The 112417-nt window shown below is 60.0% G+C and carries 101 protein-coding genes and 4 pseudogenes; 36 read left to right on the top strand and 69 right to left on the bottom strand.

The annotated features are described in order from the left end of the window. Nucleotides 1-701: pseudogene (locus H4I99_RS22675) on the bottom strand (extracellular solute-binding protein); the annotation flags it as partial. Here H4I99_RS22675 and H4I99_RS22670 point away from each other — a divergent pair. After that, nucleotides 701-835 (top strand): annotated as a pseudogene (locus H4I99_RS22670) (IS3 family transposase); the annotation flags it as partial. The pseudogenes H4I99_RS22675 and H4I99_RS22670 overlap by 1 nt on opposite strands. A gap of 103 nt (nucleotides 836-938) precedes the next feature. Here the strand turns inward: H4I99_RS22670 and H4I99_RS22665 are convergent. Together H4I99_RS22665 and H4I99_RS22660 are read right to left on the bottom strand one after the other, a co-directional pair. Then, nucleotides 939-1649: an autoinducer binding domain-containing protein gene (locus H4I99_RS22665; protein WP_163897135.1), complete on the bottom strand. Its 711-nt coding sequence runs from the start codon at nucleotides 1647-1649 to the stop codon at nucleotides 939-941. 232 nt (nucleotides 1650-1881) lie between these two features. Then, nucleotides 1882-2655 carry a response regulator transcription factor gene (locus H4I99_RS22660; protein WP_163897137.1) on the bottom strand — a complete coding sequence of 258 codons (774 nt, stop codon included), beginning with the start codon at nucleotides 2653-2655 and terminating at the stop codon, nucleotides 1882-1884. A gap of 150 nt (nucleotides 2656-2805) precedes the next feature. On the opposite strand from H4I99_RS22660, the gene H4I99_RS22655 reads away from it, so the two are divergent. From H4I99_RS22655 to H4I99_RS22630, 6 genes are all read left to right on the top strand, one after another. After that, nucleotides 2806-3012 (top strand): hypothetical protein, encoded by a 207-nt coding sequence (locus tag H4I99_RS22655; RefSeq protein WP_163897139.1) that lies wholly within the window; start codon nucleotides 2806-2808, stop codon nucleotides 3010-3012. 170 nt (nucleotides 3013-3182) lie between these two features. Next, nucleotides 3183-3503: a hypothetical protein gene (locus H4I99_RS22650; protein WP_163897141.1), complete on the top strand. Its 321-nt coding sequence runs from the start codon at nucleotides 3183-3185 to the stop codon at nucleotides 3501-3503. Nucleotides 3504-3698: 195 nt separating this feature from the next. Next, nucleotides 3699-3977 carry a type II toxin-antitoxin system TacA family antitoxin gene (locus H4I99_RS22645; RefSeq protein WP_163897143.1) on the top strand — a complete coding sequence of 93 codons (279 nt, stop codon included), beginning with the start codon at nucleotides 3699-3701 and terminating at the stop codon, nucleotides 3975-3977. Further along, nucleotides 3974-4498: a GNAT family N-acetyltransferase gene (locus H4I99_RS22640; protein WP_163897145.1), complete on the top strand. Its 525-nt coding sequence runs from the start codon at nucleotides 3974-3976 to the stop codon at nucleotides 4496-4498. Before H4I99_RS22645 ends, H4I99_RS22640 begins: the two co-directional genes overlap by 4 nt. 666 nt (nucleotides 4499-5164) lie before the next feature. Continuing rightward, entirely contained in the window at nucleotides 5165-5881 is a 717-nt protein-coding gene (locus H4I99_RS22635; RefSeq protein WP_163897147.1) for a winged helix-turn-helix transcriptional regulator, read from the top strand. Further along, nucleotides 5878-7239 (top strand): amidohydrolase family protein, encoded by a 1362-nt coding sequence (locus H4I99_RS22630; protein ID WP_163897149.1) that lies wholly within the window; start codon nucleotides 5878-5880, stop codon nucleotides 7237-7239. The genes H4I99_RS22635 and H4I99_RS22630 overlap by 4 nt, the downstream gene beginning before the upstream one ends. Nucleotides 7240-7308: 69 nt before the next feature. On the opposite strand, the gene H4I99_RS22625 is transcribed toward H4I99_RS22630, so the two are convergent. The 3 genes from H4I99_RS22625 to H4I99_RS22615 form a co-directional block, all read right to left on the bottom strand. Then, nucleotides 7309-8676: an MmgE/PrpD family protein gene (locus H4I99_RS22625; RefSeq protein WP_244625256.1), complete on the bottom strand. Its 1368-nt coding sequence runs from the start codon at nucleotides 8674-8676 to the stop codon at nucleotides 7309-7311. A gap of 10 nt (nucleotides 8677-8686) precedes the next feature. Further along, nucleotides 8687-9790, bottom strand: a complete 1104-nt coding sequence (locus tag H4I99_RS22620; RefSeq protein WP_163897153.1) for an ornithine cyclodeaminase — start codon at nucleotides 9788-9790, stop codon at nucleotides 8687-8689. 155 nt (nucleotides 9791-9945) lie between these two features. Beyond that, on the bottom strand, nucleotides 9946-10335 hold the full coding sequence (locus H4I99_RS22615; protein WP_163897155.1) for a helix-turn-helix domain-containing protein: 390 nt from the start codon (nucleotides 10333-10335) through the stop codon (nucleotides 9946-9948). 150 nt (nucleotides 10336-10485) lie between these two features. Between H4I99_RS22615 and relB (H4I99_RS22610) the strand changes: the two genes are divergently transcribed. Next, nucleotides 10486-10704 (top strand): type II toxin-antitoxin system RelB family anti-toxin, encoded by a 219-nt coding sequence (relB, locus tag H4I99_RS22610; protein WP_163897157.1) that lies wholly within the window; start codon nucleotides 10486-10488, stop codon nucleotides 10702-10704. Nucleotides 10705-10721: 17 nt separating this feature from the next. Here relB (H4I99_RS22610) and H4I99_RS22605 read toward each other — a convergent pair whose 3' ends face one another. The 8 genes from H4I99_RS22605 to relB (H4I99_RS22570) all read right to left on the bottom strand — a co-directional run bounded on the left by H4I99_RS22605 (nucleotide 10722) and on the right by relB (H4I99_RS22570) (nucleotide 17703). Next, nucleotides 10722-11570 carry a carbon-nitrogen hydrolase family protein gene (locus H4I99_RS22605; protein ID WP_163897159.1) on the bottom strand — a complete coding sequence of 283 codons (849 nt, stop codon included), beginning with the start codon at nucleotides 11568-11570 and terminating at the stop codon, nucleotides 10722-10724. Beyond that, nucleotides 11567-12220: an RraA family protein gene (locus H4I99_RS22600; RefSeq protein ID WP_163897161.1), complete on the bottom strand. Its 654-nt coding sequence runs from the start codon at nucleotides 12218-12220 to the stop codon at nucleotides 11567-11569. Before H4I99_RS22600 ends, H4I99_RS22605 begins: the two co-directional genes overlap by 4 nt. A 26-nt stretch (nucleotides 12221-12246) precedes the next feature. Next, entirely contained in the window at nucleotides 12247-13113 is an 867-nt protein-coding gene (locus tag H4I99_RS22595) for a TauD/TfdA dioxygenase family protein (RefSeq protein WP_163897163.1), read from the bottom strand. Nucleotides 13114-13232: 119 nt separating this feature from the next. After that, nucleotides 13233-14321, bottom strand: a complete 1089-nt coding sequence (locus H4I99_RS22590; RefSeq protein ID WP_163897165.1) for an ABC transporter ATP-binding protein — start codon at nucleotides 14319-14321, stop codon at nucleotides 13233-13235. Beyond that, on the bottom strand, nucleotides 14318-15121 hold the full coding sequence (locus H4I99_RS22585) for an ABC transporter permease (RefSeq protein WP_163897167.1): 804 nt from the start codon (nucleotides 15119-15121) through the stop codon (nucleotides 14318-14320). The genes H4I99_RS22590 and H4I99_RS22585 overlap by 4 nt, the downstream gene beginning before the upstream one ends. Continuing rightward, nucleotides 15118-16017 carry an ABC transporter permease gene (locus H4I99_RS22580; RefSeq protein WP_163897169.1) on the bottom strand — a complete coding sequence of 300 codons (900 nt, stop codon included), beginning with the start codon at nucleotides 16015-16017 and terminating at the stop codon, nucleotides 15118-15120. Before H4I99_RS22580 ends, H4I99_RS22585 begins: the two co-directional genes overlap by 4 nt. A 10-nt stretch (nucleotides 16018-16027) precedes the next feature. Beyond that, a complete protein-coding gene (locus tag H4I99_RS22575; protein ID WP_163897171.1) occupies nucleotides 16028-17074 on the bottom strand; it encodes an ABC transporter substrate-binding protein in 1047 nt (348 codons plus the stop codon). A gap of 386 nt (nucleotides 17075-17460) precedes the next feature. Then, entirely contained in the window at nucleotides 17461-17703 is a 243-nt protein-coding gene (gene relB / locus H4I99_RS22570; RefSeq protein WP_164490829.1) for a type II toxin-antitoxin system RelB family anti-toxin, read from the bottom strand. Between the two features lie 109 nt (nucleotides 17704-17812). On the opposite strand from relB (H4I99_RS22570), the gene H4I99_RS22565 reads away from it, so the two are divergent. The 3 genes from H4I99_RS22565 (at nucleotide 17813) to H4I99_RS22555 (ending at nucleotide 20589) form a co-directional block, all read left to right on the top strand. Next, nucleotides 17813-18703 carry a LysR family transcriptional regulator gene (locus H4I99_RS22565; protein ID WP_163897175.1) on the top strand — a complete coding sequence of 297 codons (891 nt, stop codon included), beginning with the start codon at nucleotides 17813-17815 and terminating at the stop codon, nucleotides 18701-18703. A gap of 587 nt (nucleotides 18704-19290) precedes the next feature. Beyond that, nucleotides 19291-19764, top strand: coding sequence for a hypothetical protein (locus H4I99_RS22560; RefSeq protein WP_163897177.1), 474 nt, complete (start codon nucleotides 19291-19293; stop codon nucleotides 19762-19764). Nucleotides 19765-19875: 111 nt separating this feature from the next. After that, nucleotides 19876-20589, top strand: coding sequence for a hypothetical protein (locus H4I99_RS22555; RefSeq protein ID WP_163897179.1), 714 nt, complete (start codon nucleotides 19876-19878; stop codon nucleotides 20587-20589). Nucleotides 20590-20663: 74 nt separating this feature from the next. Here H4I99_RS22555 and H4I99_RS22550 read toward each other — a convergent pair. From H4I99_RS22550 to H4I99_RS22520, 7 genes are all read right to left on the bottom strand, one after another. Further along, a protein-coding gene (locus tag H4I99_RS22550) for an IS5 family transposase (protein WP_163897181.1) occupies nucleotides 20664-21412 on the bottom strand; the annotation gives its coding sequence in 2 pieces (ribosomal slippage) (nucleotides 20664-21088 and nucleotides 21088-21412; 750 coding nt in all). A 118-nt stretch (nucleotides 21413-21530) separates the two neighbouring features. After that, entirely contained in the window at nucleotides 21531-22226 is a 696-nt protein-coding gene (locus H4I99_RS22545) for a VIT1/CCC1 transporter family protein (RefSeq protein ID WP_163897183.1), read from the bottom strand. A 75-nt stretch (nucleotides 22227-22301) separates the two neighbouring features. Further along, nucleotides 22302-23243 carry an FAD:protein FMN transferase gene (locus tag H4I99_RS22540; RefSeq protein WP_163897184.1) on the bottom strand — a complete coding sequence of 314 codons (942 nt, stop codon included), beginning with the start codon at nucleotides 23241-23243 and terminating at the stop codon, nucleotides 22302-22304. Beyond that, nucleotides 23224-25422, bottom strand: a complete 2199-nt coding sequence (locus H4I99_RS22535; protein WP_163897186.1) for a PepSY domain-containing protein — start codon at nucleotides 25420-25422, stop codon at nucleotides 23224-23226. The genes H4I99_RS22540 and H4I99_RS22535 overlap by 20 nt, the downstream gene beginning before the upstream one ends. An 18-nt stretch (nucleotides 25423-25440) precedes the next feature. Next, complete coding sequence (locus tag H4I99_RS22530; RefSeq protein WP_163897188.1) at nucleotides 25441-25911, bottom strand: DUF2271 domain-containing protein; 471 nt, start codon at nucleotides 25909-25911, stop codon at nucleotides 25441-25443. A gap of 28 nt (nucleotides 25912-25939) precedes the next feature. Continuing rightward, nucleotides 25940-26287 (bottom strand): hypothetical protein, encoded by a 348-nt coding sequence (locus tag H4I99_RS22525; RefSeq protein ID WP_163897190.1) that lies wholly within the window; start codon nucleotides 26285-26287, stop codon nucleotides 25940-25942. A 50-nt stretch (nucleotides 26288-26337) separates the two neighbouring features. Continuing rightward, the gene (locus H4I99_RS22520) at nucleotides 26338-26616 is read right to left on the bottom strand and encodes a PepSY domain-containing protein (RefSeq protein ID WP_163897192.1); all 279 of its coding nucleotides are present in this window, start codon (nucleotides 26614-26616) and stop codon (nucleotides 26338-26340) included. Nucleotides 26617-26749: 133 nt separating this feature from the next. On the opposite strand from H4I99_RS22520, the gene H4I99_RS22515 reads away from it, so the two are divergent. Then, a complete protein-coding gene (locus H4I99_RS22515; RefSeq protein ID WP_163897489.1) occupies nucleotides 26750-27409 on the top strand; it encodes a response regulator transcription factor in 660 nt (219 codons plus the stop codon). Then, on the top strand, nucleotides 27406-28770 hold the full coding sequence (locus tag H4I99_RS22510) for an ATP-binding protein (RefSeq protein WP_163897193.1): 1365 nt from the start codon (nucleotides 27406-27408) through the stop codon (nucleotides 28768-28770). Before H4I99_RS22515 ends, H4I99_RS22510 begins: the two co-directional genes overlap by 4 nt. 428 nt (nucleotides 28771-29198) lie before the next feature. Here the strand turns inward: H4I99_RS22510 and H4I99_RS22505 are convergent, their stop codons facing one another. The 5 genes from H4I99_RS22505 to traA all read right to left on the bottom strand — a co-directional run bounded on the left by H4I99_RS22505 (nucleotide 29199) and on the right by traA (nucleotide 36183). Next, the gene (locus tag H4I99_RS22505; RefSeq protein ID WP_163897195.1) at nucleotides 29199-30452 is read right to left on the bottom strand and encodes an ATP-binding protein; all 1254 of its coding nucleotides are present in this window, start codon (nucleotides 30450-30452) and stop codon (nucleotides 29199-29201) included. An 86-nt stretch (nucleotides 30453-30538) separates the two neighbouring features. Further along, nucleotides 30539-31147 (bottom strand): TraH family protein, encoded by a 609-nt coding sequence (locus H4I99_RS22500; RefSeq protein ID WP_163897197.1) that lies wholly within the window; start codon nucleotides 31145-31147, stop codon nucleotides 30539-30541. A gap of 14 nt (nucleotides 31148-31161) precedes the next feature. After that, nucleotides 31162-32322, bottom strand: coding sequence for a conjugal transfer protein TraB (locus H4I99_RS22495; protein WP_163897199.1), 1161 nt, complete (start codon nucleotides 32320-32322; stop codon nucleotides 31162-31164). Then, nucleotides 32312-32842, bottom strand: coding sequence for a conjugative transfer signal peptidase TraF (traF, locus tag H4I99_RS22490; protein WP_244625255.1), 531 nt, complete (start codon nucleotides 32840-32842; stop codon nucleotides 32312-32314). Before traF ends, H4I99_RS22495 begins: the two co-directional genes overlap by 11 nt. A gap of 32 nt (nucleotides 32843-32874) precedes the next feature. Beyond that, nucleotides 32875-36183, bottom strand: coding sequence for a Ti-type conjugative transfer relaxase TraA (gene traA / locus H4I99_RS22485; RefSeq protein WP_163897203.1), 3309 nt, complete (start codon nucleotides 36181-36183; stop codon nucleotides 32875-32877). A gap of 254 nt (nucleotides 36184-36437) precedes the next feature. Between traA and traC the strand changes: the two genes are divergently transcribed. From traC to traG, 3 genes are read left to right on the top strand one after another with little or no spacing between them, the layout of a single operon-like run. Further along, the gene (gene traC / locus H4I99_RS22480; RefSeq protein ID WP_163897205.1) at nucleotides 36438-36734 is read left to right on the top strand and encodes a conjugal transfer protein TraC; all 297 of its coding nucleotides are present in this window, start codon (nucleotides 36438-36440) and stop codon (nucleotides 36732-36734) included. Between the two features lie 4 nt (nucleotides 36735-36738). Next, nucleotides 36739-36954, top strand: a complete 216-nt coding sequence (gene traD / locus H4I99_RS22475) for a type IV conjugative transfer system coupling protein TraD (protein WP_163897207.1) — start codon at nucleotides 36739-36741, stop codon at nucleotides 36952-36954. Continuing rightward, entirely contained in the window at nucleotides 36941-38866 is a 1926-nt protein-coding gene (gene traG / locus H4I99_RS22470) for a Ti-type conjugative transfer system protein TraG (protein ID WP_163897209.1), read from the top strand. Before traD ends, traG begins: the two co-directional genes overlap by 14 nt. Before the next feature lie 153 nt (nucleotides 38867-39019). Here traG and serA read toward each other — a convergent pair whose 3' ends face one another. Continuing rightward, entirely contained in the window at nucleotides 39020-40258 is a 1239-nt protein-coding gene (serA, locus tag H4I99_RS22465) for a phosphoglycerate dehydrogenase (protein WP_163897211.1), read from the bottom strand. A gap of 491 nt (nucleotides 40259-40749) precedes the next feature. Here serA and H4I99_RS22460 point away from each other — a divergent pair, with 491 nt between their 5' ends. Then, the gene (locus H4I99_RS22460) at nucleotides 40750-41016 is read left to right on the top strand and encodes a WGR domain-containing protein (protein ID WP_163897491.1); all 267 of its coding nucleotides are present in this window, start codon (nucleotides 40750-40752) and stop codon (nucleotides 41014-41016) included. Nucleotides 41017-41175: 159 nt separating this feature from the next. Further along, complete coding sequence (locus H4I99_RS22455) at nucleotides 41176-41454, top strand: HU family DNA-binding protein (RefSeq protein ID WP_163897213.1); 279 nt, start codon at nucleotides 41176-41178, stop codon at nucleotides 41452-41454. An 85-nt stretch (nucleotides 41455-41539) separates the two neighbouring features. Here the strand turns inward: H4I99_RS22455 and H4I99_RS22450 are convergent, their stop codons facing one another. Then, on the bottom strand, nucleotides 41540-41851 hold the full coding sequence (locus H4I99_RS22450) for a DUF736 domain-containing protein (RefSeq protein ID WP_163897215.1): 312 nt from the start codon (nucleotides 41849-41851) through the stop codon (nucleotides 41540-41542). 498 nt (nucleotides 41852-42349) lie between these two features. Here H4I99_RS22450 and H4I99_RS22445 point away from each other — a divergent pair, with 498 nt between their 5' ends. Continuing rightward, nucleotides 42350-42523: a hypothetical protein gene (locus tag H4I99_RS22445; protein ID WP_164490830.1), complete on the top strand. Its 174-nt coding sequence runs from the start codon at nucleotides 42350-42352 to the stop codon at nucleotides 42521-42523. A 3-nt stretch (nucleotides 42524-42526) separates the two neighbouring features. Here H4I99_RS22445 and H4I99_RS22440 read toward each other — a convergent pair whose 3' ends face one another. Continuing rightward, nucleotides 42527-43450, bottom strand: a complete 924-nt coding sequence (locus tag H4I99_RS22440) for an ArdC family protein (protein ID WP_163897217.1) — start codon at nucleotides 43448-43450, stop codon at nucleotides 42527-42529. Nucleotides 43451-43726: 276 nt separating this feature from the next. Further along, on the bottom strand, nucleotides 43727-44314 hold the full coding sequence (locus tag H4I99_RS22435; protein ID WP_163897219.1) for a hypothetical protein: 588 nt from the start codon (nucleotides 44312-44314) through the stop codon (nucleotides 43727-43729). On the opposite strand from H4I99_RS22435, the gene H4I99_RS22430 reads away from it, so the two are divergent. Beyond that, nucleotides 44313-44468, top strand: a complete 156-nt coding sequence (locus H4I99_RS22430) for a hypothetical protein (RefSeq protein WP_163897221.1) — start codon at nucleotides 44313-44315, stop codon at nucleotides 44466-44468. The two genes, H4I99_RS22435 and H4I99_RS22430, sit on opposite strands and share 2 nt — an antisense overlap. A gap of 221 nt (nucleotides 44469-44689) precedes the next feature. Here H4I99_RS22430 and H4I99_RS22425 read toward each other — a convergent pair whose 3' ends face one another. From H4I99_RS22425 to H4I99_RS22410, 4 genes are all read right to left on the bottom strand, one after another. Beyond that, nucleotides 44690-45010, bottom strand: a complete 321-nt coding sequence (locus H4I99_RS22425; RefSeq protein WP_163897223.1) for a hypothetical protein — start codon at nucleotides 45008-45010, stop codon at nucleotides 44690-44692. Further along, nucleotides 45007-45900 (bottom strand): DUF7007 domain-containing protein, encoded by an 894-nt coding sequence (locus tag H4I99_RS22420; RefSeq protein WP_163897225.1) that lies wholly within the window; start codon nucleotides 45898-45900, stop codon nucleotides 45007-45009. Before H4I99_RS22420 ends, H4I99_RS22425 begins: the two co-directional genes overlap by 4 nt. Further along, nucleotides 45897-47654 carry a ParB/RepB/Spo0J family partition protein gene (locus tag H4I99_RS22415; protein WP_163897227.1) on the bottom strand — a complete coding sequence of 586 codons (1758 nt, stop codon included), beginning with the start codon at nucleotides 47652-47654 and terminating at the stop codon, nucleotides 45897-45899. The genes H4I99_RS22420 and H4I99_RS22415 overlap by 4 nt, the downstream gene beginning before the upstream one ends. Nucleotides 47655-48526: 872 nt before the next feature. Then, nucleotides 48527-49390, bottom strand: a complete 864-nt coding sequence (locus tag H4I99_RS22410) for an AraC family transcriptional regulator (RefSeq protein ID WP_163897229.1) — start codon at nucleotides 49388-49390, stop codon at nucleotides 48527-48529. Nucleotides 49391-49463: 73 nt separating this feature from the next. Between H4I99_RS22410 and H4I99_RS22405 the strand changes: the two genes are divergently transcribed. Then, entirely contained in the window at nucleotides 49464-50399 is a 936-nt protein-coding gene (locus H4I99_RS22405; RefSeq protein ID WP_163897231.1) for an NmrA family NAD(P)-binding protein, read from the top strand. A 194-nt stretch (nucleotides 50400-50593) separates the two neighbouring features. On the opposite strand, the gene H4I99_RS22400 is transcribed toward H4I99_RS22405, so the two are convergent. The 4 genes and pseudogenes from H4I99_RS22400 to H4I99_RS22385 form a co-directional block, all read right to left on the bottom strand. Then, complete coding sequence (locus H4I99_RS22400) at nucleotides 50594-55702, bottom strand: helicase-like domain-containing protein (RefSeq protein ID WP_163897233.1); 5109 nt, start codon at nucleotides 55700-55702, stop codon at nucleotides 50594-50596. An 86-nt stretch (nucleotides 55703-55788) separates the two neighbouring features. After that, complete coding sequence (locus tag H4I99_RS22395; protein ID WP_163897235.1) at nucleotides 55789-56394, bottom strand: DUF1419 domain-containing protein; 606 nt, start codon at nucleotides 56392-56394, stop codon at nucleotides 55789-55791. Nucleotides 56395-56467: 73 nt separating this feature from the next. Next, nucleotides 56468-57496, bottom strand: coding sequence for a DUF3991 and toprim domain-containing protein (locus H4I99_RS22390; RefSeq protein WP_163897237.1), 1029 nt, complete (start codon nucleotides 57494-57496; stop codon nucleotides 56468-56470). Nucleotides 57497-57986: 490 nt separating this feature from the next. Next, a pseudogene (locus H4I99_RS22385) lies at nucleotides 57987-58498 on the bottom strand (DUF6428 family protein). 42 nt (nucleotides 58499-58540) lie between these two features. Between H4I99_RS22385 and H4I99_RS22380 the strand changes: the two are divergent. Together H4I99_RS22380 and arsK are read left to right on the top strand one after the other, a co-directional pair. Continuing rightward, nucleotides 58541-58900, top strand: a complete 360-nt coding sequence (locus H4I99_RS22380) for an ArsR/SmtB family transcription factor (RefSeq protein ID WP_163897239.1) — start codon at nucleotides 58541-58543, stop codon at nucleotides 58898-58900. Next, nucleotides 58884-60095, top strand: coding sequence for an arsenite efflux MFS transporter ArsK (gene arsK, locus H4I99_RS22375; protein WP_163897241.1), 1212 nt, complete (start codon nucleotides 58884-58886; stop codon nucleotides 60093-60095). Before H4I99_RS22380 ends, arsK begins: the two co-directional genes overlap by 17 nt. A 4-nt stretch (nucleotides 60096-60099) precedes the next feature. Here the strand turns inward: arsK and arsH are convergent, their stop codons facing one another. From arsH to iolD, 14 genes are all read right to left on the bottom strand, one after another. Continuing rightward, nucleotides 60100-60828 (bottom strand): arsenical resistance protein ArsH, encoded by a 729-nt coding sequence (arsH, locus tag H4I99_RS22370; RefSeq protein WP_163897493.1) that lies wholly within the window; start codon nucleotides 60826-60828, stop codon nucleotides 60100-60102. Then, nucleotides 60803-61228, bottom strand: coding sequence for an arsenate reductase (glutaredoxin) (gene arsC / locus H4I99_RS22365; RefSeq protein WP_163897243.1), 426 nt, complete (start codon nucleotides 61226-61228; stop codon nucleotides 60803-60805). The genes arsH and arsC overlap by 26 nt, the downstream gene beginning before the upstream one ends. A gap of 2 nt (nucleotides 61229-61230) precedes the next feature. Next, nucleotides 61231-62289, bottom strand: coding sequence for an ACR3 family arsenite efflux transporter (arsB, locus tag H4I99_RS22360; RefSeq protein ID WP_163897245.1), 1059 nt, complete (start codon nucleotides 62287-62289; stop codon nucleotides 61231-61233). Between the two features lies 1 nt (nucleotide 62290). Continuing rightward, on the bottom strand, nucleotides 62291-62818 hold the full coding sequence (locus H4I99_RS22355) for an arsenate reductase ArsC (protein WP_163897247.1): 528 nt from the start codon (nucleotides 62816-62818) through the stop codon (nucleotides 62291-62293). 15 nt (nucleotides 62819-62833) lie between these two features. Beyond that, on the bottom strand, nucleotides 62834-63271 hold the full coding sequence (arsN2, locus tag H4I99_RS22350) for an arsenic resistance N-acetyltransferase ArsN2 (protein ID WP_163897249.1): 438 nt from the start codon (nucleotides 63269-63271) through the stop codon (nucleotides 62834-62836). Continuing rightward, the gene (locus tag H4I99_RS22345) at nucleotides 63265-63618 is read right to left on the bottom strand and encodes an ArsR/SmtB family transcription factor (RefSeq protein ID WP_163897250.1); all 354 of its coding nucleotides are present in this window, start codon (nucleotides 63616-63618) and stop codon (nucleotides 63265-63267) included. The genes arsN2 and H4I99_RS22345 overlap by 7 nt, the downstream gene beginning before the upstream one ends. A gap of 121 nt (nucleotides 63619-63739) precedes the next feature. Further along, on the bottom strand, nucleotides 63740-63907 hold the full coding sequence (locus H4I99_RS22340) for a hypothetical protein (protein WP_164490831.1): 168 nt from the start codon (nucleotides 63905-63907) through the stop codon (nucleotides 63740-63742). Between the two features lie 278 nt (nucleotides 63908-64185). Next, the gene (locus H4I99_RS22335; protein ID WP_163897252.1) at nucleotides 64186-64458 is read right to left on the bottom strand and encodes a hypothetical protein; all 273 of its coding nucleotides are present in this window, start codon (nucleotides 64456-64458) and stop codon (nucleotides 64186-64188) included. Nucleotides 64459-65066: 608 nt separating this feature from the next. Continuing rightward, on the bottom strand, nucleotides 65067-66290 hold the full coding sequence (locus tag H4I99_RS22330; RefSeq protein ID WP_206110912.1) for an alpha/beta hydrolase family protein: 1224 nt from the start codon (nucleotides 66288-66290) through the stop codon (nucleotides 65067-65069). Nucleotides 66291-66591: 301 nt separating this feature from the next. After that, on the bottom strand, nucleotides 66592-67725 hold the full coding sequence (locus tag H4I99_RS22325) for a Gfo/Idh/MocA family protein (RefSeq protein ID WP_163897495.1): 1134 nt from the start codon (nucleotides 67723-67725) through the stop codon (nucleotides 66592-66594). A gap of 23 nt (nucleotides 67726-67748) precedes the next feature. After that, a complete protein-coding gene (locus H4I99_RS22320) occupies nucleotides 67749-68810 on the bottom strand; it encodes a sugar phosphate isomerase/epimerase family protein (protein ID WP_163897256.1) in 1062 nt (353 codons plus the stop codon). A gap of 1 nt (nucleotide 68811) precedes the next feature. Then, on the bottom strand, nucleotides 68812-69624 hold the full coding sequence (locus H4I99_RS22315; RefSeq protein ID WP_163897258.1) for an SDR family oxidoreductase: 813 nt from the start codon (nucleotides 69622-69624) through the stop codon (nucleotides 68812-68814). Further along, nucleotides 69621-70514 (bottom strand): myo-inosose-2 dehydratase, encoded by an 894-nt coding sequence (iolE, locus tag H4I99_RS22310; protein ID WP_163897496.1) that lies wholly within the window; start codon nucleotides 70512-70514, stop codon nucleotides 69621-69623. Before iolE ends, H4I99_RS22315 begins: the two co-directional genes overlap by 4 nt. A 1-nt stretch (nucleotide 70515) precedes the next feature. Next, nucleotides 70516-72387, bottom strand: a complete 1872-nt coding sequence (gene iolD, locus H4I99_RS22305) for a 3D-(3,5/4)-trihydroxycyclohexane-1,2-dione acylhydrolase (decyclizing) (protein WP_163897260.1) — start codon at nucleotides 72385-72387, stop codon at nucleotides 70516-70518. Nucleotides 72388-72492: 105 nt separating this feature from the next. On the opposite strand from iolD, the gene iolG reads away from it, so the two are divergent. From iolG to H4I99_RS22270, 7 genes are all read left to right on the top strand, one after another. Beyond that, nucleotides 72493-73500, top strand: coding sequence for an inositol 2-dehydrogenase (iolG, locus tag H4I99_RS22300; RefSeq protein WP_163897262.1), 1008 nt, complete (start codon nucleotides 72493-72495; stop codon nucleotides 73498-73500). A 3-nt stretch (nucleotides 73501-73503) separates the two neighbouring features. Next, nucleotides 73504-74934, top strand: coding sequence for an NAD-dependent succinate-semialdehyde dehydrogenase (locus tag H4I99_RS22295; protein ID WP_163897264.1), 1431 nt, complete (start codon nucleotides 73504-73506; stop codon nucleotides 74932-74934). A gap of 11 nt (nucleotides 74935-74945) precedes the next feature. Beyond that, nucleotides 74946-75758: an HpcH/HpaI aldolase family protein gene (locus H4I99_RS22290; protein WP_163897266.1), complete on the top strand. Its 813-nt coding sequence runs from the start codon at nucleotides 74946-74948 to the stop codon at nucleotides 75756-75758. Then, on the top strand, nucleotides 75758-76726 hold the full coding sequence (locus H4I99_RS22285; RefSeq protein WP_163897268.1) for a hydroxyacid dehydrogenase: 969 nt from the start codon (nucleotides 75758-75760) through the stop codon (nucleotides 76724-76726). Before H4I99_RS22290 ends, H4I99_RS22285 begins: the two co-directional genes overlap by 1 nt. After that, the gene (locus tag H4I99_RS22280) at nucleotides 76719-77843 is read left to right on the top strand and encodes a Gfo/Idh/MocA family protein (protein WP_163897270.1); all 1125 of its coding nucleotides are present in this window, start codon (nucleotides 76719-76721) and stop codon (nucleotides 77841-77843) included. The genes H4I99_RS22285 and H4I99_RS22280 overlap by 8 nt, the downstream gene beginning before the upstream one ends. Before the next feature lie 104 nt (nucleotides 77844-77947). After that, the gene (locus tag H4I99_RS22275) at nucleotides 77948-81382 is read left to right on the top strand and encodes a pyruvate carboxylase (protein ID WP_163897272.1); all 3435 of its coding nucleotides are present in this window, start codon (nucleotides 77948-77950) and stop codon (nucleotides 81380-81382) included. A 44-nt stretch (nucleotides 81383-81426) separates the two neighbouring features. Beyond that, a complete protein-coding gene (locus tag H4I99_RS22270) occupies nucleotides 81427-82314 on the top strand; it encodes a MurR/RpiR family transcriptional regulator (RefSeq protein WP_186663395.1) in 888 nt (295 codons plus the stop codon). Between the two features lie 3 nt (nucleotides 82315-82317). Here the strand turns inward: H4I99_RS22270 and H4I99_RS22265 are convergent, their stop codons facing one another. The 9 genes from H4I99_RS22265 to H4I99_RS22230 form a co-directional block, all read right to left on the bottom strand. Then, the gene (locus H4I99_RS22265) at nucleotides 82318-83079 is read right to left on the bottom strand and encodes a sulfite exporter TauE/SafE family protein (RefSeq protein WP_163897274.1); all 762 of its coding nucleotides are present in this window, start codon (nucleotides 83077-83079) and stop codon (nucleotides 82318-82320) included. A 33-nt stretch (nucleotides 83080-83112) separates the two neighbouring features. Beyond that, nucleotides 83113-84126, bottom strand: coding sequence for an ABC transporter permease (locus H4I99_RS22260; RefSeq protein ID WP_163897276.1), 1014 nt, complete (start codon nucleotides 84124-84126; stop codon nucleotides 83113-83115). 35 nt (nucleotides 84127-84161) lie between these two features. After that, a complete protein-coding gene (locus H4I99_RS22255; protein WP_163897278.1) occupies nucleotides 84162-85697 on the bottom strand; it encodes a sugar ABC transporter ATP-binding protein in 1536 nt (511 codons plus the stop codon). An 83-nt stretch (nucleotides 85698-85780) separates the two neighbouring features. Next, nucleotides 85781-86707: a sugar ABC transporter substrate-binding protein gene (locus H4I99_RS22250; RefSeq protein ID WP_163897501.1), complete on the bottom strand. Its 927-nt coding sequence runs from the start codon at nucleotides 86705-86707 to the stop codon at nucleotides 85781-85783. Between the two features lie 693 nt (nucleotides 86708-87400). Then, nucleotides 87401-88243, bottom strand: a complete 843-nt coding sequence (locus H4I99_RS22245) for a DUF429 domain-containing protein (RefSeq protein ID WP_163897279.1) — start codon at nucleotides 88241-88243, stop codon at nucleotides 87401-87403. 14 nt (nucleotides 88244-88257) lie between these two features. Next, nucleotides 88258-89238 carry a 3'-5' exonuclease gene (locus H4I99_RS22240; protein WP_163897504.1) on the bottom strand — a complete coding sequence of 327 codons (981 nt, stop codon included), beginning with the start codon at nucleotides 89236-89238 and terminating at the stop codon, nucleotides 88258-88260. A gap of 100 nt (nucleotides 89239-89338) precedes the next feature. Further along, entirely contained in the window at nucleotides 89339-89599 is a 261-nt protein-coding gene (locus tag H4I99_RS24590; protein WP_163897282.1) for a hypothetical protein, read from the bottom strand. A 19-nt stretch (nucleotides 89600-89618) separates the two neighbouring features. After that, nucleotides 89619-90320: a toll/interleukin-1 receptor domain-containing protein gene (locus tag H4I99_RS22235; protein ID WP_163897283.1), complete on the bottom strand. Its 702-nt coding sequence runs from the start codon at nucleotides 90318-90320 to the stop codon at nucleotides 89619-89621. A 366-nt stretch (nucleotides 90321-90686) separates the two neighbouring features. Then, the gene (locus H4I99_RS22230; RefSeq protein ID WP_163897285.1) at nucleotides 90687-91670 is read right to left on the bottom strand and encodes a helix-turn-helix transcriptional regulator; all 984 of its coding nucleotides are present in this window, start codon (nucleotides 91668-91670) and stop codon (nucleotides 90687-90689) included. 148 nt (nucleotides 91671-91818) lie between these two features. On the opposite strand from H4I99_RS22230, the gene H4I99_RS22225 reads away from it, so the two are divergent. From H4I99_RS22225 to H4I99_RS22215, 3 genes are read left to right on the top strand one after another with little or no spacing between them, the layout of a single operon-like run. After that, nucleotides 91819-95082 (top strand): TM0106 family RecB-like putative nuclease, encoded by a 3264-nt coding sequence (locus H4I99_RS22225; protein WP_244625251.1) that lies wholly within the window; start codon nucleotides 91819-91821, stop codon nucleotides 95080-95082. Then, nucleotides 95083-98316, top strand: a complete 3234-nt coding sequence (locus H4I99_RS22220; RefSeq protein WP_244625249.1) for a DUF8426 domain-containing protein — start codon at nucleotides 95083-95085, stop codon at nucleotides 98314-98316. Next, complete coding sequence (locus H4I99_RS22215) at nucleotides 98316-99602, top strand: McrC family protein (RefSeq protein ID WP_163897289.1); 1287 nt, start codon at nucleotides 98316-98318, stop codon at nucleotides 99600-99602. Before H4I99_RS22220 ends, H4I99_RS22215 begins: the two co-directional genes overlap by 1 nt. A gap of 395 nt (nucleotides 99603-99997) precedes the next feature. Here H4I99_RS22215 and H4I99_RS22210 read toward each other — a convergent pair whose 3' ends face one another. From H4I99_RS22210 to H4I99_RS22195, 4 genes are all read right to left on the bottom strand, one after another. Continuing rightward, nucleotides 99998-100978 carry a hypothetical protein gene (locus H4I99_RS22210; RefSeq protein ID WP_244625248.1) on the bottom strand — a complete coding sequence of 327 codons (981 nt, stop codon included), beginning with the start codon at nucleotides 100976-100978 and terminating at the stop codon, nucleotides 99998-100000. 178 nt (nucleotides 100979-101156) lie between these two features. Further along, a complete protein-coding gene (locus tag H4I99_RS22205) occupies nucleotides 101157-102203 on the bottom strand; it encodes a CBASS cGAMP-activated phospholipase (protein WP_163897293.1) in 1047 nt (348 codons plus the stop codon). After that, nucleotides 102200-102670, bottom strand: a complete 471-nt coding sequence (locus tag H4I99_RS22200) for a type II CBASS E2 protein (RefSeq protein WP_163897295.1) — start codon at nucleotides 102668-102670, stop codon at nucleotides 102200-102202. The genes H4I99_RS22205 and H4I99_RS22200 overlap by 4 nt, the downstream gene beginning before the upstream one ends. Next, entirely contained in the window at nucleotides 102667-103914 is a 1248-nt protein-coding gene (locus H4I99_RS22195; protein ID WP_163897297.1) for a nucleotidyltransferase domain-containing protein, read from the bottom strand. Before H4I99_RS22195 ends, H4I99_RS22200 begins: the two co-directional genes overlap by 4 nt. A 194-nt stretch (nucleotides 103915-104108) precedes the next feature. Here H4I99_RS22195 and H4I99_RS22190 point away from each other — a divergent pair, with 194 nt between their 5' ends. After that, nucleotides 104109-105032 (top strand): WYL domain-containing protein, encoded by a 924-nt coding sequence (locus H4I99_RS22190; RefSeq protein WP_244625247.1) that lies wholly within the window; start codon nucleotides 104109-104111, stop codon nucleotides 105030-105032. Between the two features lie 30 nt (nucleotides 105033-105062). Beyond that, nucleotides 105063-105746 carry a nucleotidyltransferase domain-containing protein gene (locus tag H4I99_RS22185; RefSeq protein ID WP_163897299.1) on the top strand — a complete coding sequence of 228 codons (684 nt, stop codon included), beginning with the start codon at nucleotides 105063-105065 and terminating at the stop codon, nucleotides 105744-105746. 207 nt (nucleotides 105747-105953) lie between these two features. Here H4I99_RS22185 and H4I99_RS22180 read toward each other — a convergent pair whose 3' ends face one another. The 3 genes from H4I99_RS22180 to H4I99_RS22170 all read right to left on the bottom strand — a co-directional run bounded on the left by H4I99_RS22180 (nucleotide 105954) and on the right by H4I99_RS22170 (nucleotide 108851). After that, nucleotides 105954-107093 (bottom strand): RHE_PE00001 family protein, encoded by a 1140-nt coding sequence (locus H4I99_RS22180; RefSeq protein WP_163897301.1) that lies wholly within the window; start codon nucleotides 107091-107093, stop codon nucleotides 105954-105956. A gap of 182 nt (nucleotides 107094-107275) precedes the next feature. Continuing rightward, nucleotides 107276-108523 carry a type II toxin-antitoxin system HipA family toxin gene (locus H4I99_RS22175; protein WP_163897303.1) on the bottom strand — a complete coding sequence of 416 codons (1248 nt, stop codon included), beginning with the start codon at nucleotides 108521-108523 and terminating at the stop codon, nucleotides 107276-107278. After that, complete coding sequence (locus tag H4I99_RS22170) at nucleotides 108516-108851, bottom strand: helix-turn-helix domain-containing protein (protein ID WP_163897305.1); 336 nt, start codon at nucleotides 108849-108851, stop codon at nucleotides 108516-108518. Before H4I99_RS22170 ends, H4I99_RS22175 begins: the two co-directional genes overlap by 8 nt. A 230-nt stretch (nucleotides 108852-109081) precedes the next feature. On the opposite strand from H4I99_RS22170, the gene H4I99_RS22165 reads away from it, so the two are divergent. After that, nucleotides 109082-111439, top strand: a complete 2358-nt coding sequence (locus tag H4I99_RS22165; protein WP_163897307.1) for a hypothetical protein — start codon at nucleotides 109082-109084, stop codon at nucleotides 111437-111439. A 303-nt stretch (nucleotides 111440-111742) separates the two neighbouring features. Here the strand turns inward: H4I99_RS22165 and H4I99_RS22155 are convergent. Then, nucleotides 111743-112417, bottom strand: a pseudogene (locus H4I99_RS22155) (DUF1403 family protein); the annotation flags it as partial.

The following is a 112417-nucleotide window of genomic DNA, read 5'->3' as shown; positions in this document are numbered from 1 at the left end:
CCGGACACCCAGGCCTCCTGGCTCGACTTCTCCAGGAAGAAGTCGATGAACTTCAGCGCGGCCTGCTTGTGCTCGGCGCCGACGGGAATGCTGAGCGTGGCGATCAGCGGGATGGTGCCTTCGCGCGGACGTACGTAATCGACCGGCAGGCCGGAATCGACCAGTAGCTGCGCACGCCCGTTCCAGAAGGGCATGGCCCAGACGGTGCCGTCCTTGATGTAGCTTTCGAGGATGGCCGACGATTGTTCGAAGCCGATCGACTGGCGGGCGACGGCAGCCATGGCGGCAAAGCCCGGATCGAGATTGTCGATGAGACCGCCGCCATTCATCACCGACATCACCTGCAGGAGGTCGAGCGCCATGATGTTCTGGAAGGTCGGCAGCACGACGCGACGCTTGAGTTCGGGCGAGATCAGGGCATTCCAGCTGTCGGGGGGCGAGAACAGCCGGTCTGTGCGGTAGAGAAGGGACATGTATTGCAGCTCGTGCACGGCGCCGCAGGGACCGGCAACCTCGGAGATGCGCGGCGAGATCGCTGCAAGGTTCGGCACGCGACCGCTATCGAGCTTTTCGAGGAGACCGTCCTGACAGCCCTGCAGGGCCTGGGAGGCGGTCATGACGACGACGTCGAAGCCGGGATGGCCACCGGTCGCCTTGATCTTTGCATAGTCCTGGGAGGATGAGCCGACCGCGTCATAGACGCGGCTCGCAATATGTGTCCATTCGCTATTCCGAACGGCTGGCGGAAGCGGGCATCGAGCCGTCTGTCGGGAGTGTTGGCGATTCCTATGACAACGCTCTCGCTGAAACGATCACCGGTCTTTACAAGGCCGAGGCCAAACGCACATGATGGCATGTGCGCCCGGTCCAGCGAAAGAAGTCACTCAGGTTCCCGGCCGGCCTAACGGAACAGGATCAGAGGTTTCGACGAAACGGCCTCAGATCAGCTTCCACCTTGTTGCCACAGCGGTTGCCTGCGACAAGGTAATGGTACCGAGCTTCTTCTTGGCAGCCTCGATATAGAACCGGACCGTGCTGTACTTCAGTCCTTCCATCGTTGCGATGTCCTCCATGGATTTGCCTTCGGCCGACCAATAAAGGCATGTGAGTTCCTGATGCGTCAGGTTCGTTGTCGGGCGTATCACTCCGTCCACCGCCGTGTGAATGAGTTTGTTATGCACGAAGGCCGCTGCGGCAGCAGCCCGTATCGGGTCCAGATCGTTGCCGTTGGAGTCGTGAGCAGGGCGCGATGATGACAATGTCAGGATGCCAAGCTTGCCATGGCCGGTTTGGATCGGGACAGACAGGCCAGAGCGAATGCCGAAGTCGACGGCTTCGTCACAGAATTTCCGGATGTCCCCGTTGCCGTGACGTCGATCCTCGTCGACCGACCAGGAGAAGGCCTGCATCTGCGCCCTGGCGGCTTTGACGACCGGATCAAGGCGGGCATAGCCGCGGTCGAGGTAGTTGACCTGCCATTCCCTGGGATAGTTGGTCACGACAGCCGGGTTTTCTCCGTGCAGATGGAGGTAGGCGAAGCCATTGAAGCCATACGACCGGGTGATGCGTCCCAGAGCCTTACCAAAGGATTTCTGGTCCGAAGCGGTGGCGCAGGCCTCGCTCAAGCGATTGAAGAGCAGGTTTTTCATGATTGGGTTCCAGTTCGGTGCAAAACGGGACCATTCGCCGGCGCGACAGAACGTCTGGCCGGGCGATGAAATCATCGGTTCCAAAATGTCTCGTGATGAAAGTGACTGCATCCATAAAGTGCATCGAATTGCGCGTTGGATGCAATCTCATGACGTCATCCGCAACAAAACTTCACAAATGCCGGCACGTTCAGGGCTACCCGCCATCGGTCGCGTCACGCGATCGATCAGGTCAGGTGAAGACCACCTTGGCCGTCATGAGGTAACCGCCGAGCCGAACGGTTTTCAGATATTGGGGATGATGGGGATCTTTCTCGATCTTGTTGCGCAGTCTGTTGATGTGCACATCGATGCTGCGCACCACCGGTTTTGCCACGCCGGCAAACATCAGCGCCAGTAATTGCTCGCGCGACTGGACCTTGCCCGCATTTCGGCACAGGGCAACCAGAAGATCGAACTCGGCGGCTGTTATCGTCACGATCCCTCCTCCAGGATTGATCAGAAGACGATGTCGCGTATCGATACTCCAGCCGTCAAAACAGATCATGTCGCGTCTGTCGGGTGGAGATATGGCATACGAAGCCCTCCGCAGAAGGCTGGCAATACGCGCAGTCAGTTCCTGAGGGCCGGCGGTGTCCGGGATGCAGTCATCAGCCCCGGCATTCAGGCAGGCTATGCGAAGCGCGACATCGTCGGGATCGACCAGCAATATAAGTGGTACGGAGTTCAACAGGCGCAACTCTGCACAAATGGCTGGACTACCGGCGCCAAAGACTGCGGATTGCCCTATAACCATGTCATGACGCCGGGACGCGGACTGCGCCAGCAATGCTGCAATATCCTGCACCACAGTCAGCCTGGCCGCATCGCCGACCGCGGCCTTGATGCGCACGGCTAACATGCGGTCATGCGCGACAATCAGATAGCTCGCAGCCGATAACAACCCTGATGGCACGTTCTCCTCGCGAGGCGGACGAACTCTACAAGCGGGCGTTGCAGCGGTCATCCGGCAGTCTTCGATTACCGGCCTGCCTTGCAGCACCGTGGGTGCGTATCCCAAGACTGAGTAGGGCAACTTCCGACGCCTCTGACAACTGGCAAAACTGCCGGGGTTTTCGTGAACCTGCCGACTTCGATGTAAAAAACGACTGACGCAATGCCTGTTGCGGGTTTCGTGGAGACTGAATCAGGGGACAATGAAACGGGAGTGCATGTATCAAAACGAAGGAAATTTGGCCGCGAGTACAAGCTAGAGGCGGTGAAGCCGGGCGAGAGCGCGGTGTCAGTGACGCGCGGCCAGATGAAGCCGGAACCTGAAATCCTGAGAAAGGCCGCTGCCTATATTGCGAAGAGCGTGAAATGAAGTTTGCGTTCATTGCAAACCCCGTGCGACCCGGCCCCTCTTGTCATTGCTTCGCAATGACTGCCGGGCAAATGGTGGCGTAGTTCTACGAAGCCCCGGGTTCGTCGCGTTCCACGCTTTCATGCTTGGCTGCAGCTTTTTCCAAGCCGACACACCCGGTAGCGGAGGTTTTGCTCGGCAAGATCATCAAGGATGCATTCAAGGAGAGCGATTGCTCCTACGGCGCGCTGCGCGTCTTGCACGACCTTGTCGCCGAGGGCCTTTTTTATGGTCTTCATCGCTTCAGGCGCCTCATGCACGACAAGACGCGCTACGCAGCTAAATTCCGAGCACCACATCGAGAGGGGGACTTCGGATCGGAGCAATACCGGCATCCCCCGAGGCGGTATAAAAACAAACGTCTAACGCAGCGCGGCGAAGGAATCTGCCTCCAGCTCCTCGATAAAGAGAAATCGTCGGTGACGGTGGCGCGGTTGATAATATTTCGCTGAAAGCGGCACCTAGGCGATATGGGGGTGGTGGACTGTCGGTGGACTGGGACGCCTGTCCGTTGATCTCTCTACCTTGCCCCGGCGCAAATTCTACCGTCACGATGACAACGCTTCGGATTGTACGCCTCGAAGGCGCACAAAAATTGACAATCAGTGCAAGACTGCATTCGTTATTAATAATAGAAGGAGGCTGGAATGCCGAGCATAGCAAATGAAAATAACGAGCTTGTGAGTTTAAGAATTCCTGCCGCAGCTAAGGCTAAGCTGGTCCGCGCCGCTGCGCTTCGCAATATCGACCTGACCAATTTCGTCACACAGTCCGCACTGCGTGAAGCGGATGCCGTGATCGAGCAGGCTGAATCGATCAAAGTCTCTGAGCGGGATTTCTTGCGCATTCTCGATTTACTGGAAAATCCGCCAGCACCCAATGAACAATTGCGAGCTGCCGCACGTTCTCTGCCCAAGTCGATATGACGGCCTGGCATGAAGAGGCGATCGGCAAGCATCACGATCGCAAGAATTTCGATTGCGGCGACCCTGAACTGAACCACTTTCTGCAGAAATACGCCCCACAGAGCCACGATCATGGCGGATCAAAGACCTTTCTTGCTGTCCGTGATGACGCCAGCAAGCAAATCTTGGGCTTTTGCAGCCTGACCCCACCGTCAATTGATCCCGGCAAGGTGCCGGTTGCTGTACGTAAGGGGCTTGGGCAGCATGAAGTGCCGGGCTTCCGGCTGACTCGCCTTGGCGTCGATCGACCCCAACAAGGAAAAGGCATGGGCGGTCAACTCATGCTGGCGGCAGGCAAGCGTTGCTTGCGGGCAGCATCGGAAGTCGGCGGCGTTGTGTTGGCTATCGATGCTAAGAATGACAGGGTAGCAGAATGGTATCGGACCTATGGTGCGATACGGCTTGTCGATTCCCCGCTTTCTCTGGTGATACCGCTGGCGACCATTCCGGAAGCGCTGAAAGCCGCTGGACACACGCTGTAATACGTCATTCACGTGAGCGGATATTCAGGCTGATCTATTCCTGCTCCATGACAGCGATTTTTCATTCACTGCAAACCGCTCAGAGAGTTCGATTGGTCGCTCTAGAAAAATTACAGCCATGTCCGGTCGACGGTCACGCGGCCGGTGCAAATCAAGATCGGCCGGCATAATAGTAAGGGCTCCGATCGGTTAAGGCAGCGCGCGGAAAGCATCAAGCCTGTTCAGGGAAATGCTTCAAACAGAACACGATGACATGGTGACCCTTTGCAAAAACTGTCGCCCATCACTCTGGCAACGAACGAATTCCTGGACAAGCGACGATGGCTGTGGATGTACCAGTGTCATCTCGGTTTTGATGCAACTGTTTGCCTCGGCTTATTTCTTTCCCAGCCGTCCATCCTGGAGGAATTGGCGCCGTTCGGACCAACCAACACCAGATCGGAAAGGACGGGTTCAAAGCCCGAATGCTCGCCTTAAATACTCCGTTGGGTTTTGAACACCACACGCCGAAGAACCGTAAAGCCACGATCACAATAATTCTTAATATTGATTTTGCTGGGAAAGTTTGATCGGAGGGGATCTCCGTGGGATGCTTCCGGCGATCAAATCCGGAAATCCTATCTGGCTCTTCCGTTTGAGTTCGTATCATTCTCGGGTTGAACGCCAATGAAACCCCTGGTCATCATCAGTTCGAGCGACAAGGAACTGGCACCCCTCATTCGCCACGTGATCGAGCAGGACGGGTTCGCCACCGATTTGGCTCAAAAAGCCGCGGAAGCCATCAGCATGATCGGCAGGGGCAACGTTCTCGCAATCCTGATCGACAGCAGGCTGGCAACTCGGCAATTCTACGAAGCAATCCGTGGAGTCCCCCACCCGAAGCCCGGGGTGATCGAACTGATTGAGCCCGGGGCCGGCTCCACATGCACGAACATTCCTGGAGCGGCGACTGGCATGTTGCTCGAGCGTCCCGTGGACCCAGGACAGATCCTCGACACCTTGCGACGGATGGGGGCTGAAAGAACGAACCGCGACGCGGCAAGCCGACGCGTCTTCTACAGCGATCTGGAAATGGACGCAGTCAGCCGTCGGGTTTGGCGATCGGGCAGGAAAATCCAACTGACGGTCATCGAGTTCCAGCTTCTCCGTCTGCTGATGGGCGAGCCAACCCGCGTCTACTGCCGCCGGGAGCTGATCGGTGGAGCCTGGCCCGCCGGCATCCATGTCGAAGACCGCACGGTCAATGTCCACATGGGGCGATTGCGCCGTGTCCTGACCCGAGACGGAGAACCCGATCTCATCAGGACCGTTCGCGGCGTCGGTTATGCGCTCGATGATACGGCGACGGAAGATCCCGACAAGGCGGGGAGCTCGACGCGATGAGACAGGGTCAGCCAACGCTTCTCGTCAACGCGACCGTTGTCACCGGAGACGGCACGACCATCTTCGAACGCGGCATTATCCGCATCCGCGAGGGGGTCGTCACCGAGGCGCGGGAAGGCGACAGCACTCCGGCACATGACGAATTGATCATCGATGCCAACGGCTGCACCATCATTCCCGGAATCATCAATGCCCATGCCCACGGCTGCACCTATGGCCCGTCGATGCCGAGCGGCTCCCGCCCGTTTGTCCCTGAGGAAGTGACTTACCAGAAAAACAGGCATCTGCTCTCAGGGACGACAAGCCTCGTCAATGTCTGCGGTCTGGCACTTCCCGACGAGATTAATCCGGCGGGCGATGCTCATCCGCTTCAGGTCATCATCGCAACCGCGCACACTCCGGCTAACATCGAGGCAGCCCTGGCAGTGGACGGCAAGGGGCTGGGAAGACGTCACCGGACGGCGCGCATCGATGATCTCATCGCCGCCAGGGTCAGGATCCTCGGCGAAGCCGGTGGGGGCCAGACGCTCGGCGGTGGCGCCCAGGACTATCGTTTCATTCCAGACGCGATCCGTGCTGCGACAGGCCAGGAGGTCCATCCGACTGCAGCCCGGCGTCTGAAGGAGGCCGTGCTCGGCCGCCATCTCGACGGTGTCGGTTGCGCAGATGACGCCGGCCTTGAACTGTTGTTGAGTGAGCTTGCGCTCGGGGACCACCTCACCGCGATCCGGCTTCGAGATCTTGTCCGGGAAACGGTCATGCCGCCGGTAGAACTTGCCCTTCAGGGATTGCGCGAGGTGGCGAAGCATTCGGCCCGGCTGCGGCTGCCGGCGATTTTTCACAATGCGGTGCCGACGGCACCAACACTGCTTGCGCTTGCCCGGCGCCATCCCGCGGCACGCATGATTGCGGGGCATTCCAATCATCCATCCTTCCTGCCGGAAGAGGCAGTTCATTATGCGAGGCTGCTTCGCGACGCAGGCGTTGTCATCGACGCCTCGACACTCGACTGCATCTCAACCCGCTGGCGAAACGACGCCAGCAATCTGGACGCGCTGATAGAGGCCGGACTGGTCGATACCCTGTCGACGGACTTCGCGGGCGGAGACTGGGACAGCATTCTCTCAGCCATCCAGCGCATCGTGCACAAGGGACAACTGCCGCTGCCCGCGGCAATTGCACTTGCCACCGGCAATGTCGCGAGATCGATCCCGGAAGTTGCCGGAGACCGGGGTATTCTGGCAAAGGGCAAGCGGGCTGACATCGTGGTCTGCGAGAGCCACAATCTCGCCCGCGTGCGCCATGTCCTGATCGCAGGACGTGTCGTGGTGAAGAATGGCATGCTATTGGGTCCATAGAACGGCCGATCGAGATCGCCGGGAGTTCCGGTCATTCCCGATCAAAAACATCGGGGGTATTCAGGCTCGTCAGGTGTAATCACGAAAGAGCAGGCGATCCCTCAACGCATCGAGGAGTTCCCCCGCGTCTCCATCGCCAACGCGCTTGACACCGTCGATCAGAGCCTGCTGCTTTTGCGGCCCGATGACATGGCGAGTAACGAAGCGGAACTTCTCCGTGATCCCTTCCTTAGACATCGGTCGCGCGGGATCTCCGAGCGGGTCGACAAGACCTGTTTCGAAGCGCGAGCCATCGACCATGACGACCGCCACCCCTGCTCTTGTGCGGGCGGGAAAGTCCCGCTCGGCCTCCCGGTCAACGGTCAGGCTCACTTTTCGGGCTAGGTCCGCGATGTCGTTGCGGCCGAGCAGGCCGGCGGTTGCCGGCGCGAGCGACTGACTGCCTTCGATCACGGCGGCGGCAAGGCAATATGGCAGGCTGTACTGGAGGGAGACGAGAGTTTCCGGCTCGCAGTCGTTGTCGAGCCTGAGCGCCCAGGAAAAGGTCGCGACATCGATTGCGGCTATCCGTTCGGATGCCGGCCGATATTGCTGCATGACGTCGTCCAGCGCGTCGAGAGCCGGGTGAATGTAGCGGCAGCAGGACCAGGGCTTGAAATAGGTGTCCTCGATCTTGAAACGCTGGCCGAGACCGGACCGGATGCTCTCATCATCGTAGTAACCGGAATGGTCGAGAAGATCCAAGGGACCGGTAAAACCCTCCATCGCCAGGAATAGGGCCTGAACACCGAGTGCCGCACTCCAGGCAATGCCTTCCTTCACGTCATTGCCGGTCATCCGTGAATATCCCGAACTGCCGTTGGCCTGCTGGTTGGGCGCAAGAACGCCGGCGATCGCCAGTCCCTGGGCGACCTTATCCGGCACGACGCGATAGAGGCGCCCAAGGGCTGCAACCGTGGCGAAGGATGCCCATCTGCCGGTCTGGCGCGTCGCGATCCCTTCGGGGTTCTGTGCAGCGGCAATGCGGACACCGATCTCATAGCCTGCCACGATCGCCGGCACGACGTCACGTGTAGCTGTCCTGCCCGACACGTCCGCCGCCGTCAGGACCGCCGGGATAATTGCAGCACCGGGATGCCCCCTTGCCGCGCGGTTGCCGTCATCAAGGTCGAGCGCGCTTGCCGCCGCACTGTTGGCGAAAACCGCAGCTAGCAGGCTCGCCGTCCGTCCGGTCATCCAGATGGAGGCCGATCCCGAACCAAATGTATTCCCGGCCGATGCGCGAATGGCGACTGGGCCTGGCTGACCGTGCCCGGCGATTGTTGCGCCTAGGAGATCAACAATGCAGGAAGAGACCATCTCCCTGGTCCTCAAGGGCAGGGCATCCAAGGAAAGCCCATGCGTGTAGTCGGCAAGCACTCGCGTCAGATGGACCAAAGCCGCCTCCCTAGTCGCCCGGCCCACCGGCTCCTCGAAACACCTCGTCGCTTTCGCCGCACAGCCCGAGATATTTCTCATAGGTCGCCTGGACGGCATAGAGATCAAGCATGGGCAGGCCGACGCAGGTCACACAGACGGGTTCTCCCGGCATCGCCTTCCAATCCTCACTTGCGGATAGCTCGCGAATGCCAAGCAAGGGACCGATCGCATCGAGAGCCAGGCCCCGACGGGAAAAATAGAGCGAAAGGCTCTGGGAGTTTCGACGCGCAACCGTCTTGAGATCGTCGCAGACGAGCGTACCGCTCCGTAGCACACGCTGAAGATAGGGCTCCGGCACCTCATCCCCTCCGAGATGAAGCGTGACAGCTGCCGGGTGAAGCTCCTGATCCCGAAACACCGGGGCAGCCGCATTCGAGGCCGTGACGACGAATGCGCAGGCCGCAAGCTCGGTATTGTCTTCGACCGCAACAAGCTCAGCACGAACTTGACCTTCCAGAGACTGCACCAGCCGGATCGAGGTATCGACGGTTCGGCTGCGGATGAATATCCGCTCGATCAGGCCACCGGCGACATGATCGAGGGTCTCGATCACGCTGCGGGCGACAGGCCCCGCGCCGAAGATGAACACGGAAAACCGGTCTGGGCCGGGGAGGAAAGCTTGCTGGACGATCGCCGCGTAGGATCCTGTTCTGGCCGCCGAGATCGCCGTCGCATCGAAAATAGCGATCGGGCGCAGGCTCAGCCTGTCCATCAGGATATAGGTGGAGGTCGAGCGCGGCAGGCCGAAGCGGCGATTGAAGGCATTCGCTCCGATAATCTTCACACCGGCATACTGCGAGCCGACACTGTAGAGGGCCGAGAGCTTCCAGCCGAGACGCTCTGCGGAAAACTCCTGCCTGAGGGCGCCGAAGCCGGACGCATTCCAGAACAGGTCTTCGGGAAGAGACAGCACGCCCTTTCCGCCCAATGCGCAACCGGCACGGATATCCTTCCAGGCCGACTGGAGGGCGCCAAGCATTTCTCCCGTGGTGAGTTCGGCGCCGGCCTCACGCAGTGCGGAAGCCGAAATCACCTCGAGCGGGATCGTTCTTTCCAGTTCCGGTACGACCATGCGGTTTCTCCTCCCATATCCAGCCCTGAAACAGGTAATTGCGACAGCGCCAGCCTATGCCGGTCAGGTCGGAGGAAGGGGCGAAGTCTTGGAGAAGTTTCGGCAAAGAAACGGTAACGGAGCAGGCTGCGAGCACACGCCCCCTTGCGCAAGGGTCACTGTTTGCCCGCGATCGCCCTGACGAGGCCGATGACATGACGCCGGACACGGAGGTCTGTAATGCGACTGAAGGCAAGGTTGAGCTCACGGCCTTCGGCGGTGCCGAGAAACCCTGCTAGGGTCCTCCCATCGACCGGCATGGTCACGCCCCTCGATAGCAGTCCTGACAGCCCTCCAAAAAACCAGTCCACGTTAACCTCGAACACGCCTGCCATCCTCGCGAGGCTTTTAGGCGGCACCCGCGTCTTCGCCCCCTCGTATTTCTGGACCTGCTGATAGGAAAGCCCGATCCTTCGTGCGAGCTCGCGCTGGCTCATGCGCAGCGATCGGCGCCTCTCCCGTATTCTCATGCCAATGGCAACGTCGATGGCGGTGATCTTCCGCATGCTCCCTCGGGCCTTCGCAGCGACCGTCGAGGGTCCGGTCTCCGGACAGGCGCCTTGCCGATACAGGGCTGCCTGACCGGGAACCGTCCCTCCCGCATTTACATATTATAGTTGATAAACTTCATTCCGATCGACTGCCATCAGTTGCGCATGGATATGCGCAAATTGGTTGGCCGGAACTTTGCGCGCCTGCGTCGGGAAAAGGGCCTGACGCAGGAGGAGATCGGGGCGCGTTCAGGATTTAGCCAGCAATATCTGAGCGATCTCGAGCGGGGACGACGTAATCCAACCATCGTGACGCTCTATGAGCTCGCACAGGCCCTCGGCGTCAGCCATATGGATCTGCTCAGGACCGACGATACGCCTTAGATGGCTGCCGGCCTGCCTTATCGTGCCTCGACGACCTCCATCCCGTCCAGTCTGACACGATGGCTTGCCATCGGAATCCCCTCCCTGACCTGGCGTATCCGTTCGCGATCGAGAACCGCGGTCAGAACCTCCGGCGTATTTCCGGCACGAGCAATCACATGCCCCCACGGATCGCAGACCATCGACTGCCCGAAGGCAAAACGATCCTCGCCATCTGGCCCAGGATAGGAACCGCATTGGCCGCATGCCACGAAGTAGGCTTGGAATTCGATCGCCCGGGCGCGACACAACACTTCCCAGTGATCCTTTCCCGTCTGCCGGGTGAAGGCTGCGGGCAGGATGAAGACATCGACACCGAGCGATGCGAGGCGATCGAACAGCCGCGAGAAGCGAAGATCGTAGCAGATTGCGCAGGCGATCCGCAGACCGCCAACTTCATAAATGAGCAGGCTGTCTCCGGGTGCAACCGTTGCCGACTCCAGATACTGCTTGCCATCGGGCGCAATGATGTCGAACAGATGGATCTTCCTGTAGAGGCCAACCTGACGGCCGCTCGGCGCGAACACCACCGTGGTGTTGAATATCCTGGGGTCACTGAGGTTTCGTTCGAGCAGGCTTCCGGCATGGATCCACACCTGGTGCCTTTCGGCGAAGCGTCTCACCAGTTCGTAGGCTGCACCGCCCGGCACGAGATCGGCGGCTTTCTGCCGCTCGGCTGGCGTTCCACCGGTCCAGTCGAAATGTTCCGGCAGGACGATGAGATCGGGCTTGCCGAAGGCCACAGCGAGGTTGAGGAGCCGCGCGACTTCGGCCAGATTATGGTCGCGGTTCGGCTGGGAGTTCATCTGGATGAGGGCGATCTTCACGAGGCGGTCTCCTGTTCAAAGGCGAATATCGAACGACCAGCGGCCAGATGCGCACGCAGCCGGGTCGATCGCTTCTGCCGCGCGACAGCGGTAAGGGCGAGATCGTGCATCAACACACGGTCGGCGACGAACACGCCCTCGCCGTCGGCAAGGACCGCATAACCCGGAAGAACGGCCGCCGCACCGCAGGCGACAGGCCAATTGACCGAACCACCGATCCGGAAGGCCCGGTTCGTGGTCTTGGCCGATACGCCGCGGCACCAGACTGGAAGACCGGCCTCGATGATCTCGGCGACATCGGTACAGGGACCGTCGATGACGATGCCCACAGCCCCTCTTGCCTTGGCGGCCGTTGCCACGCCGCCACCGACACAGGCGATGTCGTCACGGTCGACACGGGAGATCACAAGGACATCCCCAGCCTGGAGGAGATCGATGGCGCGGTAGATGATCGAACCGTCGCGACCGGGGGCCGCGACGGTGACTGCCGATCCGGCGATCGCAGCCGGAAAGACGGGGCGGATATTGTCGCTGATGAAGCCGAGATGCTCGATATGGCCAATGGTCGCCGTTTCCACGTCGCCAAGCAGCCGGACGAGATCGGCCGGCAAAGAGGGGTGGCGCTCCGCCACCCGGTAGGTTTCTGTCATGGTGTTCAACCTGAATGTTCCGACGTTCAGACCGGACGCTCGCCGGCTGTCGTCGTCCGGTGCATGATGCGGATGTAGCTCGGGTCGAAGGAATCCCGGCGATGCATGGTGCACCGGTTATCCCACATCATGATGTCGCCCTCGTCCCACACCTGCACGAAGACATCCTCCGATCCCGTGGTGTGATCCCATAGTTCGGCAAGCAGGGAGCGGCTTTCATCGAGTGGCATGCCGACGATCCAGGACCCTTCGATGGTTCCGCCCAGATAGAGCGCCTTGCGGCCGGTCTCCCCATGGTGACGGACAAGCGGATGAACGATGCCGCTCCACTCCCGGAAGTCCTGACTTTTCGGCTCGCTCCTGCCGAGACGCAGCTTGCCGGTCTTGTCGTAGACGTTCTGGAAGAAGATCTGCCGGCCGTCGATTGCCTTTGCGACGGCCTCGGGAAGGGTCTCGAAGGCGCGGTATGTCGACAGGAAATAGGTGTCGCCGCCGGTCGGCGGAACCGCGATGGCGCGCAGGATCGCGCCCGCCGGTGGACGCTCGTAGAACCAGGTGTCGGTGTGCCATGTCGCCTCACTGTTGCCGAGCGCGCCGCTCGGCTTGCCGTCCTTCATCTGATTGCTGATGACGAGGATCTCCGGATGGGTGGGATGACCACCTTCCTGCAGTTGTTTCGGGTGAATGACAAACTCCCCGAAATGCCTCGAAAAGCGCACCTGCTGTTCATCGGTGATATTGGCTTGCTTGAAGCGCAACACGCCGTGCTGGAGCCACAGCCGCCGGATTTCGGCGATGTCGCGTTCATCGTAACTGGCGAAGTCGAAGCCTTCGATATCGGCGCAGACATTGGTGTCTTTCTGCACCGCACTGATTGTCCTTTTCATCAGCATTTTCGTTCTCCTTGATGATGTCTCCACTGCGGGACAGGGACAATGATGGAGACAAGATCTCTCGGGTTCCAATAGAAGTGGCATGAGATTGATACGGGATATCAATCAGTTAATCGGCGTCAGCTAGCGAGGATCCGGACGTCGTCGGGATCGATCGCGAGGAGCACGGTGTCGCCGACGGGCGGCAGGAGACCGGCAAGGCTGGAGCGCAGGATGGTCGAAAGGACGAGGTCCGGCCCAAGCTCGACACGGAGCTCGAGATGGGCTCCGAGATTGACGACACGGCGAAGCGTGCCCCAAAGCAGGTTGCGATCGTCACCGCCGCCATCCTCGCCGGGGGAAAGAAGCTTGATATTCTCCGGGCGGACGCAGCAGAACCTGTTTTCCAGCAATGAACCGTCCCCTTTTGCCCGCACCAAAGGGCCGCCGGCACCAAGGGAAAATTCAAGATAGGAAGATTTGAGCGAAGGCTCTGCGATCGGCCAGATGTTGGATCTGCCGATAAAGTCCGCAACGAAAGACGACTTCGGCTGGCTGTATATCTCCGACGGCGCGCCTTCCTGGGCGACAGAGCCATGCCACATGACGATGATCCGGTCCGACATGGCCATCGCTTCCTCCTGGTCATGGGTGACATAGACGAAGGTCATGGCGAGCGCTTCCTGGATCTCCTTCAGCTCAACCCGCATCGCTTCGCGAAGCTTGAGGTCGAGATTGGATAGCGGCTCGTCCAGGAGAAGCACCGAGGGACGCGGGGCAATCGCTCTGGCAAGGGCGACGCGCTGCTGCTGGCCGCCGGACAACTGCCTGGGATAGCGGCTGGCGAACCCCTCCAGATGGACGCTGCGCAGCGCGCCATCCACGGCGGCTTCCGTGTCGCTCTTCGAGGTCCCGCGCATACGAAGGCCGAAGGCGACGTTTTCGGCAACTGTCATATGGGGGAAAAGCGCATAGTTCTGGAAGACCAGGCCAAGGTTACGGCGCTCCGGTGGAACGCGGACCTGGCTCTTGCCACGGATCCGGATGTCACCGAGCGACGGTTCGTTGAAACCGGCGATCATGTTGAGCGTCGTTGTCTTGCCGCATCCCGAGGGCCCGAGAATGCTGACGAATTCACCCTTCGGGATCTGGAGGTTCACGTCCTTGACCACCGATACGGGGCCGAAGGACTTGCTGACGGAGACGAGTTCGATGTCGAGTGTGCTCATTTGCTGCCACCATGCAGTTGGGCGGAGAAGCCGCCGATCTTTTCGAAGAGGAAGATGGCCGCGAGGATGAAGACCATCGACGCGACGTTGACCGCAGCCATGACCGGATCGAGGCTGTATTCGAGATGGTTGATCACCGCGATCGGCAGGGTCGTATCGCCGGGACGGACGAGAAAGACCGAAAGCGGAATGTTGTTGAAGGAGATGATGAAGGCGAAGGTGACGCCGGAAAGCAGTCCCGGCTTGACTATGGGAAGCAGCACGTAGCGCAACCGCTGGAACTTGTTTGCCCCCAGGATCCGGGCGGCTCGGTCGAGACCCCGGTCGAAATTGGCAAGCGAGGTCGCGACCATGCGGGTGACGAAGGGAAGTGCCAGGACCACATGGGCGGCGATCAGCGCCGGCGTTCCGAGAAAGCCCTGCAGGCCGAGCTGCGACAGGAAGAGGACGATCGCCACGCCCTTGACGATCTGCGGCACGGAGAGGGGCGCCAGCAGGAAGGACATGATCGCCTCGCTGCCCGGCACTCGCTCATGGATCACTGCATAGGCGGCCAGCAGGCCGAGAACCCCGCTGAGGGCGGCAACGATGACGGCGATCCGGACACTGAGAAGGAAAGGATCGATCCAGCGGGCGGAGGAAAGCTCTCCATACCAGCGCAGCGTCCATTGCGCCGGATCGAGCGATATCTCAGAGGAGGGGCTGAGCGACGCGGCGATGACCACGATCAGCGGCAGGGTGATGAAGGCCAGCACCAGGGCGAGGGCGAGCCAGAAGATTGCGGAGGTCAGCCGGTTCATGACAGGCCTCCCTCGCGGCCGGCGAGGATGGCGCGGCGGCGGGTTTCGAAGCGGATACCGGCATAGGACACCGCCAGCATCATCAGCAGGAGCGCATTGGCCATGACGGCGGCAAAGGGCCAGTTGATGTGGAAGAGGACCTGTTCCGAGATCATGGTGGCCAGCACCTTGAAACCCGCACCGCCGAGAAGGGCGGGCGTCGCATAGGCGCTTGCCGCCATGGTGAAGGAGATGAGGAGCGAACTGACGATGCCGGGCACGGAAAGCGGCATGACGATGTGGCGGATGACGGCAAGGCGCGAGGCGCCGAGCATCTGACCGGCCCGTTCCAGGTTCGGATCTATGCCCTGGATGCTGGTCATCATCGACAGGATGCCGAAGGGCAGGACCACATGGGTGAGACCGACAACCACGGCGAAGAGGTTCTTCGACAGGTGCAGGGGCTCGCCGATCAGACCAAGCGAGATCAGCGCGTCATTGATGAAGCCCCGGTCTTCCAGGATGATCAGCCAGCCATAGGTGCGAAGGACGACACCGGCGAGTTCGGGCGCAAGCGCCAGCGCGAAGACGAGCGTCCGGGCAGGGCCGGAGGACCGGGCGAGGAAATAGGCGACCGGATAGCCGAGAGCGGTGACGCTGAGGGCGACGAGCAGCGACATCAGGGCGGTACGATAGACGCCCGCAAGCGACAGCCCGTCCGTGAAGAAACGCTGGTAATGGGCAAGGGTCGCGGTGCCCGAGGCGACATCGGCAAAGCTCACGCCGACCATCAGCCCCATGGGCAGGGCGAAGAAGAAGATGAGCACGGCAATGGAGGGCGAGAGGATCGCATAGGCATGCGACCTGCCGCCCCCGCGGTTGCGTACCGCAGGGAGGTCAAGGGTCAGGGTGGTCATGACTGTCCTTTCAGTTCGCCGCCGGCACGACGTCGCGTTCCCAGCGATCCGCCCATTCCTGCAGATGCCGCGCGACGATGGTGAGGTCGGGCAGGATGAGGGCGTCGAGATCGGCCTCGGAGGTGATCTGCCGGGCGGCGAGCGCCTCGGGCACGACGATGTCGGTGCGGGCGCTGCCCACCTTGTAACCGGACACCCAGGCCTCCTGGCTCGACTTCTCCAGGAAGAAGTCGATGAACTTCAGCGCGGCCTGCTTGTGCTCGGCGCCGACGGGAATGCTGAGCGTGGCGATCAGCGGGATGGTGCCTTCGCGCGGACGTACGTAATCGACCGGCAGGCCGGAATCGACCAGTAGCTGCGCACGCCCGTTCCAGAAGGGCATGGCCCAGACGGTGCCGTCCTTGATGTAGCTTTCGAGGATGGCCGACGATTGTTCGAAGCCGATCGACTGGCGGGCGACGGCAGCCATGGCGGCAAAGCCCGGATCGAGATTGTCGATGAGACCGCCGCCATTCATCACCGACATCACCTGCAGGAGGTCGAGCGCCATGATGTTCTGGAAGGTCGGCAGCACGACGCGACGCTTGAGTTCGGGCGAGATCAGGGCATTCCAGCTGTCGGGGGGCGAGAACAGCCGGTCTGTGCGGTAGAGAAGGGACATGTATTGCAGCTCGTGCACGGCGCCGCAGGGACCGGCAACCTCGGAGATGCGCGGCGAGATCGCTGCAAGGTTCGGCACGCGACCGCTATCGAGCTTTTCGAGGAGACCGTCCTGACAGCCCTGCAGGGCCTGGGAGGCGGTCATGACGACGACGTCGAAGCCGGGATGGCCACCGGTCGCCTTGATCTTTGCATAGTCCTGGGAGGATGAGCCGACCGCGTCATAGACGACGGAGATACCGGTCCTTTCCTCGAACGGTTCGATGATCCTTTCGCGGATGATGGCTTCGTAGGGGCCGCCATAGCTGTTGAGGATCAGGGTTTCGGATTGAGCCTGGTCGGCAAGTCCATAGAAGGCAAGGGGGAGGAGCGCGACGAGGCATCGCTTACGTTTCATGGCAGGTTCTCGCTCTTTTCGTGTTGTTCCCGAAGCGAGAGTGACGCCTGCGCATCACAACGTCTAATAGCGATCACAGGGGATTCATGCGCAAACCGAATGAGTGCATGGCCTCGGGCAGACACCCGCCATCAAGACCATAAAGGCAGCCCATCCAATGGAACAGTCTCTCAAACAAACCCAAAAAGACGAGCCACAAGCAGAACAATGCCGAGGGCTGCAATCAGCCACAGGAAGACCATAAAGATGACAAGCGCTGACCTTGTGATCATCCCGCACTCTCCGCGTATGCCGTTACATCTGTGGAGACCAACTCGTTCACCATGGGGGAGACCGGCCTGGCCGTCGTTCAACTATGTCTAGACACTCCGCGCAGTTCGGAATGCTCACACATGAATTGAAACCAGCAGATCCAGTGCCTCGTGCGGATCAAATTGTAGAATTTCGGCGATAGCCAATAACTCTACGACATCCACTCGGCGCTGCCCGCTTTCCAATCGCGCAACAAACGATTGATATTCGCCAAGTCGTTGGGCGAACTCCACCTGCGTGAGACCGAGGGTCTCGCGCCGTTCGACCAGGAAAGCTATCAGCGCCGTATGCCTTGGTGTTCCGAGAGTCTTTGCCACAATACCCACCTCGCTGGAGATGGGGACTTCAATTATATCTGAAAATCAGTTATCTTAAATTCAGATATTTTCTTGCTGCGGGGGCTTTCCGCAGAGGAGGCCCAAACTCATGGAAACTCGTCAGCTCTCCTATTTCGTGGCCGTTGCCGAGGAACTGCACTTCGGCCGGGCGGCCATGCGGATGAATATCGCTCAGCCGGCGTTGAGCACCCAGGTACAGGCGCTGGAGAAGCATCTCGGCGTGCAACTGCTGCTGCGCTCGACCCGCAAAGTCGAACTGACGAGGGCAGGGGAGGTCTATTACGACCAGTGCCTCAAGATCCTGTCGGAGATTGACCTGTCGGCGGAGCTTGCCCGATCTGCCGCGGGAAGGACATCGCGCCATATCCGCATCGGCACCGTCTATCCCGCCACTACCGGCATGCTGCCACACTTCCTCGGAAGGATCGGCCGCAAGTATCCCGATATCCGCATGCATATCACCAGTGGCTCGACCGGCGACATCATCCGTGGCCTTGAGAACGGCCGCATCAATCTCGGCTTCATCCGCCCCGTCGAGAACATCGGCTCCCTGCGCTTCTTCTCCATTGCCCATGAACGCTATTTGCTGGCGGTGGGGCGGGGCAGTCCGCTGGCAGAACTTGACGAGATCGGCATCGAGGATCTGCGGCAGGAGAAGATCATCGCGTTCTCAAGGGTGAACCTTTCCTACACGGAGCGCTACTTCTCGGAGAAGTTCGAGGAACATGATCTCATCGGTAATATCGCCTATACCTGTGACGACACCTTCTCGCTCGTTTCTCTTGTCTCGGCCGGTCTTGGTGTCGGATTTGCGCCGGAATGGACACGCGATCTTCCGAACCGCACCTTCGAACTCAAGCCGGTGAAGGGCATCGACTTTCGCATCGGACTTGGTGTTGCCTGGAACAAGGAAGACCCGACGGCCGCACGCGATGACATCATAGACATCGCACGAACATTTGCGCGGGCCGGCAGGTGAGGGGAGAGAACACTCGGACAGGAACGCGGGGAAAAATTGGCATGGTGGCAACAGTTGCACCCGCCTTCACCTCATGCCAACAGTTCCTCGCTGGTGACGATATGTCCGCTTTGCGCCTTCTCATTTCGGTCGTGAACGAGCACACTGCCCACAGATGAAAGCGGACATCGTTCGCGGTGAAGTCTCGTCGCCTTGGCGCCAGGACGGGCCATTCTCATTAGCCGCAGACAAGCGTCCTTGGGGGGGCAGGTAATTTTTGGAAATTTCCAGAACGGACTATGAGTGCCGCCGACGACAACGTGTCCAACTTAACGACATTGATAAAGAAGGGAAAACACTCCGTTTCTTGGGAGGTTTTAGGAGCTTCGGTCAGATATCTCATCAATACCGATATATATGGCCAGTCCCATCGGTTGATTAATGCCAACCCCTGCTTGTCACCATTGAGAGTGTCGCGCCACGAACCGTGACTCATTGCGAGAGTACCGCACTAATGTTGAGGGAATTTTGCGAGCCAGATATTTCAATTCAACCAAAAGATGATATTTTCTTGGAGGTCAACCTTTAAACCCGAGTAGGGACCCGAAATGGATAAAATTGAAGCTGTTGTTCAGCACGTTTCTATATTTAGATTACGTAGCATCTACCTAATTGGCGTCCTGTATGAATTTGAGGCAGATAATCAAGAGGGATGCCTAGATATCATCATCAAAGGCAACAACATTGCGTTTTGCATTGATCCGGCAAATGGCCCTAAAAAGGGCCGCACGGCCATCACTTCTACAGTCGTGCATATTCTGCCTGAATCAAATGCTATACCAGCGTTCAACGTTCAAAAAGGCAACAACGTTACGATAACGGTGCCGGTGTTCTCCTTGGAAGATTCAGACCAGTTAAAAGTGGCTGGTGAACTGCTTGGGCTTTTCCCGCCTGTGCGCCAAACTCTTACGATCTCCCCTGGAACGAGTGGTGATTTACCGGCAGATTTAGCCGCGGAGCTTGGCATCGGAGAGGTGAAAGCTTCGGTTGCCCGTGATTGGGGTTGGAGAGGGTGGTCATAGCAGAGCCATCGGGCGAGCCGCAGCTTCGCCGCAAGGTAGAGCCTGCGACGCTTGCCCACACGGTTTCACCGAAAAGTGGAGTGAAGTCCCTGTCGACACGGAGGAGCCCATTTGGTCGATGACTATACATACCACGTTGATACCGATAAATTTCTATTTTTAATCAATGACCTGATTGCTGCGAATTGGGTGTCGAGCATTGACACATACAAGACTGATGAATCGCTTGTCGATGCTTTTATGGAAATTCATCAGGTATTTTTACATAGGCTTAACCGCCAAGAAAAAGGCTTCCTGAGGAGCGTAAGCATTTCTCATCTGGCAAAAGTAGTGCGGGGATGGATAAATTTATACAAGCGTACTTTAAGCCTCCTGCGCTACCAATTTCCTAGGCAGTCAACAACCAGAGACATGGTTATTGGAGGGTTCAACTGGTCTGAAAGATTAAAAATTTCAGCAGGAGGTTTGCTACTGATAGATCATTCATCGAGATATGCCGAATTTTGGGCCGAGAGATCGATAAACACAAAGGATGGATATAGTAGCTTGAGTTCCCGTTTGGCATTTGTCGGGAGCTGGGCATACAACGAATATGCTCAAATGGTTCGCAAAGGAGAGTTGCTAGTATTGGATGGCTTTAGCAACGGAGTTACGTCCTACGACATGATGATCTTTATCGATGGGATCAATTGCTCTGTGGAAGATTTTTTATGTGAAATAAAAAACAGAGATTGGCGGCTGGAGCGTGGAGATGAGGAGGCCATAGAGCGTCTTCTCGAAATTTACTCTAATATGAATGGTAAGACTGAAACCATTAGCCGCTAGATTTTTGAGAGCAACACGACATTGCTGTAGGGGACGGAGAGCATGGTTCTTGCCCTAGGCTCAGGACTCGTTGATCAGAGCCAGAAGATAACGGTAGCAGCGAGAGCGATGGCGGAGAGGAAGGCCATTGGGCACCTGTCATAGCGCGTCGCTACCCGCCGCCAGTCTTTGAGACGCCCGAACATGATCTCGATCCGGTTGCGCCGTTTGTCGTATTTGATGGCCTTGTTGCGGGATTTGCGACCCGGAATGCAGGGAGTGATCCCCTTCGCCTGCAAAGCGTCACGATACCAGTCGGCATCATAGCCACGGTCGGCCAGCAGCCATTTGGCCCTGGGAAGTTCATCAAGCAAGGCGGCAGCACCGGTGTAATCGCTGACCTGACCGGCTGTTATGAAGAAACTGATCGGGCGACCATTCGCATCCGTTACGGCATGAAGCTTGGTGTTCATGCCGCCTTTCGTGCGCCCAATCAGACGGCCTGAGCCCCCTTTTTTACCCGCAGGCTGGAAGCCGTGCGGTGGGCCTTGAGATAGGTCGCGTCAATCATGATGGTCTTGCGCTCTGTAGCCTCAGGCACAGCCAAGCCTTCCATCATCTGGAGAAAGATGCCTTTGTCACCCCAACGTTTCCAGCGGTTATAAAGCGTCTTGGAGGGGCCATATTCCTTTGGCGCATCGCACCACCTGAGGCCGTTGCGGTTGACGAAAATGATGCCGCTCAGAACGCGTCGATCATCAACGCGCTGGCGACCATGGCTCTTGGGAAAATAGGGCCGAAGACGAGCCATTTGCTCGTCCGTCAGCCAGAACAAATTGCTCATCAGTCAGGCTCCTATACGCCCGTCTGAATCACAGCCATTTCTCCAAATCAATGGGTCCTGAGCCTAAGGCGTGAGACCGTGCAGGCAGCTTAATCACTTTAGCAGTCTTTCTGCTTACCTATACGGTCGTCCCCACAAAGGCACCAATACCTGCGGTGAGTGCCATGGCAGCCGCTCCCCAGAATGTTACACGTGCGGTCGCCTTCAGCATGTTCGCACCGCCCGCTTTGGCGCCAATGGCGCCTAGGAGCGCGAGGAAGAGGAGCGACGCGGTCGAGACCGCAGAGACAAGCGTAGCTTTTGGCCACACGAACACCAGTGCAAGGGGTAGCGCTGCACCGATGGCAAAGGTCATAGCTGACGTCAGTGCCGCCTCAATCGGGCGGGCGGTCATATGCTCGACAATGCCCAGTTCATCGCGGGCATGCGCGTCAAGCGCATTGCCGGCGGTCAGTTGCTCGGCAACCTGCCGGGCAAGGTCGAGGGTAAGACCGCGCGTCACGTAAATCTGGGTTAGTTCCTCCAGCTCAGCTTCCGGCATGGTTTCAAGTTCTCGGCGTTCACGAGCCATGTCCGCCGCCTCGGTGTCGGCCTGTGAACTGACGGAGACATATTCGCCGGCGGCCATCGACATTGCGCCAGCAACCATACCGGCAATGGCCGCCACAAGGACATCGGAAGATGCTGCGGAAGCGGAGGCGACCCCGACGATCAGGCTTGCCGTCGAGACGATCCCGTCATTGGCCCCGAGCACTGCAGCACGCAGCCAGCCGATGCGCGAGACGAGATGACTTTCCGTGTGAAGACGGGACATGGCATGGTTCCATTTTGAGGATTGGCGGTGATTGAGGAGTGTAGAAAGCAATGATGCGGACTGTCACGGGACATGTCAGGGCGCAAACATGCCGCACCCGGCAGGCTTTTCAGACCCATGGTACAGGAATAGGACGGAAATTCCGAGCTTTTCGGCGAGCGGCAGACCGCGGGCCTTGCCAAGGACCATCATGGCCGTCGCCCAGGCGTCGGCGCTCATGCAATCGCGGGCAATCACGGTCGCAGAGGCTGGTGGTTGTCTGAGCGGCATTCCGAGGCGCGGGTCCATGGTGTGCGACAGGCGGTGGCCGCCGACATCGATAAAGTGGCGATAGTCGCCCGACGTGGCGACGGCGGCGTCGTGCAGTTCGAGAATGGAGTGCGGGGCACGCGCGTCCGGGTCAGGCAGTTCGACGGCGATGGTCCAGCTGGCGCCGTCCGGCTGAAGCCCAAGCGCCCGCAACTCGCCGTCGATGGCGAAGAGACCGGCGTCGATGCCATGCTCGCGCGCAGCCTCCGTCAGGTAGTCGACGCCATAGCCCTTGGCGATACCGTTCAGATCGAAGCGCATGTCGGCATGTTTTCGGGCGCGTCCGCCGGCTGTGTCGAGTTCCAGGATATCGTGCGCCGGGCTGCGGCTCAAAAGCCGCGCGGCCTTGATCCGGTCCTCGTCGGCCGCGTCCGGGCCGAAACCCCAGGCGGAAACGGCATCGCCCATGCCGATGTCGAAGGCGCCACCCGAAGCCTGGCCGATGGTGAGGCCGGCGGCGAGAACGGTGATGAGCCGCTCCGGCAGGGTGATCCATTCGCCGGGACTTGCGGCATTCAGCCTGTTGAGATCGCTGTCCGGTTTCCAGCTGGACATTTGCTCGTCCACCTCGGTTACGGCATTGGCCATGGCCAATCGTGCCGGCTCGGCGTCGAAATCGGCCGGCGCATGAAACAGCGCCGACCAGCGCGTAGCCATGGTCGGGCCGTTCAGCGTGTGGCGCGTCAGGTCAGTAAACGTCTTCGGCATAACGGCCCTCCGCTTTCAGTGTGGCAAGGGTAACACCTTGCGGCGCGAGAATATCGGCAAGAGCGGCGGCGACTCCTGCCGCCATCTCCCGTCCGCCGCAGACGAGAACCTGGCCGCCGGCGGCGATGAGCCTGCCAAGCCGTGCCGCGTCCTTGCGCAGGATATCCTGCACATAGGCCGGCGTCGCTGTCCGCGAATAGGCCGTCGAGACCGAGGCGAGCCGACCGTCGTCCTTCCAGCCGGAAAGCTCTTCTGCGTAAAGCGCATCGCTGGCGGGGTGGCGGGTGCCGAAGTAGAGATGCATGGGCCCGCCCGAATGATTGGCGCGGGCAAAGCCGGCGAGCGGTCCGATCCCGGTGCCGGCCCCGATGAGGATGACCGGCTTTCCGCCGAGCGAGGGCCGGAAGGCAGGGTTCGTCCGCACGAAGGCAGTCATCGTGTCGCCCGGCTCCAGGGCGGTCAACTGGCCGGAGCAAAGACCGCCGGCCTGCTTGCGCACGCAGATTTCGAGAAAGCCGTCCGTGGTACCGGACGCCAGCGAATAGAAGCGCGGCAGGTCGGAGCCTTGCGGCACCACGCCGATCAGGTCTCCGGCTTCGAACCGCGGCAGACCCTGGCCTGTCAGGCGTTGCCAAAGCGAGGTTTTCGGCAGGGCAAAGCGCAGGATCGCCGTCGTCGCCTGCACGTCGGCGCCGTAATCGCGCCGCGATATCAGCGACAGTTCCCATGTCTTCGGCGCCGCCCGTTGATGGTTCAGCTCGAAGTCCAGGTCGAGCGCTTGCGCAAGGTTGCGTCCCCAGCGGGCGAAATCCTGTGGCGACTGGCGGTCCACCGTGTCGAACGGGGTAAGCAGCGGCCAACCCTTTTCCTCGGCTGCTCGCGCGATTCCGGCCGCGAAACCACAGAATTCCGGGAAGCTGCGATCGCCGAAACCGAGCACGGCAAGCGGCAGGCCGGGTTTTGCCGGACAGCGCGCGAACTCCTCGAGAAAGCCGTTTGCCGAGGCCGGTGCCGCGCCATCGCCATAGGTGGCGGCGAGCAGGATGACCCGGCGTGCCTTTGGCCAGCGGGCGGAGTTGAAGTGCGCCATCGGCCCCACATGCACGCGAAGTCCCTGCGCGGAAAGCGCCGATTGGAGCGTCGCGGCAAATCCGCGCGTCGTGCCGCCTTCGCTGGCGACCAGCACGATGGTATCGGCATCGCCAGCGGCAACGGAGGCCGTCTTGCCATCGCGGCGGCCGGCAAGGCAGACCGAGACGCCCGTCCATCCGAGAACCGGAACGCTGAGGGCCGAAAGCCCGAGAAGCAGGCCGAGCCATGCCAGGCCCTGGCCGGTGTGCAGCATCATCATCAGATGCGAGACGCGATCGATCCAGCCGGCATCGTTCCAGGCGAGAAGCGTCCCGTTGCCCTGATCGAGATAGCCTTCACCCTGCGCCGTCTTCAGCGTGAAGACATCGGTTGCGTCGGTGGCGGCCGGGAAGCTCAGGGAACGCAGTTCATCGACCGGGGTCTCCAGAAGCGTGGGTATGGCGGCAAGTGTGACGCCCGTCCGGCCGCTGACTTCCGCCGGAAAGGCCGGCGCGCCAGCGCCCTCCGGCAGGAAACCGAAGGTGGTTGCGGTCATCCAGAGAGCCGTAAGCGAGGAGAGGAACAGACCCGGCAGGGCCAACCGCGACACCACGGCATGAAGTCGCCCGTCGCCGGTGCCGCGCATCGGCTTCAGAAGCAGCCGCCATCCGCCGGCGCGCCGCGCCAGAAGGAAAAGGCCGGACATCGAAAGAAGCAGCATGACCACCGCACCACCCGCAGTGATGATACGACCCGTATCGTCCAGCAGCAGCGAACGGTGGAAAATGGTCAGCCAGCGTTGCAGCGCCGATGTATCGGCGCTGCCCGCGGGCTTGCCCGTCGCGGGGTCGATGACCGCGGAGGCCGGCTGGTCGCCGTCGAAATAATAGGCGGTGATGCGGCCGGACGGCGCCCGCCTGATCTGCTCCACGGAGGGTTCCGCCGCCTGGACGCGGGCGGCAAGCTCCGCGACGCTGATTGCCTGTGCGGTGGGCCTGGTGAGCGCCTCGGCAGCCGGGAAGACTGACAGTGCCATGCCGCTCAGCGCGACGGCAATCAGCAGCACGGCGGCAATCAGCCCGAACCAACGGTGGAGCGACCGGATCATGACGAGCGTCCTTCCTGCTTAACGGGCGTAGGTGAAGTCGGCGATGTAGCGCTTGCCCTTCACCGTCTGGCCGGAGCCCGACGACGTCAGCGGCACGACGATCTCGTTCGGGCTGTCGCGCATGTCCTCGACGGCGGAATCGATGTGCAGCTGATAGCCGGCATCGAACAGCGTATCGGCCAGATCGAGCGTGATTTTCAGCGAACGGCCAGCGCCGACGCTGGCACCGGTGATGCCGTTGATCTCGGCGCTATCGCCGCCCGTGGCGCGGTACCAGCCACTCAGGTGCTCGTAGTATCTCGCCTTGCCGCCAGCCATCCACAGACTGCCGGCATATTTGCCCTGAGCATCCGTGACGTAATAGGCGAGATAGGCGCCATCGCCACCGTAGTTGCTAAGAGTGGTGGTGAACGTCACCTGACCCGCCATGGCGAGGCCGGGAAGGGTGAGTGCCGTGGTGACGGCGAGCATGGCAAGAAGGGACTTCATTGTAATTTCCTTTGCGGTTCTGGACGGTTCAGTTCACTTGGACGGTTGGCTTGGAGCCCGGTGCGAACAGTCCATTGGCCGGCGGCGTGGCGTTCTGCTGCTGCATGACGCGGCCACGACCGCCGCAGGCGCCGTCGTCATCGTCATCATCTTCGTCGTCGCCGCGGCAGTCGTTGGAAGCTTGGCGACCGCGATCGTCATGATGGCGGCGATGCCCGTCGTGCTGGTCATCGTCGTCGCCCTCGTCATAGTCCACCAGGTCGATGGCGCTTGCGGCGTTCATTTTCAGCGTGTCGAACGACATGGCGAGGCTGCCGAAGGCGACGAAAAGGCCGGTGCCTGCGCTGGCAGCCAGAAGAAGTTTGCGGTAGGTCATAGGGGTTGTCTCCTGTTCGGGGTGTCGTGATGGGGGATGTGGAAGGGAGGTCAGCGATGGTCGTGGCGTTCCTCGATCTCGATGATCTCGAGCGTCGCGGGGTCTATTTTCGCCTCGAAGCGGCGGCCCTGACTGTCGGTGCCGTAGACTTCGTAGCAACCGTCGTCGATCTTAATGCGCTTCAGCGTCCAGCCGCGTTCTTCCGCCATGGCGCGAACGGCCTCGCGTGGCTGCCAGTGGGCAATCGGAATATCGCAATCGTCCCTGGCCTGGGCGGACGTCGCGGCCAGGATGGCCAAGGCCACGGTCGGCAGAATGCCGGTCTTCATTGTCGTTTCCTCTCTGTGTTGGAGCGATGATTGGCCACGCGAACTGACGGGCACCTGACAAACGACGCGACATTGCTTCAGCTTCCCGTAAGCTGGCGGGAGGACTAGGAGAGATGTGAAACGGGAGGCAATGATGCGGGTTCTGCTGATCGAGGACGATACGGCGCTGGGTGCTGCCATTCGCGACCAGATCGCTGCCGATGGCCATTCCGTCGACTGGGTCGTCCGACTGGATCGGGCCGTCGATGCGCTTGCCGCCGCCGGCTACGACCTTGTCCTGCTCGATCTCATGCTGCCCGACGGCTTGGGCATTCCATTTCTCAAGACTTTGCGCGGCAGGGGCGATGTCACTCCGGTGATGATCCTGACCGCGCTCGACCAGGTTTCGGACCGGATTGCCGGGCTTAACGCCGGGGCTGATGATTACATGGTGAAGCCCTTCGATCTCGCCGAGCTTTCCGCCCGCATCGGCTCGGTCGCCCGCCGCTATACCGGCAACCCCAACCCGATCGTCACGCTCGGTCCGCTCTCCGTCGATCTCGCGGCTCGAAGCGTCATGCTGAATGGCAAGGCCGTTATTCTGACCGCGCGCGAATGGGTTCTGTTCGAGGCCTTCCTGCAGCGTCCGGGCCAGCTCTTTTCCAAGGCACAGCTTGAGGAGAGGCTCTATTCCTTCGATACGGAAATCGACAGCAATGCCATCGAGGTTCATGTCAGCCGGCTGCGCAAGAAGCTCGGCGCCCATGTGATCGAGACCGAACGGGGCCTTGGTTATCGATTGGGGCGAGCATGAAGATCGGCGCTTCGCTTCAGACGCGCCTGGCGCTTGCGGTCGGGCTTTCCGTGACGCTGCTGTGGTTGGCGGCCGCTGCGGTCACGGCGCATCGCCTCGGCGGGGAAATGCAGGAAGTGTTCGATGACGGGCTGAAGGCTACGGCGCAGCGCATCCTGCCGATTGCCCGGCACGACCTGCGGGAGGGCTACGGGCGTCACGATGCGGTCGAGCATGATGGCGATGAAGAGGACGACGACGGCGAGACACACATCGGCCGCGAGGCGCGGTATGGCGAGGATGTGACCTTTGTCGTGCGTGACCGCGACGGGCGGGTCCTGCTCGCTTCAAGAGGCGCTGATGTCTCGATCTTTCCGCCCTTTTCCAGGCGCGGTTTTCTGGAGACCGACACGCACCAGCTCTACTACGATGTGAACGCCGAAGGGAGCCTGACGATTGCCGTCGCCGAATCGCTCGACCAGCGCACCGAACTCTCCCACAAGATGCTGCTGGGCCTTGTCCTGCCGTTGATCGTGGTGATCCCCTCGAGTTTGCTGGTGATCAGCCTGGTGGTGCGCCGTTCCCTGCGCCCGGTGCGTGGGCTGCGGGAGGAGCTCGCCCATCGCGGCGCCCAGGATCTGTCGCCCTTGCCGGACAGTAGCCTGCCGAGCGAGCTTCGCCCGATCTCGGCGGGCATCAACCAGTTGCTGGACCGGCTGAAGGCGGCGTTCAACGCCGAACGGGCCTTTGCCGCCAATGCGGCGCACGAGCTGCGCACGCCGGTCGCCGGCGCCATCGCCCAGGCGCAGCGCATTCGCTCCGAAACCACGGAGGCGTTGACGGGCCAGCGGGCGAGCGAGATCGAAACCACCCTGAAGCGGCTGATGCGCATGTCGGAAAAGCTGATGCAGCTTGCCCGCGCCGAAGGCGGACGCCTGCAAAGCGACGAGCCTTCCGATCTGAGGCCCGTCCTGCAGATGATTGTCCAGGATTTCACGCGGGCCGGTGAGGGGCGGATTGTCCTGACCCTGCCGCAAGCCCCGGTGCTGTCCAAGCTGGATCCCGACGCCGTCGGTATTCTGTTCCGCAATCTGATCGAGAATGCGCTGAAGCACGGAGCACAGGATGGCGTGGTCGAGGCGGCTCTCGATGCGGACGGATCGCTTCGCGTCGTCAATGACGGCCCGGTTCTGCCGGGCGAAGCCATGGATCGGCTGATGCAAAGGTTCGAGCGTGGCGACGCAAAGATCGGCGGCAGCGGCCTTGGCCTTTCCATCATCAAGGCCATCGCCGACCGCGCCGGCATGACCGTGAAAGTGATCTCCCCGAGGCCAATCAAGGATGAAGGGGTCGAGGTCCACGTAAAGCTGCCGCTCGCTTGAGCGTCTTGCTCTTGCGACGTAAAACTTCAGCCGCGAAGACGACGTTCGGATCAAGATCAAATTTGCCGGTGGCAAAGAGCGGTAAGGTGCAATGGCAGGTCCAGAGGAAGTCACGCCACCCTTGGGCCAAACTGGGACCCCGTCGCTAGCTGTTTGGATGTCCGCTTTCAGTCTTCTGCACGCCAACATCGGACTGTCGCTTCCCGGCCCCCTTGCGGAGATGATTTCCGTTAAGCGCCACCATTCTGGTCACGACATTGGCCCGCATTTTTTGCAGGAAAGCTGACATAGCATAGCGTTGAAAGTCGCATGTGTTTTGCGCACCGTTTTCCTTCTTTGAGTGTCAGGTTGCTCCCACGAAGATTTTCGGCGGGGGTGCCGGTGAGCCGCTCCTCCCTGTAGAGCCGATAGAGCCCGATAAATCCACTTCACATCGACCACAAGATTGAGAGGGGCGCAGCCTGCAGGCGTTCGGCAAACGGCGTGATGCGGTCATGATCATGCAAGACGACGCCACGCACGAAACGGTCACCTACCGCTGCCTGCAACTGACGTAACCCGCGAAAATCATCGGCCTTGACGGTCGCAGACGCTTTCACTTCAATACCGATGATCCGCCCACGCCGATCTTCAATCACGACATCGACCTCATCCAGATCCTTCGTTCTATAGTGCGAAAACGAGACGCGTCTCTCGGACCAGGATGCCAGCTTCATCAGTTCGGAGACGACGAAACTCTCTAGCAGCGCGCCAAATCGCGTTTTGTCATCGGATAGCCTGGCCAATTCGTCTTCGCGCAACGCCGCCAGTAGTCCTGTATCGATGAAATGGAGCTTTGGTGTTTTGACAAGCCGGCTGAGCCGATTGTTAGACCATGGTGCCAGGGTTTTGATAAGGAATAGCCGCTCCAGGATGGCTATGTATTTCTGAGCGGTGACCCCGGACAATCCCAGCGCCGAACCGAAGCTGCTATTGTTGATCAATTGCCCGGCATGTTCGGCGAGGATGTTCAGGAGGCGCGGCAAACGATCGAGTTGATCGATGTTGGCAATGTCGCGCACGTCGCGATCTAGAATAAGACTAACATAGTCTTCGAGCCACGAGACTCGCCGGGCTGATGTGGTTCGCCTCAAGGCTTCAGGATAGCCGCCCGCCAGAACCATGCTCATCATTTCCTTGCCCAGAACAACCTCACCCTTAATGGCTGGTTCCTCCCCCGCAAAGAGTCGATCGAGCATGCGGCCAGGACTTGATCGGATTTCGGCCTGCGCAAAGGGCAGAAGCGGAATGACTGCCATTCGGCCGGCCAGAGAGTCAGCAATAGCCGGAATGGTCGCGAGATTGGCGGAGCCCGTTAGCAGAAACCGTCCCGGCTCCTGATCGTCATCCACGCTTGCCTTGATTGCAAGCATCAGATCAGGGGCTCGTTGGACCTCGTCGATAACCGCTCGCTTGATCCCTCGTATAAACCCTGTGGGGTCGGCTTTAGCGGCGTTCAGCGTACCCGCATCATCCAATGTGATGTATGGTCGATCGCTATCCGAGAACATGCGCGCGAGCGTGGTCTTCCCGGCCTGACGAGGTCCGGATATCAAAACGACACGGGTATCGGCTAGCGCTGCCTCTACGAGAGGCAGCGCTTTACGATTGACAAGGGACTTCGAGTTCGCGTGTTCGTTCATACGGCCATTCTTAACTGAATGAGCGTCTATTTTAAAGTAGTGCGCCGTCCATTTTTAATACAGCAAGCGTCCAATCTTGATTATCATCACTTCTGGCCCCCGATCCTCGTCAGATCGATCCGGATACCGGTGTCGTCGGGTTTGATCGGAGTTTCCTCCGGCATTTCCGAGTATCCACCCTCCTCAACTCCGGCAACATCGTCACTCTCGAGCGCTCGCCGTTGCACGACCGCGCCACCTGGATCCTTAGCCTGGAACACGCTCTCCCCCTCGAACGTTCCGGTCTGCCACGCATGGACAGCATCGTCGAAGAGCTGGGGAAAGACCTCCTCGCTCGTCGGGTTTCCATACCATTTAGCGACAATCCGGAGAATCTTCGAAAACATTGCTGTGCCCATCCGCAGATTGGCGCAGGGGTCAACCAGATCAGCCTTCAGCTCCGACGCGTCCTTCATACCGATACCCGCCGGGATCTGGGTCAGGCCCACCCGCACGACAGAACCGCCGATGTTATCGCGGACGATCTCGATTGCTTCTTCGGGTGTTTTCGGTTTGGGAACGAGGATCAGTCGGCCGCCAGATTTGACCGTAATGGCGAGTGGATCATCCGAGCCGACTGCCTGGACGAACTGCTCGACGATTGCCGGCTTCAACGATGGGTCGGCACATTCCTTGATCAGCGCAGCTTCCAGCATGCAAGCTCCAAACCTTAAGTGTTGAACGAGATAACGAGCGGCAGGCCGAACAGACGGGCCCAGGCCTCGCTGCTCGCCCGCTGGATGTCGATGATCGAAGTTCCTTTGGTCCACCAGCCGTTTCCGACTGCGACGATGGCGTTGGCGCGGTTGAATGCCGATTGCAGGACCGGCCAGACGAGAAGCTGCTCGTAGCAGATCAGTGGCGCCACACTCTGGTTGCCAACGTCAACGACGGGATTTGCGAAGAAATGTGCCCGGGCGCCGCCTTGATCGCCCATCCAGGCTCGCCATGGCTGCCACATCGATCCTGGCACCGGCATCCGTTCCCGGTAAAGAATGGCGCTTCCATCAGCCGATGATTTCACAAGGACATTGTCGTAACCCCACTCATCAATGACCGCAGCACCCGCGATGACGGTGATGCCCGCATCCGCGAAGGCTCTCTGCCAGACGCGGCCAACCGTGGGCGTCAAGAAACCGAGAGCGCTCTCCGGCAGCACGACTGTTGTGCCCTGCGGTTGAGCGCGAGCAACATCGATCAGCTCCTGTTGCCGCTTGAGGCCAGCTTCGCGTCCGAGAGATGTGCCCATTTCGAGGTCGACACCTATCCACGACGCAGGCAAGATCGGTGGCGTCCACTCAGCGGCGGACCAGAGCCAGAGGCCTGCCATGGCCAAGGCTGCAGCCGGCCGATAACGCGTTGTCATGACGATGAGGCCGGCTGCCATCGCCCCCAGACCCCACCATCCCCAGCCGGGAAACAGAACGCCTGCGGCGGTGATCGGATGCGCCCATCCCAGAATACCAAAGGGTGGAACCGCCATCGCAAAACAGGCAGCGAGGTATCGAAGAGGCTTCCGCCATCCCTTGTGATCGGTCCAGATTACGGAATGGACTGCCACGAAGACGGAGGAAGCCAGCAGCCATAGGAGAAGGCCGGGCCAGATATCCGATGAATAGAAGTTCGCTACGCCCTGCGGCAGTCCCCGCGATGCGGCGAGGAAGTAGGCAGCATTGATCGCCGTTGCCTGCAGTCGCGTACGTGCCAGGGACCAGAGCACGGGGAATGCAGCAGAGACGGGCAAGAAAAGCACATCACCGCTCCAGCCGATCCACCCAGCACCTGTTGATAGTGCGACGAAAACACCCGTCCGGAAGAGATCATGGCGCATAGGTCCAAACCTCCTGCGCAAGTCCCAGGATCCCATCCATCGGCAACGGGCCGAAATACCGGCCATCGAACGATCCCGGGAACTCGGAATGCAGGAAGACCGCGCCGGGCGGAACGACGCCCCCACTGTAGTGCACCATCTCACGCCCGTGGCCGTCCACCCGTGCAACGCGCGACTGAGGTAGCGGCCGACCATCGACGCGCACTTCATCAGCTATTTCGATCGCCTGCCCGGACGTTGCCACCACCAGCTTGATTAGTGGAGCGACCCGGCCAGGGCAGAGGCCGAAACGCAGATATCCACGCGCACGCGCCTCACGCATCGCGTCGGTGTCCGGCGGGCAAATGAAGACCAGATCGCCAACCAGGATCGGACGATCGGGGTCGACGATGCGCCACAGGCCCAGGGGCTCGCTCGGTGTCAGATTGACCCGGAAACCTGCACCGCCAAGCAGCACAATGAGGCCAAGCGTAAAGAGGCTGACGCTGCTGATCCGATAGAGCCAAACGAGCCGTTTCATGCGCCGTAGCAATCTATGCCGATGACGCATCTTCATTTGAGAGTGAGCCCCCGAGACTTTGTCTGACGCAATGCTTCAGTCTGTTTGAGTGCCGTCACACTGCGCTCGTGGGCGGACAGCTGCTGCACCGTCCGCATCGTATTCCAGGCCCGTTGCACCTCGCTCTTCTGGGCAGCATTCATACCTGACGTGACGCGCTGGAACGCCTCGCCATTGGCATCCTTCGCTGCAAGGGGCAGGAAGGTTCTTTCTCCGAAACGTTCGGTGACCGCTTTGGCAAAACCTTCGAGTTCAGCCTTCACCATCTTGTCGGCGAGCGCATATTCGAGGCCCGAGGGCAGATCGTTTCGGTCGATCGCATCACGCACCCGCTCGAGCACGCTTTTCGCATTGGACGAAAGCGCAGGGATCTCCAGCGCGACCTGACGACGCACCGCCAGTTCTTCGGCATGATTTCGCCGCTCGGCATCGCCCCGCTGGCGGAGATAATCGCTGATGCTGTCGGCGAGTGGCGTGACATTCTTCAGCGCACGGTCGCGGTCCGCCTTGTCACCGCGGCTGGCGAGTAGACCCGTCTTGCCCTTGAGGGCACCGAAGGTTTCAGGCTCGCTGGCAATCATGGCGATCGTCTTTTCCGCAGATGTCTGGTCGCTCAGCATCGCGTCGACATTCGCTGCCTTGAATGCTGCTTCCGGCTGCGCGTAGACATGGTGGAAGCGCATCGAGACTTCTTCCCATTGTTTCTTGAGTGATGGGTCGGCCGCCAGCTTGTCCTCGACTGCCTGATCGATCGATTTCGGGAAGGTGGTGATACCGGCCACCATGGGCTTGGTCTCCTTTGCCGCAATTGGAACTGATCTGGCCGTCGATGCTACGAAGCCGAGTTTGGCGCCGATTGCCGCGAGCTTCCCGGCGAGATCGTGAAGCTTCTGTTTCTGCCGGACCGTCCATTCGAGACGGTCCCGCGCGACGGTCCTGGCAACGTTGACGATGTGAAGACCGCGTGCTTCGGCAAAGCGGAGCGCTTGTCGGTAGAAGCTGCCGCCGGCATAATCGAGCGTCGTTTCCTTGGAATTCTTGCGCGACAGGATCTCCACGAGACCGCCAGCCTTTGCGAAGGATCTGCGGCCGTAATAGACACCGAGATCCTCGCGGTGACGCGTCATCGCCACATAAGTGAGGTGACGATCGAGGGACAGCGACGCCAGCACCTTAACCCGGTCGACTGTAGCACCCTGGCTCTTGTGCACCGTGGTCGCGTAGCCGTGATCGACATTGTTGTAGAAGCGCTGTTCGACCGTAACTTGGACGCGATGTTCGCCCTCGCCAATCTCCGCGACGATCCGGCCGGGCGACGCCTCGACCACCTTCGCCAGCCTACCGTTCTTGACGCCGAGCGAGCCCTCGTTCTTCAGAAAGACGATCTGGTCGCCGGCGGCGAAGCTTCTGATACCGTCGGCGGTCTTGAATGCAAAACCCTGATCGACACTTCCGCGCTCGATCAGCTTCGTGCGCGCCAGCTCGTTCAACATGCGGACGTCACGGCGCAGGTGCGCAAGGATCAATGTGGACTTGGCAGGATCGTATTCGCAGTTCCAGTCCGAGATAAGGTTGGCGACCGCCTCGGCCTTCAGCTCGGAGCCGATTATCTTGCCATTGGACTGATAGGCTGAGACAGCCTTCCCGACGTTGCCGCGTGCAAGATCGAGCGACGCATCGCGCATCCATTGCTCGCGATGGCGGTGGATCGTCTCGAGTTCCGCATAGCCGATGCGATCGGCAATCGCCCGAAACGCGGCACCCGCCTCGATCGGCTGAAGCTGTTCCGGATCTCCGACGAGCACGAGCTTGGCACCGGCTCTGGTGACGGTCTCAACGAACAGCGCCATCTGCCGGGAAGAGACCATACCGGCCTCGTCGAGCACGAAGACCGTTTTGTCGTCGAGCTGCCCGCGACCTTGCTTCCAGCCCAGTTCCCAAGACGACAGCGTGCGTGAGGTGATACCCGCTTCTTTCTCCAGACCTTCCGCTGCCTTACCGGCGAGTGCCCCACCAACGACACAATAGCCAGTTGCTTCCCATGCCTCTCGCGCCGCCTTCATCATCGTTGTCTTGCCAGCGCCGGCGCGGCCGATCACGGCGGCGATCCGCTCACCACCAGCGACATGCTCGATGGCGGCCTTCTGCTCATCCGACAGCCGTTCGTGGCGCGCGAGGGTCGCCTCGAGTATGGGTTTGCGGACGCCATGCGATGACCGCTGCGAGAGCCAGATTGCCCGGCTGGCCATCTCAGTCTCGAGACGGATCAGCTCACGTGTCGTGTACTTTGCCGGCGCCCGGATCCCGGTCACGAAGTCCAACCGCTCGCGATCAAGACGGAGGGTTTCGGGGCTCTGCCGGATGCGCGCCATCAAGCTTTGGAAGAGGCCCGCGTCGTCGATATAGCGATGGAGGATCTTCGCGACATCGCGCTGGTCGAACACGCTCTTTTCCCGCGTGATTAGATCAAGCACGAGCTCCGGATTGCGCTGGATACGGCGGGCATTCTCAGCTCGCCGCTCCTCTTGCAGCTCTAGCCGTTCGAGCGCAGCTTTCTCTTCGGCACCCTCTGCTTTCCGCTCGATCGCCTTCGTCCCGACACCGAGATGGATGGTCGGGGTCAGCTCGATGCCCTGCTTCTCGAAGGAACGGCCATCGATGCGGATGTCGAGCCCGGCCAGTGCCAGATGCCGGTTCTGGCAGGCAAACCAGCCATCACGAAAGGCATTGAAGTCATCGAGCCCGCCGGCCCAGAGTTCGTAGACTTGTCTGCCCGCATCGTTGCGCCGGGGCTTGCCGTCCGGCCCTGTGACCGGAACCTTCTTCGAACCGAACCCGTCCTCGGTCAAAGGCCTGAGCGTGGTCATCAGGTGGACATGGGGATTGCCCGGGGCGTCATGATAGACCCAGTCGGCAACCATGCCCTTTCCCGTCACATGCCGCTCGACGAACTCCCGCATCAGGGCGATGTTCTGTTCTGCCGAAAGCTCGACCGGCAGGGCGATGGTGAGGTCCTTGGCAAGTTGCGCATCGGTGCGTTTCTCGAACATCTCGACCGTGTTCCAGAACGTTTCCGACGCACCGGACACCGAACGATCCGAGATCATCGCCCGCAGCCATTGCGGAGCGTCCGCCGGAATGACGAACGCCTCGTGCAGCAGACCCTGCTTGGCGCGATAGTCGATCGTACGTGCCTCCCGCTCATACTCCATCTTCGCGCAGTGCCGGTAGGCGGCCGACAGCACCGCGCTGCGGCCGGATCCGCGGGCAACCACGTTGACGGAGAAATGCGGGACAGCCACGGGCAATGCGCTCCTCTTCCGATTGAAACCAACGTCCTCGTCGGGAGCAAAAGCCTCCGGCCCAACAGCCAGAAGCAGGGCGTCGCGTCAGCGACGTATAATTGCGCCCTTCGGATCCGTCCTTGCGAACGGAAGGGATGATGCTCAAAAGCGTAGGCTCCGCCTACTCGCATTTCTGTCAGTAGATCGACACGCCGATCTGAACGACCCTGGCTGCATGAACAACGACATCCAGCATCAGAGAAAAGCCAGAGATGAAGAAACCATCCTCCAAACTCCGCGAGGAAATCGCCAGGCTGCAAGAGCAGCTCAAGCACGCGGAGGCGAGAGAAGCCGAGCGCATCGGTCGCATCGCGCTTCGAGCCGGCCTTGGCGAAATCGAGATCGAAGAGACGGATCTGCAGGAAGCGTTCGAGCAACTGGCGAAGCGCTTTCGGGGAAGCAAGACCGTTCCGAGCGGAACGAAAGGGGCAGGAGAAAGCAGCACGGGCGGCGGGCAGTCCGAGACGCTCACACGTGGCGCGGCTTCGGGCAACGCTGGTGAGGCTTGAGCGAATGAGCAGGAACGCAACGTCCGACGCCCGGAAGAAGGATACGCGTGAGAAGATCGAGCTCGGCGGCCTGATCGTCAAAGCCGGCCTTCGCTTCGAGAAGCGGGCGCTTCTCCTTGGCGCGCTGATCGATCTGCGAGAGCGGCTGAAGTCCGACGACAGCGAGCGCGCAAGGTTGACCGCAATCGGGGCGGAGGCATTCGGCAATGAAGGCGAATAGGATCGTTCTCGTCATTCTGACTGTGACCATAATGGGCGTAACCGTATTCGCGATGACCGGCATCGAGACATGGCTTGCCGAGTTCGGGCAGACTGAGGCGGCAAGGCTTGCCCTGGGACGGGCAGGGGTCGCCGTACCCTACATGGCGGCGGCTACGCTCGGCCTGATCTTGCTGTTCGCAACAGCCGGATCGGCGAGCATTCGCGCCGCAGGCGTTGGCGTAACAATCGGAAACGCCGTGGTCATCCTGATGGCTTGCGTGCGAGAGGGTGTGCGCCTTGCAGCGCTCTCCTCCGAGGTGCCAGCGGGGAAATCCGCGCTATCCCATCTCGATCCATCGACGATGATCGGTGCGGCCGCTGCACTGATGTCCGGCGGCCTTGCAATGCGCGTGGCGATAGCCGGCAACGCCGTCTTCGCCCGGGCTGCGCCGCAACGCATCACCGGCAAGCGCGCCCTGCACGGCGAGGCCGACTGGATGAAACTTCCCGAAGCAGACAGGCTGTTCCCGGCGACTGGTGGCATTGTGGTCGGCGAACGATATCGGGTCGACCATGACAACGTTGCCGGTGTTGCATTCCGTGCCGACAGGCAGGGGACCTGGGGCGCCGGCGGCAAATCACCGCTTCTCTGCTTCGACGGCTCATTCGGCTCTTCGCATGGCATCGTCTTCGCGGGATCGGGCGGTTTCAAAACGACCTCGGTGACGATCCCGACAGCGTTGAAGTGGGGCGGATCGCTCATCTTGCTCGATCCGTCGAACGAGGTCGCGCCAATGGTGTCGAAACATCGTGAAGAGGCGGGCCGACAGGTCAGGATTCTTGATCCACGCAACCCCACGACCGGCTTCAACACGCTGGACTGGGTCGGCCAGCATGGCGGCACGATAGAAGAAGACATTGCATCGGTCGCGTCCTGGATCATGAGCGACAGCGGCCGTACCAGCGGAGCGAGAGATGACTTTTTCCGGGCTTCGGCTTTGCAGCTTCTGACCGCGATGATCGCCGATGTCTGCCTGTCCGGCCACACGCCGAAGGAACAACAGACGCTTCGCCAGTTGCGCGGCAATCTGTCAGAGCCGGAGCCGAAGGTTCGACAGCGACTGCAGGATATCTACGACAATTCCGGATCGGATTTCGTGAAAGAGAACGTCGCCGCATTCGTCAACATGACGCCGGAAACCTTCTCCGGCGTTTACGCCAATGCAATCAAGGAGACACACTGGCTTTCCTACGGGAACTACGCGGCGCTGGTCTCGGGTTCGACATTCCGGACCGAGGATATCGCATCGGGCAAGACGGATGTATTTATCAACATCGATCTGAAGACGCTGGAGACACACTCCGGCCTGGCCCGCGTCGTCATCGGCTCGTTTTTGAACGCGATCTACAATCGCGATGGCGAAATGGAGGGGCGCGCCCTGTTCCTGCTCGACGAGATCGCTCGCCTCGGCTACATGCGCATACTGGAGATCGCGCGAGACGCCGGTCGCAAATACGGCATCACGCTGAACCTGCTCTTCCAGTCGATTGGCCAGTTGCGGGAAGCCTATGGCGGTCGGGACGCGTCGAGCAAGTGGTTCGAGAACGCAAGCTGGATCTCATTTGCCGCGATCAACGATCCGGAAACCGCAGACTACATCTCCCGGCGTTGCGGCATGACGACGGTCGAGATCGACCAGGTCAGTCGCAGCGTCCAGTCACGAGGGTCCTCTCGAACCCGCTCGAAGCAACTGGCGGCACGACCCTTGATCCAACCCCATGAAGTTCTGCGCATGAGAACCGACGAGCAGATCGTGTTCACCGCGGGCAATCCACCGCTCAGATGCGGCCGCGCGATCTGGTTTCGGCGCGACGACATGAAGGCTTGTGTCCAGAAAAGCCGCTTTGGTCAGCCGCACGTGCGAGGATAGCCCATGCGCGAAGCAGCGATTACCTGTTTTTTAGGCCAAGCCATGCGGCTTCATTCTGCAAGTCGGGGGGATCTCCCGACATGCGCGCACAAATCCGGCAGGAGCCATATCACTCATGCCATCCGCATGTGCGATATGACAAGAATTGATGCCTCAATAGAGCAACCGCGTTCTGATCGTCCCCGGTATCTCGCGCAGCGCCTGGGCGATATCGTCGGCGGCATCTGACACGCCCTCGACTTCAACGACCACGTAACCCGTGTCGCCATGGGTCTGCAGGTATTCGGCGACGATGTTCAGTCCGCGCGAGGAGAAGATCTCGTTCAACTGGATGAGCATCCCAGGACGGTTTTGGTGAACATGGATAAAGCGCGTGCCGTTCGGGCGTTCGGGCAACTGAACCTGAGGGAAGTTGACGGCGCCCATCGTCGAGCCGATGTCGGAGTATTCGATCAGCTTCCTGGAAACTTCCCCACCGATCCGCTCCTGGGCTTCTTCTGTCGAGCCCCCGATGTGTGGTGTCAAAATGACATTGCCCAGGCCCTGCAGGGGCGTTTCGAAGCGTTCGTTGTTCGATGCCGGTTCCTTGGGAAATACGTCGACCGCGGCGCCGGCCAGATGGCCTTCGTTCAGGACTTTCGCCAGCGCATCGAGATCGACCACCGTGCCGCGGGAATTGTTGATGAATATGGCGCCTTTCTTCATGCGGCGCAGTTCGGTTTCGGTGATCATATTGTGCGTCGACGCCGTTTCGGGCACGTGCATCGTCACATAATCCGAGATTTCGAGAAGTTCGCCGAGCGAGGCCAGCGATTCCGAATTGCCGCGGCGCAACCTGTCGGAGAGATCGAAATAGCGCACCACCATGCCCATGCTTTCGGCAAGGGCACTCAATTGCGAGCCGATATTGCCGTAGCCGACGATCCCCAGCGTCTTTCCGCGAACTTCGTGGCTGCCGACCGCGGACTTTTCCCATCCGCCCTGATGCGCTGACGCCGACCGTGGGAAAATTTGCCGTGTCAGCATGATGATCTCGCCGATCACAAGTTCGGCGACCGAGCGCGTGTTCGAATAAGGCGCGTTAAACACGGGAATTCCACGACGACGGGCGGCTTCCAGATCGACCTGGTTCGTGCCGACGGAAAAACAGCCGACCGCAATCAGCTTCCTGGCGCACTCGAAAATCTCGTCCGTCAGCTGCGTTCGTGAACGAATGCCGATGATATGCGCGTCGGCCATATGGCTTTTGAGATCCTTGTCATCAAGCGCCTTCGGCAGATGCACGAGATTGGTGTAACCACAAGAGGAGAAATAATCCACGGCGCTCTGGCTGATGCCTTCGAGCAGGAGCACGGAGATTTTCTCGCGCGCGAGGGAGAGCTGGGGAGGCATGGACTGACTTTCGCTTTTCGGACTTAAAGAGTTGCATGTCGTTTGCCGGCCGTCGCGGCGCATGGCAACATGGCTTTGCGTCCATCCGGTACACAGCGCAAGCATAAATCCGATTGCTCCCGGTTTCTATTGAACGCGGGCGCTGTTCTACCCAGAAAACCTAAAGCCAATTTCGCGAAGTTCGTAAGCGGCATCCGCATGCGCGTCAGCATGTTCCGGGCGAGGCTGGTGCTTGCCTTCCCGCTCCCACATTCGGACGAAGTAGTCGCACTTGGCCCATAACTGCCCACTGCCGGGCTCTGTCAGATAATCGCCACTCGGATGGAAAAAAGCCACTTGGGCGCTACGTTCGGCTCGGCGGCGAGTGCGGCTCGTTGAACGTCGACCGCCAGAATAGCACGCGTAGTCACATCACCGAAATGAATCGATTGAGCCGGAGCGATTCAAAACACTCGTTGGACGTGCGTTTCAGGAAACGCAATGATTTGGGCATGATCATCCAGCGCTACCATCTTTACCTCGAGCGGACCTCCAAGGCGAAAAACATCGCCCGCTTCTATTCGATATCGATCGAGCCGAACCTGTTTGGAGATCCGTGCCTGACGCGGCGCTGGGGAAGGATCGGGACAATGGGACAGAGGATGGTTCATCATTGCGGGGCTGAGAAGGAGGCCGTTGTACGGTTCCTTGAACTCCTTCGACAGAAACGGGCGCGCGGCTACTCGACCGTCCCGGGAGGCAGCGCTGACAACTATTAAGGCATGCCCCCGTTTCCGGACCATGATGCTGCCTCTGGAACCTGGCGTGGCGGTGCATCCTGTGGAGAACCCCTTGTTTCCCGGGGTTCTCGGCACCTCGCGGCGTGACAGAGCTTGATTCCGATGAAATGAATTCCTTGTTCAAACGAGGGAACAGAGATGACCACCACCAATGAAATCGCGGACAAGATCTCCACGGAGTACGGCCTGACCAAGGTCCAGGGAAAGTCGATCGTCGAAGCCGTCTTTGCCGCAATCACCTCCGCAGCAAGCTCGGGTTCGGAAACATCCATTCCAGGTTTCGGCAAGTTCAAGGTGAAGGACACGCCCGAACGCGAGGCTCGCAATCCGTCGACCGGGGCGACGATCAAGGTTGCCGCGGCAAGGAAATTGTCGTTCCAGCCGGCCAAAGCATTGAAGGATGCCTTGAACAAGTAACGAAAGGCGCGCCGAAGGCGGATCGCTCCGATCGACGCCGACCTTTTATAGTCCTGGCCCCGTCTTTCGGCGGGGCCAGTTTCGTTCAATCCCTGTTCTGACGAGACCAGATCAGCTGGTAGCCTTCCTCGCCTTCGACCTCGGTGAGGGTGGCGTAAATCGGGCCGGGAAACGAAGGGTCGTCGAGCTTGACCGAGAGGTAGTCGCGCTCTGTCTGTTCCGAGCGCTTCTGCCACGCGGCTCCGAGTTCAACACTGCCGGCGTAGACGCGGAACTGCGGGCCCTTGTCGGAGGGGTTCTCGACGCGGGCGATGCGTGCCTTGACGTTGAGTGCGAGCGTGCGGATGGAGCCGGTGAAGCCGTTTTCGGTGGAGGTGAAGGTGCCGATGGTTGCCATTGTCGTATTCCTTTTCTGTGTTCGGGCCGCGCCCATCGCGGCCTCGATGGCTGTCGCAAAGACCGGGGACGATCGGACCGCACCCAGCCGGGGTCCCCCTCGCGCTTGCGCGTCGGGGGTGGCGATTGGGCCGCAATGAAATGGAGGACGGCAAGTCGCAGATTTGTGAGTGGGTAAGGAGGAACACGTAGTGTTCCGGGGTCAGAAATCTGGGACTGCCGTTGCGGGAAGACGATCGAGGCGCAGCCGGTCTCCGGTCAGACATGCCTCATCGAGCCCGCAGATGGGTTGCCGGAAACTCTGCCGTGAAGGGATATGGCAACGGCAGTCCGCCGCATTTGCCCTGTGCATGAATGGCAACCCGCACCACGCGACACCTGCACCGTCGTCGCGGCATGCCTCATTTGGGGGAAGAGAGGTCCTTTAGGACACTGGTCGACTTGTCCGTCACGCTTCGTGCGATATCGTTGCACCCGCGAATCGCAACCCGGAGGATCAATGCGTCAGCAGACCAAGCCGTTCATCGTCGAACGCAAACCGACCCGCAAACCGAAACCCGACGCTCTGAAACCGTCGATCTGGGGAAAGCTGGATACTGACATCGCACAAGGTCTCCAGGATCAGCGTAATATGGAAAGAGCGGCCGTCACCGGTGGTGACGACCGCGCCTGACGTTCAGGCCGCAGCCTTGAGATCAGCTTCCGGCTGCAGGGAATGCAGGAAACTCACCGCGCGCTGCGCATGGGCCGCCGCCTGGAAGATGGCCCGCTTGTCGTTGGCAAGTATCGATAACCAGGACTGTAGGTAGGACGCATGATCGGGCCTCGGTTCGAGCTCCGGCGCGATGCCAAGATCGGCGCACAGGAAGCAACTGCCGAGCTCGGCGGTTAGCTCTTCACGAGCTCGTTCAGTTCTGTCCTTCGCGTATCGCGACAGGTCACGGCCGACGCGATGTTCTGCGGCCGTCCAGTGCGTCGCCTCATGGCTGAGGACGGCTGCGTATCCGGCCGCATCGCAAAACGCCTCGAATGGCGGCATCTGGATATAGTCCATGACAGGTGAGTAGTAGGCCTGATTGCCGCCGTGGCGGATAACCGCGCCGGTCGCTTTGAAGAAGCGATCGGCGCTCTCGATGCGCTCGACAGGATCACGCACGGTGGGTGGCGGAGCATAATAGGTGTCAGGCAGGCCATCGATCTGCTCGATATTGAACACCGAATATGCCTTCAGGAACGGGATTTCCCGGTCGACATCGTTGCCGCTCCCGTCGGCCACGGACTTGGTGAAGCGACTGGCGAAGACCACCGTCGAGCCCGTTTCGCCCTTCCGCACGGCACCGCCCAGTTCGAGCGCCTGCTTGAAGGTCATCCACATCGACGATGAAAATCCGCGGGACATCTGCTCCGACCAAAGGAGCAACACGTTCATGCCCGAATAGGGCATGCCGTTGTGGCGTACCGGCCGGGTGATCCGGCCACTGGTGTTAGCGGCGCTCCACGGCTTCATCCAGGGGCGCACGCCCTGTCCGAGATCCTCGACGATCCGCTCAGTAATCCGCGTGTAGATGTCGACGCGATCGGTTTCCGTTTTCCTGACCATGACTTCCTTCTCCTTTTCTCAAGACCGCGCCTGTCGCGGTCCGTCACGGAGGTCCGAAGCCAGGAGCCGATGGTGCGCCCATGCACCGGAACGGCCGCAACAGCGTGGAGGACGGCAAAGCCGTTGCATGGGCGCCCGGCTCCTGCAGGACCACCGGCCGGGACGGGACGCATAGGCACGTCTCCAGCTTTTCCTCCCAACATGAAAAATGGCCGGCGCTTGGAGGCGCCAGCCTAGGAAAAACTGAAAAGGGCGGGGTTGCCTCCGCCAATGGTGTCATCCGAGGGCCGCCATCTGAGCTTCGGCCGCCTTGCGGTCGAGCGAAGCGCCCGGGTTCTCGACCGGTCGGTCGAAGGGCTTCCAGGTTTCGCCGACAACCTGTTCGTAGGCCGTGACCGCCCCTTCGGCCGCCATCCGCAGCGCGTGGGACTGGACGCCCATGTCGGCCGCAAATTCCCGCTTGCGCTGGGCGGCGCTGTCGTAGCCGACCGGGCCGTCAAGATCTTCATCGCGGGCATCGTTCGATGCCTTGGCAGTTGCGTCGCGCGCTTCGGTAACGGCGCGGGAGTAGAACTGACCGGCGCCATGCGCCGATCCGACGAAGGCTCCGACGATCCGTTGCAGATGGATCTGCATGGCCTTTTCGCCAAGCCCTTCGGAGAGACTTTCGGCGGTCTCGACGATCAGCCGCTCATGCAGGCTGCGGATGCCATCGCTGTCGACGATAGCCGTGCCGAAGCTTTCGGCGATCTTGAGTGCTTGGGTCGCGTCGGGGCAGGAGAGGCGGACCATTTCGAGGGTGGTCCCTCGGCGGGATTGTGCTGATCGAGCGGTGGAGCGATTGGGGGTGGCGGGCGTGGCCATGTCTGTTCCTTCCGTGGCTGCCGAAGCGGTTCCGGCCCGTGCCGGTCTGCCCTTCGATGCGGACGACCAGGACCGGCAAAGGACGGGCGGCTTCACAGGTCCGGTCCGACTGAACCAGCAGGGCCGGTTTGCGGGCCAGCAGGTCTTGACCTGAGCAGACCGCGGGCCTGCCCTCGCGCAGAGAAGTTGGATCGGCCGCTCCGCGGCGCACCAGCGGCCTTGAAACGACCGGCCGCCGGTTCAGACCGCAACGAAAAGAAGGGCAGTCCGGCAAGGGTCGATATCAAATGCCAGCTGCAGGGAGGTAACATGGCCAAGCCCGCCATCCTCGGGGCCGCAAGGTGGTGACAAAGCACCCTCGCAGCTCACTCGGTATCAGGCCCGCCTATCCCGCGTGAGGCAAGCAGGTGCATCGCCATATCGTTCGAGCGCGTCGATGATCTGCTCCTGCAGGACCAGCCTGCATGTGAGCGTGTCGAGTTCGCCCCAGCGCTCAAAGACCAGACGATCGGCAAGCTCCTGATGATAAAGACGAGGGCCGGATCTGCGACGCGCCCGGCTCCGGACCCTTACCGTGATCGTCTGCCGCCCTGCGCGCGCTGCAATCTGCCGGGTCAGGCAATCGAGATGCCGCTGGGTCTCACGTCGGGCGCCGATTGCCTTCGCCAGCGGTTTCGGAGCGCGAACGTCTATCATGAGCCATCCCCCCGGCCTCGCCAGCCGATGAAGGAGGACGGCCCATGATATTCGGCGTGACGGTCGGGATCGATGACAAAGCCAAACCGGCCGCGCCCAGCATACTCGTCACTCTGCACCAAGAAGTGACGCTCATCGTCGTCAGAACTCCGGTCACCACCGACGACAGCCACGACCTCGGTCATGCCGGGGTATTGAACGGAGAGGATTGCCGAAGTGACGATATAGTCTGCCGCATGACACTGATCGAACACCCTTCGATCCCTGGCCCAGCTTTCTCCCTCGGCCAGCTTGGCGCCGTGGATCGCCTCCCAGGCATCCGGCCAGGTATTGCGGATGGTCTTTTCAGCCATAGCCCGCTCATATCCGGTGAACAGGTCTGGAAAGCTGAGCGCCACGATCGCCCATTCGCTGTCCTCTTCGTACCATGGGGTCTCCTTCCGAAGCAGCGGATGGATTTTGACATTGCGGTCGGCAGAGAGGTGAAAGCCTCCGTGGCCGGCCGTGCTATGGGCGACGATGCCCTCGGCATAGATGACCGCCATCTGTGAGCCGCCCCAAGGGGTGCTCGCAGACATGCGCGTCCGCACGCGGCTCAGCGCAGCGAGATCGCGTCTATGTGCGGCAGTCTCAGCCACGCGCCTCTGGAACTCGGCCTCGTCGGCCAGCCGGCCGTCGTGCCCGATGAAATCGGCGCGCGTCAGATCAGCGAGCGGCCGGCGAACAAAGACTGCGCTCGCGAGAAAGGCGAAGCCGCTGGACGATGTGACCATGGCGAGGACCAGATCATCGATGCGGGCGACGGGCAAGCCGTCCGCGCTAGTCGCAAACTCCAGCCCCGAAAAATCGGGGGTGGGTGCTGCTGCGTTCAACTTGAGGGCGGTAGTCATGCGGCCGCCCTCTGATCGAAATTCTGGTCGTGGCCATCGCCAGCCTCGACGTCGGTGTCATGCAGATCGTCCTGATCCGCATCCCCGTCGATCCGCGCCTCATGTTCTTCTCCCGGATCGCCAGCATCATTGCCTTCGTCACCCTGGGATCCCGCGCCGATGACGTCCGTGGCAGCACCCGAGCGGATCCAGTCCAGGAGCTCATCTACCGGCGGCGCGAAGCGACCGGATGGGTGGACGAAGTGTTCGCACGCGAAATGCTCGACGAGCGCAGCGCGGGTTTCCCGGACCTTTTGGCGCGGCTGGACCGATGCCTCTGTGCAGGACGTTTCCAGCGCCTGGCGCGACAGGCACAAGAGAAAATCTTCCGAGCCCATGTTTGGCAGGAATTCGTCTGCACCAATCGCCTCGCCGGCGATACGCGCGACCATGCCGCTGTTCGACATGCCGCGGCGGCACGAGAGCACATCGATCAGCACAGAGCGAACGGCCACCCGGAGGGTATCCCGATCGAAGACGAGCTTGCCATGCTCATCGAACAAGCCGACTGCATGCCGCGAGAAGCGCTTGCCGCCATAGAAGGTTCCGTCCGCACCGGAGTCGACACGAACGTTCTGTCCCGCAAAGGCCAGAACCATCAGCGCCATCAGCATGTCGTCCTCGATCGGCGCGCGGCCGAGCGCATCGTGCAGCGCATCCGTGCGATAGTCACCGATCATGTCGTGGCCCTTCTGCGTCACATCGGGTCGGGCCTTGGACGGGGCCATTGCGCCGGCATCCTCGCCGGGTTCAGCCAAGCCGTCACCAGCAGTGCCCTTTGGCTTCGCCGTCTCGGGCATGCGATAATGGACAGTCTGCACCTTGCCGTCGCGATCGAGGTACATCGCAGCGTGGTCGGATTTGGACGGCTTGCCGTAGACTTGGCTTGCCTTCTTCGGCAGTTCCGGTTGGCCCCAGCTGTTGACCTCGACGATCCCGCCCTTCTTCGGAAGGTTGCTCGTCATCCACTCATGCTGGGCGCCGAGGAAGCCTTCGACATTCGTGGTATAGCGACCATCCTGGTCGGCCGGTGCGAAGAGATCCTCGACCCACTCGATCCCGTAGGCCTGAGCGAGATCATCGCCAAAGCTCGCATCTTTGGCATACATGCGCTTCTTGGTCAGCGCGTTGGCAACCTGCCACCAGGGCGCGGTGTCACCCTTCTTCGGCTTGTGGGCTTTCCAGACCTCCTTCTGGTCGACCTGGCCGGCGGCCGCAATCACGCGCAGCTGTTGCTCGTTCGGCATATCGCCCAGCGCCATCTGTTCGAGCATGGCCGGAAGCACATTGGCAAGCAGGCGCAGCTTTCGGATCTGGCGGACGGGAAGGGCGAGAGCGACGGCGATTGCTTCCTCGGTCCAGCCGAGAGCCACGAGCCGTTCGATGCCGCGCCATTGGTCGACGGGATTGAGGGCTTCGCGAACGCTGTTCTCGACCATGGACCGCATCGCGCCGTTATCGTTGGCAGCGTCTGCGACGAGGATCTCGATTTCTTCGAGACCGGCGGCGATCGCGAGCCGAACGCGGCGATGGCCTGCGTCGATGATGTAGCCGTTACCACCATCAGCTTCGGGCGCGACAACCGGCGGCTGGACGATACCGACGGCCTTGATCGTGGCGAGCATCAGCGCATCCGCCTGCTGCGAAGACTTCGACTGACGCATCCGGTCGGGGTTTTCCTTTAGAGCACGCGGGTCAATCTTCAGGATCTGCATGGTATTTGTCCTTTCCGGGAGTTCCGGACCGGCGCCTTGCCAGCCCTTCCTGTCTTCATTTCTTCGAAGACATCTCCCGGACCGCCGAGCGGCCGGACTGCCGCAACTGCGGCCGAGCATCCCTGCTGCGCAGGACAAGCGGGGCTAACAGCCCTGCGAAGGACAAGCAGCCGGGATGACGCAGGCGGCGGTTGAGCGACAACGTCGGCAGGAGGACCGATCTGCGACCGGTTCATTCTTCCTGCTTTTCATTTTCAATCTTCACTTCTCAATTCGAGCCGACACTCGGAGAGGAGATTGCTGGCGATAGGCATACTTCGGGGAGAGGACTAGGTTCGACGTCCGAGAAGGGCGAGACCATCGGCGAGCATACGCTTCAAGATCATCTTCCTGGTTTCCGGTGAAGCAGGACCAGCTTCGGAGATAGCGGTAGCAGCACGCGGTGGATCAGCGGCCCCGGATGGCGAGACTGGGAGAGGCTCTTCGACGGCTGCGGCGACAACGACGTGCATGACCGTAGTTTCGTCCGATTTTACCGCGACGGTGACTTGCCCTCCGGAGCGGAGGCGGTCGACGCCCTTTTGAGCGGCCTCCTGCTCATCTTGAGCTTCGACCAGCGATGTCTGCGTCACGAGAAAAAATGGCATATGTTCCCACGAAGTTTTTCAATGCAGATCTCATTCGCAAAGGTGGCGCGGTCAAGGTGCAGCACCTCTTTGGCAGTCGCATCGGACACAAAAAAGGCGCTCGACCCGTGAGGGGAGCGCCTTCTTGTGTATCCCGGAACTATGTCGAACGCCGCGGCGATTGCAGCGAGCAGGACATCGTCTCATCGGGAAGTAATGCTCAGATATTATTGACGAAGAGCAATTTCAAGCCGCGATCGGAGATCCGGGATGTTTGATTGAACCAGACGCGCGCTCAGCGTTCAAGAGCCGATCGGCAAAGTAACGCGATGGCGTGGTGCCAAGCGCCTTCCTGAACATGACGATGAAGGCAGTCGTGGATTCATACCCTAGGTCGCCTGCCACCTGTTGGACTGTTGCGCCGCCCGCCAGTTCCCGCAGCGCGATGACGAGATGAAGCTGACGCCGCCAACGGCCGAAGCTCAATCCGGTCTCTTCGACCATAAGTCGTTTTAATGTTCGTTCACTGACGGCGACATGCTCAGCCCATTGGCCGAGGGTCCGCCGGTCGCTCGGATCTGCCAAAAGAGCCGCAGCAAGCGACGCGATCTTTGGATGAGTGGACACAGGCAGCTCCAGCCTCTCATGCGGCATCAACGCGAGTTCATCGAGCATGACCCGCACGAGGCGCTCGACATGATCGTCGGGAGCATCACTGTGCGATAGGTCCGCCACCCGATGGATCATCTCTCGAAGCATTGGCGATACCGAAAGCGTGCAGCATTCAGCTGGGAGTGCGGCCGCGCCAGGCTCGACGAACAGGTATGTCAGACGAGCATTAGGCGTAACCTGATTGCTGTGAGGAACGCCACCGGGGACCCAAAGCCCGCAGTCGGGCGGAACGATCCAGACCCCGCTTTCCGCGGTGCACGTCACGGCGCCGTGAAGTGCCAGGATCAGTTGACCCTGCGGGTGCTGGTGCTGCACCCCCTCGGCTTCATAATCGGCGAAGTCCACTCTGAACGCCATCGCCGGCCCATGCGATAGGCTCAGATCGATGGCGGTACTGCACGTTGGCTTCATCGAAGGTTGGCCTGATTTCGAGATCATATGGCATTATCTCCACTTTCGCCCACGAAGCAATGCGTTAAGAATCGGCTCAACAAACTGTAGGAGATGAGCCATGCGTATCGCTGTGGTTGGTGCGACCGGCAGGATCGGCGCCAGACTGACCGAGAACCTCTTGGCCAAAGGCCATTCGGTCAAAGCTCTATCGAGAGGAGGGCCTGCCCTCGATGCACTTGTCGCAAAAGGCGCGGAAACGTTCATTGGCAGCTTCGACACAGGTGATGGTGAGCTTGGCAGGTTCTTCGAAGACGCTGACGCTGCGTTCCTGATGGTCAAAACCCTTTGGGCGGCGGAAGATTTTCATGGGCACTACCCTGCTGTAGCGCTTCGCTTTTTCGACGCACTTCGGGATTCCCCCGTGAAACTTGCCGTAAGCCTGACTGCCATGGGATCCGAGCTCAGCGGAAACACCGGCCATTTCCAGGGCTTCTATATCCTGGATCAGATCCTCAACCGGTTACGCGGCATCAATCTAGTGCACCTGCAAGGTGGCTGGTTCATGGAGGACCTGTCCAGATGGGCGGATGCGATCGCGCAGCACGACAGAATCGGCTTTACGCTTGCCCCCGACGTCAAAGCGCCCTGGGTTTCCATTCCGGACCTTGCGGATTTCGCGGCTAAGGAATTTGACTCTCCACCTGACCATCACCAGACGGTCAAGCAATTGGGCATCGACTACACGATGACGGAGATCGCCGCGATGATCGGCCGCGCACTCGGTCGAGAGGTGGATTATCGCTTCGTTGATCCGAGTGACCGTGAGGTTGAAACGGTATTCCGGCAGAGGTTCGGGACGCTCGATCGGTGGGTCTATGATAAGAACACCGCGGCGGCTCTGAACGATGGGCGTGTCAAGTTCCGCGATGATCGTCCGGCATTGCCTACGACAATGAAAGAGTTCGTCACGGACACCCTCAGACCGCTGATCGAGAAGGCGCGCACGGAGGGCCTCAAGCCGGAGACCTTCTTGACGTGGAGCTCCCAAAGATAATGCTGGGTTAGATCTCGACGAAGAACAAAAAAAGGGCCGCCGGCAAAAGCCGCGGCCCATGAAGTGTGGAGATCGAAAACCTCCAGAGGGGAACAGCTGCTGCGACGGAACTGGGAGGTGACCGTCATGTGCATCAGCTAGCGGCACTATGCCCGGATTTTGACCAAATGGAAAACATTTATTGTGCAACGCAGCTATGCAGCTGCCGCGACGGTGTCCTTGTCCAGACCTTCCGCCAGCTGAGCCTCGATTGCCCGCAACTTCAGCCGCTTTTCCTTGAGGTCGTCTGCGAACGGGAAAGCGCCTCCGTCTCGGGACCGGTATGACACCAATCGCCGCTCGGCCTCTTCAAGCCGCCGGCGATACTGGTTCTGTTCCACATAGAAGCCGCTGAGAGCGTGTTCCAAGCGTGATATGGCGCCGAGCGGTGTGACGGTGATCGCCAGATCGATTTCGTAATCGGCGCCGGTGCGGTGAAGCAGCGTCTCATAACGATAACCATCGCCTTTGCCGAAGCGCTCACCCTCATAGACAAGGTCGAAGCCACCAATCGTCCCCAGATGCACCTCGCCCTCTTGCCGCAACTGCAGAAGCGTGAGGATCTTGTTCATCAGCGCGCGACCCGCTTCCTTTCTCTCAGCATGGCTCTCGCCGAGCACCGTCATGCTGAAGGCCTCGCCGCCTGGCGGCTTAAGCCGCGCGATATCCTGGCCGATCTCGGCGATACGCCGGGTCGAGACCTCGATCTCTCGCTCTGCATCACGCATCTGCCGACGAACGGCATATTGATCGTCTTCGTGGGCAGCACGCAATCGTTCAAGCCTCGCGATGTCGGACTCCAGTCCGGCCTTCTGCATCAGCCGCTCGTCGCCGGAGGCGATGGCCTTGGCCATCGCGAACTGGTTGGCAGCTCCTTCGCCGATGTCCTCCAGCCGCCGGATCGACGTGTCGCCGGAAAGGGCGGCGGCAATGAATCGCGCCTTGCGCTCATTGTTCTGCCACATAGAGGCGTCCAGCGAGCCTTCCGTGGCGTAGGCGTAGATATCGACCTCCTCATGCTGGTTGCCCTGGCGGACGATACGTCCCTCACGCTGTTCGATCTGCGATGGCAACCATGGCACATCGAGATGGTGGAGCGCTTTCAGGCGAAGCTGGGCGTTGACGCCGGTGCCCATCGTCTCCGACGAGCCGATCAGGAAGCGGACCTTGCCGGCGCGGACATCGCCGAAGAGTCGCTGCTTGGCCTCGGTCTTTTTATAGTCCTGCATAAACGCGATCTGCGCGGCGGGCACGCCAAGCCGCATCAGCTCATCGCGGATAAAGCGATAGGCCGAGAAACCACGCGATTTCTCGACATTGATCGTGCCGAGATCGGAAAAGATCATCTGGGCGGCGCCCAGGAGATCAAACTCCTTGCCGTCAGGCCGCTGATACACGGCCTCGCCGGTTTCCTTCCAGATCCGGTGAGCATTGCGGACCAGCAGATTGAGCTTGTTGTCCGCCTCATTGCCGGCTGCCGGCATGACGAAGCGCAGGTCGATCGCGGCATGGCGTCCATCGGTGATGACGGAAAGCAGGATATCGTCGCCGGGTTTGGCCGGCCCCTCGCGCTTCTCGATCGCCTTGATCCGGCCATCAAGCATTTGCTGATAGGTCTTGAACAATGCCGTCGGCTTGGCCGTCAGGATCTGTCGGCGTCCGGTCGAGAGGTTCGGAACTTTCACATATTGCCTGAGATCGTCGGGCATAACGACATCGGCGAAGGTCCGGAACATGGCGATCAGTTCGGGGACATTGACGAAGGAGGCGAAGCGGCTCACCGGCTTGTATTTGCCGGATGGCTGGATTTCGAGCTCTGTCGTCGTATCGCCAAAGCAGGAGGCCCAGGCATCGAACTCGTGCAGCCCGCGCTCGGCAAGGGCGGCATGACCGAGCAGGCGCTGGATCGAGAACATTTCTCCGAGCGTGTTGGTGATCGGCGTACCGGAGGCGAGGACCAGCGCCCGGCCGGGATTGCGTGTCTCGATATAGCGGGATTTGACGTAGAGATCCCAGGCGCGCTGCGACCCATTGGGATCGATGCCCTTCAGCGTCGACATGTTGGTGGCGAAGGAAAGCTTTCGGAACTCCTGCGCCTCGTCGACGACGATCTGGTCGATGCCGATCTCGGAGATGGTCAGCAGGTCGTCCTTGCGAGTGGCGAGTCCCTCCAGACGCTCTTGCAAACCTTCCTTGAGCCGCTCGAGGCGCTTGCGCGAGACGCGATCCTCGCTGTCGACTTTGGTCAGCAGATCCTCATGGAGCTGCAACTCGTCCTGGATCATCGCCTGTTCAAAGGTGGAGGGAACCGCGATGAAGCGGAAAGCGGAATGGGTGATGATGATCGCGTCCCACGTGGCGGTCGCCGCGCGCGACAGGAACCGGGCGCGCTTGTCCTTGGTAAAGTTGGTCTCGTCGGCGACGAGAATACGGGCATTCGGATAGAGCGCCATGAATTCGCGCGCGGCCTGCGCCAGGCAATGGCCTGGGACGACCAGCATCGCCTTGGCAATCAGGCCGAGGCGGCGCTGCTCCATGATGGCCGCGGCCATGGTCATCGTCTTACCGGCGCCGACAGCATGGGCGAGATAGGTCGAGCCATCGGCGATAATCCGCCAGATACCGCGTTTCTGGTGGCCGTAAAGAACAAAGGCGCCAGAGGCGCCAGGAAGTTTGAGGTGGGAGCCGTCGAATTTGCGCGGCGCGATATTGTTGAAGCGGTCGTTATAGTCGCGGGCCAACCGATCAGTGCGGTCGGGATCGGTCCAGACCCAGTCCTGAAAGGACTGTTTGATCCTCTGCAGCTTGTCGCGCGCCGCTTCGGTGTCGACGACATTGAGGACACGGCGCTCGCCATCGACGTCCCTGAACACATCGAAGATCTGTGGGACCCGGCTGTTGAGCGCATCGGCGAGCAGATCGCCGGCATGGCGGCGGCTCGTTCCCCACTCCGATGTCCCGGCGGCGCTATAGCCCAGCTGACGCGCCTCCACCGTCCAGGACCCGAGCTCCGGCATATGGTGGATGCGGATGTCCGCCTCCATCTTCTCTTTGACGAAGGCGACGACATCGGCGGCCGGGATCCATGGCGCACCGAGGCGAGCTGTGATGTCGGAGGGCCGAAGGTCTGCCGGCTGGACATCAATCAAGGCGCGGACATTGCGCCGATAACCCGGATCTAGCTCGGCTGCCGCCTGTGCGGCGGCGAGCTTGGTGCGGACGGCGCCGGAAAGATACCCGTCGGCTGTCTGCCACGATCCATCGGCCGGGTCACGGAAGATGGCTTCGCCCAACTCGTCGATCACATCAGCTGGATCGCTATGGAGCAGCTCGGCGATATGGTCGATATCGACATGACCGCGTTCATTCAGCACGACGGCAAGCGCATCTGCCGGCGACGTGATCGTCGGCGCCGCAGGCGGCGCGATCACGCGGTCGGAAAAGATCGGACCGGGCTTTGCCGTGTCGGTCTCAAGATCGTAATCCTCGATCGAGGCGACCAGCCAGCAATCCGGATCGTCGCGAAACGGTGCAAGGTTCGGCTGGCGGTGGGTCTCCCTGACCTCGCCCGTTTCGGCATCCTCCTGGATTGAGACGGTGGTGTGATTGATCGGACCGAAGTCGCGGACAAAGCTCGACCAGGCGATACGCAACCTGACCTGAAGATCGCGCCAGGGACGATCGGTCTCCTGCGCCTTCAGGACCTCGCGCACGGCTTCGCGGATTGGGATCAGCTTCGAAATGATCCGGACGTGCTTTTCCGAGATCCCGTCGCCGGCGCGGCCCTTGCGGACGGTAACCGGCACGGCCGCGCCATCGAGCATCTGCATCAGGCCCTTGGAACGGTCGAGAAAGAAGCTGCCCTCGCGGACACGCACGTCCTTCGGCGGCAGGTCGACGATCTCGCCGAGTTCATCCTCCAGGTCGATATCGATGGGCGTCGGCTCGCCGTCATATAGATTGGCGGGCAGCAGCTCGATAGCAGCAGCAAGGGCGGATTCAAGATCCTCATCACCGCGCGGCTGGCAGGTGTAGGTCTCGCCAAATGGCCCCGAGGTCAGAGCGTGGGTGCCGAGAACAAAATCGGGGTGCCGGGCAAACCATCTGTTCACGCGGATTGCACCGTCGTCGTCTGTGGCCGGCCTGACCGCATCGACATCGAGCCACATCTGATCGCCTTCCGGCTCGCCGAGCTTGCGCTTGGGGAAGAACAGGATGTCAACGACGACGTCAGTGCCGGAGTCGCGGCGAAAGCTGCCCTCTGGCAGGCGGATCGCCGCGATCAGGTCGGCGGACTTGGCGATATGCTCGCGGGCGGTCGTATCGGCCTTGTCCAGCGTACCATGCGATGTGACGAAAGCTGCGAGCGCGCCGGGCTTTAGAAGATCGATCGACCGGGCAATGAAATAATCATGTAGCCGGAGACCGAGCGCCCGATAGGCGCGGTCCGAGCGAACTGTCCGATCGGAGAAGGGCGGATTGCCGATGGTAAGATCGTAGATCGGTGCCAGATTGATGCGGGCAAAGTCGCCGTTGATGATCCGGGCCTTCGGCTGCAGCAGGCCAACGATACGGGCCGTGACTGGATCGAGTTCGATCCCGGTGACGTAGGCAGCTTCGCGATAGCGCTCGGGCATCAGGGCCGGAAAGAGGCCCGTGCCGATGCCCGGTTCCAAAATACGGCCGCCGCGCCAGCCGAGCTTTTCGATCCCCGCCCACATCGCCCGGATGATGATCTCCGGCGTGAAATGCGCATACTGGGTACAGCGCGCCAGCGACGCATAGTCCGCCTCAGAGACCGCTGTTTCGAGCAAAGAGCCGAGGTGATCCCAACCTTGCCGGAAATCGACCTCACCCGGAGGGCGAAACATACCGTTGGCCAGCTCGCCGGCGCCAAAGCCGGTGAAACGGATTAGCTGCGCCTGCTCCTTCGGTGTTGCGGGGCGGTCCTGCTTTGCAATGCCGTCGGCGACGAGGATCGCGGCAACATTGGCGCGGGCGCGATCCTTCCAGGAGGTGCCCAGCGCGCGGTCACCGTCGAGATAGAAGTTCGTCCGATGTCCTGTCCGTCGGACAGGCGTGGCAGAGACGGGGAGGGCAGGGGCTGATGCGGGCGGAGTGGGATCTGGATCGTCGTCGTTGGCGGCATCCGGCGAGAAGCCACTGAGGTCAGTAACACCGAGCCCGAGGCCTGATGAAAGCGTGCTTGAGCCGAACAAGTCGAAGGTACCAGCATTATCAAGTGAAAAAGGGTCGTTGCTCATCTGGAACTCCTTGGATGCAGGCGTGCGCCATCGCCCGGTCGAGAACTCGACCGGCTGTCACGCCGATTTGCGGGGATAGGTCTGGCTCAGGCCGCCAAGGTGGAGGGGAGGTGGCGCAGATACACCGGCAGCTTGGCGGCGATCTCGTCGTCGGTCAGTGTGTCGAGAAGCTTGAGGAAGGTGCCTTCCTTGCCGCCATAGAGCATGATGGTGCGATGACCCTGCATCGGCTTTGGCCAGCGGGGCCCGGCATAGCCTCGATAGTCGTCCGCGGTCGTGCTCCAGATATGTTCGAGGCGCTCTTCCCGGCTCATGGCCCGGACCGGTTGGCTCTCGCGCGTGACGATAGCCGTGCGCATCACCTCCACGGAATTCGGATCGGAGAGGTCGCAATAGGCGTGAAAGTGGCGGGCAGCACCGTCGATCCGGATGACGTAGAAGACTGAGGTCACGGACCCGGTCATGAACTCGCGCATCGCGAAGATCGGCCCACGCATCCAGAGGGGTGGCAGGATGTCGAGCATATAGCTGTAGGAGGTCTCGTCGATCTCGAACCATTCGCTGGCATAGGTGCCGGACTGATCACCGTCGAAACGGTCTGGGCGCTTCGCGTGCCGGTCGAATAAGCGGAACATGTCGCTGCGCTTGGCCACGCCCTGAAACACTTTGCGGGGAAGGGATATCGAAATCATCGGCTTGATCCTTTCGGGGTTTGGGGACCGGCGGCAGCGATTTCGTTTCGACCTCACTATCCTCTTCAGTCCTTCATGACCCTTCCCGCGTTGCTGCGTCCGTGTCCGGCCGGGTCAAGGGCCGGCGCATGCCGGGCGAAGCCTCCCTTGATGCGGTCGGCGCGCATGCGGCAGGCCTCATGCTCTTTTCCTTCGTCCTTTCCCGTTTCTCGTTTTGCTTTGCTTTCAGGACCTCGTTCCAGTCGTCCGCGGGCGGACGTAGCCTCTGCCAGTCGCAGCCGCACGCTTCGGCGAGCGCACGCAATCGTTCTGCGTAGACGTCCCCTTGGGAATTGGCATCCGTCGCGGCCACCAGTGTCAGTCCCGGCCGCACAGCGAGTTCGCAGAGCGCGGCATCTGTCGCAGAAGACCACCCCCCGCCGGTGCTGAGGTAGACCGTCCCCTCGCGCGAACCCTCGAGCGCTGCGAGGCTCATCGCGTCGATCGCGGCCTCGGTCACGCAGAGCCGAGAGGCATCGCTCGGTCCTAACCGGAACAGCACCTTCGAACCCCCCGTGGAAAATCCGCGCCAATCGGGACCGCGCTCTTCCCAGCCGACCACACGGCCGTGGTTATCGACATGCGCCGCCCACATGCTGCCGTAAGGTCCTTCTCGCAGTAGGCCCTCCCGGCCAGCCTGCCGGAGGATGGCAGACGGGATTGAGCGCTCCCAACACAGATAGCGCCAGGTGTCGGATCCGGGCGACGGCGTGCGCCGGTTTCGCCAACGCTCTGCAATGTCTCCCGCCGGCCCTGGCGAGCGTGGAGACGTCCATTCCGGGCGGGACAGGGGAAATCCGACCAGGGTTGCAACAGCCTTCGCCGCGATCGGGAAAGCAACACTATCCAGAAACATGGCAAGGCCGAAGACATCGCCTTTCTCGTCACTGAGAGGATCGAACCAGCCTCGTCCGTCATGGATGACGATGACGATATCGTCGCGCCGCCTGTATTTGACGGCGCGCCGCGTGCTTTCCTTCACATCGATTTCGTATCCAGCCCGCTCCAGCACCGCTTCGCAACTTACCTTGGCGCGCAGCACCTCTAACTCTTCTCGTTTCATGTTTACTTCAGCCGCGGAGCAGCTGCCCCTTCTTGCTTCCCGCATTTTGCGGGCCACCTTCCACCCCGCCGCGAAGAGCGAAGGGGCAGGGGCGCTGCACGCAACTGACAAAAATTGCAGCGGTGTGCCGCGGCGAAGCTTCCCTTGCCCCCGACAGGTCGCCAGCGGCACAGCCATGCGGGTCTCAATGAGACCCGCGGGGGAAATATTCATGCTTATGCGGAGGTGAGCATAAGCATGAATATGAGCCGTGGTGACTTATGGTCACCTCAGGCTCGATCGCCCTGCTTTGCAGGGCATCTCCGACTTTCAGCTGCACATAATCGGCTCGTTGCCCGTCAATCCTCAGCGTCGGGCACAGGAGCGAAGGCAGCCGATCACCGCGGCAGGTGTTCGATACCGGCCGCCCGACAAGCTGATGGCATTCCTTCAGGCGCTGTAAGCCAGTCGCTCCCGGCGTGACGTCCGGGAGCGCACCAGATTGGACGCCTCAAGCACAGCAGTTCGACGATGTGCTCGCTGATCCGCAGCAGGACGATTTGGCCCGCTCCTCCGCGAGCCACCGATCTCGCGGCTTGCAGCTTGCTGGGCGAGCGGCAAGGGAGACCTCGAAGGTGCCGGCGACGAGCCGCGGTGCAGACGCGCAGTAGAGGGCCATCGGCCGCTCTCCGTCACTGACCTCGGACGTCAGCTTTGCCGTCGGCTCGAGCCGAACATGGTCGGAAACCTTGCGGATGATCGCTGTAAACCTTCCGGCCAGCATGTCCGACCATCTTCATCGATATCCCAGAGCTGGACGAAGATCTCCGACCAGGCTTCCGGGTTGGCTCCGCGGTCGAGCGCCGAAAACATCCCGGCCTTGACCTCGGTGACGTGATAGCCAGACCGGACGGGACTGCCATCATAACTGAACACCAGCGGGGGCATCGGGCGCACCGAGAGCACATCGAGGAGGTGGCCGAGACAGATGTCGGCCGAAACGGTCTTGTCGATCACATTCATATGCGTTATCTGTTTATCCAACATTTCAAGGATTATTGAAGTATGGACGAACGTCAAGCCCTTTCCTCATTCGCGGCGCTCTCTCAGGAGACGCGCCTTGCCATCGTTCGGGCGTTGGTCGTCGCCGGACCCGAAGGAATGGCCGCAGGAATGATCGCCGAGCGCATGGGCGTCTCTGCCACGAACGTGTCCTTCCATCTGAAGGAGCTGGAGCGGTCGGGGTTGATCTCCCAGCGAAGAGAATCCCGCTCGATCATTTACAGCGCCAGCTACGACGCGCTTGCCGATCTCGTCAAATTCCTGATGGAGGACTGCTGCGCCGGTCATCCGATTATCAGAGAGAATGTCGAGCGTGCTGACGACTGTTGCAGCCCGGTGGGCAAGGATGACGTCGTTGCATAGTGCGAAAATCGCCGCCGGGCTCGTCTCGGCTCTCGGCCTGACTCAGATCATCGGTTACGGCACCCTCTATTACAGCTTCAGTATTCTGGCCCCCGGCATGGCGGCGGATCTCGGCTTGTCGCTGGCCGAAGTGTTTGGGGTGTTCTCTGTTTCCCTGTTCATCGGTGGCCTGTCGGCGACCTATATCGGCAAGCAGATGGACCGGATCGGCGCCGCGACGATCATGACGATCGGCTCAGCCCTCGCGGCGTTGACGCTTGCGCTCTGCGCCTGGTCGCCGTCGGTCGTGATCTTTGCCATCGCCATCATCCTGCTCGAGGTGTCGTCCGGTATGGTCCAGTATCAGGCAGCATTCGCGGCGCTGGTCGAGAGCGATCCCCGCACGGCTTCCCGCAGCATCACCTACCTGACGCTGATCGGCGGCTTTGCCTCGACGATCTTCTGGCCGATCTCGGCGACGCTCACCGGATATCTCTCCTGGCGGGAGATCTATCTCGTTTTTGCGGCGCTAAACCTGTTCCTCTGCATGCCGCTGCACTTCTGGATCCGAAGCCTCGGCAAGAAGGCAGGCGAAGCATCCATCCGGCCGCGCGAGACGGTCATCGGCGCGATCCCGCCGCACGCCCGCCGCCGCGCCATGGTCATTGTCTCATTTGCCTTCGCGCTCCTCGGCTTCACACTCGCCGCGATCCTTGCCCATATGGTCCCGATGCTCGGCTCGATCGGGCTGGGCGCTGCAGCCGTTGTGATCGGCTCGTTGTTCGGCCCTGCGCAGGTGCTGAGCCGTCTGATTAATATGGTTTTTGGGAAGAACCTGTTGCCGCCTGGGCTTGCGGTCCTGTCGGCCGTGCTCATCGTCTTCGGCGTGCTGATCCTGCTGATGACAGGCAACTGGTTGCCGGGTGCGGTCGCCTTCGCCATTTGCCTCGGGCTCGGTTCCGGTATCAACAGCATCGCACAGGGAAGCCTGCCGCTCTATATCTTCGGCTCGGACGGATATGGTGCGATCACCGGCAAGATGGCGGCCGCCCGCCTGGCGGTTGGGGCCGGCGCGCCCTTCGTGTTCGCGGCGGCCATGGAGAATATCGGGCTGAGCTTTGCCCTCGTCGCAAACGCATGTCTCGGGGCGATCAGCATTGCGGCATTCGTCGCGGTGGCAGCGTCCTGCCGGCAGCCTGCCACCGCGACGGTCTGATCCGTCAGATCGACTTGAGCGAGACGCGTTTCTCCAGTTCGGCCGCTTCTTCTTTCCGCTCGCTATAGCGATCGGTCAGATAGGATGAGGCATCGCGCGTGAGAATGGTGAACTTCACCAGTTCCTCGCAGACATCGACGACGCGGTCATAGTAGGAAGACGGCTTCATCCGACCGTCGGCGTCGAATTCTTGGAACGCCTTCGCGACGCTGCTCTGATTGGGAATGGTGATCATCCGCATCCAGCGGCCGAGGATGCGTAACTGGTTCACGGCGTTGAAGGACTGACTGCCGCCGGAGACCTCCATCACCGCCAGCGTCTTGCCCTGCGTCGGGCGGACGGAGCCGAGCGACAGCGGGATCCAGTCGATCTGCGCCTTCATAATGCCTGTCATCGCGCCGTGGCGCTCCGGGCTGATCCAGACCTGGCCTTCCGACCATTGGGAGAGGTCGCGGAGTTCCTGCACCTTGGGATGGCTGACGGGTGCCTCGTCCGGAAGCGGCAGCCCGGCCGGATCGAATATCCGCACCTCGCATCCGAGGCGTTCGAGCAGCCGACGGACTTCGAAGGCAAGGAGACGGCTATAAGACACTTCCCGAAGCGATCCATAGAGCACCAGGATTCTGGGCTTGTGCGTCGAGAATGCCGGCCGCAAGGATTCCGGCGCAATCGGCTGAAGATGGTCGTCATGCAGTGCGGGAAATGTGTCAGACAATGCGCTTTCCTTGCTGATCGAGGACCTGTTCACCGTCTTCCTTGGTAAAGGGTCCTTTGAAGGCGTTAGCTGGCAGGATGTCGAGCACGACCTCCGAGGGGCGGGCCAGTCTGGTGCCCAGCGGCGTAACGACGAGTGGCCGGTTGATCAGCATCGGGGTGGCGATCATCGCGTCCAGCAACTGGTCATCGGTGAGGTCCGGATTGTCGAGGCCAAGTTCCGCATAGGGCGTGCCCTTCTCTCGGATCACTTCCCGAACCGTCAGGCCGGCATCTACGATCATCTTGGAGAGCTGCTCGCGCGCTGGCGGATTCTGCAGGTATTCGATGACTGTGGGTTCGATCCCGGCGGCGCGGATCAGCGCCAGCGTGTTGCGGGACGTCCCACAGGCCGGATTGTGATAGATGGTGGCGTCCATGGTCAGGGCCTTTCGGTGACGGTGTTACGGGAGACGGCCGGTGATGCTTCATACCAACCCTTCGAGCGGTTCACGATCCAGACGACCGACAGCATCACGGGCACCTCGATCAGGACACCGACAACGGTGGCGAGTGCCGCACCCGATTGAAACCCGAACAGGCTGATGGCGGCGGCGACCGCAAGTTCAAAGAAATTGCTGGCACCGATGAGGGCGGACGGCCCGGCGACGCAGTGGCGCTCGCCTGCCAAGCGGTTCAGAAGGTAGGCCAGCCCGGAGTTCAGATAGACCTGGATCAGGATCGGTACGGCCAGCAATGCGATGATCGCCGGCTGGGCGATGATCTGCTCTCCCTGGAAGGCGAAGAGAAGCACAAGGGTGGCAAGGAGCGCGACGAGCGACATGGGCTGCAGCTTCGCAAGCAAGCGGTCGAGCGCACCCGTCTTGCCGTCGGGCGTCAGGCGGCTTCTCAGCATCTGCGCGATGATGACGGGCACGACAATGTAGAGAGCGACGGATAGGGCGAGTGTTCCCCATGGCACGGTGATGGCCGAGAGGCCGAGCAGCAGGCCGACGATCGGCGCGAACGCGACGACCATGATGGCGTCGTTCAAAGCCACTTGCGAGAGCGTGAACAGCGGCTCTCCCCGTGTCAGGTTCGACCACACGAAGACCATGGCCGTGCAGGGTGCCGCGGCAAGAATGATCAGGCCAGCGATGTACGAGTCGATCTGGTCTGCCGGCAGATAGGGTCGAAACAGCCAGCCGACGAACAGCCATCCCAGCAGAGCCATCGAGAACGGTTTGATCGCCCAGTTGATGATCAGCGTGACGCCGATCCCGCGCCAGTAGGAGCCGACCTGCGCCAACGACCGGAAATCGATCTTCAGCAGCATCGGGATGATCATCAGCCAAATCAGGATCGCGACGGGGATGTTGACCTTGGCGATCTCGGCGCCGCCGATGATCTGGAAGACGCCGGGCATCAAGTGGCCGAGGGCAACGCCGACGGCAATACAGAGAAAGACCCAGACGGTCAGGTATCGCTCGAATGTCGACATCTCACTCGGCCTTCGCGGATTTGACAGATGCGCCTTCGAGCGAACCGATCTGGCGAACGTGCTGTTCGAGTGCCAAGCGGTCGATCGAGGCGATGGGCAGGTTGATGAAGGCTGTGATCCGGTTCTTCAGAAACCGTGCAGCTTGGGCGAAAGCGCGCTGGATCTCGACTTCAGTGCCGACGACGGCCGCCGGGTCCTCGACACCCCAATGGGCGGTCATCGGATGGCCAATCCAGACCGGGCAGGCTTCGCCGGCCGCGCTGTCGCAAACCGTGAAGATGAAATCCATCTCCGGTGCGCCCGGCGCGGCGAACACATCCCAGCTCTTCGATGAGAAACCCGTCGATGGATAGCCGAGCGCATCCAGTTCCTTCAGCGCGTGCGGGTTGACTTCGCCCTTCGGCTGGCTACCGGCGGAATAGGCCTTGAACCGGCCGCCGCCCTCTTTGTTGAGGATGGACTCGGCGAGAATAGAGCGAGCGGAATTGCCCGTGCAGAGGAACAGCACGTTATAGGTCTTGTCAGTCATGGTCGTGGTCCGTGGTTAGGTCGGAGGCCTGTTGAGCTTCATGATGGTCGCCGACGAGGGGCAAATGGAGGACAGTTGGCGGGTCGCAAGCACCGCGGCCGGCACTTCGGTCCGCAGAACCTCTGAAAACCCGATGCTCGAGAAAAACGGCGCTGCACTCGTCGTCGCGAGGAAGACATCGCCACCTATGCCTCGAAGCGTTGCCTCGACGATTGCCCGGCCGAACCCATGACCCCGATGTTCCGGGAGCACGACAACAGACCGCAGCAGGTAATCGCCGGCGCATCGTTCGAGGCCGGCATATCCGATCGTTTGGCCGTCGTCGAAGACGGCTTCGAGGAAGGCGCGGCCTTCATCTTCAATGTCATCGGTCGGGAGATCCGCCGCACGGAGCGCTTCGCGGAGACGAGCGTCGCTACCGGCCAGTTCGTGTAATGCGATCGCGCTCAACATGGGTTCACCCCCGGCGCGCAGCATGGCGTCAGTTCTGCGATCAGGGGAGCGCAAAGCTCTGTCGATCCGCCGCAGCAGTCCTTCAGCAGGAATAGTGTCAGGTCGCGCAGGCCGTCTAGGTCGGCCCGGTAGATGATCGATCGGCTCTGGCGCTCGCTCTTCACCAACCCTGCACGGGACAGCGTCGCAAGATGCGCCGACATCGTGTTTTGCGGGACATCGAGGAGCCGGGCGAGTTCGCCTGCCGGAATTCCATCCGGTTCGTGCCGCACGAGCAGACGGAACGTCTCAAGGCGGGTGTTCTGGGCCAAGGCCGCAAGGGCCGCTATTGCATTGTTGTTTTCCACATATCCAGAATAATAGATATATGGGATAAGTCAACCGCCTCCAAGCCGGGGCGGATTATGTGCAGCTGAAAGTCCAGGATCCCCTGCAAAGCAGGGTGATCGAGCCTGAGGTGACCATAAGTCACCACGGTTCATATTCATGCACGATCTCAAGATCGTCTTCGTCATCGAGTTCGTCGGACGGAAGGACGTCGAATTCGTCGCCGGATTTGAACAGGGTGATCGGGACCATGAGGATGCGCGAAAGAGAAAATGCGTGGGCTTGTGCGAGTGCAAGATCCTGTGCCATTTGAGAAACCTCCGTCCGGAGCGGGCCGATCCCGCTCGATGGCTCCTCGAAAGGACTAGGACAGGTCGCGGTCACCGCGCAGGCGAAGACAAGCGGCGGCAGCTTGCGAGCCGACCCCGATAGTGGGTTGATCGACGGAGATCCGGACATGGTCCAGGACGCCATCCATAAAGAGCGGGATGGGTTTGCTTCGGCGGGAATTGAGGTATCCGGCACAGATCAGTTACGGATGACAGCTCAGCATTTGTTGCCGAGCATCTTTCTGACCAGCCCACCAGTCAGCGACGGCCGGCTTCCTCCTGATCAGACACGGCCTTGAGAACAGCGAAGTCGATCTCAGCGCGTGGCTCTATCCGGGCTATCTCGCTGGCGACTTTCGACCAGTACCAGAACTCGTAGAGGTCACCAGTGGACCGGCTATGGAACGCACGGCGCTGTGCTTCGTAGTAGGAGCCGGCTGGATCCGAAATCGCGAGAAGTCTCGCGTCAGTCTGCCATCGCCGCCGTCTTGCCCGGCGACGTGCGAGCCATCGTGTGAGGAAGCGGATCATCAATCTTTCAAGACCGGTGGCGATAGAGGCGAGTTACCACAAAATCCGAATGACAGAGAGGCCAAATTACATGAAAAATTTCAAAAGCTTATAAAAATCAGATAAGCATAATTATGGAACTTTACCCTTCCGTCTTCAATTGCGTGGTCTACAGATGTCGAGCGGCCTTGAGGTCACTTTCTGCATCCAACCTCAGGAAATAGCCACGCGCCTTTTCTGTATCAGTAGCGATACGCACCCTTCCAACCAGATCCGGCCGAGCTGGAGTAGCCTCCGGCTGTCGTCTGGATCTGCGGCCCTTCGCGCCTAAATCCATGCCTGCCCTAATCCATCTCAAGGCCCTTGCCGCCCTCGAGGTGGAGCCGCGCAAGCTGTAGCGCCGCATCTGTCGAGCCGGCTTCGGCGAGTCAAGCGCACTTCCCAGATCCTCCATGTTGGTTGCCATCTTCGCCTCACTTAGAACCTATATGGTGGGATCTCGCCCATAGGGCGCAGTCAGCGGCACGATGGCCAGCACCAGCTTGAACAGCGCTCTTGCGACGACAGCGCGCTTCAATCTCGTGCTCATGGATTTCTTCCCTCCGCCGAACGTACTGATGATCGAAGTGTTATGACCCTTCCCGCAACAGCCATTCACGGATCGGTTCGATCGAATAGGCTATGCGCCAGGTATTGCGGTGCCCGCTGGCGCCAGCCGTGCTTTCGCCTTCAGGTATGACCGTTCCCGCGGCAAATGTGACATAGTTGATCCGGGCACCCTCCGCGTTGAGGTCATCAAAGGCAAACCGGAACTGGTCATCCGTCCACCGGCCGTCCCAGACCGCACGGGCAACTTTTGCTCCGTCTGCTTCCAGTGCCTGGGTAATGGCGTTCTGGCCCGGAAAGGCCTTTCCGTCGTCCTGGCTAACCAAGATGAAGAGCCGGTTCTTCACCATTGGCGCCACCAGAGCCGGATCCCACTGGCAGGCCACGAGGAATGACGCGGCGAAGAAGTCCGGATATTTGATGTTCATGGCGATGGACATCATGCCACCGCCCGACTGACCCGTCGTATAGATCCGGCCCTTGTCGATATTGTATTTCTCGGTCAAAGACGTGATCAGATTGATCGTCGTGTCGAGCATGCTCGACGTATTGGAATCATCATCGGCGATGATTTCAGCATATTGCGGCGCCAGCACAAAGCAGGGGCGCACTGCCTGATCCGCAGGCCTAGCCCACGAAATCGCGCCTAGGCCCTGAAGCAGAGTCGTGCGTGTTTCAGAACTCGTCGCTCCGGCATCATGCATGAAGTTTACGAGCGGATAGGCCTTCTCCGGATCATAGTCGTGCGGCACGAACAGATTGTAGCCAAGCTTCTCTCCCGTCTGCGGATCGGCATATTCGAGCTGCTGGAAGTCGTCGACGATCAGATTTTGAACGGCTGTAGTGCCGATTTCGGCTGCAGCCATTTCTGTACCATCTACCGTTGCAATGGCGGGCAATAAGACAGAGCCTTCGGGCTTAACCCAGGCTGTATCGGCCGCGGATGCCTGGCCCGCCGTGCCCGGCCCGCCTCTTCCTGTCGGCTTCTGGCCCTGGTGGGGCGCTTCCACAGCAAGGGACGCGTCATCGTCTTCTGGCGATAGTGAGACGATGACATACTTTCCTAGCTCAGTCCGATGAGCAGGATTGGGTGAAGTCGCCACATAGACATCTACAACGGTACGGCCAGCAACCTTGAACGTATCGACTGACAAGGCATCCGACCGAATCGCTTCAGGGTAGGCGATGGCGACTGCGACGAAGCGAAGCCCATTCCCGAACACTTGCGTGATAGCGGTTGCGGCCACCGGCGACCTACCCTGAGCAAATGACGGAGCGACCACCGTGGCTAGGCCACCCGTCGCGGCTAAGCCAAGGACAAACATACGGCGTGACAGCACTATATCGTTCCTTTCGAGCGCGCCCGACGCGCTGATCTACCTTGGAGATCGGCGCAGCGCGGCACTCGAACAAGATGAGGCGCTCCGACGTGTTCAAGGTTAGTCTCTTGAAATGGCTCAAGCATTATTAATCAAGCAGATACAAACGAGGCGGGCGCATCACAACGATACATCCGCCCCTCGACTGCTGACGACGACAATGTCGTCATCAAACCGCGATTGGTGTGACCCAGCCCGCGTTTCCGCCTTCGGCGCTATCAACGACGGCTTCAACGAATGCGACCCCCTTCAGCCCGTCATAGGTAAGCGGAATGTTGCGCCCAATGGACGTGGGTTCGCGCTCATCGAGACGGGCACGGATCGCTTCCGCGAAGCCGCAGTACAAATTGGCGAAGGCTTCAAGATAGCCTTCTGGATGGCCCGGCGGCGTGCGAGAACGGACCTTGGCGTCTTCTGACAAATCGTCCGCACCACGCTTGATCGTCTGCACTCGGCCATCGAGAGGCGTATAGATCAATTCGTTCGGCTGTTCCTGAAACCACTGAAATGAGCCGGTCGAACCGAAAACCCGCAGCCTGACGCCGTTGGAGTTTCCGAGCGCTACCTGCGATGACCACAGAAGGCCCCGCGCACCCCCTTCATAGCGCATCATGACATGTGCGTTATCATCCAGGGCGCGCCCCGGGACAAACGTCGCAAGATCGGCGGTGAGCGTTTCGAGCGTAAGCCCAGTCACGAATCCGGCGAGGTGGTAGGCGTGAGTACCGATGTCGCCGATCGATCCACCACGTCCATTCTTCTTCGGATCGGTGCGCCAGGCCGCCTGAATGTTACCTTTCTGCTCGATCGCGGTTGCCATCCACTCAAGCGGGTATTCAACTTGAACCGTCCGGACGTCGCCAATCTCGCCTCGGGCAATGCGAACACGCGCCTCATGAACCATGGGATAGCCGGAATAGGTGTAGGTCACACCGACAAAACGGCCGGATTGCCGCGATAATGCCTCGAGAGCAATTGCATCCTCGATCGTCGCCGTCAGGGGCTTCTCGCAAATGACATCGAACCCGGCTTCAATCAGGGCCTTGGCGATTGGATAATGGGTGAAGTTCGGCGTGCAGATCGCCACCGCGTCGACACGGTCTTCGCGTCCACGTTCACCAGCAATCAAATCCTGGTACGTCCCATAGCTTCTCGCGGGATCGAGCCCCTCGTTGAGGGCGAACTCCCGACCACGGTCCGGGTCGACATCGAACGCGCCAGCGACCAAGGTCCAGTGACCGTCGAGGCGAGACGCCAGGCGGTGGATATTGCCGATATAGGCTCCCTGCCCACCACCGACCATACCAAGTCGAAGAGGTCTCCTGCTCATTTTTCCTCCAGTCCGAGCATGGCCCGGTTGGCGCTGCGATTTGCGCCCGATTTTACGAAATCATCAAAAGCCCGGTCCGAGACGCGAATGATGTGATCGGCAATAAAGCGCGCGCCTTCAGCCGCGCCGTCCTCGGGATTCTTGACGAAGCACTCCCATTCGAGCACCGCCCAGCCCTCAAAGCCGTAGGTCGTCAGCTTGGTGAAAATCGCACCGAAATCGATCTGGCCATCGCCAGGGCTTCTGAAGCGCCCTGCTCGTTTGGACCATGGCTGGTAACCGCCATAGGCACCCGATTTTCCGTCTGGGCGGAACTCGGCGTCCTTGACGTGGAAGGTCTTGATTCGCTCGTGGTAGTGATCGATGAAGGCCAGATAGTCCATGCCCTGAAGAACCAGGTGCGAGGGGTCATACATGAGATTGGCGCGGGGGTGCTCATCGACCTTGTCGAGGAACATCTCCCAGCTGTGACCATCATGCAGGTCCTCGCTTGGGTGAATTTCGTAGCAGACGTCGACGCCTTGCTCGTCGAAATCGTTCAGGATCGGTTTCCAGCGGCGAGCCAGTTCATCGAATCCCTCCTCGACAAGGCCTTCCGGCCACTGCGGGTACGGGTAGAGATAGGGCCACAGCAGCGCCCCCGGGAACGTCACGTGACGATCGATACCGAAACGCTTCGAGGCACGTGCGGCAAAACGCAATTGTTCTTCCGCCCAGGCGCGCCGCGCGCCGGGATTTCCGCGAACATGTTCGGGGGCAAAGCTGTCCATAATCTTGTCATGGGCCGGATGCACGGCCACGAGCTGGCCCGTGATGTGCGACGCCAGTTCGGTGATCTCCAGACCGTGCTCACCGAGCATGCCTTTCAGATCATCACAGTAGGTCTGGCTTTCGGCAGCCTGCTTCATGTCGATCAGGCGAGTATCCCAAGTGGGAATCTGGACGCCTTTGAAGCCCTTGTCCGCTGCCCAGCGGCCAAGAGATGGCAACGAATTATAGGGGGCATCGTCGGCGGCAAACTGTGCCAGGAATACGCCTGGTCCCTTGATTGTCCGCATCTCAGGCCTCCAGCTTCTTTGCCGGCACGGGAGCGTCGTCGTAACCGCCATAAACCGATTGGTCGAACGGTATGACCGCCCCGGTCATCATGCCACTCTCGTCGGATGCCATCCACAGCACCGCGCGGGCAACTTCCTTGGGATCGAGAATACGACCGAACGGTTTTGCCGCGGCTGCCCGGTCGATGAAGTCGGGATCGCCCGTCTCCGAGAGAATAAGTTTTCGCTCGTGATCCGAGTTCATCCAGCCGATGTCCAGCTGGTTGACATGAATACGGTGACGCATCAGCGAAAAACCGGCATGGCGGGTGACCGTCGATAGTGCGCCTTTGGAAGCCGCATAGGGGGCCAGAAATGGTTGACCGGCCAAGCCGGACATGGACCCGATGTTAACGATCCGCCCCTCGATGCCCTCACGGATCATCACCTTGGCTGCGTCCTGAATGAGGAAAAACGGTGCACGCGTGTTAACCGCGAACATCCGATCAAAAAGGTCGGGCGTGGTATTCAGCATATTGCCGCGATCAGTAAAGCCGGCAGCGTTGACTACAATATCGACCCGGCCAAAGCGTTTGTCGGCTGCCGGAATAATCGCCTGGACGTCTTCGATGACGCCGAGGTCCGCCACGACCAATTCCACGGGCACACCTGTTTTCTCGGTGATGCGGGTGGCGACGGCCTGGCCCTTCTCTATACCACGTCCGACGATGACGATACCTGCCGCACCAGCGGTCGCGAAAAGCTCCGCGATAGCCGCGCCAAGTCCCTGAGTGCCGCCGGTAACGACCGCAATTTTTCCTTCAATCCTGCTCATTTCATGACCTCATAACCTGCAGCGTCCATGACGCGAAGAAGCTCTTTGTGACCCTTTCGAGCCATATCAAGTGGAGGGTTTTTGATGGGGTCTTGCTCGGCTTCGACGACGAACCATCCCTCGTACCCCTTGGAAGCCAGTGCCTTGACGATTTGCTCGAAGTCGAGGCTGCCGTCGCCGGGAACGGTGAAAGCACCCTTGATGACAGCATCGAGAAAACTCTCGGTTTTCCGGTCGAGCGCATCGACCACATCACGACGAATATCCTTGGTGTGGACGTGGGTGATGCGTGCATGGTGGTTCTCGATGACGCGCAACACATCACCGCCCGCAAAGGCCATGTGTCCGGCGTCGAAGAGGAGCGGTACGGACGAGTGCTTCATCAATAGGTCGAGTTCACTTTCCGTCTCGACCGCTGCTGCCATATGGTGGTGATAGGAGATCGGCATTCCCTGCCCGGCGCACCAGTCCGCAAACTCCGAAAGCTTTCGCCCGTATGCAGCCATCTCCCCTTCGTTAAGCTTGGGCTTGGTGGAAAGAGGAGCAGAGCGGTTACCCTGGATGGAGCGCGCTGTTTCACCGTAGACGATGCAAGGCGCGCCAGCTGCGATGAAAAACTCCATCTGTTGGGCGACACGGTCTTTCTCGGCTTCGATATCGCCATCCAGCAAAAGGCCGGAGAACCAGCCGCCGCAGACGGAAATTCCGTAGCGCGCAAGGATCGGTCCGAGCTCGCCCATATCCATTGGAAAACGCCGGCCGGTTTCCATGCCGGTGAAACCTGCCTCTGACGCCTGCCTTAGGCATTCTTCGAGACTGACGTCGTCAGACAGTTCGGCGAGATCGTCGTTCCACCACGCGATGGGTGCAATGCCAAGTCTTGCTTTCATGTCAAACTCCAAGCCGCTGCGCTTCGCGGATTTTTTCCTGAGCGGCGCGAGCAGCACGTACGCTTTCGAACGTCGAGACTTCGGGGACGCCGACATCCCAGTCCGCGTCGCCGGGAACCCACTTCCACGCGTCGGAAACAATCGAAATCAGCGTTACGCCGTCATTCCCTTGGGCCCAGATCATTGCATCCTCGAGATCAGCAAGGCTTTCAACCTTGCGTGCCCTGGCTCCCATGGCTTCGGCGTGCTTGACGAAGTCGACATGCAGGGGATTGGCGCGATCCTGAACGCGGCAGTCGGCAAGTAGATTGTTGAAGCCCGGAACCCCTTTTGCCTGCTGAAGGCGGTTGATGACGGCGTAGCCACCATTGTCGCAAACCACGACGATCATCCGGTGGCCGGTGAGTGCGGCCGAATAGATATCGGAGTTCATCATCATGTAGGTGCCGTCGCCGAGCATGACGATCGGAGTGCCGCCGGCACTGCCTGGGCCGTCCTGGGCCATGGAAACGCCCCAGCCAGCCGCGATTTCATAGCCCATGCACGAGAAGCCGAATTCGCAGTCGAATGTGTTCGGGTTCTTGACGCGCCAGCCCTTAGTGACCTCTCCCGGTGTACCGCCAGCCGCCGCGATCAAAGTATCTTCAGGGCGGGCAACCTTGTTGAGAATGCCAACCACCTGAGCGTAAGACGGGACCGGGGCATTCGTCGGAGCCTGGTGCTCGTCCAGCAACTGATTCCACTCTGCGAACAACGATTTCGCCTGCTGCATGAGGGCTGGATCGGCTTTGTAGTCCCCGAGCGCTTCGTCAAGTTCGACGATCGATTCCAGCGCATCGCCGACAACAGCGAGCGCACGATGCTTGATTGCGTCGAAGCGGGCGGCATTGATCGAGATGAATTGGGCGTCGCGTGAAAAGGCGGTCCATGAACCGGTCGTGAAGTCCTGCAGTCGTGTCCCGATGGCTAAGATGACGTCGGCTTCTTTTGCCAGTGCATTGGCAGAGGTTGAGCCGACGATCCCGATCGGACCGGCATGGACTGGATGGTGATGGGTGAAGGCACCCTTGCCAGCGATCGTTTCGACGACGGGGATGCCACGCTTTTCCGCAAACGCTGCAAGTTTGTCTTCAGCGCCCGAATAGCGGACGCCGCCGCCCGAGATGATCAAGGGGCGCTTTGCTTGGGCAAGCAGCTCGACCGCCTGAGCGACCGCGTCTCGATCAGGACGCGGACGTGGAATCTTCCAGACCTTGGGTTCGAAAAACACCTCGGGGTAGTCGTAGGCGAGTTCCTGCGTATCCTGGGCAAGGCCGATAAATGCCGGACCACAGTCGGCAGGATCAAGCATCGTCGCGATCGCCTGGGGCAGCGACTGCAGCAGTTGCTCCGGCAGGACGATACGATCCCAGTAACGGACAACGGACTTGAAGGCATCGTTTGCCGTGAGGGTCGGATCACCGAAGTGCTCGACTTGCTGGAGGACCGGGTCGGGCAGACGACTGGCGAAGGTGTCTCCTGCAATGAGTAGTACGGGAAGCCGGTTCGCCATGGCAACGCCCGCAGCGGTGACCATGTTCAACGCACCGGGACCGATCGACGTCGCTGCCACCATGAGCTGCCGACGACGCTTGGCCTTGGCAAAGCCGATTGCGGCCAGTGCCATGGATTGCTCGTTCTGACCGCGCCATGTCGGCAGCTGGTCCTGAACCGTTTCCAGTGCCTCGGAGAGGCAGGTTACGTTGCCATGCCCAAAGATGGCGAAGACCCCGGCGAACAGCGGCACGCGCTCGCCTTCGATCTCGGTAAACTGGTTGCATAGGTAGCGTACAAGGGCCTGAGCCATGGTCAGGCGTAAGGTCTTCGCGGTCATCTCGCCTCCTCCTGCGGATGTGAATTTCTGTTTGTTCTGGAATGCATATTGACAATTGGAATAGTTTGCAATGATTATTGCGAAAATATCTCGGGAGGAATTCAGATGCTGAAAATAGCCGTTCTAGGCGTGGGTCGTATTGGCAAGATGCATGCGGAAAACATCGCTGCGCACCCTCGTGCCTCCCTTGCCGGGGTCTTTGATGTGCACGGGCCATCGGCGAAGGAAGTATCCCAGAAACTGGGCGTAAAACAATACGAATCGGCTGAAGCCGTGTTCGCGTCGGGTGACGTTGATGCCGTCTTGATTGCAACTTCTACGCCGACACACGCCGACCTTCTCGAACAGGCGATAGCGGCTGGAAAGCCGGTTCTATGCGAAAAACCAATCGACCTTTCGCTAGAGCGCGTGAATGCTTGTGCCGCAAGAATTGCAGGGACCAGCATCCCGATCATGCTGGGTTTCGTTCGCCGCTTCGACACCGGACATCGCGCAGTGCGGAACGCAATCGCATCCGGTGCCATCGGCGATCTGCATCAGGTGATCATCACATCACGTGACCCCGGAATGGCACCGGCCTCATACATAGAAGTGTCCGGAGGGATTTTCCGGGACATGACAATCCATGATTTCGACATGGCGCGCTTCATCCTCGGTGAAGACGTGACAGAGGTCAGCGCGACGGGATCAAGGCTTGTCGATCCTGAACTTATGGCGAAATGCGCGGACTACGACACTGTAACGGTCGTCTTGAAAACAGCCTCTGGCAAGCAGTGCATCATCAACAACTCGCGGCGCGCGGTTTACGGATACGACCAACGGGTAGAGGCGCTGGGTAGCGGCGGAATGGCAATCTCCGAGAACCGGCCGCTTAACGGAATGCGTCTCTACAGCGAACAATTCACCGATCAGGCCGCGCCGTTGATGAACTTCTTCATCGAACGTTATGCCGACGCTTTCGCCGCAGAAATCAGCGCATTTGTCGATGCCGTCGAGAAGGGCGCACCGCCGGAAGTTGGTTTCGAGGACGGCCGCCAGGCCTTGATCCTTGCCGAGGCCGCCATGCTTTCGATTTCCGAAGGCCGCTCCGTCAACACGAACGAAATCGGTTAAGCCATGTACGCGAAATTTGGATTGTTCATCAACGGTAGCTGGGTCCCCGGCTCCGCGTCGGCAGACGTCATTTCTCCGGTCACGGAAAAGGCAATCGGAACCGTTCCTCTCGCAACGGCTTCAGAAACGCGCCAGGCAATTGACGCCGCCGCAAACGCCCTGCCGAAATTGCGAGCCATGGGCGGCTTTGGCCGGGCCGAGGCGCTGCATAAGGCCGCCGATGAAATGCTCCGGCGGTCGGATGAAGCCGCCCGGATGATCTCGACGGAAACCGGCAAGCCGATTGCGCAGGCCGGCCGCGAATGGGTACTTGCCTGCGATCAGTTTCGCTGGTTTGCCGAGGAGGCTCGCCGCATCTACGGGCGCATCGTCGACAGCCGAGTGCCCGGTGGGCGCTTCGAGGTCAGCCGCGAAGCTGTCGGTATTGTTGGGGCATTCACGGCGTGGAACTTTCCCGCAGCCTTGCCCGCGCGCAAACTTGCGCCGGCTCTCGCGGCCGGTTGCTCCGTCGTGCTTCGGCCGTCTTCGCAGACGCCCGGTGTCGCGATGGTCATGGTCGATTGCCTCCGCGCAGCCGGGCTTCCTGATGGGGCGGTCAACCTGGTTGTCGGTTCGACAGACAATACCTACGGTCCGATCATGGCCGATAGCCGCGTCCGCAAGGTTTCGCTGACGGGATCGACCCGCGTCGGCCAGCAGATGATCCGCGACGCCGCGGCCACGGTCAAAAAGGTCTCGATGGAACTCGGCGGCAATGCACCGTTGATCATCTACGATGACGCCGACCTGCAGAACGCCCTGGACCTCACCGTGCCAACGAAATTCGCCAATTGCGGACAGGTCTGCGTCACCCCGGATCGCATCTTCGTCCACGACAGCCTGCACGACGCCTTTGTCGAAGGTTTCGTCGAGCGTGCCGCCAAGATCAAACTCGGCGACGGCCTCGACGCAGATACCGGCATGGGGCCGCTGATCAATGCGCGCCGCCTGCAAGAAATTGAAGAGATCGTTGCAGCCGCCACACAAGCAGGTGCGACCCTTGCTTATGGCGGAAAGCGGCCGGCGCAGTTGAACCACGGCTTCTTCTTCGAGCCGACGGTGCTCACCAATGTCACCGACAACATGAAGGTTTTTGCCGAAGAGAACTTCGGACCGATCGCGGCAATCACCCGGTTCGGCAGCGAGGACGAAGCACTTGCGAGAGCGAACGCTTCCGACATGGGATTGTCGGCCTACGCCTTCACCCGTTCGCCCGACAGGGCGCGCCGGACCGTGGCCGCCTTGAAGTCGGGCATGGTCGGCATCAACAGCTTTGCCCTGGCGGCGGCTGAAGCGCCATTTGGCGGCACCAATCACTCTGGCATGGGACGCGAGGGCGGCATCGAAGGCATCGATGACTACCTCGACACCAAGCTCGCTCAGCTCGTGTTCTAAGGATTAGGGTCATGAAAAAGAACAAGCTGAGACAAATCTGGGCGGAGGGGCGTCCCGTGCTGCACGGTTGGCTGTCGATCGCCAGTCCGTTCACGGCCGAGATCATGGCCGCTCAGGACTATGACGCCATCTCCATCGACATCCAGCACGGCGCGGTCGACTACAAGGACGTGCTCGGCATGTTCCAAGCGATGCGTGCGTCGGACAAAGTGCTGATGGCGCGCGTGCCATGGCTCGATCCCTCTTGGATTTCCAAGGTTCTAGACGCTGGGGCATACGGGATCATCTGCCCGATGATTAATACGCGCGCGCAAGCGGAGCAGTTCGTTCGTTACATGCGCTACCCGCCATTGGGCGAGCGGAGCTTCGGGCCAACACGCGCCGTCTACGCGGCAGGTGCGAATTATCCGGCGGAAGCCAATGACGAAATCCTCGCTTTTGCGATGATCGAAACCGCCGAGGCCATGGGAAATCTGGAGGAGATCGCTTCCACGCCAGGTCTTGACGGCATCTATGTCGGTCCCGCAGACCTCAGCTTCTCGCTGTCCAAGGGACAGCTGATGCCGGCTTTCGACCGGGAAGAGCCGGAGGTCATCGAGGCGATCAAACGCATCAAGGATGCCTGTCACCGCAACGGTATCCAGGCGGCGATCCATTGCGGAACGGCCGAGTACGCGGCGCGCGCAGTCGAGTGGGGTTTCAACATGACCACTGTGTCGGGCGACAGTCGGCTCATCGCGGCAGCCGCTGCTGAGTCCGTCGCCACTTTCCGCAAGCTTACCACAAAGGTTACGGCGTCCACCGACCGACCGGGAGGCTACTGATGCCAAATCTTTTGGTTGCCGGGAAAATGCACCCTTCCGGCGAAGCCATACTGCGCGAACTGCCCGCGCACGGCTATACGGTTAATTACATCGAGGAGGTATCAGAGGCCTCATACGCACCGTTCATCGACGTTGCCGACGCGATAGTCATTCGCACCCAGCCTCTGTCGGCTGCAACCATCTCCAAAGCTGAGCGCTTGAAGGTCGTCTCTCGCCACGGCGTCGGCTACGATTCAGTCGACCTGGCAGAACTGAACCGCAGAAGGATCGCGCTCACCATCGTCGGGGACGTCAACTCCGTCTCGGTTGCCGAACACGCCATCATGCAGCTCCTTGCCGGGGCAAAACGTGCGATCCTCGCAGACAGGTCTGTAAGAGAACCAGGACAATGGGGCTGGAGGAACAAGCTTGAGCAGCAGGAAGTCTCGGGCAAGAACCTGCTCATTCTCGGCTACGGTCGGATTGGAAGGCATCTTGCCCGAATGGCATCCGGATTCGGAATGCAAATCCGCGCTTATGATCCGTATCTGCAACAGAGTGGTTGGCCAGATGGTGCCGTAGAGGCAACTTCACTGGAGGAAGGGCTTCCCTGGGCGGACTACATTTCCGTTCACATACCCAAAGGTGCGACACCCGCGATCGGTGAGGCTGAGATTGCCGCGATGAAGCGTGGTGTCGTGTTGGCGAACACCGCACGCGGTGGCGTGGTTTGCGAGCGGGCCTTGAACGACGCTTTGGTCAGCGGGCACATCGGCGCTGTGGGGCTGGATGTTTTCGATGACGAACCCCCGGCAAGTGACTCCCCGCTTCTTGCGCACCCCAACGCCATACTGTCCCCGCACATCGCCGGGCTTACCGCTGAGTGTGGTGAGCGCATGGCCATCGCTGCGATCCAGAATGCAGTGAATTTTCTGGCGGGCACCATAGACCGCACCCTTATCGTCAATCCGGATCACGCATATGCCTAGCAAACCTGTACTTCGCATCGGACTGATCGGCACTGGTTTCATGGGCAAGGCTCATGTCTTCGGCTTCGCCTCAGCACCGAAGGTGTTCGACCTTCCATTTGATATCGAGCTGCACACCGTTGCAGATGTCACCGAGGAGGCAGCAGCACGAGCTGCGGCCGACTTCGGATTTGCATACTCGACATCCGACTGGCGATCGATGATCACCCATTCCGATATCGACGTCATCGACATCACCGCACCTAATGCCTTGCACAAGGAGATGGCCCTGGCGGCCATCGCCGCCGGCAAACATGTCTATTGCGAAAAGCCTTTGGCACCACTCTCGTCGGATGCCCGAGAGATGGCGCAGGCAGCCGCCGCGCGGGGCGTGAAAACCCAGGTCGGTTTCAACTATCTCTGCAATCCCATGCTCCGTTTAGCGAAGCAGATGATAGCCGACGGTGAACTTGGTCAAATCCGCGGATACCGAGGGCTGCACGCGGAAGACTACATGGTCGATGCCTCCGGGACATTCACCTTCCGCCATGATCCCGCTGGCGGTGGGGCTCTCGCCGACATTGGATCACATGCACTGGCCACGGCCGAATTCCTACTCGGTCCGATCACCGAGGTAATGGGCGACTGCATCACCATGATCGGCGAGCGCCCTGACGGTAAAGACGGAACCAGGAAGGTGGACGTCGACGATGTCGGGCGCGCATTTGTCCGTTTCGCCAATGGAGCCCAGGGATCGGTCGAAGGAAACTGGATCGCAACCGGGCGAAAGATGCAGCATGACTTCGAGGTCTATGGCACCGAAGGCGCACTCCATTTCAGTCAGGAGCGCTTCAACGAGCTACACTTCTATTCAAACCGCGACCCGGCAGGACGTCGCGGCTTCCGCAAGATAGAAGCTGCTCCTGATCACGAGCCCTATGGTCGATTCTGCGTCGCTCCTGGCCATCAACTCGGGTTCAACGATCTAAAAGCCATCGAGGTCGCCGGCTACATCCACGCAATCGCCGGCACGATCGAAGAACCGTTCGGCTTCGCCGCCGGTCTTCGCATTCAGACACTGGTCGAGACGATCCAGCGCTCCTCATCGACGCGTCAATGGATCAGCGTGCCTGCCTGACCAGCATAGTCGCCGGATAGCCTCGGCGCTAAGAGGGGGCAAAAGCCCCTACTCCCCGGACGTCCGGCCCTCCCCCGGACGTCCGCTCCTTCACGAGGGCTCCGATGTTCAAGAAAATCCTGATTGCCAACCGCGGTGAAATCGCGATCCGTGTCATGCGTGCAGCCAACGAGCTTGGCAAAAAAACAGTGGCCGTCTACGCGCAGGAGGACAAACTCAGCCTCCATCGCTTTAAGGCCGACGAAGCCTATTGCATTGGCGAGGGTCTCTCGCCCGTGGGGGCGTATCTCAGCATATCCGAAGTGATCCGCGTCGCTAAAGAGTCGGGTGCTGACGCCATTCATCCCGGCTATGGCCTGTTGTCGGAAAACCCGGACTTTGTGGAAGCTTGCACCAATGCCGGGATAACATTTATTGGCCCACGCGCCGAAACAATGAGGTCGCTTGGCGACAAGGCATCCGCACGAAAAGTTGCCGAAGCTGCCGGCGTACCCGTGATCCCGGCAACAGATGTACTCGGCGACGACTTCGACCTCATCCGAAGCCAAGCTGCAGCGGTTGGTTATCCGCTCATGCTCAAGGCGAGTTGGGGTGGCGGTGGCCGCGGTATGCGCCCGATTACCACGGAAGATGAACTCGCCACCAAAGTGCGTGAGGGTCGCCGTGAAGCGGAAGCCGCCTTCGGCAACGGCGAGGGATACCTTGAAAAGATGATCCTAAAGGCGAGGCATGTTGAGGTCCAGCTTCTCGGCGATGCCCATGGAGGTTTATACCACCTCTATGAACGTGACTGCACAGTGCAACGACGGAATCAGAAGGTTCTAGAACGTGCGCCTGCACCTTACCTAACTGAAAGTCAGCGTGCGGAAGTCTGCGGTCTTGCACTGAAGATCGGCAATGCCGTCGGATATCAGAATGCGGGCACTGTCGAGTTCCTGATGGATATGGACAGCGGCCACTTCTATTTCATCGAAGTGAATCCGCGCGTGCAGGTTGAACATACGGTGACCGAGCAGATCACCGGGATCGATATTGTGCAGGCCCAGATCAAGATCGCTGAAGGCGAAACACTGGCTCAGGCAACGGGTGTTTCCCGACAGCAGGACGTCAAACTGAACGGACATGCACTTCAGTGTCGTGTCACGACCGAAGACCCGCAGAACAACTTCATCCCTGACCATGGCCGCATCACCGCGTATCGAACTGCAACGGGCATGGGGATTCGTCTCGATGGCGGAACAGCATACGAGGGTGGCGTGGTCACCCGCCATTATGACTCGTTGCTGGTCAAGGTGACGGCATTGGCGCAGACACCGGACCAGGCAATCCGCCGAATGGATCGGGCATTGCGAGAGTTCCGGATCAGGGGGGTCAGTACGAACATCGAGTTCGTGGTGAACTTGCTCAAGCATCCAACATTTCTGGACATGAGCTATTCCACTAAGTTCATCGATACGACACCAGACCTATTTCAATTCAACAAGCGGGCTGACCGCGGCACCAAACTGCTTCAGTACATCGCCGACATCACGGTCAATGGTCATCCGGAGACTGCGGGCCGTGCCAAGCCTGCGGCTGAAGCCAAATCAATCAGCGTTCCGACCGTGACCAAGGAAGCGCAACCAGGCACACGCCAATTGCTCGACCAAGAGGGTGCAAAAGCGGTCGCCGCGTGGATGGTGGCACAGAAGAAGCTTCTGATAACCGACACGACCATGCGCGACGGTCATCAATCGCTTCTGGCGACCAGGATGCGCACCAATGACATGGTCAAGATTGCGCCGGTCTACGCATCAGGCCTCGGAGACTTGTTTTCCGTGGAATGCTGGGGCGGTGCGACCTTCGATGTCGCCTATCGCTTCTTGCAGGAATGCCCATGGCAAAGGCTGCATGCGATCCGCGAGCGACTGCCGAACGTGTTGACGCAAATGTTGCTGCGGGCCTCCAACGGCGTTGGATATACCAACTACCCGGACAATGTCGTCTCGTTTTTTGTCAAGCGTGCCGCATCCTCAGGGGTAGACATATTCCGTGTCTTCGACAGCCTTAACTGGGTCGAGAACATGCGCGTCGCGATGGATGCGGTCATCGACACCGGCAAGATTTGCGAAGGCACGATCTGCTACACTGGCGACATCCTGAACCCTGACAGGGCAAAATACGATCTCAAGTACTACGTCACCATGGCGAAACAGCTGGAAGCCGCCGGGGCCCATCTTCTAGGCCTGAAAGACATGGCTGGCCTTCTGAAACCTGCCGCGGCGCGCGTGCTGGTCAAAGCGCTGAAGGAGGAAGTCGGGCTTCCTATTCATTTTCATACACATGACACGAGCGGTCTCGCAGGAGCCTCCATACTCGCTGCAGCTGAAGCCGGCGTCGACGCGGTCGATGCCGCGATGGATGCATTTTCCGGAGGGACATCACAGCCCTGTCTCGGCTCCATTGTTGAAGCACTTGCACGATCAGACCGCGATACCGGGTTGGATATCGGGACCATCCGCCGCGTCTCGTCCTATTGGGAGCGGGTACGGCACCAATATGCGGCATTCGAAAGTGGGCTGGAAGCGCCTGCGTCGGAAGTCTACCTGCACGAAATGCCCGGAGGGCAGTTTACCAACCTGCAGGCCCAGGCACGAAACCTCGGTCTTGAAGAGCGTTGGAACGAGGTCGCCCAAGCCTACGCGGATGCCAACCAGATATTTGGTGATATCGTCAAGGTCACACCGTCGTCGAAAGTTGTCGGTGACATGGCGTTGATGATGGTGGCGCAGGGATTGTCGAAGGAAGACGTCATAGACCCCGAGAGAGAAGTGGCGTTTCCGGAATCCGTCGCCGACATGATGGCCGGAAACTTGGGGCAACCGCCTGGCGGCTGGCCGGAAGCAATTTCGAGTAAAGTTCTTAAAGGCAAGCTGCCATCAACAGAACGCCCGGGAAGCAACTTGGCCGCGGTCGATCTGGTTGCCACACGCAGTAAGCTGAGCGACGAGCTCGATGGATACGCCGTCTCGGATGAGGACCTAGCATCCTACCTGATGTACCCCAAGGTCTTCCTGGACTTCATGGGGCGACGCCGTACGTATGGACCGGTTCACTCTTTGCCGACGCCAACCTTCTTCTACGGCATGCAGGAGGGGCAGGAACTGTCGGTCGAGCTTGCACCCGGCAAAACAGTTGAGATCAGATATCTGACCAAAGGTGAGCCAGACGAGAACGGTGATGTGAAGGTCTACTTCGAGATCAACGGCCAGCCGCGCTCCACGAAAGTTTCAGATCGGACGCGGTCAGCGAGAAAGACTGCACATCCGAAAGCTGACCCGACAAACCCTGGCCAGATCGGCGCGCCTATGCCGGGCATTATTTCGACTATCTCAGGGTTCGTGCACCAGACGGTCAAGGTAGGTGACCCTTTGCTTTCGATCGAAGCCATCAAAATGGAAACCAGCATCAACGCTCACCGTGATGGCGTCATCGTTGCCATGCATGTCAGCTCAGGTATGCAAGTCGATGCGAATGATCTGCTAGTTGAGATCGTATAGAGGTCGGCCCCCTTGGTTTTTCGCAACAGATATTGCAAGGTTTTATGATGAAGCAACAACCGACACCCACTGCATCACCTAAAGACTACGAAGAACTTATCCGTCTGATCCATGAGCGTCATGATCAGATGAGCAAGACCTATCAGAAGATTTCGGTCTATCTGACCCAGAACCCCAATGAGGTCGCCGTCCAGTCGGTCAACACCATCGCAGAGCGATGTGGCATGCACGCGTCGAGCTTCGTCCGGTTTGCCCAGGCGCTCGGCTACAAAGGGTTCAAGGAGCTTCAGGTTCTCTTCCAAAAGAGGCTCGCGACGGCTGCGCCGGGCTTCGAGGCCAGAATCAAGGCGCTCGACAACGAGCTCATGAACAGGGAGGATCGATCCGAATACGGCTTCCTGCACGATTTGGTCGTGCGCGACATCGCGTCCCTGCAGGACATTCTCGAACGGACGAGCGGCGAAGACCTCGCCATGGCGGCAGACGTCATTGAGGGGGCCGACACGATCTACCTCATCGGGCAGTTGCGCTCAGCTCCTGTTGTGGAACTGTTGCGCTACATCCTGACAATGCTGGGAAAGCGCTGTGTGCTCCTCGATCCGGGTGGGGGCTTGGCTACCCATATGGCGCGGACGATGAAGAGTACGGACGCGTTGATTGCCGTGTCATTCCGGTTCTATGCAAATGAAGTGGTGAACATCGTAGAAGAGGCGCAGAAGATTGGCGTCCCCGTCGTCGCGATCTCCGACAGTACGCTCTCACCGCTGGCTAAGTCCGCCAAGGTCTTGTTCTCTGTTCCCGAACATGACTACACGTTCTCCCGGTCTTTGGCAGCGCCTATGTGCCTGGCTCAGGCCTTGACTGTCGCGGTCGTGGCCCGGGTTCAGAAGGACGATACCGCTCCCCGCATTCCGACAGTGACGGGCATATAGCGTTTACAAACTAACGATGCCGTCCCAAACGAGCTTCACACCAACGGCCGCGACTGAAATGTAAGTCATGGGATAAAACACGGCAGCGTCCATCCGGCGTACTGCCCATGCTCCTAGCCATGTCGACGCGATAGCCAAGGGTATCATGATGGCCGCGCGACTGAGGTTCTCAACACCCAAACCACCCAGTGCGGCATAAGGCACCAGCTTCACCGCGTTGGTGATCGCGAAGAACATTACCGTTGTTCCGGTGAAACCCTTCGGATCAAGTCGAAGTGGTAACATATAGACTTGCAAGGGCGGGGACCCGGCATGCGCGACGAAGCTTGTATAGCCGGCGAGTGTGCCCCAGAAGCTGGCAGCCAATGGACGTTCACCGGTCACCGCTGCGGTAACGGGTCTTCCGAACGCAACGCGCAAGACGAATGTCAGGGACACCAATCCGACAATAAGCCGGACAACGGCGTCAGATGTTACTTCGGCCGTCAGCCAGCCCAACCCAATACCGCCTAGAGCACCCGGCAAAACGAGCACCAATATTTCCCAGTTTACCCATTTCTTCCAGGCGGCAACGCTGACGATATCCATGACCACCAGGATTGGCAGAAGTATCGCAGCAGCAGTGATTGGCGACATAACCAGGGCCATTAACGGTACCCCAAGAAGGCTCATTCCCCCGAGCCCTCCCTTAGACAAACCGACAAGGAAGACCGCCACTACTGTGACGGCCAACTCCAAGGGGCTACCAAAGAATCCATCGGCCATGATTGCCTCGAAGACTGGCGAGTTCGATTACACTCAGCCCTTCTTGACCCGAGCCTTTTGCCGATAAACATCGGTGACCACAGCGGCGACGATGATCAGCCCTTTGACGATCTCCTGGTAGTAAGCGTCGACGCGCAGGAACGTGAAGCCGGACATCATCAGGCCAAGAATAACTGTACCGATCACCGTTCCAAATATCCGTCCACGTCCACCCGAAAGCGATGTCCCACCAATGACGGCGGCCGCAATCGCATCGAGTTCATACATCATGCCCATCCCAGCCTGGGCAGTCTCCGCTCGAGCGGCCGTGACGACCCCTGCGAGACCTGCCAGCATGCCGGCAATCGCATAGACTTTCACGAGATGCGCCTGCACGTTGATACCTGAAACACGGGCGGCCTGTGCATTCGCACCGATCGCGTACGTGAACTTGCCGTACCGTGTATAGCGAAGAGCAACATGAAATATGACCGCTACCAGCAGGAAGATGGCGACCGGCCATGCACCAGAGCCGATACTGGCGAAGCTTTCCGATGGGAAGGAAATCGGCTGACCCTTGGTGTACCACTTTGCAATACCGCGCGCCGTAACCATCATGCCGAGGGTTGCGATGAAGGGTGGTATGCCCGTCAAGGCGATCAGAGCGCCATTCACAATACCGGCGATCAAGCCGAGGCCGACACCGATCAGGATGGGTACAATCGCTGGCAAGTCTGTCAGACCCGGGTAGATGGCACGCGCAAAATCACTCGTTTGCGCAAAACTCATGGCAATCATTGCAGTCATCGCGACGACGGAGCCAGAGCTGAGATCGATACCACCGGTGATGATGACCTGGGTTACTCCGATGGCGATGATGCCGACGACGGAGACTTGGAGGATCATGATGGTCAGGCGCTGGGGATTTCCCAGAAAGCTTTGCCCCTGAACGAACCATCCCAGAAGTTCAAAGACGAGAGCCACTCCGATCAATACGGTCAGGATATTCAATTCCTGAGGTAGTTTCCGTCTCGTTGGGCTGGCCGGCTGCGCTTGCACGTTTTCCATTTCGTCTCCTCCTCGGCATTCTCGCCTTTGCGACCTCAGCGGGCCGCGAGTTCCATTATCTTGACTTGATCGGCTTCCGCCCGGTCCAGGATTCCGGTCATGTGTCCCTCATGCATGACAAGAATTCTGTCCGACATGCCGAGGACCTCGGGCAGCTCCGACGAAATCATGATGACGGCCACGCCTTCCTTGGCCAGGTTCGAAATCAGTCGATGGATTTCCGCCTTGGCACCGACGTCGATGCCTCGGGTTGGCTCATCCAGGATCAAAATTTGCGGCTTTGTCAGCAACCATCGCGCAATCAGCACCTTCTGCTGATTTCCGCCGGAGAGGTTTTCAATGCGTTCATCAAGGTTCGGAGTCTTGATGCGCATTGCGTTCTTCATCTCATCGCACAAGATTCGGAGGCCGCTTTCATCGACATAGCCCATTTGGGAATGACCGTGCTGCAAAGCTGCAATCTGCATATTTTCAAGGATCGTCAGCGGCAAGAAACAGCCCGTTTCCTTGCGATCCTCAGTCAGTAGCGCCATGCCAGCGCGCATGGCATCGGCAGGGGAACTGATTGTTGTCTCCTCGCCGTTGATCCTGATCGTACCTTGGGTGGCCGGGACCACGCCGAAAATCGCTTCCGCGACATTGGAGCGTCCGGAGCCGACCAAGCCGGCCACACCCAGAATTTCGCCACGGCGCAGGTCGAAGGTGATCCCGCTGAAGACACCGTTTAGTTCAAGGTCTTTGACCTCCAGGATGACATCACCGATCGGTGCCTCTTCCTTCGGAAACATGTTAGTGATTTCGCGCCCAACCATCATTCGAATGATATCGTCGCGGGTCACGTCGGTGCTGGCGTGGGTGCCGACGTAGTGGCCGTCACGGAATACCGAAAACTCATCGGCAATTTCGAACAGCTCGTTCATTTTGTGGGTAATGTAGACAATTCCAATATTCCGGGACCTAAGGTCACGGATAATCTCAAAAAGATGACTCACCTCGGATTCAGTGAGGGCAGAGGTTGGCTCATCCATTATCAGAACGCTGGATTCATAACTGACCGCCTTGGCGATCTCGACCATCTGCTTCTGCGCGACTGTGAGCGTGCTGACTTCGGCCGAAGGGTCGATCCCGATCTTCAGCTGATCGAACAACTCCCGTGTGTTCGCCATCATGCGCTTGTGGTCTATGAGACCAAGCGCGTTCCGCGGCTCCCGCCTTATCCAGATGTTTTCGGCGACCGTCATCCAGGCCATCAGAGCAAGTTCCTGGTGGATCATTGCGATCCCCTGCTCCAAGGCATCCTTCGGGCTCTTTAACCGGACTTCGTCACCCCTCAGTTTGATCGTGCCTTGATCAGGCGCATACACTCCCGCGATGATTTTCATCAACGTACTTTTGCCGGCACCGTTCTCTCCCATTAGGGCGTGAACAGTTCCTGGGCGAAGGCGAAACTCAACGCCATCTAGCGCAACGACGCCCGGGAATTCTTTCCGTATGCCCTCAATCTCAAGCAGATACGGCCTCGCCTTCGCTTTGAAGTCCTCTATAGCCTGACGGGTCGATGTCGAAATCATGTATCACCTGTGGTGTCTGCAGGCAGCGCCCAGTTGCCAAGGCGGGGACGACCATGGAAACCCTGATCGTCCCCGCCAGTTGCCTAGTTACTGGACTTGTACTTCGCGACGTTCTCGGGCGTGACGAGCTCGAACGGGATCGCGACCCGCTGTTCGGACTTTTCACCACGGGCAATCTTCAGAACCGTGTCGAGCGAACCTTCGCCCTGCCCCTTCGCGGACTGATAGACGGTGACGTCGAGATCGCCGGCTTCGAGAGCTGCGAGCGCATCCTGGGTCGCATCCACGCCACCGATGATTACGTCATCCATGGCAACACCCGAGGCCTTCAGCGACTGGATCGCGCCAAGCGCCATTTCGTCGTTGTTGGCGAACACGATGGTGGGCTTGATGCCTGAGGTGGTCCAATTGGTCATCAGATCGAGGGCGGGAGTACGCATCCAGTTTGCGGTCTGCTGGTCGAGGACCTTGATGTCCTTGCAGGCATCGCTTTTCAGGACGCGCTCGACGGCGGCCGTACGACCACGCTGGCCGGTCGTTCCGAGCTGGCCCATCAGGATAACTGCGTCACCCTTGCCAGCTGCAAGCTTGCAGATTTCGGTCGCCTGCAGCTCACCTGCCTGCTCTTCGTCCGAACCAACCCAAGCCTGCTTTTCAGGGAACGTGTCCATGTTGGCCGGCAACATGTTGACGAAAACCAAGGGAATCCCGGCATTTTCGGCAATCTTCGACATAGCCCTGCCGGAGTCAGCATCGACCAGCATCGTGATGATGCCGTCGACGCCGGCGGCGACGAAGTTCTCGATCTGAGACTGCTGGCGCGCGATGTCGCCTTGCGCATCTTCCATCTGCACTTCCACGCCAAGGTCCTTCGCGTGGCGCTCAATATTGTGACGAAGCACCGTCAGATAGTTGTCGTCGAACAGGGACATTGCGACACCGATCGTTTCGGCATGTGCAGCTCCCGACATCAGGGCACAAAATGCAGTAGTGATTGCGAACTTCTTCATCATGAGATTTCTCCTCCGTTAAATCCCTGCACGCGTCGAACCTGTACGAACGCTCATTCAAGTCCCATCCGGTAATCGCGGACACAGCTTCGCCTTGGCGGACAACGCGAACGTCCCACCTGGATAAGTTTCGGTCTATGCGATTGGCCTCCTCGGCACCATCACGAGCGAAGCATTATGAACGCCTCGCGCTTCTCTCCCATGCAGCGGGCCTCGCCCGGTGCATGGTCAACATACCCACGTAATCTCGAATGCGCAACAAAAATTGCGAAAATATTCTAACGGCAATATTGCTTCCGAATCTGCGCTTGCATTGCGCGACTGGAGCCGGCCGTCTTGTAAACAAGGTGGCTGCCGTTGAACTATCCTTAATGTTGGGTCAGAAAGTTTAGGTTGAGTGGAAGCGATGGCCGAGACGAAGGCCATCGACCAGCCTCATGATGTGTTTAAAGCATCACCATCTAGGTGCAGAGCAGAACGACTTGCCCAGCGGGACATTGGTGAAGACTGCTTTGATTAAAGCAGCCATTACGCCGTCATTGCGCGTGAACCGCAGGTGGCTCGAGCAAAACTCCTCGCCAGCCTCTTCGCCTTGAAAGGAATCGAACCAACGCCACATCTATTGGATCACCCAATCGCTTGAATGTGCTGGATGGTTCATTGTTCTAGGATCACCAACAAAGCGTTCAGCGGTCACCGGCCTTCCCCAATGCGATCATGATCGGTTTGGCGAGATCCCAGAAGCTCCGGGTGAGGTATCCAAATTGCAGAAGTGTCGTCGCCAAACGGCAGGGCGCATCCCTCGTAAACGCATATGCCGACCCATGCGCAGATGACCGCGTCGAGCATGTCCTCAAACGCCTTCAACTGCCATGATGAAGCCTCGAGCGGAGGTAGCTGCAATGCAGCGGAAACGCCTTTTATTTCTAGGTCAAGTCTGGTGACGATCATACGCCAGGAATCGAAAAGTCTACGGCGCCGATTGATAGGGGCCTCCGTTGGCCAATAGTTGCGCGTTTTCGCCTGCTTGTAAGGCAGCCGCTTGTCGGCGCGCATCAGTTCGACCAGGGCTGGATGCGGGTAGACTTCCAACAGGCCAGGCGCGCTAATCTTCCTCGTCAGCAGGCCATAACCGCAGTGCTCGAAACCTCTCCTGAGATCATCGCTGATCCTTCCGGGCCTGATCGCGCTTGGTGTGTGGGTGCTGCATTGACGAGCGCCGTAAGCTGCCGAAACAAGATTGTCCGACACGCGCCGCGCTGCAATCGGCTCGCGAGATAGGGGCATATCTACGGCCACGAGATCGACAGGTGCTCCAGCAATTTTTCCTGAGGCAGCAAGGAGAGCCGCGGGTTCTGCGACCGAGCCAGAAGGGCGGGACGTGGAGATCACGCCTTCATCGGCATAGATCAAGAGGTGACGATAGGACGCTCCAGCGAAGATCAGGCGCCAAACGCCACCCATGGAGGAAACCAGAGCGACACCACTCGGTTGTGTCGCCGTCCAAGCTGCATCAATTCCCAGAACGGTCGTCATTGCATTCGGAACATTCAAGTAGCGCGGAAGCGATCAAACGCCGTCAGATACTTGACCGGCGGGTCGGCATCCCAGCAATAGATCCCTGTCCGCAGAAAATGCAGTTCCTCGTCGTGCTTCTCTTCCGGCAGCTCAATCCACCAGGATTTCGGACGGCCATCGGAACCATCCGACCACCGGTAACCGCGCGCCTTGAGCTGGTCCTTCATGTCGAATGGGCTGTTCTCAGCATAGATGCAAACCCGTGATCGCTGGCTGGCCTGATGGAGTTCCGCAAATGGAGTCGCGGTGGAACGGGGCCGCGTCTGCGCGAGCACTTCGAGCAGTGCGAAACAGTCATCGACAGCCCGGTGACCATCGTGGAAATAGCCCGACTGTCCGATCAAATAGCCGAGCTTACTCCCCTCAAACCCACGCGCCGGCCAGTCGACCTCTGACACGGAGCAGGCCCATGCTTTGTTGCAAAAGATCGGAGAAAATGCTTCGCAGAAAGGTCTGTCGAAGCCGGCGTTGTGGGCAATGACCAGATCGGCTGAATCAATGAGGGGTGTGAGCCGCGCCATGTCGATCGTCTGCCCAGCCACCATTTCATTGGTGATCCCGGTCAGGCGTGTGATTTCGGCCGGGATGGGAGCAGTCGGCTGCTGAAGCCCGCCGTAGACACCCGTGACATCGCCGATTTCGCCTGCGTCGTCAAAGGTGAAGGCAATTACGCCGATTTCGATGATCTCGTCAGATCGGTGGTTGAGGCCAGTGGTTTCGGTGTCGAGGATGATGGCCTGCCGCGGAAATCCGGGCCGAGCATCCTTTACAATTTCTCGCGGCAAGAGCTTTCGCAAGACTCGGTAGCTGCCGGTCGCTTCCAGATGACGGGCCATCGCTTCCTCATCCAGGTCGGTCTCCGCCTGCCCTCCCCTGACACCGACGCGTGCCCTGGCTGCCTTTGCAGCCGTCGGTGCAACGGCGGAGGCGAAGAAATCGAGTTGTGAAACCATCATGCTCCAATCAGAATGCACCGGTGGACGGCACCCTACGTGCCATGGTGAAGATAGGCAACGATAGCCCTATAGGTGGAATACTCGCTTGTTCCTTCTATCAATCATCTCGGCGTCGAATCGGAAACATGTCTTCGCCGCGGTGATGTAGACGGGTATGGTGTAGACGGCATAGCCAACGCACCCTCAGGGGCTCGTCATATCGGTCGTGATGAGCATCTACTGCCTGAGCCCCACACACTTCACATGTCTGCTTTTCCAGTTCACCTGCTTTCATCGCCCGCTGCACGGCAAGATGAGCATCATATTTGGCGGGATTCGCTCGTCGCCAGTTTGCCTGACGGGTATCGGTTTTCGGCATCGCTGAGTTCCAACTGAAGCTAAATGGTAACGAGCTCAGCAAGCTTGTCTGCCACCACGGTCATAGTATCATCTTCGGTACTCAGGCCACTCCGCGATGCCAGTAGGGGGCTAACGTTTCGAAGAGCCTCATACGTCGTGTTGTGGACAATGGGTACGAGCTGCTCGGTTGCTAAGAGTGCCGAGAGCTCCTTGTCGGCAACACCCGCCGCTGGAAGACGACGAAGCAGCGCAGGTGTCACCAGCACGACGCCAACCCGGGACTTTGCCAGCCCCTTATCGATTTCTCGAAGCAGTGACGATCCCAAAGCAACGTCTTTTTCGCTAAACCAGACCGATACTCCACGCGCTTCCAAGAGATCATGCAGCGCCTTTGCATCCCCCTGCCGGTCGTCCCAAGCATGGCAGAGGAAGACATCACGAAGATCGGGTAGCTCCGCTCGGGTTTCGGCAGTGTGACGGACTGGCGTAAGAGCTCGCACCTCGGTAGGAGTATATAATACGGACGAACCGGCTTTCGACCAATTCGCTCGTACGCGTCCGGAACCGCTTCCGCTACTACCTGACGAGTAGGTAGAAGGCGATGGGAAGGACGAGTCAGACCCATAGCCGCTGCCATAACTGCTGTAGCCACCATACCGTCTGCCGCCACGGCATGCCGGGCAATTCGCTGCGGCGCTCGCTGAGCGGTGGCCTTCTTTCGGTGCTGTGCATTGAGCCATGGGAAAATCTCCCTTTAAATTGGGGTTAGCTGTCCTTGATCGTCGTACGCGGGTTGGCCTTGCCGTACTTCGTGGTCACGAACCTTCCGGAGATGGCGCTCCGGTGGGTGCCGCCAGTGCTCCCGCCACCCTTCGCTTGCCGCACCGTCGTCTGCGGGCTAGCTGATCCATGTTTGGCGGTTACAAACCGACCAGTGATTGCGCTGCGGAAGTTGCTTCCGCCTCCTTTGCCTTTCGCCATCTGCTTGCTCCTTTAGAGGCCCGCTAAGTCGGGCGATTCCAAAGTTACAACGCGAGGGTGTCAGATCATGTCACCCTCAACGGCCGCCTAAGCACTCGGATGCTGTCTCGGCTTGAGCATCGGCCTTATGGGAAGGCGGCGAAATCGGAGCGACGATGATCTTCAACCATCCTGCGGAGCCCCTCGGGGGCGATAACCTCTACTACGTCTCCCCATTGATAGAGATGCCACGCCATCTCCAGCCAACCTGAGGCATGAAAGCGGACGATAAGGCTACCATCCGTTTGCAGCTCGGCGGTTTGATCGGGGTGAAAGCAAAATCCGGCCGCCCTCGCAGCGGCGTGCGGAGCGAAACGCCAGATGATTTCGCCGTACTCTCTTTGGTCTTGATATACGCCGAATGAACGGGCCGCATACTCCTGCAGCGAGAAGCCGGGCGCGAAGCTGAAGCTCTGGTCCAAGGTCTGAGCGCTGAGGATTCGGTCCATGCGAAAATTCCGCATAGCATCACCCCGCTCTGGTTGGCGCGCCACCAGATAACTGCGGTGGCCCAGCAGCAGGCCATGTGGTTCAATGACCCGTTCGGAAGCATCCTCTGTTCCATAACGTATGCGCAGGAGGAATGGGCCACGCAGACCCTCGATCACGGCATCGAGCACCGCCGGCGCCAGGTTAACGCGCGGCCCGGGTCGAGTGACCGACCCCATCGCCAAAAGGACCGCTTCAACATCGGCTTCTGTGCGCATGGCGTCCTTGGGTGTTAGACGCGCCAGCAAGCCGTCGCGCAGATCATCTAGCGCAGCAGCGTGCCGTACTCGGCCGTCGCCCCGCGCCGTCCGGCTGGCAATCTCCAACGCCTCGATCGCAGTCTCCTGGCGAGGCTGGAGCCTGTCGAGAGCAGGATCGATGACGCGCCAGCGCCGTCGACGGTCGGGGCCATCTACCACCTCGACGTTAGCGAGTACTGTCTCCAGCGCGTCGGTCATGCGCTGCGCCGTGCGATGAGAAACCCCGAATTCCTCGCAGATCTCGTCGAGGCCGATCCCCGTCCGCCGCGTGGCGGCCAGACGCGCCAGCCTGATCAAGTCCTGAGCCTTGGCGAACGACATGATCCTAATCCTGGTCAAAGACTATGTCAGATATTGACACCCACGCACGCTATGGCTGAACGTGCAATCTGTCGAGATGCAAGTCTTGCCGCGGATTGCATTCGACCAGGGGGCAACAATGCGAACGATTGAGGGGGATCGGATACTCTTGTCCGCATCGGATCTGATGCGGTTCATGGGCTGCGCTCACGCAACCGCGCTCGATCTCGCCTATATGCATGGCAAGGGGCCAGTGCCGCGCGAAGATACCGAGGATGCGGCGCTGCTCCAGAAACAGGGCGATGCCCACGAAGCGGCTCACCTGGCCACACTGAAAGCGTCAGGTGTGACGGTGATCGAGATCGATCGCTCCGACCTTGCCGAGAATGCGCAGACAACCCGGGCGGCTTTGGCACGCGGTCCGCAGGTCGTCTTCCAAGGGGCGCTGCTGGGCGACAATTGGGGCGGTTGGTCCGACTTTTTCGAGCGCGTCGAGCGCCCGTCCGATCTCGGCCCCTTCAGCTACGAAGTCACCGACACCAAGCTCAAGCGGCGCCCCCATCCCAAACATGTGCTGCAGCTGGTACTCTACTCGGATTTGCTGACCGACATTCAAGGCGTCGCCCCGGAATTTGCCAATGTTGAACTCGGTGATGGTAGCCGGGCGCAGCTACGGCTCGCGGACTATCGGGCCTATGCACGCATGGCGCGTCAGCGGCTCGAGGCTTTCCTGGGAAACCCGGCGCCGACCCGGCCGATCCCCTGTGCCGATTGTGGGCTTTGCCGCTGGGGCGATCACTGCGAAGGCCAGTGGCAGGCCGAAGACAGCCTGTTCAACGTTGCCAATATTACCAGGACCCAAGTCAAGAAGCTCGAGGCGGCTGGTATCACCACCATGGAGCGGCTGGCCGGGCTCGATCATCCCATCCGCGGCATGGCAGAGACCACCCGGGCGCGGCTGGTGCCACAGGCGCGCCTGCAGCACTCCCGCAAGACCGGGACGCCGGCCTTCGAGTTGCGTGAGGCCGAACCCGGCAAGGGCTTTGATCTTTTGCCCGCGCCGCAGCCGGGCGATCTTTTCTACGATATCGAGGGCGATCCGCATTACGAAGGCGGGCTCGAATATCTCCACGGCGTCTGGTTCGACGGCCAGTTCAAGGCTTTCTGGGCGCATGATCACGGCGCCGAAGCCCGGGCCTTGGCAGACCTTCTGGAATTTTTCCGGCAAAGGCTCGCAGCCTATCCCGAGGCGCGCATCTATCACTATGCGCCCTATGAGATCACCGCCTTGCGGCGGCTGACCGCACAGTATGGAACCGGCGAGGCCTTTCTCGATCGCCTGCTGCGCGAGCGGCGCTTTGTCGATCTTTTCGCGGTGGTGCGCGGCGCGCTGATCGGCTCGGAAGCCAATTACTCGATCAAGTCGATGGAAGCCTTCTATGGCCGGGTGCGCAAAGGTGAGGTCAAAACCGCCGGCGGCTCGGTCGTGGCCTATGAGCGCTGGCGCGAAACCGGCGAACAAACGATCCTCGACGAGATCGAAGACTATAACCGCATCGACTGTATTTCGACAGAGGAGCTGCGCGACTGGTTGGTGAGTATCCGTCCCGCCGCGCCCTGGCCGGTGCTTGCGGTGGATGCCGGCGACAAGGAAGTCGAGGAGGACGCCGATACGCAGTCCCTGCGCTCGAAGCTTGCCACATCCGGTCTGCCGCAAGAGCGGCAAGACATGTTGTTCAACCTCGGCCTGTTTCACAAGCGCGAGGCCAAGCCGGCGCAATGGGCGGTTTTCGACAGCGCTGGCAAGGACGAGGACGAGCTGATCGACGATCTCGATGCGTTGGCCGGCCTGGAAGCCATTCATGCGGCAGAACCCGTCAAACGCTCGGTGCTGCGCCGCTATCGCTTTCCGCTCCAGGAGACCAAGCTGCGGGCCGGCCGCAAAGCGACGGTCCCAGTCATTGACGGACCGCCGGCCACGGTCAGCATCGAAGAGCTCGACCGCAGTGAGCGGATCATCGCGGTCAAGGCGGGGGCGGCCAAGGCGCATCTATTGACCGATCGCCTGACGCTCCACCCGGACTGGCCGCTCAATACGGACGTCATTGCAGCGGCCCTGCGCGATGTGATCGAAGATCAGTGCGGTGCGCGCCGCCTGACCGCGCTCGATGATTTGCTTGCGCGCACGGCTCCACGTCTGGTGACGGGACCGCGCGCCGATCTGCTTGATGGCGCCGATCCACTGACCGGCACGATCGCGGCGATCGCCGCCATGGATGGCACCGTGCTGCCAATCCAAGGGCCGCCGGGAACCGGCAAGACCTATGTGACCGCACGAGCAATCCTTGCGCTAGTGCGCCAGGGGCACCGTGTTGGCGTGGCCTCGAACAGCCATGAGGCGATCCGCAATGTGCTGATGGGGTGCCTTGCCGCGCAAGATGATGGCGATCCTGTCCCGGGCCTGCGCATCGGGCACAAGGTCAGCAGCGGCGAAGACGGTTATCCGGACGACTGTACCGGCGTCATCCGCTCGACGGCCAATGACGATTCCCTCTGGAGCCGCGCCCATGTGGTCGGCGGCACCGCCTTCTTTTTTGCCCGATCCGAGCACGAGCAGGCGCTCGACTGGCTCTTCATCGATGAAGCCGGGCAAGTGGGGCTGGCCAATATGGTCGCCATGGGGCGCTGCGCGCGCAACATTGTTTTGGTCGGCGATCCCCGGCAATTGCCGCAGGTCATCCAGGGTGCCCATCCCGATCCGGCCAACCTTTCCTGTCTTGAGTGGATGCTGGGCGAGCACGCCACCATCCCGCCCGATCGCGGCATCTTTCTGCCGGTCTCGCGCCGTATGCATCCCGATGTCTGTGGGTTTATTTCGCGGCAGGTCTATGAAGGCAGGCTCGTTAGCGCGCCTGATTCAGCCGTCCAGGCAGTCCGCGGGACGGGCTTTCCTGAAGCTGGTGCTTTCTGGGTGCCGGTCGTCCATGAGGGCAATGCCCAGATCGCAGCCGAGGAAGTCGCTGCCATTCAGGCTGCGATCGACGATCTGCTCTCGGGAAGTTGGACCGATAAGGATGGGACAACGCGCGCCTTTGAGCCCGCCGATATTATCGTCGTTGCGCCCTACAACGCGCAGGTCAATACCCTGCAAGACGCTTTGCCCGCTGGCATTCGTGTCGGCACGGTCGACAAATTCCAGGGGCAGGAAGCACCCGTCTGTCTGGTGTCCATGACCGCCTCCTCAGTCGAGGAAACACCGCGCGGCATGGATTTCCTGTTCTCGCTCAACCGCATCAATGTCGCTGTCTCGCGCGCCAAAGGCCTGGCGCTCGTCTTCGGGGCGCCGCGGTTGCGCGAAGCAAAATGCAACACCGTTGAACAGATGCGCCTCGTCAACACGCTATGCGCACTGCCTGAATTTGGAGGCGTTTGAATGTGGGAGAAGTTCGAGGCGCGCCTCGATGAGAATGATCCAAGGTATGCCGTGCAGCGTCACGCGTATCTTGGGTTGATCCGTGGCGCGGGGTTGCGCCCCGGAGATGGTCACGCGAAGAAGATGCTGCCCTTCAAATTTGGCGCTGGCGAGCTGCTGCTGTGGGGCATTGAGGGTTTGGCACGAAACTTTTATCTCCATCCCAAATGGGAGCCCCTTCTGAAGGGGGAGAGCTTCGACTGCGAAAAGAAGCCCTTCGATCCAAACAAGGGCGCTGGGGGAGGCCGGCACACCGGGCTCAATAGCAGTTGGGCATTTGAGAATGGTCCTTGTCTTGTCGTGCCAATCGAGAGCGACGATGCCTTACGCCGGCTGATCGCGGTGCTGTTGCGGTCTGGCGACGCGCTAGTGCTTAACCCGGCTGCGATCACGCGCTGGATCAAACGGCTACGCCGATTCTTTCCCGCCTTTGACCGGTTCGACCCGCCCGATCCGCATTTCGATGAGGCAGAGCGGACCTACAAGCTGGCGATTGCCGCCGAGCTCAAGACGGCGATCGCGAAAGCTGGGTCGGATAAAGAATTGGCCGATGCCGTTCACAGCGCGCTTTCAAAAAGCAATCTGGTAGATTGGCGCGTTTATTTGCCCATGTCGTCCAAGGGAGACGCCGATCGCGAGCTGCTCTGGCCGGCCTTGCGCGCGCTTGTCGACGCAGCGCTTGGCGCAGCGGACGGTCACGCCTCGGCGCTGAAGGCCTTCGTTGACGCGTGGATCGGGGCCGTCCCGGACGGCAAGCCCGATCCGGCGCGCCAGATCGCCGAATTCCTGTTCCTCCATCTCGCTCCGGACGAGGGCATTTATATCCGCCACTCTGTGCGCCAGGACCTCTGGCTCGAAGCGGTTGGCAGCCGCTTTCCCGATCATGCGTCGATGACCGACACCTATCGCGACGAATGGCGCTTCATGCAGGCCGTGCGCACCGCTTTTGCGGACCGGGGTCTGGCGCCGCGCGACATGATCGATGTGCAAAGCGCGCTGTGGATCGTCCACAATTACAAGGAAGAAGATGTGGCTATCTTTTCGCGAGAAGCGATCGAGGCGGCGATGGACGCCTATGATAGCTACCGCCAGTCGGGCGAACACGCCGCCATCTTCGAGGCCTTTGGCGAGCCGCGTGACCATTGGGTGCGCTCGACACGCGCGCGGCCGGGTCGCGTCTATCCGTCCAAGCCGATCGTTGGCTTCCTGCGCGGCAAGACGCAGCTCAATGGCGGGTGGGGACAGAAGGCCGATGCCGCCGCCCAGCTCCACAATGCGGGTTACATCATCGTCGATGCCGATGACGCACCGGTCACCCCGCCGGAGCGCTACGAGCATCTGATCCGCGACGCAGATCGCATCCGGCTCTGTGCGCGAAACTATTATGTCGAACCTGCCCGTGAGAACGGCGCGGCAGACATTGCAATTCGCGCCGGTGATCTTGGCCGCGACATGGGGCTACCCAGCGCGTTCCCGGCAATCTGCAGCGCGCTCGGCGGCGAGAAATTTCAGAAGCTCGCCAATGTGCCGGCGCCCTCGCACACGCTGCCAAATCCTAGCAGTTCTACCGTTTTCACCTACCAGCTCGCCTCAGCGGAAGGGCACCAAGCCATGACCTTTGAACCGATGACCGCGATGCCCGCGACCACCAATCTCATCCTTTACGGCCCGCCGGGGACCGGCAAGACCTATGTCACCGCCTGGGAGGCCGTGCGGCTTTGCCTGGGCGAAGCCGCAGCCGAACCACTGCGCGATGACCGCGATGCTCTGATGGCCGAGTATCGCCGTCTTGCCGGTGAGGGACGGATCGAATTCGTCACCTTTCACCAGTCATTCGCCTACGAAGATTTCGTCGAGGGGCTGCGACCGACGACAGGCGTCGAACAGGAAGGCGACGATGAGGCTGCCAGCACTTCGGGTGGCTTTAGTCTCAAACCCCATGGCGGCGTGTTCAAGATCATCAGCGAGAGAGCGCGGCTCGACACCGGCGATGCGCCGGCCAAGCGGCTCGACCGCTCGCGCCCGATCTACAAGATCGCGCTCGGTCAGCGCGGCAGCCAGGAAGACCGAATCCGCGAAGGGCTTGATGGCGGGCTGATCCATCTTGGCTGGGGCGGCGATATCGACTGGTCCGACGAGCGCTTCGATGATTTCGAAGAAATCCGGAAGACGTGGAACGATCAGAAGGATCCCGGCGCATCCGGCAAGGACCCCAATATCGAGATGCTTTACGCCTTTCGCTCCGGCCTGCAGGTCGGGGACTATGTCGTCATCTCCGATGGCCGTGACAGCTACCGTGCCTTTGGCCGGGTGAGCAGCGAGTATTATTTCGATGCCGACGCCGATTTCCATCCACACCGGCGCAGTGTCGAATGGATCTGGCGCGATGATAATGGCGCGGAGCGCGCGCCATTCTATGCTCGTAATTTCCGCCGCCAGTCAGCCTACCGGCTTGATCCGGACCGCATTGACTGGGATGCGCTCGAAGCGGTGGTGATGGATCCCAATGCCGAGCGGCCAGTGGCCGGCGCGCGGCCGCATGTCCTGGTTATCGACGAGATCAACAGGGCCAATATCTCCAAGGTGTTCGGCGAGCTGATCACGCTGCTCGAAACCGACAAGCGGCTCGGCTGTGAAAACGAGGTCCGCGTGCGGCTTCCCTATTCGGGGACGAGTTTCGGCGTGCCGGCCAACCTGCACATTATCGGCACGATGAACACCGCGGACCGGTCGATCGCGCTGCTCGACACCGCTCTGCGCCGCCGCTTCACCTTCCGCGAGCTGATGCCCGATATCGAGGAACTGCGCCGGGCGCTGGCGGCCAGAGGGCTTGATGCCGCAAATCTCGAGGGGATCGATCTGTGCAAGCTGCTGCACACTATCAACGAGCGGATCGAATATCTCTTCGATCGCGAACACCAGATCGGCCACGCCTATTTCACTGGCTGCCGTAGCCGCGCCGATGTCGAGGATGTCATGCGCCAAAAGGTCATCCCGCTCTTGGCGGAGTATTTCTACGAGGATTGGTCAAAGGTCGCCGCGGTGCTGGGCGATGGAGACGGCACCAATGGCTCCCATTTCCTCGAAGCGCGGCGGCTGGCGGCGCCGGCTGGTTTTGCCGATGATGAGCTGGGCGGCGACAAGTTGCGCTGGAGCGTCAAGGCGCACTTCGATTTTTCGGACTTTGCCGCCTGATGCCCGCCTATACGCTTCGGGAATGGGACAAGCTCGCCTACGGCGAAGGCGCGGGGCAGATTCCCGACGGTTACGCCGGTAAGCTGGCGGCACTGGCGGCTCGCTCGGCCTTTGCCGGACGCGGCGGCAGCGGCGTGCTCGAACATGGCCGGCATGCTTTGCGCGCGCGCGGCGTGGTCGGAATTCTGGCGGCGGGCGATGCGAGCCTGGAGATCCTGCCCAAGATCGATGTGGCGCCCGGTGAAACAACCGATCACCAGAACGCAGCGATCCGTAAGCGGCTGGTGCATATGCTGGCCGTCGCGCTGGATTTGAAAATTGACCTGGGCGTCATCACCGATCTTGCCTGGCAGCGCGAGACCCTGCTCGAAATCCTGATCCGCATCTTTTGCGACAAGCTGACCGAAGCGCTGCGCAAGGGCATGCCGCGCCGCTATATCACTTGCCAACACGATCTGCCGACTTTGCGCGGCCAGCTCGACATCACCCGCCAGTTCACCCGTCATGCGGTCAATCCATCGCGCCTTGCCTGCCGCTTCGATCTCCTGTCCGAAGATACGCCGCTTAACCGGATCATTAAAGCGGCCGTGCAGCGCCTGGCGCACCTCTCGCGCCGGCCCGCCAACCAGCAGCGTCTGCGCGAGCTGGCCTTCGTCTATGCCGATATGACCGAGGTACCGGTGTCCGCGCTGCGCTGGGATCAGGTTGTGATCGACCGCACCAACCGATCCTGGCAGGAGCTCTTCGCCATGGCCCGGCTCTTTTTGCAGGACCGCTACCAGACAACCACTGGCGGCGCCGGCCAGGGCACCGCCATGCTGTTCGAGATGAACGCGTTGTTCGAGGAATATGTCGGGCGCTTGATCGCCCGCGCCTTGGCAGGAACCGGGCTCACTGTTTCGTTGCAGGGCGGACGGCTGTTTTGCCTGAGCGCGCAGGACAGCGGACGCGCCCTGTTCCAGACCCGGCCCGATATCCTGATCCGCCAGGGCGGCAGGGTCGTCCATGTCATCGACACCAAGTGGAAGCGGATATCGGCGCGGATCGATGATCCCACACAGGGTGTTTCGCAGGCGGATGTTTATCAGATGATGGCCTATTCACAGCTCTATAAGGCCCCGCGTCTGACACTGCTTTATCCACACCACCCCGGTCTTGGTAAGAAAGATGCGGTTCAGGCGCGCCACCGTATTACTGGTCATGAGACCACCCTTGAAACCGCTAGCATCCACTTGTCCAGTAATTCCAATATGCTGGCTTCGCTTCGAAGCCTAGTCTTAGATTAGCATCGCCCCACGAGCCTTCCTCTAAACGTCATTAGTGCCAGAAATAAATCCCTCGGTGCCATGGGAGAGAAGACGGGTGTGGCCGCTCGTGTCACTGTGACGGCAAAATGGTTCTTCCTGGTTTGTTGAGCGGATACCAACGCGCGACCCGGTGTTGCAACACCAAATACCTTTGCTGGCCGAATGGATTAGTCGTCTGCGCCGGCGCACTGGATGCAAGTCCTCCAAAGCAAGAACGCGGTTGGACAGCGGTTGCATCAGCGGGTTCGTATGCGCAGCTAGGATAGCTTCGCGAAACCGAGTGCAATCAGCGACCAGATCATCCATTGATATTGACTTTGATCTCTCCGGTTCCCAAAAAAGCAGCCGTCGCCGCATGGCATCTCCGGCCGATGCTACTCATACGGAAGTTCTCCGAACAGTCCGATCATGAGATCACTGTTCAATACCTTGAACGGTATTTCGACGTACTGGCTCGGATGTCTGGGCTTTGAAGGACCGTCTCCGGGCGCGTTGCGCGTGTGTCCTTTTACGCGCTCGCCATTGTCCTTAATAAAGGGAAGGATGACCAACCGCCCGTGATTGGCGGAAACGATAGTACCTTCTGTCCAGAGTGTCGTACCCTCTTCTGATTTCCCGCTGTCTGTCGACTTGACCTGCCACCCTAGATGTCCGTCGGGCTCGTACCAGAACACGACCCCATTGCAGACCAGGGCGCGCTCACCACGTGCCAATGCCTCATCTAGCAACCTTTGAACACTCGCCAGCTGCAACAACTGGTTCGCGCGCGGAAGCAATACCTGTCGGATCTTGGCTTTCACCTCTCCCCAGTGTTCAGTCGGGTTGAGATCAAAGCCGGATGCGATCTTCGAACGCTCGATTAGCTTAGCGCCATGCTTGTTCAGATTGCCTTTAGCCACCAAATCCCAAACTCCAATGTACGATTTGGCCATAGCCGTGCGCTCGTGAAGGTCTCCGACGCGTACGCCGGTGACATAAGGAAACTCGGCCAACGCATGCGCGAGTGCCTCCCTAAATGGCTCCGCCTTTGGTGTTAACTTCAGCTCCGACGCGTGCGGGACCGGCACTGATGCCTTACGACGTCGGGCTTCCGCGAGCATCAGCTCCTCCTCGGACTGCAGTCTCTCCTTTGCTTGAAGTGATTTTGAAGCCTTGAGCTGAAACGAGCGCCGGGTTTCCTCGTCGATGGGGCTCATCTCCAGTTCGGCCGCATAACGAGCATTCAACTCGAGTCGGGCAGCGAGGGCTGCATCGGCCTCTTTGTACCAGTCCATCTTGATGCCACCCCCCGGACCGGTGATCTGACGATCACGCCATTTCGGATTGCCAGTCTTGTCAACCGCAAGCTCTTGCATTCGCCATATACCAGTCAGTGGCTCGTAGCTGGGCCAGACAGCCAAGATGGTATCGAAATCCCTCTGCCTATCACCCCAACCCATGTTCCACCTGCCCTTTCGCGGCCAGAACAACTACCAGCCCGCTTTCGAATGACACTAGTAACGGCGCCAAAAAAATGAAAATGCTTCACCCTTGTCAACCGTGCGCGCACCTGACGAACTCATCGACTTCGTCAGCCAAGAAAATGTGCTTGATAAGCTGCCCATTCGACTCGGCATGCGCTCGAGCGAAGTTTGGCAGCTCCGCCTTAGCCCGGACGACATCGTCGAGATCCATGTGTCGCTCGCGCTCGTCCATATCCACCCTGATGACGTTTGGCTTGCCGACCAGGAGAAATGCCTGACCTAAGGCGTTCTTGGATTGAGCGCGAGCCGCGAGCCGGAACAGCAACGGGACCTTCATCGACACACCCCAATCGATCTTGCCTCCTGACAGATGGCGTTTCGCTAGTTCAACGGTTTCGTCTCCGGTCCCGATGGACAAAATACGGATGTTCTCTCGAGGAACATCGTAGCAAGCGAGGACATCTACCAGCGCCTGCATGATCGGATTGTTTGCCCAGATGCCACCATCCAGCATTTGGTAGCCATGGTTCTCGACCGCAGCAAAGTACGACGGCGCCGCGGCGGTGTGTTGCGCGATATCGACGAACGCCTTGTGGCGATCCTTCTGATAGTCGGGATGATGAGGTGTCTTGTATATGAAAGGCTCACCGTACTCACCCTCGAACGAGGGGACAACGACTCGCGTCTTTGCATTGTCGAGGACCTCGTGACCGAAAACCCTCAGCAGTTCGCTCTGCAATGCCGAACGGTCATACTTCGATGCTCGCATTGAGCGGAGCCACCTCCACAGATCTGTGAATGGTTTTGGCCTCGGAAATATGTACTCGCCACGGTCCGTATAAATCTCCGAGATTTCTCGGGCGGTCTTCCCTGCTGCCAAGCCAAGGGCGATGATGCCGCCAGTCGAGGTGCCGGCGACCATGTCGAAATACTTAGCAATCGAAGCGCCGCCCAGAAATCTTCGCTCGATTTCCGCTAAATACGCTGCTGGAAAAAGGCCGCGGATCCCGCCACCATCAATTGTCAGGATGCGAAACAACCGGTCCTTTGGCCAAGGGAGCTTCACACGGGTGTGCTCGATTGTGCCGTCAGAGCGCCGAGGTGGAACGTAATTCATCGCGAACCCTCAAGATCAAAGCTCATCCCGATTTCGTTGGTAACGTGGCGGCCACCGCCGTGCCAGACCCCGGTCAAGAGCCAACCCTCGTAGCAGACCAACCAATCCAACGTCCAAGGAACAATCTTTTTTGAAATGGACATCCAACCCGTCCACTCACGTGCCCGCGGGTCGAAAAGGCAGAGATACGGATCGGTATCGCGATCGTAGACATGCGGGAGACTGCCTTCTGGATTTCCGGGCAACCTAGTCAGCGACGGAGAAACCACCCGAACCTTTGGCCCCATGATCACCCGCTCTATCGAATACTCGATCTCGATCGTGTAGTGATTGATCCCGGGCCGCACCTCCCCACGCCAAATCACACGCTCGCGCCCTGGCTCGAACAAGACAGTACGGAAGTTCGGCCAATCTAGCCGAAGTTCCGCATCCTGTTCGCGGATAGACAAAGGAAGCAGGACGCTCATGGAGCGTCTCCGAAGAACGTGTGTGACGATGGTCTAATGATGGGTGACGTCTTTGCAACAGCAGGAGCGGCGAGCGCGGCAGCGCCGGCAATAACGCCACCAGCCGGGGTGTAAAGCTGCGTCGCAGACCGGATCGCCGAACCGTTGCTGGCAGCCATGCGATCGATGACGGATGTCACCACGCGTCCGCCGAACATTTGCCGAAGCCAATCAGGCATCTTGGTCAGATCCGCCTTGCCGGCGCGCAAGACCTGAAGACCGTGAACCAGTTCGCGCAGGTCGTTTGCAAACAGGTTCTGCTGTTGAACGTTTTCGGGCCAACGGTCCGTAAAGACGTCGCTATCATACTCTGGATTCGCTACGTGCAGCTTCCGACCTCGGGCGCTGGCATACGCGATATCGGCGATAATCGCGTTGCAAACGCCCACGAGTGCCTCTGTGAGAGTTTGACCAGGACGAGACGTTTTTGCCGCATAGTATGCAAGCATCACCGACGGCGGCATTCGGCCCGCGCGACGCGGATCGTCATAGCGAATGTTGCGGTAGCGCTTGACGAGCTGCAGAGCGAGCGTTGCCATGCTCTTGACGCCGAAATGCGTCTGGTCCGGAACGTCATCGACCTCGGCATCCGCGGCGAACCCTTTGGCATCGAGCCAGCGCTGCCGGAAGGCATCCCGCACAACCGTCTCGTTGGGAGTGTTGCGCTTGTACCATTCGACAAACGCGTGTGCGTTGGTCGGAACACGACAGTCGTCGGCACCATGTTGCGGACCCTTCGCATGCATGATGTGGCTTTGTCGATCGGGGAAACCGTAATCGCGGACAACGGGGCTAATGTCGAGATGCATGTTGTCCGCATAGTGCACTGTGACGCAGCGAGTCTGGCGCGTCACCTTAAGGCCGCGGTATCCCGTCAGCCCACGTTCCAGAGTGAGCAGAACGTCAAGCGGGGACATGGTCCGAAACCTGCCACCAACCTGCGCGATGATATCAATGTCGTATTCGTCGTCAGTGCCGCGGGTCGAAATAGTGGCGTCGATCGCCATGGAGCCCTGCGGGTAAAAATGCTCGATATCGCCAAAAAACGAAGCGGTGGCTTCGAGGTGCTTCCTGACCGCTTCGTAGCGGCCTACCGCAGTTGCGTGAAGCGACGGCGGAAGCTGAATAGAAAACGCGATCTCCGCAAGAATGCGGTCGACCGGATCAAGGAACGGGTTGATTCCAGTGGGGATATTGATGTTCATCGAAACACTCCATGCGTACGAGGCTCGCAGCCTCCCAGTTTCCAATCATTGACGTCCTCCTCGTCGGTTGCGTGTGCTGCGGGAAAAGTCGGTTGGTTGACCTCAGTCCATCGCACGCATTAAGATGGGGATCACGCGACAATCCGTCAAGAAACACGACGGATAAATCGAATTTAAGAACAAAAAATGTGAGAATGGCTGTGGAAAACCTGGATGAAGCACCCCAAAGGTGGCCTCTTCGCAAGCGTCTGGAGTTCATCGACTTCCGACTTTTCTGGAACCGGCGCGTAAATCGGGGTGACATCCGCGACACTTTTGACATTTCTGTGCAGCAGGCATCGTCAGATCTAGCTCAGTACGAACGGCTCGCACCGCAGAACATGGAATATGATCGCGGGCTCAAAACCTATGTCAGAACCTCGTCCTACAAGCCGGCTTTGATCGAGCAAAGCTCCGAAAGGTTCCTGCTCCAGCTCGTGGCGATCGACAATGGCTGGATGCAGCGTGATGAAACTTGGTTCGATTTCAGCGAAGTTCCCCCGCTTGACGTTACGACAATCAAGAGAACGCCGACGAGTTCACGGGTGCTTCTCGGCGTTTTGGATGCGATCCGTGATAAAACCCTGATCACCATCGAGTATCGGTCACTTACCGAAAATGCCGATGCTCCACGAACGATCGCGCCCCATGCAATCTTCTACAACTCTGGCCGTTGGTATGCTCGCGCCTACTCCGTGGAGCACGAAGAGTTCAGGGATTACAACTTAAACCGCATTGCCGACTTCCGTAGGGCTGGACCAACTCCCGTTGACGTAGACTTGGATTACGGCTGGTCACACACACTCGACCTCGAAATCGGCCCCAACCCGGAGCTTCCTCGGATCCAGCAGGACGGTGTAGCTGTCGAATATGGCATGACCGATAACCGGCTGGTCTGCCCAGTCCGGCTTAGCATGGCTTTCTATCTTATGTCCGAGCACAATCTGGACGTTGAACCAGGAAAACTCCATCCTTCCAAGCAACAGCTTGTGCTCTTGAATCGTGAGATCGTGGATCAGACAATGAAGGCGACGCGTCTTCTATCAAAGCAGGCAATCAGACGGGCACTTGGCAAATGAGCCAATTCCTCACAAGACTGGCCGCTTGAAATGACTATTGAGGCCATTTTTCTATATGGAAGCTGGGCGCGAGGCGATCAGCAAGAAGACTCAGATCACGACCTGCTCATGGTTACTGACGAGAACAGCAGCTATCACGTCACCGATGGTCACCATTCAATGACCTATTATCCGCTCTCATTGTTGAAAGACAAAGCGGTTCACGGCGACCTTTTTGCGTACCATATTGTCTTGGAGGCAAAGAGCGTGCTCGATCCGAATGGCGTGCTCGGAGTTCTTCGTGGCCTCTTCAAGCCCAAGTTATCCTACCAGGCCGAAGTTCGCCACGGCGGCGACTTAGGCTGGTATCTTGTGCATCATCACCAATCAATTCCGCCGATTCTCCTGGCCAAACGCATCGCCTGGTCAGTGAGAACGGTGCTCATAGCCCAGTCTGCAATGCAAGGACGGCCGATTTTTGCCGCGGATAAGCTTATATCTTTGTCCTCTTTCGGGGGCACAAGCGACTTGGTTGCCACAAGACGCGGTAGTGCTTCCCCCCACACAGTCGCGATCCTACGTTCTTTCCTCGAGTTCGAGCAGCTGCCGGACCCACTTGGGCAAGAAGCGCCTGAATCCGCGTGGAGAAACCACTTTGTATTAACTTCCAATCAAGTTGGCATCCATCTTCTGAAACAACTTAACGAACAAAGCCTGGCGACACCGTATGGTTAGGTGCTGAAGCCCAAAGGCCTTCGCTTGTGTCTCCTACTACCGGCAGCGCTTCTTTGACCTGAAGGTGGTTACAAGGATCCCCAGCCTTTCCGTCGAGGACCAAGGCGCCGAACAGCGAGCGATTTTGCTCGACGGTCAGTTTTTGCGCGTTCTCCGAGGCGCCCTCACCTCATTGTAAGACCTTTATTGTCGAACCGAGTGATCTGCTCACAATATCCCCCACGCCCGAAACCTCCCCCTCCCCGTCATCTCCCTGAGGCCGAGTTCCATCACAATCCGCCGCGCCGCCTGCGGCGTGACCTCGAGCGTCTTTGCGACCATGCCGGTCGACACCATTGGCTTTGCCATCACCAGCTCAACCAGCTCAGGCAGTTTTGACGACGTCCGCCGTCCCTCCAGTTTTCGGTCCATCATCGTTTTCGCCAGGGTCAGGCGGTCATGCTCTTTCAAGCCGATCTCGGCGGCCGCCAAGAAGCCGTGAGCAATAGCGAGCAACCGAGTCTCCCGATCCCGATGCCGGCGGCGGTCGACCGGAATGGTTTTGAGGCCCAGATTGATGGTGGCCAGGTTCGCACCGGTCGTGACGCCGGCCTGGCGCAGGATGGAGGCGGCAAATAGCCGGCCGAGCCAAGGGGCGTGCTGCAAAACGGCCAGCTCGTTCCAGGCATCGAGGGCGACGATGGCCTGCAGCACCGCCGGCAAGTTTTCGGCCTGGCGCAGCACGCCGCGCCATTCATCCAGCCGGGCATCCTCGTCCCAGTCGAGGTCATAGATCATCGGATCTTTCTCCGACGTGCCACCCCGGCCGGGCCGTGTAGCGATTTCGATCGCAGCCTCGGAGCGGGCGAGCACCGCATCAATGGCGGCATAGTCGACGCCGGGTAGATTTTCGATGCTGTCGACATCGTCCCCCTCCCCTTCCGCGTAGGTCACCACGGCCGGCCGAATAACTCCGGCCACAGTCACCTCGTCCCCTCCGCCCAGCCCGATCTCCGAGGTTTTCCGCAGCGTGCGGATGCCCTCGACAGAGAGAGCCCAATCCGGAGATTGGCCGGCGATGCGCCGACGGGTTCGCAGCACGTCGCGGGCGATTGTCAGCTCATGCGTGGGTGTGCGAATATCGCGGGTGGCGTCATGGAGGACGAGGTCTTCGAGATGGACGAGTTCGCCGTCGATCCACAGCGAGGCACAGGCGTCGGCGAAATTTTTACGTTCGATCCACCCACTCCCGACCGCTGAACGGGCAATACGCTCGTCCAGACGCGTCAGCGCGGTACCAGCGTCGAAGGCCGGCCGCATCAAGGCGTTTATGCTGATTTTTGCGAGATTGTAAGCCATTGAAATCATGGTAAATGATTTCTTATAGGAACTCTATAAGAACATTACGGTTCCTCACATGGTATGATTTCTAGTTGAGCTCCTAACAATCGATAAGTAACCCTTATCGATGATTATACATCTATTTATCTTGAAGTATACTAAAAGTACGCTCATTGTGCACGCCTATTCGCTGAATTTACAGAATAAAACTATAGAGCAAGCGCACGCTTCAGGTCGTCATGCTCGAAGGCGCTGGCCATACGATTGATTTCGCTGCTTCGCGCGCCGACCGCCTTGGCAGTCTTACGCCAGGTCGCAGTGACGGTCGCCACCTCTTTGACGATTATGCGTGCCTGGGCCAGCGTCAGCGCAAAATATTCCGATGCGGCTTCCAGGAGATCGAGCGAGCAGGTGCCTTCATCGAGATCGATATTGGTGGTCAGCACCCTAGCCTTGAGATCGGTCGGCACGGGATTGAGATCGTAGGCCGGCGACAGCAACCAGCCGACCTTGCTCAACCACAGGAATCCGTGATTGCGCAAATGATCGTCGACGTTGGAGATGAGCACGTTGAAGACTACCCGGCGATAGAGAGCGTGCGCATCCGTCTTCCCTTGCGCGCCATGCTCGGCCAGCGCATCGACAATTTCGGGGTAACTGCCGCGCTCGCCATCCCTGGCGCCCATCATTGCCATCGCTGACAGAAATGGAATGCGGGCGGCGCCATCACGGTCGAAACGTCTAGACAACATAACGGCTTTACCGGCCACTTCGATCAACTCGTGACTTGGGGTCGCGATACCGGCCTGATCAGCAAGCCGGAGGGCGATCTCCTCCCAGGTCTCTATGCTGTATTCGTCGGTCTCCTTCGGAAACTTGGCGATGGACAGATGGCCATGCTGATCGATGACTGATGCTTTCGGCCGCGCGCCGCCCAATGACGAACCGGGAGCGAAAATGAGCTGGAGATCCTCGTCCGTCTCCTCGTCACGCAGAATGCGCTCGGTGATCTGCAGAAGCCGACCAAGCTCGATGACGGCCGGGACACCGGTCTGGATCGGAGCCTGGAAGACCTCCTCCCCGACCCACCGGAATCGAAGCGCACCAAGACGGGTTTCGTCGGCGACACCCAGCAGGTAATCGCTTTCGGTGAGTGTGCGAACAGGTCGCGCCTCGCGTTCCGCGCTGCGACGCTCGGCGCGCTGCATGAGCCGTCGTCCCCAGGTGTCGGGGGCGGAGTCGCCGATCGATCCGAACGTCGCCAATCCTGCCGGCGGAGCGAAGGCCCCACGGGTCAATGCAAGCGCGGGTTCCAGCGAGAAGCGATCAGGATCCTTCAGCCAGGCATCGTCATACTCGAACAGTATGGTCTCGGAGCCGCGGATGCGATTGCTCCTCGCAAGACCAATTCTACGAGTCTCTCCAGCAAGGTCGATATGAACCTCGAAGTCAGCCATCGCGAGACGATCCCGACGCCGGCTTCAGGCGAACGCGCTTTGGCAGATCGGCACTGGCAAGCGCCTGGCCAATGCTGTCGTTGCTGATGTCAGCAAGCTGGGTTAGCCCGTCGAGGAGACCGAGAGCTTGAAGGACGCCCGCATAGATTCCGATGCTGACATTCGTGTCGCCCGCCTCGATCTTTTGCAGCGTGGAGCGAGAGGTGAAGGCTCGCTCTGCCACGACTGCCATCGGCAACTTACGGCGGCGGCGAGCATCCTGGATGTCGGCACCAAGCTTTCGCAAAGCTCGCCTGACAGCCGCCGACGGTTGATGGGGAGTAGGCATATGAAACCTTCGCGCTACAGAATTTGCCTTTATGTAGCACGAAGTTCACAATAGTTCCAGTACGGCGTACTGCTTTGTTAGAAGGCTAGGCTATGTGTGCGGATGCTTCACCGGATTTTGCGACAGCCCTCACCTGCCTACCTTCCCGTTCTGGACGTTACATCCTTTGTTAAACGAGAGCTTCTATTTCGGCTCGCCCTCGGCATTGGGGCCGAGAAGGAATATTAAGCATGCCGAAACAAGATATTGCCTCACGTCAGTTTCAACGAAAAATCTATGAATTCTGTGAGGTGCGCATTGCACCGGCCACATCGAAACGGGCCTTGGAGAATATCAGGCCCTACTTGATCAGCCTTATCATCTATCGCAAGTCACCGCCCTTGCTGCATGGCCGCATCAACTGGGTGGCCATCGCCGATGCCTGCGGGATCGAAGAAGACCTGACCACGGAGCTGAAAAAGCAGCTCCGCCCCGGCCTCGACGCCATCATCCGCTGGCTCGGCGCGCCAGCGGCCCTGGAAGACGTTCGACCGTCAGCGCCAAAAACCAAACCGACAAAACTTGATATGCGCGCGCCAACGTCGACCACATCGTCCATGCGCAAGCCGCAACGAATAGGAAGCGACGGAGCTCACTTCCTATCCGCTTCAGCACAGAGAGGCTCACAGCCGAAACCGATACAGGAGTTTCCGGAACCGCTGTTCGAGGCGACGGGCGATCCAGAAACCTTCCGCGACGCGCTGGTCTACCACATGCGCCGGTTCGGCGACAGTTATTGGCAGCTCTATCGCGCCATCGTTCGCCTCGGCGAGACCTTCGACGACAAGACCCTGTTGTCGTGGATCCAGGGTGAACGTGCGCCGAGATCCATTGTCAGTTTCGACATCCTGTCGCGTATCGAGCGTCGCTACCAACTGCGGCAAGGATACTTTAAAGAGAAGCTGCCGCACCAATCGCGATCACTGCACGGTCATGACCTTGGCGACATCAGCCCCGCCGAACGGCGAAGACTGGCCTGGCATCTGCCGGACGACTTTGGCAGCCTGCCATTCTCGAAGCGTGAAGAAATCCTCGACTGGGTGCGGCGAGTGATCATTTCCGGCTCGACCGATTATCGCCGCTACCAGGCGGCGGCGAGCAAGCAACGGTATGCCATCCGTTTTCCGGGTGTCACCTATGGCGGAGTAACATTATCTCCCCGATCGCCCTTTCCGACCGTTGGCACAAGCAGCATTGCGGAGCATTCGTTCGAAGATCCGGACCTGCTGTCCGGCGTTGTCGACGCGCCGCCGCGGTTGGCTATTGAGATGGCGGACCTGATCCGATTCAAGACCTCGACGCTAACGGCGATCGGTTTCCAGCGAAACGGCGTCTGGGGCGAGGAGACGGCGTCGCAGAAGGTCGAGCATCTTGGATTGATGTTCGGCGCACTCGCTGCTTCGCCCACTGGGATCGTCAAGGGTCGCGGCGTCCCGCTCAGCCAGCTGACCTTTGGCCTTCTGATCTTTCCGGGCGTCTGGGACTGGTATCTGGAATGGCGCGAGCAGCGGCGTGGATTCTACACCAAATGGGAGGAGGACATGCTGATGGTGGCGCAGGCTCTTACCCGCGCAGAGGTGGGCTGGATCAGGCAGCACCCGGAGCTTCTGAACAATGTTCGACCGATCGAAGGCCTCATCGCACCCGAAGAGATCGAATTCGCGAAGCGCGACTGGCACGGCGCCTGCGACGCGTTTCACCGGCATGCCGCCAACCGCTCGAAGGAGGTTCAACGGGTCATGCGCGTCCATCGCGATCCGTTCGAGCCGATCATGGTGATACTGGAAGCCGACAGTCCGCTGGCGGAATATCGCAAGATCACCGACGAGATCCTGAAGCGGATGCCGGATCCGGATCGTTATCCGCGACCGGCCGCCGAAGCCGTCCGCTCCTTCCTGATGCTTCGGCTCGGCTTGCATCTGGGACTTCGACAGAAGAACCTCCGCCAGCTTCGCCTTTGCCCCCGCGGCCATTTTCCGACGTCCGAGCGCCGGCTGGAAGATATGAAGTGCGGAGAGTTGCGGTGGAGCGATCGCGAGTGTGGATGGGAAGTTTTGATCCCATCGGTAGCCTTCAAGAATTCCGGCTCGTCCTTCTTCGGACAAAAACCGTTCCGGCTGATCCTTCCCGATCTGCTCGACCTCTATAAATATCTGGAAGCCTATATCAATCGGCATCGCGGTGTGTTGCTCGGCAGCGCGAAAGATCCCGGAACGTTCTTTGTTAAAACCGTCAAGACGACGAGCTATGACGCGGCGTACGACTCGACAAAGTTTTATGAGGCTTGGCGCACGATCATCCAGCGATACGGCATCTACAATCCCTATACCGGTCGCGGCGCGATTAAGGGCCTGCTGCCGCACGGGCCACATAACTTGCGGGATATATTGGCAACGCACATTCTGAAGCAGACCGGATCTTACGAGCAGGCGAGCTATGCGATCCAGGATACGCCGGATGTGGTGCAGCAGCATTATGGCCGCTTCCTCCCGCAAGACAAGGCGGCGCTCGCGGCCAAGATTCTGAACCAGGTTTGGGAGGCCGCCTAGACCAGCCAAACTAAAGATAGGCTTTCAAAGAATCAGGAGCGGATGCGGAAACCAACTCCGCGTCTGCTCGGGAATAATCCGATCGCTTCGATCCGGAGTTGAACCACCGTTGAGTCTACGCGGCTTGTTGAAATCGGCGTCGCGCGCCTGACAAATTCATCCGCATCACCGCTTCGACCCGCAGCATCCATTCCCGCCAGCGTAGTTCCGGCGGCGGGTCCTCCAGATCCCGATCAAACGGGCGTTCGTCTGCGGCGTTCGCCTTCCGGCGGGATGCTTTGGTTGCAGGAGATCCAGCCATGCTCATAATCCATAGATGCGGAAGGACGAACGGCCCGACAGTTCGCGAACGGCGCCAAAGCTCTCCAGCCGCTCGAGCAGCCGGGTAGAGGCCCAGCGGGAGAGAGTGCCGCCGGGCGCGGAGGCCGGCACGGCGTCCCCGTCGAGCAACTTGCGGATAACGACTCGGCACCCTTGGTCCTGACCTTCGGCGCCACGGCAAGAAGCTGGTCGGCGCGGCGGCCGATCTCTCCCGCCAAGCGTAATGCCACGCCGGTGCCCTCGACCAAAGCCAGACAGACGGCACGCGGGAAGCCCGGTTCGCCCGACCGTACGCGCCCCCTGCCCCCGATTGTCCGAAAGGCCGGACCGTAGCGCTCAGCCATCAGCAGCGGCACTGGATGCGCCCATTTCAGCGAGGCGGCGATCAATCCATCGGCGAGCGCCCAGGCAAGCGGCTCGGCGTCCGGCCGTTCGGCAAGGATCGCCGCCACCAGATCCGCCGCCGCAAGGGGCACCGCACTACCAGACTGAAGCGCGTCATCCGCAAGATCGACAGCGGTGGCAAGCCGGTCATCCCAGACAAGGCCGAGAAGCTCGGCAAATTGCGCGGCGAATAGGGAGCCCGTCGCCCCTCTCGCCGCCGCGAGCCTTTTGTAGGCCAGAAACACCTTTCCCGCCGGCCCGGGGTCGTCACCT

The sequence above is a fragment of the Paenirhizobium daejeonense genome (assembly GCF_014280875.1).
Classification (GTDB): domain Bacteria; phylum Pseudomonadota; class Alphaproteobacteria; order Rhizobiales; family Rhizobiaceae; genus Allorhizobium; species Allorhizobium daejeonense.
This window is presented reverse-complemented; position numbering and strand designations above follow the sequence as displayed.

Excerpts from the sequence above, each read along its gene's own strand:
- H4I99_RS22190 (WP_244625247.1), top strand. The coding sequence starts at position 104,109 with ATGGCTGTGGAAAACCTGGATGAAGCACCCCAAAGGTGGCCTCTTCGC.
- H4I99_RS22400 (WP_163897233.1), bottom strand. The coding sequence starts at position 55,702 with ATGAGCAACGACCCTTTTTCACTTGATAATGCTGGTACCTTCGACTTG.
- H4I99_RS22235 (WP_163897283.1), bottom strand. The coding sequence starts at position 90,320 with ATGGCTCAATGCACAGCACCGAAAGAAGGCCACCGCTCAGCGAGCGCC.
- H4I99_RS22515 (WP_163897489.1), top strand. The coding sequence starts at position 26,750 with ATGCGGGTTCTGCTGATCGAGGACGATACGGCGCTGGGTGCTGCCATT.
- H4I99_RS22620 (WP_163897153.1), bottom strand. The coding sequence starts at position 9,790 with ATGGTCGTACCGGAACTGGAAAGAACGATCCCGCTCGAGGTGATTTCG.
- H4I99_RS22575 (WP_163897171.1), bottom strand. The coding sequence starts at position 17,074 with ATGAAACGTAAGCGATGCCTCGTCGCGCTCCTCCCCCTTGCCTTCTAT.
- H4I99_RS22245 (WP_163897279.1), bottom strand. The coding sequence starts at position 88,243 with ATGACGACCGTTCTGGGAATTGATGCAGCTTGGACGGCGACACAACCG.
- H4I99_RS22260 (WP_163897276.1), bottom strand. The coding sequence starts at position 84,126 with ATGGAAAACGTGCAAGCGCAGCCGGCCAGCCCAACGAGACGGAAACTA.
- H4I99_RS22635 (WP_163897147.1), top strand. The coding sequence starts at position 5,165 with ATGAAACCCCTGGTCATCATCAGTTCGAGCGACAAGGAACTGGCACCC.
- H4I99_RS22435 (WP_163897219.1), bottom strand. The coding sequence starts at position 44,314 with ATGGCCACGCCCGCCACCCCCAATCGCTCCACCGCTCGATCAGCACAA.
- H4I99_RS22295 (WP_163897264.1), top strand. The coding sequence starts at position 73,504 with ATGTACGCGAAATTTGGATTGTTCATCAACGGTAGCTGGGTCCCCGGC.
- H4I99_RS22450 (WP_163897215.1), bottom strand. The coding sequence starts at position 41,851 with ATGGCAACCATCGGCACCTTCACCTCCACCGAAAACGGCTTCACCGGC.
- H4I99_RS22600 (WP_163897161.1), bottom strand. The coding sequence starts at position 12,220 with ATGACAGAAACCTACCGGGTGGCGGAGCGCCACCCCTCTTTGCCGGCC.
- arsN2 (WP_163897249.1), bottom strand. The coding sequence starts at position 63,271 with ATGTTGAGCGCGATCGCATTACACGAACTGGCCGGTAGCGACGCTCGT.
- H4I99_RS22195 (WP_163897297.1), bottom strand. The coding sequence starts at position 103,914 with ATGAACATCAATATCCCCACTGGAATCAACCCGTTCCTTGATCCGGTC.
- H4I99_RS22315 (WP_163897258.1), bottom strand. The coding sequence starts at position 69,624 with ATGAGCAGGATTGAAGGAAAAATTGCGGTCGTTACCGGCGGCACTCAG.
- arsC (WP_163897243.1), bottom strand. The coding sequence starts at position 61,228 with ATGGACGCCACCATCTATCACAATCCGGCCTGTGGGACGTCCCGCAAC.
- H4I99_RS22520 (WP_163897192.1), bottom strand. The coding sequence starts at position 26,616 with ATGAAGACCGGCATTCTGCCGACCGTGGCCTTGGCCATCCTGGCCGCG.
- H4I99_RS22500 (WP_163897197.1), bottom strand. The coding sequence starts at position 31,147 with ATGCTGGAAGCTGCGCTGATCAAGGAATGTGCCGACCCATCGTTGAAG.
- H4I99_RS22495 (WP_163897199.1), bottom strand. The coding sequence starts at position 32,322 with ATGCGCCATGATCTCTTCCGGACGGGTGTTTTCGTCGCACTATCAACA.
- H4I99_RS22430 (WP_163897221.1), top strand. The coding sequence starts at position 44,313 with ATGTCTGTTCCTTCCGTGGCTGCCGAAGCGGTTCCGGCCCGTGCCGGT.
- H4I99_RS22440 (WP_163897217.1), bottom strand. The coding sequence starts at position 43,450 with ATGGTCAGGAAAACGGAAACCGATCGCGTCGACATCTACACGCGGATT.
- H4I99_RS22420 (WP_163897225.1), bottom strand. The coding sequence starts at position 45,900 with ATGACTACCGCCCTCAAGTTGAACGCAGCAGCACCCACCCCCGATTTT.
- H4I99_RS22645 (WP_163897143.1), top strand. The coding sequence starts at position 3,699 with ATGCCGAGCATAGCAAATGAAAATAACGAGCTTGTGAGTTTAAGAATT.
- H4I99_RS22200 (WP_163897295.1), bottom strand. The coding sequence starts at position 102,670 with ATGAGCGTCCTGCTTCCTTTGTCTATCCGCGAACAGGATGCGGAACTT.
- H4I99_RS22340 (WP_164490831.1), bottom strand. The coding sequence starts at position 63,907 with ATGGCACAGGATCTTGCACTCGCACAAGCCCACGCATTTTCTCTTTCG.
- H4I99_RS22170 (WP_163897305.1), bottom strand. The coding sequence starts at position 108,851 with ATGCCTACTCCCCATCAACCGTCGGCGGCTGTCAGGCGAGCTTTGCGA.
- H4I99_RS22415 (WP_163897227.1), bottom strand. The coding sequence starts at position 47,654 with ATGCAGATCCTGAAGATTGACCCGCGTGCTCTAAAGGAAAACCCCGAC.
- relB (WP_163897157.1), top strand. The coding sequence starts at position 10,486 with ATGGATATGCGCAAATTGGTTGGCCGGAACTTTGCGCGCCTGCGTCGG.
- H4I99_RS22250 (WP_163897501.1), bottom strand. The coding sequence starts at position 86,707 with ATGAAGAAGTTCGCAATCACTACTGCATTTTGTGCCCTGATGTCGGGA.
- H4I99_RS22180 (WP_163897301.1), bottom strand. The coding sequence starts at position 107,093 with ATGATTTCAATGGCTTACAATCTCGCAAAAATCAGCATAAACGCCTTG.
- H4I99_RS22205 (WP_163897293.1), bottom strand. The coding sequence starts at position 102,203 with ATGAATTACGTTCCACCTCGGCGCTCTGACGGCACAATCGAGCACACC.
- H4I99_RS22445 (WP_164490830.1), top strand. The coding sequence starts at position 42,350 with ATGCGTCAGCAGACCAAGCCGTTCATCGTCGAACGCAAACCGACCCGC.
- serA (WP_163897211.1), bottom strand. The coding sequence starts at position 40,258 with ATGCCTCCCCAGCTCTCCCTCGCGCGCGAGAAAATCTCCGTGCTCCTG.
- H4I99_RS22530 (WP_163897188.1), bottom strand. The coding sequence starts at position 25,911 with ATGAAGTCCCTTCTTGCCATGCTCGCCGTCACCACGGCACTCACCCTT.
- H4I99_RS22580 (WP_163897169.1), bottom strand. The coding sequence starts at position 16,017 with ATGACCACCCTGACCCTTGACCTCCCTGCGGTACGCAACCGCGGGGGC.
- H4I99_RS22640 (WP_163897145.1), top strand. The coding sequence starts at position 3,974 with ATGACGGCCTGGCATGAAGAGGCGATCGGCAAGCATCACGATCGCAAG.
- H4I99_RS22595 (WP_163897163.1), bottom strand. The coding sequence starts at position 13,113 with ATGCTGATGAAAAGGACAATCAGTGCGGTGCAGAAAGACACCAATGTC.
- H4I99_RS22540 (WP_163897184.1), bottom strand. The coding sequence starts at position 23,243 with ATGCCGAAGACGTTTACTGACCTGACGCGCCACACGCTGAACGGCCCG.
- H4I99_RS22355 (WP_163897247.1), bottom strand. The coding sequence starts at position 62,818 with ATGACTGACAAGACCTATAACGTGCTGTTCCTCTGCACGGGCAATTCC.
- H4I99_RS22210 (WP_244625248.1), bottom strand. The coding sequence starts at position 100,978 with ATGCAAGAGCTTGCGGTTGACAAGACTGGCAATCCGAAATGGCGTGAT.
- iolD (WP_163897260.1), bottom strand. The coding sequence starts at position 72,387 with ATGACCGCGAAGACCTTACGCCTGACCATGGCTCAGGCCCTTGTACGC.
- H4I99_RS22395 (WP_163897235.1), bottom strand. The coding sequence starts at position 56,394 with ATGATTTCGATATCCCTTCCCCGCAAAGTGTTTCAGGGCGTGGCCAAG.
- arsK (WP_163897241.1), top strand. The coding sequence starts at position 58,884 with ATGACGTCGTTGCATAGTGCGAAAATCGCCGCCGGGCTCGTCTCGGCT.
- H4I99_RS22380 (WP_163897239.1), top strand. The coding sequence starts at position 58,541 with ATGGACGAACGTCAAGCCCTTTCCTCATTCGCGGCGCTCTCTCAGGAG.
- H4I99_RS22230 (WP_163897285.1), bottom strand. The coding sequence starts at position 91,670 with ATGTCGTTCGCCAAGGCTCAGGACTTGATCAGGCTGGCGCGTCTGGCC.
- H4I99_RS22325 (WP_163897495.1), bottom strand. The coding sequence starts at position 67,725 with ATGGTCGGTGGTGGGCAGGGAGCCTATATCGGCAATATCCACCGCCTG.
- H4I99_RS22220 (WP_244625249.1), top strand. The coding sequence starts at position 95,083 with ATGTGGGAGAAGTTCGAGGCGCGCCTCGATGAGAATGATCCAAGGTAT.
- traF (WP_244625255.1), bottom strand. The coding sequence starts at position 32,842 with ATGAAACGGCTCGTTTGGCTCTATCGGATCAGCAGCGTCAGCCTCTTT.
- H4I99_RS22335 (WP_163897252.1), bottom strand. The coding sequence starts at position 64,458 with ATGATCCGCTTCCTCACACGATGGCTCGCACGTCGCCGGGCAAGACGG.
- H4I99_RS22175 (WP_163897303.1), bottom strand. The coding sequence starts at position 108,523 with ATGGCTGACTTCGAGGTTCATATCGACCTTGCTGGAGAGACTCGTAGA.
- H4I99_RS22535 (WP_163897186.1), bottom strand. The coding sequence starts at position 25,422 with ATGATCCGGTCGCTCCACCGTTGGTTCGGGCTGATTGCCGCCGTGCTG.
- H4I99_RS22565 (WP_163897175.1), top strand. The coding sequence starts at position 17,813 with ATGGAAACTCGTCAGCTCTCCTATTTCGTGGCCGTTGCCGAGGAACTG.
- H4I99_RS22615 (WP_163897155.1), bottom strand. The coding sequence starts at position 10,335 with ATGCGGAAGATCACCGCCATCGACGTTGCCATTGGCATGAGAATACGG.
- H4I99_RS22665 (WP_163897135.1), bottom strand. The coding sequence starts at position 1,649 with ATGAAAAACCTGCTCTTCAATCGCTTGAGCGAGGCCTGCGCCACCGCT.
- arsB (WP_163897245.1), bottom strand. The coding sequence starts at position 62,289 with ATGTCGACATTCGAGCGATACCTGACCGTCTGGGTCTTTCTCTGTATT.
- H4I99_RS22240 (WP_163897504.1), bottom strand. The coding sequence starts at position 89,238 with ATGGTTTCACAACTCGATTTCTTCGCCTCCGCCGTTGCACCGACGGCT.
- H4I99_RS22505 (WP_163897195.1), bottom strand. The coding sequence starts at position 30,452 with ATGAACGAACACGCGAACTCGAAGTCCCTTGTCAATCGTAAAGCGCTG.
- H4I99_RS22455 (WP_163897213.1), top strand. The coding sequence starts at position 41,176 with ATGACCACCACCAATGAAATCGCGGACAAGATCTCCACGGAGTACGGC.
- H4I99_RS22425 (WP_163897223.1), bottom strand. The coding sequence starts at position 45,010 with ATGATAGACGTTCGCGCTCCGAAACCGCTGGCGAAGGCAATCGGCGCC.
- H4I99_RS22585 (WP_163897167.1), bottom strand. The coding sequence starts at position 15,121 with ATGAACCGGCTGACCTCCGCAATCTTCTGGCTCGCCCTCGCCCTGGTG.
- iolE (WP_163897496.1), bottom strand. The coding sequence starts at position 70,514 with ATGAAAGCAAGACTTGGCATTGCACCCATCGCGTGGTGGAACGACGAT.
- H4I99_RS22630 (WP_163897149.1), top strand. The coding sequence starts at position 5,878 with ATGAGACAGGGTCAGCCAACGCTTCTCGTCAACGCGACCGTTGTCACC.
- H4I99_RS22545 (WP_163897183.1), bottom strand. The coding sequence starts at position 22,226 with ATGTCCCGTCTTCACACGGAAAGTCATCTCGTCTCGCGCATCGGCTGG.
- H4I99_RS22405 (WP_163897231.1), top strand. The coding sequence starts at position 49,464 with ATGCGTATCGCTGTGGTTGGTGCGACCGGCAGGATCGGCGCCAGACTG.
- H4I99_RS22215 (WP_163897289.1), top strand. The coding sequence starts at position 98,316 with ATGCCCGCCTATACGCTTCGGGAATGGGACAAGCTCGCCTACGGCGAA.
- H4I99_RS22320 (WP_163897256.1), bottom strand. The coding sequence starts at position 68,810 with ATGCGGACAATCAAGGGACCAGGCGTATTCCTGGCACAGTTTGCCGCC.
- H4I99_RS22510 (WP_163897193.1), top strand. The coding sequence starts at position 27,406 with ATGAAGATCGGCGCTTCGCTTCAGACGCGCCTGGCGCTTGCGGTCGGG.
- iolG (WP_163897262.1), top strand. The coding sequence starts at position 72,493 with ATGCTGAAAATAGCCGTTCTAGGCGTGGGTCGTATTGGCAAGATGCAT.
- H4I99_RS22255 (WP_163897278.1), bottom strand. The coding sequence starts at position 85,697 with ATGATTTCGACATCGACCCGTCAGGCTATAGAGGACTTCAAAGCGAAG.
- H4I99_RS22265 (WP_163897274.1), bottom strand. The coding sequence starts at position 83,079 with ATGGCCGATGGATTCTTTGGTAGCCCCTTGGAGTTGGCCGTCACAGTA.
- H4I99_RS22655 (WP_163897139.1), top strand. The coding sequence starts at position 2,806 with ATGCCTGTTGCGGGTTTCGTGGAGACTGAATCAGGGGACAATGAAACG.
- H4I99_RS22280 (WP_163897270.1), top strand. The coding sequence starts at position 76,719 with ATGCCTAGCAAACCTGTACTTCGCATCGGACTGATCGGCACTGGTTTC.
- H4I99_RS22660 (WP_163897137.1), bottom strand. The coding sequence starts at position 2,655 with ATGACCGCTGCAACGCCCGCTTGTAGAGTTCGTCCGCCTCGCGAGGAG.
- traC (WP_163897205.1), top strand. The coding sequence starts at position 36,438 with ATGAAGAAACCATCCTCCAAACTCCGCGAGGAAATCGCCAGGCTGCAA.
- H4I99_RS22290 (WP_163897266.1), top strand. The coding sequence starts at position 74,946 with ATGAAAAAGAACAAGCTGAGACAAATCTGGGCGGAGGGGCGTCCCGTG.
- H4I99_RS22270 (WP_186663395.1), top strand. The coding sequence starts at position 81,427 with ATGATGAAGCAACAACCGACACCCACTGCATCACCTAAAGACTACGAA.
- H4I99_RS24590 (WP_163897282.1), bottom strand. The coding sequence starts at position 89,599 with ATGCCGAAAACCGATACCCGTCAGGCAAACTGGCGACGAGCGAATCCC.
- H4I99_RS22590 (WP_163897165.1), bottom strand. The coding sequence starts at position 14,321 with ATGAGCACACTCGACATCGAACTCGTCTCCGTCAGCAAGTCCTTCGGC.
- H4I99_RS22525 (WP_163897190.1), bottom strand. The coding sequence starts at position 26,287 with ATGACCTACCGCAAACTTCTTCTGGCTGCCAGCGCAGGCACCGGCCTT.
- H4I99_RS22390 (WP_163897237.1), bottom strand. The coding sequence starts at position 57,496 with ATGAAACGAGAAGAGTTAGAGGTGCTGCGCGCCAAGGTAAGTTGCGAA.
- H4I99_RS22410 (WP_163897229.1), bottom strand. The coding sequence starts at position 49,390 with ATGATCTCGAAATCAGGCCAACCTTCGATGAAGCCAACGTGCAGTACC.
- H4I99_RS22560 (WP_163897177.1), top strand. The coding sequence starts at position 19,291 with ATGGATAAAATTGAAGCTGTTGTTCAGCACGTTTCTATATTTAGATTA.
- traD (WP_163897207.1), top strand. The coding sequence starts at position 36,739 with ATGAGCAGGAACGCAACGTCCGACGCCCGGAAGAAGGATACGCGTGAG.
- traG (WP_163897209.1), top strand. The coding sequence starts at position 36,941 with ATGAAGGCGAATAGGATCGTTCTCGTCATTCTGACTGTGACCATAATG.
- H4I99_RS22460 (WP_163897491.1), top strand. The coding sequence starts at position 40,750 with ATGATCATCCAGCGCTACCATCTTTACCTCGAGCGGACCTCCAAGGCG.
- H4I99_RS22185 (WP_163897299.1), top strand. The coding sequence starts at position 105,063 with ATGACTATTGAGGCCATTTTTCTATATGGAAGCTGGGCGCGAGGCGAT.
- H4I99_RS22275 (WP_163897272.1), top strand. The coding sequence starts at position 77,948 with ATGTTCAAGAAAATCCTGATTGCCAACCGCGGTGAAATCGCGATCCGT.
- H4I99_RS22165 (WP_163897307.1), top strand. The coding sequence starts at position 109,082 with ATGCCGAAACAAGATATTGCCTCACGTCAGTTTCAACGAAAAATCTAT.
- H4I99_RS22285 (WP_163897268.1), top strand. The coding sequence starts at position 75,758 with ATGCCAAATCTTTTGGTTGCCGGGAAAATGCACCCTTCCGGCGAAGCC.